117 protein-coding genes, 5 pseudogenes and 1 riboswitch (2 of these 123 only partly in view) are annotated in these 111171 nt (G+C 57.2%); of the genes and pseudogenes, 30 read left to right on the top strand and 92 right to left on the bottom strand.

Annotation, left to right across the window (positions count from 1 at the left end; genetic code table 11):
* The 6 genes from H7C19_RS07175 to H7C19_RS07155 form a co-directional block, all read right to left on the bottom strand.
* Nucleotides 1–291, bottom strand: the 5' end (the start) of a protein-coding gene (locus H7C19_RS07175) for a carbohydrate ABC transporter permease (RefSeq protein ID WP_185141890.1). Its footprint begins 540 nt before the window's first position; only the first 291 of its 831 coding nucleotides appear in the window; it begins with the start codon at nt 289–291; its stop codon lies beyond the left edge, outside the window.
* Nucleotides 291–1190, bottom strand: a complete 900-nt coding sequence (locus tag H7C19_RS07170; protein ID WP_185141889.1) for a carbohydrate ABC transporter permease — start codon at nt 1188–1190, stop codon at nt 291–293. Before H7C19_RS07170 ends, H7C19_RS07175 begins: the two co-directional genes overlap by 1 nt.
* Before the next feature lie 30 nt (nt 1191–1220).
* Nucleotides 1221–2327: a Gfo/Idh/MocA family protein gene (locus H7C19_RS07165; RefSeq protein ID WP_246469336.1), complete on the bottom strand. Its 1107-nt coding sequence runs from the start codon at nt 2325–2327 to the stop codon at nt 1221–1223.
* 275 nt (nt 2328–2602) lie between these two features.
* Nucleotides 2603–4159 carry a right-handed parallel beta-helix repeat-containing protein gene (locus tag H7C19_RS07160; protein WP_376775330.1) on the bottom strand — a complete coding sequence of 519 codons (1557 nt, stop codon included), beginning with the start codon at nt 4157–4159 and terminating at the stop codon, nt 2603–2605.
* Between the two features lie 68 nt (nt 4160–4227).
* The gene (locus H7C19_RS34190; RefSeq protein ID WP_221469083.1) at nt 4228–4392 is read right to left on the bottom strand and encodes a hypothetical protein; all 165 of its coding nucleotides are present in this window, start codon (nt 4390–4392) and stop codon (nt 4228–4230) included.
* A 198-nt stretch (nt 4393–4590) separates the two neighbouring features.
* Nucleotides 4591–5409 (bottom strand): Hsp33 family molecular chaperone HslO, encoded by an 819-nt coding sequence (locus tag H7C19_RS07155; protein WP_185141887.1) that lies wholly within the window; start codon nt 5407–5409, stop codon nt 4591–4593.
* A gap of 117 nt (nt 5410–5526) precedes the next feature.
* Here H7C19_RS07155 and H7C19_RS07150 point away from each other — a divergent pair, with 117 nt between their 5' ends.
* A complete protein-coding gene (locus H7C19_RS07150) occupies nt 5527–6267 on the top strand; it encodes a MerR family transcriptional regulator (RefSeq protein WP_185141886.1) in 741 nt (246 codons plus the stop codon).
* A 92-nt stretch (nt 6268–6359) separates the two neighbouring features.
* Here the strand turns inward: H7C19_RS07150 and H7C19_RS07145 are convergent, their stop codons facing one another.
* Together H7C19_RS07145 and H7C19_RS07140 are read right to left on the bottom strand one after the other, a co-directional pair.
* Complete coding sequence (locus tag H7C19_RS07145) at nt 6360–7010, bottom strand: M15 family metallopeptidase (protein WP_281384828.1); 651 nt, start codon at nt 7008–7010, stop codon at nt 6360–6362.
* Between the two features lie 120 nt (nt 7011–7130).
* Entirely contained in the window at nt 7131–7433 is a 303-nt protein-coding gene (locus H7C19_RS07140) for a putative quinol monooxygenase (protein ID WP_185141885.1), read from the bottom strand.
* Nucleotides 7434–7698: 265 nt separating this feature from the next.
* On the opposite strand from H7C19_RS07140, the gene H7C19_RS07135 reads away from it, so the two are divergent.
* Nucleotides 7699–8250: a C40 family peptidase gene (locus H7C19_RS07135; RefSeq protein ID WP_185141884.1), complete on the top strand. Its 552-nt coding sequence runs from the start codon at nt 7699–7701 to the stop codon at nt 8248–8250.
* Nucleotides 8251–8482: 232 nt separating this feature from the next.
* Here the strand turns inward: H7C19_RS07135 and H7C19_RS07130 are convergent, their stop codons facing one another.
* From H7C19_RS07130 to H7C19_RS07065, 14 genes are all read right to left on the bottom strand, one after another.
* A complete protein-coding gene (locus tag H7C19_RS07130; RefSeq protein WP_221469082.1) occupies nt 8483–12868 on the bottom strand; it encodes a GLUG motif-containing protein in 4386 nt (1461 codons plus the stop codon).
* 352 nt (nt 12869–13220) lie between these two features.
* Nucleotides 13221–13988, bottom strand: a complete 768-nt coding sequence (locus H7C19_RS07125; protein ID WP_185141882.1) for an SDR family oxidoreductase — start codon at nt 13986–13988, stop codon at nt 13221–13223.
* 53 nt (nt 13989–14041) lie between these two features.
* Complete coding sequence (locus H7C19_RS07120) at nt 14042–15490, bottom strand: CoA-acylating methylmalonate-semialdehyde dehydrogenase (RefSeq protein ID WP_185141881.1); 1449 nt, start codon at nt 15488–15490, stop codon at nt 14042–14044.
* The gene (iolC, locus tag H7C19_RS07115; RefSeq protein ID WP_185141880.1) at nt 15487–16506 is read right to left on the bottom strand and encodes a 5-dehydro-2-deoxygluconokinase; all 1020 of its coding nucleotides are present in this window, start codon (nt 16504–16506) and stop codon (nt 15487–15489) included. Before iolC ends, H7C19_RS07120 begins: the two co-directional genes overlap by 4 nt.
* 66 nt (nt 16507–16572) lie before the next feature.
* Nucleotides 16573–17592: a LacI family DNA-binding transcriptional regulator gene (locus tag H7C19_RS07110; RefSeq protein WP_185141879.1), complete on the bottom strand. Its 1020-nt coding sequence runs from the start codon at nt 17590–17592 to the stop codon at nt 16573–16575.
* A 57-nt stretch (nt 17593–17649) separates the two neighbouring features.
* Nucleotides 17650–19287, bottom strand: coding sequence for a response regulator transcription factor (locus H7C19_RS07105; RefSeq protein WP_246469335.1), 1638 nt, complete (start codon nt 19285–19287; stop codon nt 17650–17652).
* On the bottom strand, nt 19287–21050 hold the full coding sequence (locus H7C19_RS07100; RefSeq protein WP_185141877.1) for a sensor histidine kinase: 1764 nt from the start codon (nt 21048–21050) through the stop codon (nt 19287–19289). Before H7C19_RS07100 ends, H7C19_RS07105 begins: the two co-directional genes overlap by 1 nt.
* Before the next feature lie 83 nt (nt 21051–21133).
* Entirely contained in the window at nt 21134–21949 is an 816-nt protein-coding gene (locus H7C19_RS07095; protein ID WP_185141876.1) for a carbohydrate ABC transporter permease, read from the bottom strand.
* Entirely contained in the window at nt 21949–22827 is an 879-nt protein-coding gene (locus tag H7C19_RS07090; RefSeq protein ID WP_185141875.1) for a carbohydrate ABC transporter permease, read from the bottom strand. The genes H7C19_RS07095 and H7C19_RS07090 overlap by 1 nt, the downstream gene beginning before the upstream one ends.
* Before the next feature lie 88 nt (nt 22828–22915).
* Nucleotides 22916–24259, bottom strand: coding sequence for an ABC transporter substrate-binding protein (locus tag H7C19_RS07085; RefSeq protein WP_185141874.1), 1344 nt, complete (start codon nt 24257–24259; stop codon nt 22916–22918).
* A 102-nt stretch (nt 24260–24361) separates the two neighbouring features.
* Entirely contained in the window at nt 24362–25540 is a 1179-nt protein-coding gene (locus H7C19_RS07080; RefSeq protein ID WP_185141873.1) for an ABC transporter substrate-binding protein, read from the bottom strand.
* A 24-nt stretch (nt 25541–25564) separates the two neighbouring features.
* The gene (locus H7C19_RS07075; protein WP_221469081.1) at nt 25565–26755 is read right to left on the bottom strand and encodes a CaiB/BaiF CoA transferase family protein; all 1191 of its coding nucleotides are present in this window, start codon (nt 26753–26755) and stop codon (nt 25565–25567) included.
* 44 nt (nt 26756–26799) lie between these two features.
* On the bottom strand, nt 26800–27585 hold the full coding sequence (locus tag H7C19_RS07070; RefSeq protein ID WP_185141872.1) for an enoyl-CoA hydratase/isomerase family protein: 786 nt from the start codon (nt 27583–27585) through the stop codon (nt 26800–26802).
* 289 nt (nt 27586–27874) lie between these two features.
* Entirely contained in the window at nt 27875–30472 is a 2598-nt protein-coding gene (locus H7C19_RS07065; RefSeq protein WP_185141871.1) for a winged helix-turn-helix domain-containing protein, read from the bottom strand.
* Between the two features lie 255 nt (nt 30473–30727).
* Between H7C19_RS07065 and H7C19_RS07060 the strand changes: the two genes are divergently transcribed.
* Nucleotides 30728–32092 (top strand): dicarboxylate/amino acid:cation symporter, encoded by a 1365-nt coding sequence (locus H7C19_RS07060; protein ID WP_185141870.1) that lies wholly within the window; start codon nt 30728–30730, stop codon nt 32090–32092.
* A gap of 70 nt (nt 32093–32162) precedes the next feature.
* Here H7C19_RS07060 and H7C19_RS07055 read toward each other — a convergent pair whose 3' ends face one another.
* Nucleotides 32163–32801: a TetR/AcrR family transcriptional regulator gene (locus tag H7C19_RS07055; RefSeq protein ID WP_185141869.1), complete on the bottom strand. Its 639-nt coding sequence runs from the start codon at nt 32799–32801 to the stop codon at nt 32163–32165.
* Nucleotides 32802–32969: 168 nt separating this feature from the next.
* Between H7C19_RS07055 and H7C19_RS07050 the strand changes: the two genes are divergently transcribed.
* Nucleotides 32970–33782 (top strand): SDR family oxidoreductase, encoded by an 813-nt coding sequence (locus H7C19_RS07050; RefSeq protein ID WP_185141868.1) that lies wholly within the window; start codon nt 32970–32972, stop codon nt 33780–33782.
* A gap of 242 nt (nt 33783–34024) precedes the next feature.
* On the top strand, nt 34025–34813 hold the full coding sequence (locus H7C19_RS07045; protein WP_185141867.1) for a 3'-5' exonuclease: 789 nt from the start codon (nt 34025–34027) through the stop codon (nt 34811–34813).
* 665 nt (nt 34814–35478) lie between these two features.
* Here the strand turns inward: H7C19_RS07045 and H7C19_RS07040 are convergent.
* The gene (locus tag H7C19_RS07040) at nt 35479–35895 is read right to left on the bottom strand and encodes a DUF6157 family protein (RefSeq protein WP_185141866.1); all 417 of its coding nucleotides are present in this window, start codon (nt 35893–35895) and stop codon (nt 35479–35481) included.
* 131 nt (nt 35896–36026) lie between these two features.
* Here H7C19_RS07040 and H7C19_RS07035 point away from each other — a divergent pair, with 131 nt between their 5' ends.
* A complete protein-coding gene (locus H7C19_RS07035) occupies nt 36027–36587 on the top strand; it encodes a DUF1697 domain-containing protein (protein ID WP_185141865.1) in 561 nt (186 codons plus the stop codon).
* 11 nt (nt 36588–36598) lie between these two features.
* On the opposite strand, the gene H7C19_RS07030 is transcribed toward H7C19_RS07035, so the two are convergent.
* Nucleotides 36599–37456 (bottom strand): bifunctional 5,10-methylenetetrahydrofolate dehydrogenase/5,10-methenyltetrahydrofolate cyclohydrolase, encoded by an 858-nt coding sequence (locus tag H7C19_RS07030; protein ID WP_185141864.1) that lies wholly within the window; start codon nt 37454–37456, stop codon nt 36599–36601.
* A 62-nt stretch (nt 37457–37518) separates the two neighbouring features.
* Nucleotides 37519–37600, bottom strand: a riboswitch (ZMP/ZTP riboswitch).
* A 123-nt stretch (nt 37601–37723) separates the two neighbouring features.
* Here H7C19_RS07030 and H7C19_RS07025 point away from each other — a divergent pair.
* Nucleotides 37724–38506 (top strand): exodeoxyribonuclease III, encoded by a 783-nt coding sequence (locus H7C19_RS07025; RefSeq protein ID WP_185141863.1) that lies wholly within the window; start codon nt 37724–37726, stop codon nt 38504–38506.
* Between the two features lie 70 nt (nt 38507–38576).
* On the opposite strand, the gene H7C19_RS07020 is transcribed toward H7C19_RS07025, so the two are convergent.
* From H7C19_RS07020 to H7C19_RS07005, 4 genes are all read right to left on the bottom strand, one after another.
* Nucleotides 38577–39404: an NmrA family NAD(P)-binding protein gene (locus H7C19_RS07020; protein WP_185141862.1), complete on the bottom strand. Its 828-nt coding sequence runs from the start codon at nt 39402–39404 to the stop codon at nt 38577–38579.
* A gap of 64 nt (nt 39405–39468) precedes the next feature.
* Nucleotides 39469–39921 carry a MarR family winged helix-turn-helix transcriptional regulator gene (locus H7C19_RS07015; protein ID WP_185141861.1) on the bottom strand — a complete coding sequence of 151 codons (453 nt, stop codon included), beginning with the start codon at nt 39919–39921 and terminating at the stop codon, nt 39469–39471.
* 118 nt (nt 39922–40039) lie between these two features.
* On the bottom strand, nt 40040–40519 hold the full coding sequence (locus H7C19_RS07010; protein WP_185141860.1) for an SRPBCC family protein: 480 nt from the start codon (nt 40517–40519) through the stop codon (nt 40040–40042).
* Between the two features lie 2 nt (nt 40520–40521).
* On the bottom strand, nt 40522–40833 hold the full coding sequence (locus H7C19_RS07005; RefSeq protein ID WP_185141859.1) for an ArsR/SmtB family transcription factor: 312 nt from the start codon (nt 40831–40833) through the stop codon (nt 40522–40524).
* A 133-nt stretch (nt 40834–40966) separates the two neighbouring features.
* Between H7C19_RS07005 and H7C19_RS07000 the strand changes: the two genes are divergently transcribed.
* On the top strand, nt 40967–41557 hold the full coding sequence (locus H7C19_RS07000; RefSeq protein ID WP_185141858.1) for a TetR/AcrR family transcriptional regulator: 591 nt from the start codon (nt 40967–40969) through the stop codon (nt 41555–41557).
* A 195-nt stretch (nt 41558–41752) separates the two neighbouring features.
* Nucleotides 41753–42946: an MFS transporter gene (locus H7C19_RS06995; RefSeq protein WP_185141857.1), complete on the top strand. Its 1194-nt coding sequence runs from the start codon at nt 41753–41755 to the stop codon at nt 42944–42946.
* A gap of 121 nt (nt 42947–43067) precedes the next feature.
* Here H7C19_RS06995 and H7C19_RS06990 read toward each other — a convergent pair whose 3' ends face one another.
* Both H7C19_RS06990 and H7C19_RS06985 read right to left on the bottom strand, forming a co-directional pair.
* Nucleotides 43068–43445 carry a DoxX family protein gene (locus tag H7C19_RS06990; RefSeq protein ID WP_185141856.1) on the bottom strand — a complete coding sequence of 126 codons (378 nt, stop codon included), beginning with the start codon at nt 43443–43445 and terminating at the stop codon, nt 43068–43070.
* Nucleotides 43446–43625: 180 nt separating this feature from the next.
* Nucleotides 43626–44081: a MarR family winged helix-turn-helix transcriptional regulator gene (locus H7C19_RS06985; protein WP_185141855.1), complete on the bottom strand. Its 456-nt coding sequence runs from the start codon at nt 44079–44081 to the stop codon at nt 43626–43628.
* 329 nt (nt 44082–44410) lie between these two features.
* Here H7C19_RS06985 and H7C19_RS06980 point away from each other — a divergent pair, with 329 nt between their 5' ends.
* The gene (locus H7C19_RS06980) at nt 44411–45388 is read left to right on the top strand and encodes a phosphotransferase enzyme family protein (RefSeq protein WP_185141854.1); all 978 of its coding nucleotides are present in this window, start codon (nt 44411–44413) and stop codon (nt 45386–45388) included.
* A 78-nt stretch (nt 45389–45466) separates the two neighbouring features.
* Here H7C19_RS06980 and H7C19_RS06975 read toward each other — a convergent pair whose 3' ends face one another.
* The 8 genes from H7C19_RS06975 to H7C19_RS06940 all read right to left on the bottom strand — a co-directional run bounded on the left by H7C19_RS06975 (nt 45467) and on the right by H7C19_RS06940 (nt 52916).
* Complete coding sequence (locus H7C19_RS06975; protein WP_185141853.1) at nt 45467–46057, bottom strand: GNAT family N-acetyltransferase; 591 nt, start codon at nt 46055–46057, stop codon at nt 45467–45469.
* A gap of 423 nt (nt 46058–46480) precedes the next feature.
* Nucleotides 46481–47089: a manganese efflux pump gene (locus H7C19_RS06970; protein WP_185141852.1), complete on the bottom strand. Its 609-nt coding sequence runs from the start codon at nt 47087–47089 to the stop codon at nt 46481–46483.
* A gap of 236 nt (nt 47090–47325) precedes the next feature.
* Complete coding sequence (locus H7C19_RS06965) at nt 47326–48297, bottom strand: MraY family glycosyltransferase (protein WP_185141851.1); 972 nt, start codon at nt 48295–48297, stop codon at nt 47326–47328.
* A gap of 112 nt (nt 48298–48409) precedes the next feature.
* Entirely contained in the window at nt 48410–49264 is an 855-nt protein-coding gene (ant(6), locus tag H7C19_RS06960; RefSeq protein ID WP_185141850.1) for an aminoglycoside 6-adenylyltransferase, read from the bottom strand.
* Nucleotides 49265–49405: 141 nt separating this feature from the next.
* Nucleotides 49406–49678, bottom strand: coding sequence for a hypothetical protein (locus H7C19_RS06955; protein WP_185141849.1), 273 nt, complete (start codon nt 49676–49678; stop codon nt 49406–49408).
* A 142-nt stretch (nt 49679–49820) separates the two neighbouring features.
* The gene (locus H7C19_RS06950; protein WP_185141848.1) at nt 49821–50738 is read right to left on the bottom strand and encodes a helix-turn-helix domain-containing protein; all 918 of its coding nucleotides are present in this window, start codon (nt 50736–50738) and stop codon (nt 49821–49823) included.
* 304 nt (nt 50739–51042) lie between these two features.
* The gene (locus tag H7C19_RS06945; protein WP_313731444.1) at nt 51043–52146 is read right to left on the bottom strand and encodes an AbrB family protein; all 1104 of its coding nucleotides are present in this window, start codon (nt 52144–52146) and stop codon (nt 51043–51045) included.
* Nucleotides 52143–52916, bottom strand: a complete 774-nt coding sequence (locus H7C19_RS06940) for an MBL fold metallo-hydrolase (protein WP_246469334.1) — start codon at nt 52914–52916, stop codon at nt 52143–52145. Before H7C19_RS06940 ends, H7C19_RS06945 begins: the two co-directional genes overlap by 4 nt.
* A gap of 130 nt (nt 52917–53046) precedes the next feature.
* On the opposite strand from H7C19_RS06940, the gene H7C19_RS06935 reads away from it, so the two are divergent.
* Both H7C19_RS06935 and H7C19_RS06930 read left to right on the top strand, forming a co-directional pair.
* A complete protein-coding gene (locus H7C19_RS06935) occupies nt 53047–53931 on the top strand; it encodes a TetR/AcrR family transcriptional regulator (RefSeq protein WP_185141847.1) in 885 nt (294 codons plus the stop codon).
* A 200-nt stretch (nt 53932–54131) separates the two neighbouring features.
* Nucleotides 54132–54689 carry an NADPH-dependent FMN reductase gene (locus H7C19_RS06930; protein ID WP_246469333.1) on the top strand — a complete coding sequence of 186 codons (558 nt, stop codon included), beginning with the start codon at nt 54132–54134 and terminating at the stop codon, nt 54687–54689.
* 211 nt (nt 54690–54900) lie between these two features.
* Here the strand turns inward: H7C19_RS06930 and H7C19_RS06925 are convergent, their stop codons facing one another.
* Both H7C19_RS06925 and H7C19_RS06920 read right to left on the bottom strand, forming a co-directional pair.
* Nucleotides 54901–56949 carry a M56 family metallopeptidase gene (locus tag H7C19_RS06925; RefSeq protein ID WP_185141845.1) on the bottom strand — a complete coding sequence of 683 codons (2049 nt, stop codon included), beginning with the start codon at nt 56947–56949 and terminating at the stop codon, nt 54901–54903.
* Nucleotides 56946–57305 carry a BlaI/MecI/CopY family transcriptional regulator gene (locus H7C19_RS06920; protein WP_185141844.1) on the bottom strand — a complete coding sequence of 120 codons (360 nt, stop codon included), beginning with the start codon at nt 57303–57305 and terminating at the stop codon, nt 56946–56948. The genes H7C19_RS06925 and H7C19_RS06920 overlap by 4 nt, the downstream gene beginning before the upstream one ends.
* Before the next feature lie 209 nt (nt 57306–57514).
* Between H7C19_RS06920 and H7C19_RS06915 the strand changes: the two genes are divergently transcribed.
* Nucleotides 57515–58081, top strand: a complete 567-nt coding sequence (locus tag H7C19_RS06915; RefSeq protein WP_185141843.1) for a dihydrofolate reductase family protein — start codon at nt 57515–57517, stop codon at nt 58079–58081.
* 82 nt (nt 58082–58163) lie between these two features.
* On the opposite strand, the pseudogene H7C19_RS06910 reads toward H7C19_RS06915, so the two are convergent.
* The 10 genes and pseudogenes from H7C19_RS06910 to H7C19_RS06865 form a co-directional block, all read right to left on the bottom strand.
* Nucleotides 58164–60237: pseudogene (locus H7C19_RS06910) on the bottom strand (serine hydrolase domain-containing protein).
* A 330-nt stretch (nt 60238–60567) separates the two neighbouring features.
* Entirely contained in the window at nt 60568–60762 is a 195-nt protein-coding gene (locus H7C19_RS35675) for an S-layer homology domain-containing protein (protein WP_185141916.1), read from the bottom strand.
* Between the two features lie 12 nt (nt 60763–60774).
* Nucleotides 60775–61209 carry a hypothetical protein gene (locus H7C19_RS06900; RefSeq protein WP_185141842.1) on the bottom strand — a complete coding sequence of 145 codons (435 nt, stop codon included), beginning with the start codon at nt 61207–61209 and terminating at the stop codon, nt 60775–60777.
* A gap of 200 nt (nt 61210–61409) precedes the next feature.
* Complete coding sequence (erm, locus tag H7C19_RS06895; RefSeq protein WP_185141841.1) at nt 61410–62246, bottom strand: 23S ribosomal RNA methyltransferase Erm; 837 nt, start codon at nt 62244–62246, stop codon at nt 61410–61412.
* Between the two features lie 505 nt (nt 62247–62751).
* Nucleotides 62752–63348 carry a DUF3995 domain-containing protein gene (locus tag H7C19_RS06890; protein WP_246469332.1) on the bottom strand — a complete coding sequence of 199 codons (597 nt, stop codon included), beginning with the start codon at nt 63346–63348 and terminating at the stop codon, nt 62752–62754.
* A 30-nt stretch (nt 63349–63378) separates the two neighbouring features.
* A complete protein-coding gene (locus H7C19_RS35670; protein WP_185141839.1) occupies nt 63379–63687 on the bottom strand; it encodes a dihydrofolate reductase family protein in 309 nt (102 codons plus the stop codon).
* Nucleotides 63688–63792: 105 nt separating this feature from the next.
* Nucleotides 63793–64338 carry a DUF3995 domain-containing protein gene (locus tag H7C19_RS06880; RefSeq protein WP_246469331.1) on the bottom strand — a complete coding sequence of 182 codons (546 nt, stop codon included), beginning with the start codon at nt 64336–64338 and terminating at the stop codon, nt 63793–63795.
* Between the two features lie 134 nt (nt 64339–64472).
* Nucleotides 64473–65624 (bottom strand): serine hydrolase domain-containing protein, encoded by a 1152-nt coding sequence (locus H7C19_RS06875; protein WP_185141838.1) that lies wholly within the window; start codon nt 65622–65624, stop codon nt 64473–64475.
* A gap of 306 nt (nt 65625–65930) precedes the next feature.
* On the bottom strand, nt 65931–67760 hold the full coding sequence (locus tag H7C19_RS06870; RefSeq protein ID WP_185141837.1) for a LamG domain-containing protein: 1830 nt from the start codon (nt 67758–67760) through the stop codon (nt 65931–65933).
* Between the two features lie 682 nt (nt 67761–68442).
* On the bottom strand, nt 68443–69015 hold the full coding sequence (locus H7C19_RS06865) for a TetR/AcrR family transcriptional regulator (protein ID WP_185141836.1): 573 nt from the start codon (nt 69013–69015) through the stop codon (nt 68443–68445).
* A 129-nt stretch (nt 69016–69144) separates the two neighbouring features.
* On the opposite strand from H7C19_RS06865, the gene H7C19_RS06860 reads away from it, so the two are divergent.
* Nucleotides 69145–69969 (top strand): SDR family oxidoreductase, encoded by an 825-nt coding sequence (locus tag H7C19_RS06860; protein ID WP_185141835.1) that lies wholly within the window; start codon nt 69145–69147, stop codon nt 69967–69969.
* Nucleotides 69970–70024: 55 nt separating this feature from the next.
* A complete protein-coding gene (locus H7C19_RS06855; RefSeq protein WP_185141834.1) occupies nt 70025–70783 on the top strand; it encodes an SDR family oxidoreductase in 759 nt (252 codons plus the stop codon).
* Between the two features lie 219 nt (nt 70784–71002).
* On the opposite strand, the gene H7C19_RS06850 is transcribed toward H7C19_RS06855, so the two are convergent.
* The gene (locus H7C19_RS06850) at nt 71003–71926 is read right to left on the bottom strand and encodes a ketopantoate reductase family protein (protein WP_185141833.1); all 924 of its coding nucleotides are present in this window, start codon (nt 71924–71926) and stop codon (nt 71003–71005) included.
* 147 nt (nt 71927–72073) lie between these two features.
* On the opposite strand from H7C19_RS06850, the gene H7C19_RS06845 reads away from it, so the two are divergent.
* Nucleotides 72074–72625 (top strand): TetR/AcrR family transcriptional regulator, encoded by a 552-nt coding sequence (locus H7C19_RS06845; protein ID WP_185141832.1) that lies wholly within the window; start codon nt 72074–72076, stop codon nt 72623–72625.
* A gap of 121 nt (nt 72626–72746) precedes the next feature.
* Nucleotides 72747–73511 carry an SDR family oxidoreductase gene (locus H7C19_RS06840; RefSeq protein WP_185141831.1) on the top strand — a complete coding sequence of 255 codons (765 nt, stop codon included), beginning with the start codon at nt 72747–72749 and terminating at the stop codon, nt 73509–73511.
* A gap of 512 nt (nt 73512–74023) precedes the next feature.
* On the opposite strand, the gene H7C19_RS06835 is transcribed toward H7C19_RS06840, so the two are convergent.
* From H7C19_RS06835 to H7C19_RS06805, 7 genes are all read right to left on the bottom strand, one after another.
* Nucleotides 74024–74860 (bottom strand): sulfurtransferase, encoded by an 837-nt coding sequence (locus H7C19_RS06835; protein WP_185141830.1) that lies wholly within the window; start codon nt 74858–74860, stop codon nt 74024–74026.
* A complete protein-coding gene (locus tag H7C19_RS06830) occupies nt 74853–75701 on the bottom strand; it encodes a MerR family transcriptional regulator (RefSeq protein WP_185141829.1) in 849 nt (282 codons plus the stop codon). Before H7C19_RS06830 ends, H7C19_RS06835 begins: the two co-directional genes overlap by 8 nt.
* A gap of 24 nt (nt 75702–75725) precedes the next feature.
* Nucleotides 75726–76550 carry an ABC transporter ATP-binding protein gene (locus tag H7C19_RS06825; RefSeq protein ID WP_221469080.1) on the bottom strand — a complete coding sequence of 275 codons (825 nt, stop codon included), beginning with the start codon at nt 76548–76550 and terminating at the stop codon, nt 75726–75728.
* A gap of 15 nt (nt 76551–76565) precedes the next feature.
* A complete protein-coding gene (locus H7C19_RS06820) occupies nt 76566–77318 on the bottom strand; it encodes an ABC transporter permease (protein ID WP_185141828.1) in 753 nt (250 codons plus the stop codon).
* A gap of 70 nt (nt 77319–77388) precedes the next feature.
* Nucleotides 77389–78576: a phosphotransferase enzyme family protein gene (locus H7C19_RS06815; protein WP_185141827.1), complete on the bottom strand. Its 1188-nt coding sequence runs from the start codon at nt 78574–78576 to the stop codon at nt 77389–77391.
* A complete protein-coding gene (locus H7C19_RS06810) occupies nt 78573–79496 on the bottom strand; it encodes an ABC transporter substrate-binding protein (RefSeq protein ID WP_185141826.1) in 924 nt (307 codons plus the stop codon). Before H7C19_RS06810 ends, H7C19_RS06815 begins: the two co-directional genes overlap by 4 nt.
* A gap of 46 nt (nt 79497–79542) precedes the next feature.
* Nucleotides 79543–80547 carry an ABC transporter substrate-binding protein gene (locus tag H7C19_RS06805; protein ID WP_185141825.1) on the bottom strand — a complete coding sequence of 335 codons (1005 nt, stop codon included), beginning with the start codon at nt 80545–80547 and terminating at the stop codon, nt 79543–79545.
* 180 nt (nt 80548–80727) lie between these two features.
* On the opposite strand from H7C19_RS06805, the gene H7C19_RS06800 reads away from it, so the two are divergent.
* Nucleotides 80728–81423: an HAD family hydrolase gene (locus H7C19_RS06800; RefSeq protein ID WP_185141824.1), complete on the top strand. Its 696-nt coding sequence runs from the start codon at nt 80728–80730 to the stop codon at nt 81421–81423.
* On the opposite strand, the pseudogene H7C19_RS34655 reads toward H7C19_RS06800, so the two are convergent.
* The 6 genes and pseudogenes from H7C19_RS34655 to H7C19_RS06770 all read right to left on the bottom strand — a co-directional run.
* A pseudogene (locus H7C19_RS34655) lies at nt 81420–81555 on the bottom strand (short-chain dehydrogenase); the annotation flags it as partial. The gene H7C19_RS06800 and the pseudogene H7C19_RS34655 overlap by 4 nt on opposite strands.
* Nucleotides 81556–81804: 249 nt before the next feature.
* On the bottom strand, nt 81805–83202 hold the full coding sequence (locus H7C19_RS06790) for a glycoside hydrolase family 32 protein (RefSeq protein ID WP_185141822.1): 1398 nt from the start codon (nt 83200–83202) through the stop codon (nt 81805–81807).
* A 53-nt stretch (nt 83203–83255) separates the two neighbouring features.
* Nucleotides 83256–83630: pseudogene (locus tag H7C19_RS06785) on the bottom strand (glycoside hydrolase family 2); the annotation flags it as partial.
* Between the two features lie 153 nt (nt 83631–83783).
* On the bottom strand, nt 83784–84230 hold the full coding sequence (locus tag H7C19_RS06780; RefSeq protein WP_185141820.1) for an acetyltransferase: 447 nt from the start codon (nt 84228–84230) through the stop codon (nt 83784–83786).
* Between the two features lie 190 nt (nt 84231–84420).
* Nucleotides 84421–85008 carry a VOC family protein gene (locus tag H7C19_RS06775; protein ID WP_185141819.1) on the bottom strand — a complete coding sequence of 196 codons (588 nt, stop codon included), beginning with the start codon at nt 85006–85008 and terminating at the stop codon, nt 84421–84423.
* Between the two features lie 52 nt (nt 85009–85060).
* On the bottom strand, nt 85061–85909 hold the full coding sequence (locus tag H7C19_RS06770; RefSeq protein WP_185141818.1) for a VOC family protein: 849 nt from the start codon (nt 85907–85909) through the stop codon (nt 85061–85063).
* Between the two features lie 202 nt (nt 85910–86111).
* Between H7C19_RS06770 and H7C19_RS06765 the strand changes: the two genes are divergently transcribed.
* From H7C19_RS06765 to H7C19_RS06750, 4 genes are all read left to right on the top strand, one after another.
* Nucleotides 86112–86408: an alpha/beta fold hydrolase gene (locus H7C19_RS06765; protein WP_185141817.1), complete on the top strand. Its 297-nt coding sequence runs from the start codon at nt 86112–86114 to the stop codon at nt 86406–86408.
* Complete coding sequence (locus H7C19_RS06760) at nt 86351–86977, top strand: alpha/beta hydrolase family protein (RefSeq protein ID WP_221469079.1); 627 nt, start codon at nt 86351–86353, stop codon at nt 86975–86977. The genes H7C19_RS06765 and H7C19_RS06760 overlap by 58 nt, the downstream gene beginning before the upstream one ends.
* A gap of 290 nt (nt 86978–87267) precedes the next feature.
* Nucleotides 87268–87678, top strand: coding sequence for a winged helix-turn-helix transcriptional regulator (locus H7C19_RS06755; protein WP_185141815.1), 411 nt, complete (start codon nt 87268–87270; stop codon nt 87676–87678).
* 139 nt (nt 87679–87817) lie between these two features.
* Nucleotides 87818–88240 carry a cupin domain-containing protein gene (locus H7C19_RS06750; protein ID WP_185141814.1) on the top strand — a complete coding sequence of 141 codons (423 nt, stop codon included), beginning with the start codon at nt 87818–87820 and terminating at the stop codon, nt 88238–88240.
* 267 nt (nt 88241–88507) lie between these two features.
* On the opposite strand, the gene H7C19_RS06745 is transcribed toward H7C19_RS06750, so the two are convergent.
* Entirely contained in the window at nt 88508–88996 is a 489-nt protein-coding gene (locus H7C19_RS06745; protein WP_185141813.1) for a GyrI-like domain-containing protein, read from the bottom strand.
* A gap of 145 nt (nt 88997–89141) precedes the next feature.
* On the opposite strand from H7C19_RS06745, the gene H7C19_RS35665 reads away from it, so the two are divergent.
* Nucleotides 89142–89291: a GrpB family protein gene (locus H7C19_RS35665; protein ID WP_376775328.1), complete on the top strand. Its 150-nt coding sequence runs from the start codon at nt 89142–89144 to the stop codon at nt 89289–89291.
* A gap of 117 nt (nt 89292–89408) precedes the next feature.
* On the opposite strand, the gene H7C19_RS06735 is transcribed toward H7C19_RS35665, so the two are convergent.
* The 8 genes from H7C19_RS06735 to H7C19_RS06700 form a co-directional block, all read right to left on the bottom strand.
* A complete protein-coding gene (locus tag H7C19_RS06735) occupies nt 89409–89786 on the bottom strand; it encodes a VOC family protein (protein WP_185141811.1) in 378 nt (125 codons plus the stop codon).
* Between the two features lie 4 nt (nt 89787–89790).
* Nucleotides 89791–90546 (bottom strand): RNA polymerase sigma factor, encoded by a 756-nt coding sequence (locus H7C19_RS06730; protein ID WP_185141810.1) that lies wholly within the window; start codon nt 90544–90546, stop codon nt 89791–89793.
* A 5-nt stretch (nt 90547–90551) separates the two neighbouring features.
* The gene (locus H7C19_RS06725; protein WP_185141809.1) at nt 90552–90974 is read right to left on the bottom strand and encodes a VOC family protein; all 423 of its coding nucleotides are present in this window, start codon (nt 90972–90974) and stop codon (nt 90552–90554) included.
* 260 nt (nt 90975–91234) lie between these two features.
* Nucleotides 91235–91654, bottom strand: coding sequence for a VOC family protein (locus tag H7C19_RS06720; protein ID WP_185141808.1), 420 nt, complete (start codon nt 91652–91654; stop codon nt 91235–91237).
* A gap of 312 nt (nt 91655–91966) precedes the next feature.
* A complete protein-coding gene (locus tag H7C19_RS06715; protein WP_376775327.1) occupies nt 91967–92443 on the bottom strand; it encodes a VOC family protein in 477 nt (158 codons plus the stop codon).
* Between the two features lie 51 nt (nt 92444–92494).
* A complete protein-coding gene (locus H7C19_RS06710) occupies nt 92495–93001 on the bottom strand; it encodes an SRPBCC family protein (protein WP_185141806.1) in 507 nt (168 codons plus the stop codon).
* Complete coding sequence (locus tag H7C19_RS06705; protein WP_185141805.1) at nt 93001–93351, bottom strand: ArsR/SmtB family transcription factor; 351 nt, start codon at nt 93349–93351, stop codon at nt 93001–93003. Before H7C19_RS06705 ends, H7C19_RS06710 begins: the two co-directional genes overlap by 1 nt.
* A 328-nt stretch (nt 93352–93679) precedes the next feature.
* Complete coding sequence (locus H7C19_RS06700; RefSeq protein WP_185141804.1) at nt 93680–94117, bottom strand: VOC family protein; 438 nt, start codon at nt 94115–94117, stop codon at nt 93680–93682.
* A 320-nt stretch (nt 94118–94437) separates the two neighbouring features.
* Between H7C19_RS06700 and H7C19_RS06695 the strand changes: the two genes are divergently transcribed.
* Entirely contained in the window at nt 94438–94920 is a 483-nt protein-coding gene (locus H7C19_RS06695; RefSeq protein ID WP_221469078.1) for a TVP38/TMEM64 family protein, read from the top strand.
* Nucleotides 94921–95538: 618 nt separating this feature from the next.
* Here H7C19_RS06695 and H7C19_RS06690 read toward each other — a convergent pair.
* The 4 genes and pseudogenes from H7C19_RS06690 to H7C19_RS06675 all read right to left on the bottom strand — a co-directional run.
* Nucleotides 95539–95988 (bottom strand): DUF1569 domain-containing protein, encoded by a 450-nt coding sequence (locus tag H7C19_RS06690; RefSeq protein WP_185141913.1) that lies wholly within the window; start codon nt 95986–95988, stop codon nt 95539–95541.
* A gap of 113 nt (nt 95989–96101) precedes the next feature.
* Nucleotides 96102–96467: a VOC family protein gene (locus H7C19_RS06685; RefSeq protein WP_185141802.1), complete on the bottom strand. Its 366-nt coding sequence runs from the start codon at nt 96465–96467 to the stop codon at nt 96102–96104.
* Nucleotides 96468–96521: 54 nt separating this feature from the next.
* Nucleotides 96522–97061 carry a MarR family winged helix-turn-helix transcriptional regulator gene (locus tag H7C19_RS06680; protein WP_246469329.1) on the bottom strand — a complete coding sequence of 180 codons (540 nt, stop codon included), beginning with the start codon at nt 97059–97061 and terminating at the stop codon, nt 96522–96524.
* 136 nt (nt 97062–97197) lie between these two features.
* Nucleotides 97198–97383 (bottom strand): annotated as a pseudogene (locus H7C19_RS06675) (rhodanese-like domain-containing protein); the annotation flags it as partial.
* 523 nt (nt 97384–97906) lie between these two features.
* Between H7C19_RS06675 and H7C19_RS35420 the strand changes: the two are divergent.
* The gene (locus tag H7C19_RS35420; RefSeq protein ID WP_313731454.1) at nt 97907–98152 is read left to right on the top strand and encodes a GNAT family N-acetyltransferase; all 246 of its coding nucleotides are present in this window, start codon (nt 97907–97909) and stop codon (nt 98150–98152) included.
* On the opposite strand, the pseudogene H7C19_RS34645 reads toward H7C19_RS35420, so the two are convergent.
* The 3 genes and pseudogenes from H7C19_RS34645 to H7C19_RS06660 form a co-directional block, all read right to left on the bottom strand.
* A pseudogene (locus tag H7C19_RS34645) lies at nt 98149–98313 on the bottom strand (DinB family protein); the annotation flags it as partial. The gene H7C19_RS35420 and the pseudogene H7C19_RS34645 sit on opposite strands and share 4 nt — an antisense overlap.
* Nucleotides 98314–98372: 59 nt before the next feature.
* A complete protein-coding gene (locus H7C19_RS06665) occupies nt 98373–98846 on the bottom strand; it encodes an SRPBCC family protein (RefSeq protein ID WP_185141801.1) in 474 nt (157 codons plus the stop codon).
* A gap of 167 nt (nt 98847–99013) precedes the next feature.
* Complete coding sequence (locus tag H7C19_RS06660) at nt 99014–99916, bottom strand: aldo/keto reductase (RefSeq protein ID WP_185141800.1); 903 nt, start codon at nt 99914–99916, stop codon at nt 99014–99016.
* Between the two features lie 172 nt (nt 99917–100088).
* Between H7C19_RS06660 and H7C19_RS06655 the strand changes: the two genes are divergently transcribed.
* Entirely contained in the window at nt 100089–101072 is a 984-nt protein-coding gene (locus H7C19_RS06655) for a diaminopimelate dehydrogenase (RefSeq protein WP_185141911.1), read from the top strand.
* Between the two features lie 191 nt (nt 101073–101263).
* Nucleotides 101264–102640, top strand: coding sequence for an NADP-specific glutamate dehydrogenase (gene gdhA, locus H7C19_RS06650; RefSeq protein WP_313731435.1), 1377 nt, complete (start codon nt 101264–101266; stop codon nt 102638–102640).
* A 133-nt stretch (nt 102641–102773) separates the two neighbouring features.
* Here gdhA and H7C19_RS06645 read toward each other — a convergent pair whose 3' ends face one another.
* From H7C19_RS06645 to H7C19_RS06610, 8 genes are all read right to left on the bottom strand, one after another.
* On the bottom strand, nt 102774–103271 hold the full coding sequence (locus H7C19_RS06645; RefSeq protein WP_185141798.1) for an SRPBCC family protein: 498 nt from the start codon (nt 103269–103271) through the stop codon (nt 102774–102776).
* Complete coding sequence (locus H7C19_RS06640; RefSeq protein WP_185141797.1) at nt 103268–103621, bottom strand: ArsR/SmtB family transcription factor; 354 nt, start codon at nt 103619–103621, stop codon at nt 103268–103270. Before H7C19_RS06640 ends, H7C19_RS06645 begins: the two co-directional genes overlap by 4 nt.
* 154 nt (nt 103622–103775) lie before the next feature.
* Complete coding sequence (locus H7C19_RS06635; RefSeq protein WP_185141796.1) at nt 103776–104093, bottom strand: ArsR/SmtB family transcription factor; 318 nt, start codon at nt 104091–104093, stop codon at nt 103776–103778.
* Between the two features lie 83 nt (nt 104094–104176).
* Nucleotides 104177–104719: a dihydrofolate reductase family protein gene (locus H7C19_RS06630; RefSeq protein ID WP_185141795.1), complete on the bottom strand. Its 543-nt coding sequence runs from the start codon at nt 104717–104719 to the stop codon at nt 104177–104179.
* Nucleotides 104720–105099: 380 nt separating this feature from the next.
* A complete protein-coding gene (locus tag H7C19_RS06625) occupies nt 105100–105639 on the bottom strand; it encodes an NADPH-dependent FMN reductase (protein WP_185141794.1) in 540 nt (179 codons plus the stop codon).
* Nucleotides 105640–105822: 183 nt separating this feature from the next.
* Nucleotides 105823–106194 carry a VOC family protein gene (locus tag H7C19_RS06620; RefSeq protein WP_185141793.1) on the bottom strand — a complete coding sequence of 124 codons (372 nt, stop codon included), beginning with the start codon at nt 106192–106194 and terminating at the stop codon, nt 105823–105825.
* Nucleotides 106195–106903: 709 nt separating this feature from the next.
* On the bottom strand, nt 106904–107428 hold the full coding sequence (locus tag H7C19_RS06615) for a DUF2812 domain-containing protein (RefSeq protein WP_185141792.1): 525 nt from the start codon (nt 107426–107428) through the stop codon (nt 106904–106906).
* On the bottom strand, nt 107421–107753 hold the full coding sequence (locus tag H7C19_RS06610; RefSeq protein WP_376775326.1) for a PadR family transcriptional regulator: 333 nt from the start codon (nt 107751–107753) through the stop codon (nt 107421–107423). The genes H7C19_RS06615 and H7C19_RS06610 overlap by 8 nt, the downstream gene beginning before the upstream one ends.
* A gap of 210 nt (nt 107754–107963) precedes the next feature.
* On the opposite strand from H7C19_RS06610, the gene H7C19_RS06605 reads away from it, so the two are divergent.
* Nucleotides 107964–108857 (top strand): GNAT family N-acetyltransferase, encoded by an 894-nt coding sequence (locus H7C19_RS06605; protein WP_185141791.1) that lies wholly within the window; start codon nt 107964–107966, stop codon nt 108855–108857.
* Here the strand turns inward: H7C19_RS06605 and H7C19_RS06600 are convergent.
* A complete protein-coding gene (locus H7C19_RS06600) occupies nt 108854–109549 on the bottom strand; it encodes an HD domain-containing protein (protein WP_246469328.1) in 696 nt (231 codons plus the stop codon). The two genes, H7C19_RS06605 and H7C19_RS06600, sit on opposite strands and share 4 nt — an antisense overlap.
* Between H7C19_RS06600 and H7C19_RS06595 the strand changes: the two genes are divergently transcribed.
* On the top strand, nt 109548–110435 hold the full coding sequence (locus H7C19_RS06595; RefSeq protein WP_246469327.1) for an HAD-IIB family hydrolase: 888 nt from the start codon (nt 109548–109550) through the stop codon (nt 110433–110435). The two genes, H7C19_RS06600 and H7C19_RS06595, sit on opposite strands and share 2 nt — an antisense overlap.
* 261 nt (nt 110436–110696) lie before the next feature.
* On the opposite strand, the gene H7C19_RS35185 is transcribed toward H7C19_RS06595, so the two are convergent.
* Both H7C19_RS35185 and H7C19_RS06590 read right to left on the bottom strand, forming a co-directional pair.
* Nucleotides 110697–110825 carry a hypothetical protein gene (locus H7C19_RS35185; protein ID WP_281384825.1) on the bottom strand — a complete coding sequence of 43 codons (129 nt, stop codon included), beginning with the start codon at nt 110823–110825 and terminating at the stop codon, nt 110697–110699.
* Between the two features lie 27 nt (nt 110826–110852).
* Nucleotides 110853–111008, bottom strand: a complete 156-nt coding sequence (locus H7C19_RS06590) for a hypothetical protein (RefSeq protein WP_185141789.1) — start codon at nt 111006–111008, stop codon at nt 110853–110855.
* Between the two features lie 134 nt (nt 111009–111142).
* Here H7C19_RS06590 and H7C19_RS06585 point away from each other — a divergent pair, with 134 nt between their 5' ends.
* A protein-coding gene (locus H7C19_RS06585) for an ABC transporter substrate-binding protein (protein WP_185141788.1) crosses the window boundary here: on the top strand, nt 111143–111171 show its start. Its footprint extends 1783 nt past the window's final position; 29 of the gene's 1812 nt are visible here — the first part of the coding sequence; the start codon lies at nt 111143–111145; its stop codon lies beyond the right edge, outside the window.

The following is a 111171-nucleotide window of genomic DNA, read 5'->3' as shown; positions in this document are numbered from 1 at the left end:
GAAGCCGAACGCGATCAGGGAGCTCGTCACGATGGTGCCGAGTCCGTTGATGCTGGATACGACGAACGAGTTCAGGATCCACCTGGGCATCAGCGTCATCGTCTCGAACAGCCGGCTGAAGGCGGTCAAGGTGAACGGCTGCGGGAGCAGCTTCGGCGGGAAGACGTATGTCTGGTCCTGCGTCTTCAGCATCGTGGAGACGAGCCAGAGCAGCGGGCCGATGAAGATCAGCAGACCGAGCAGCAGCAGCAAGTATTGATAAGCGCGATTCGTGATTTTGGCCGTACGCATCAGCTGTTGCCCCCCCCTTTCTCATCGCCTTCGTAGTAGACCCAGCGATTGGAGGACTTCATCAGCGCCACCGTAATGACGAGGATGATGAAGAACAGCACCCACGACTGCGCCATGGCATATCCGAAGTTCAGATCCCGGAACGCCACCTGGTACGTATTCATCATATAGGTCTGCGAAGCGTAGTCGGGTCCGCCCTTGCTGAGCAGCATCGCCTCGGTGAACATCTGGAAGTAATAGATGACCTGCATGACGACGGTGAACAGAATGGACGGCGTCAGCATCGGCAGCGTGATGTTGAAGAACGTCCGGAACGGGCCGGAGCCGTCGATGCGCGCGGCCTCGTACAGCGCCTTCGGAATCCCCTTCAATCCGGCCAGGAACACCAGGACCGAACCGCCGGACATCCACATGCCGATCGTGATGATGACCGGCTTGATGAGCCCCTCGCTGCCCATCCAATCGATCTGGGCGCCGCCGAACCAGAGGAGGATGAGGTTGACGACGCCGTCCCCGGAGCCGAACAGAATCATCCAGATGACGATTGTCGCGACCGGCGGGACCAGGTAAGGCAAGTAATACAGCGTGCGGAAATAGCGGATGCCGGGCACCTCGATATTCAGCAGCAGCGACAGCACGATCTGAAAGCCGACGGTCACGGGAACGCCGATGAACACGAAGTAAAGCGTGTTGCGCAAGCTTTGGAGATACACCTCGTCGGACCACAGCTTCGCGTAATTGTCGAAGCCGACCCAGATCGGCGCGGTGATGGCGTTGTAATCCGCGAAGCTGTAAATCAGGCTCGCGATCGCCGGGCCGACGAAGAAGGCCAAGAAGCCGACGATCCACGGGGAGATGAACAGCAGGAACGCCCCGTCTTCCTTCCACTTTTTTACCACTCGAGATCCTCCCCCTCATGCCCCCCGGCGCTACTTAAGCTCATCCAGGTAGACATAGCGCTCTTCCTTGATCGAGCGTTCGCCCGCCAGGGCGATGAGCAGCGCGTTGCGGCCGACCGTAAGGTCGGCGAACGGGCGCTCTCCGGTCCGGACGGTGTTCAGGAAGGCGTATCGCTGCTTCTGGCTGCCGGTATGGCCCCCGTCCACGGAATCGCTTACGATATCCAGATCGATATGCTCCTTTGTGAAGTCGGCGCCTCCGAAGATATCGAGCGTCTTGTCCTTCTTGGCGACCATCTGCCCGCCGTTGCGGCCGATCAGGCCGATCTCGAGGCCTTCGTCCATCAGGTTGTAAGGCTTGAGGTACATGCAGAGGCCGAGCATCGCCTTGCTGCCGTTGTCGTAATCGACGGTCACCCAAGCGTGATCGACGATCGTGCTCGTACCGATGGCCTTCGGCGCGTAGTGGGTGTAATGGTTGGTGATGAGGACGTCCTCACCGTTGCGGATGACGTGCTGGCCGCCGGAAGCGAACACGCGGACCGGCTTCGCGCCGATCATCCAGTTGAAGATGTCGAAGTGGTGGCAGTCCTTCTCGACGAGCGCGCCGCCGGACTTGGTCTCGTCGTAGAACCAGTCGACGGGCGGGAACGGGTCGCGGAATTCCTTGCACCACATCATCGTGACGTCGTCCAGCCGGCCCTGCCGCAGCTCCTTGGCCATGCGGGTATACACGTTGGAGTAGCGGTATACGAGTCCGATCTGCACGGGCACGCCGCGCTCTTCCGCCGCCCGGATGATCTCGTCGCATTGCGCGAGCGTCGGCGCGACCGGCTTCTCCAGGAACAGCGGCTTGCCCAGGTAGATGAAGGGAAGCGCGACGTCGCGGTGCAGGTAATTCGGGACGGCGATGACGACGGCGTCGAAATCGTCGACGTGAGCCAGAAGTTCCTCGTGCGTGCCGCACACTTGCGGCTTGTTGTGCTTCAGGTATCCCAGCGCCCGCGCCAGATTCTGCTCGTGCGGATCGGCGACCCAAGTAATCTCGCATTCCTCCGGGATGCGGTCGAAGCCGTACAGATGACCTGTCCCCATGTCTCCCAATCCGACCATTGCCAACCGAATGCGCTTGTTCAAGTGGTTCCCCCCGTTGATGTGAGTGATGGTTTTTTGCGGCAAAATATAAGTATAATTTACGAAAACTTGCGCAATTAGTCAATGCTTTTTGCGCAAGTTTTCCTGACGGCAGATGTAAGTTTGCGTAAATTTTGCGTAAAGCGTATGACCGACGAGGTTGGCCCGGTTGGATAGGAGGCTCGCGCGTCTGATCGGAGGCCCGGACATCGATAGGAAAGCCCGGCCGAAGGCCGGGCTTAAGGGGTTATGCGGAGCTAGGGAATTGAAGCTTCGGATCAGGCGCTCTCGTCCGCCCCGATATCGACGGAGCTTCCGCTCACGCGGGCGTCTCCGTCGATATCGGCCGTGCCGATGATCGCCGTATCCGCATAGCCGGCATTGATGGCCGGGGAAGCGGCGCCCAGATGGAAGTTCGCGGCCGGGGCGTTCACGAACAGCGGGTCCGCGAACAACGAGTGCGCTTCGTTGCCGGAGCCGGTCTTATAAGCCGCAAAGCTGCCGTAAGAGACGGTTTTCCAGATCCAGGTCGATCCCGACGTCCCTCCTGGCCCGAAGTACAGGTTGTAGTCCACCGTATTGCCGGTGTTCTGGGTATAGCCGTTCTGGATGAGAATGCCCGAGGCGCTCGCGACCAGGATGTTGTTCTCGATCACGTTGTTGCGGGTGTCGAACTGGACGAGCAGCTGCCCGCCCTCATAGCCGACCGTGTCGTTCTTGTACAGCGTATTGTTAACGATTTTGCAGCCGGTCGTCGAGCCTCTCTGCGTGTCATATCCGCCGATGGCGATGCCCGTATAGCTGTTGTTGTAGACCACGTTGCTGCGGACGGTGATGTTGCTCGTGGACTTGCCCGCATGCTCGCTGGCCATCTCGATGCCGATGTCGTTGCCGTAGCTGTAATTCCGCTCGATGACGATGTCCTTGCCGCCGTCCACGTAGATGCCGTCCGCCGCATAGCTGCCGTTAGGCAGCGATTTGCCGTAGGCGGGGTTGTTGACGGAAGTAATGTTGTACACGGTGTTGCCGCTGATCGTGCCGTTTCTGGCCTGATCGTTGCTCGGCGCCGTGCCTTCGAAGCCGATCGCGTCGATGCCGATGTTGTCGTTGTCGTGGATCAGGTTGTTCGTAATGGCGAAGCCGTTCACGTTGCCGTTGACGACCAGCGACTCGCTGGAGCCCAGGACGAGATTGGTCAGCGTGTTGCCGTCGATCACAAGATCGCTGATGGCGGTCGCGTTGGTCCCGTATACGGCGATCCCGTGAGCGTCGCGGCCCGACAGGTCGGAGCGGACCGTCGCCGTGCTCTTGATGTCGTGAACGAAGTTGTTCCGAAGCTCGATATGATTGCCCGATCCGTAGACGTAGATGCCCATCGGCACTTTGTCCCGCGTCGAACTGGCGTAGTTGCGGATCTCGAAGCCTTGGATCTTCACGTAGCTGGCGTTGCCGATCTCGACCAGGCCTTCGCTGTCGCCAACCGACAAGCCTGCGCCGTCGATGATCGCCGTCTGGTTCGCGTAGTTCCGGAAAGTGATATATCCTCCGGAGGCGCTGCCCGAAGCCGAGATCTTCAGCTTCTGGTTGTAGGTGCCGCCCATCACGTAGACGGTATCGCCCGGTCCTGCGGTGTTGGCTGCCTTTTGCAGCGTCTTCCAGGCGCTCCCGGTGCCGGTGCCGGCGTTGCTGTCGCTTCCCGTCGCGGATACGTAATAGGCGGTTCCCGCGTGCGCCACCGACTGCGCGCCCAGCGGCAGCAGCAGCGCCGTCGCCGCCAACAGCGCCGCGGCGGCCAATGCCCCCGCCTTCTTGCGATAATGCCCGACAGTTCCGATCGTCAAGCTCATCCTCTCCTCTTCGCATGGGTATGGATCGGGCCTAACCGTGATCTTGCGACTGATCGCTATGGCTGCGCTGCGTCCGACTCCGTTTCTCCTCCTTCCTTTTCCCAGACTTTCCATGAGACGCGAATGTTTGGCGCAAATGACGCATGCACGTCAAAGTACGAATAGAAGGAAAAACGTTGCGTATCGCTATTTACGACGCCACCGGCCACGAATTGCAGCATTTTTCCGACTTTTCATACTATTTTCCGCAAATTTGCGCCAAATTCATTCTGATCATTTTATATCACACCGCATTTTCCCTGTCAATCGTATCCAAGTATAGTGAAGAAGAGACGAGCCCGACAGACCCGTCCGCAGCCGTCCTTAGCTGGGACCGAATGTCGGGTTGGCGTATAATGGGGTTGCACGCCCCGCTATTATTACAATGTTCCGGATATCCTTGCAATTTCGTCCGGTTGAAACAGATAGGCCTTCCCGCATACATGGCAGACGACTTCGATGGAACGGCCTGCTGCGCATGCGTCCGTCAGCTCTTCCTTGTCCAAAGCGCGCAGCATCGGAATCAGCATGTCCTTGGAGCAGCCGCAGAACCATCGAACGAGCGCCTTGCCCACGACTTGCATGCCCTCAAAATTCGAGAGGAGCAAATCGTTCTTGATACGCTCGATCAGTTCATTCGGCGCACCCGGAAGCAGTTGTGCCATAACGCCGCGGCTGCGAACGATGTCTCCCGATTCATCCAATTCGATGGTTAAAGAAAAGGAGGTGGGCGTTTGCTCGCTTTGCTGAAAATAATACGAGAGGTCGTCGACGATATTTCCGTAAGGCATATCGGTGATGCCGGTAAACGTGCCATGCAGGCCGATATCCTTCGTCATTTGCATGCATCCTCTAGCGCCTATCAATTGCTCCAGCGAGATATGGCGCAGATCCTCCGGAGGCGCGTTCAATAATTCATCGCTGATATAGCCGCGCACATGGCCCCGAGCATCGGCATCCGCGAAAACTTTGTAATCCCGGCGGCCGGCTTTGATTTTCAAACTGATTCGTTGATTGTCCTTCAAAATTCCGGTAAGCAAGCTCGCGGCGGAGACGGTCCTGCCCAGTGCGATTCTCAGCATGGGAAGCATCGGACGCTGATGGCATGCCGCCCGGACGAGCTCCGTATTTTCAACGAATAGAATGCGGGCCTGACTATGATAGGCCAGTGCTTTCACCAAATAATTTTCTTCGTACATGATGTTCCGTTCCAGCTTTCTTCGTAAAATTGTGTTTTTCCCGGGATTGAATTCAGTATAATTCCTGACGCTACGTCAGGTTCAAGTCGTAACAACGCCATTGGAGGAGGATCCATCTTGAGCGGCAACTGGAAGGTAGGAGAGCTCGCCAAACGTACGGGCACAACCGTTCGAACGCTCCACCACTATGACCGGATAGGGTTGCTATCCCCTTCCCGGACGACCGAATCCGGACATCGTTTGTATACGGATGCCGATGTCGTGAAGCTGCACCACATTTTGTCGCTGAAGCAATTGGGCTTTGCGCTAGAGGAAGTCAAAGCGATGATTCAAGATCCTTCTTTCCGTCCGGAGGAGATGCTGGAATTGCAGCTTTCCCGCTTGAACGAGCAAATCGGCATCCTGGCGGAGCTGAAAGTTCGCGTGCAGCACATCCTTGATCGATTGCATTCGAATCAGCCGATACCCGGCGAACGGTTCATGCTCGTGATGCAAATGATGAGGATGATGCAAAGTCCGCATTTTTCGAAGGGACTTGCCGATGAGCTGGAAAGGCGGAGCAAGCGGATCGGGCCGGAGAAGCTGGAGGAGATCCATGCGGAATGGCAGACGCTGATAAGCGAATTTCGCAGCTGTCTAATCGAGGGAAAGCCGCCGGACGATCCGGAAGTTGCCGAGTTGGCCAGGCGCTGGAAGGCGAATATGGATGCTTACGCCCCTGCGGATGCATCCTTTGTCCAAGCGGCCGAACGTTATTACGGCGAGAATCCGGAAGACGCGGCTGCTCATGGTATGGACAGCGGCCTTTACACTTATATTAAGGCAGCCGTCTCTTTGATTGAAGCACGTTATTTCTGAAAATGGGATCGCGGGAACGCGTTCTCCGCCTCCCCCGAACGCAACAAGGGCCGCCCCGCCATCGCCATGGCTCGGACTGCCCTTGCAGCTTGCTATGTCTTGCGGCCGCCGGCCGGCTCCCGCGCCTCCGCCTGCTTCAGATCTTCGGGCGGACGGTGCCCCCACTGGAGCTCCCGGATCGACAGGCCGAAGTCCATCTGCAGATGCGGGTAATCGGGAAAGTCCTTCCAATCCCCGCCCCAGGCGAAGCCCAGCCGCTTCGCGATCGCGACGACCTCCATCCAATCCGATTGCCCGTTGCGGTTGCCGTCGTACTCCATATCCCAGATGACGCCGCCATCCTTCGTACGGAGCGCGAAGTCGATCGCCAAGCCGTAATTGTGGTAAGACTCTCCGCCTTTGGCGTTCGTCACGATCGCGCCGCCGGCGCTCCGGCCCTTCCGGTAGAGCGCGTCCTGCTCCTGCGAACTACGGAAGCCGTCGGTAATCAGAATCGGGATTCCCTTCGCCTTGGCCTCGGCTACCAGCGTCTTCATCTTCGCCGCGACGATCGGATTCAGAGACGAGACAGGCGGCACGTCGCGCCAGAGACCGACCGGCAGCCAGCGCTGAACGGCCGGCAGATTCGCGGCGGCGATCACGGCGATCGCCAAGGCGAGCGCGATCAGCAGCCGCTTGTGCAAGCGGGCAGGCGCGCTCCGTCTCTCCGAGAGCGCCGCCGTCGAGATATCCCGGTTCATCATTCCATTCCTCTCTATCCTTCGATCCGTATCGGATCGTTTTCTCTCTATCTCGCTATGGCTCTATCCTATCCATTTCCGTCTATCATTATAAGCGAAAATGCGAGATTCCCCCAATTCCCGCTAGACGCCTTTGCCGCCCAGCGTGGACAGCTTGATCTGTTCGACCCCCGAGATAAGCGGCCGCGCGCGTCCGATCATCTCGCTCGCGCCTTCCGCCCGCAAAGAAGCTTGATGCGCCTCCGCATCCCGCCATACCTCGGTCACCCACACCGTCTCGGGTTCCGTCTCCGATACGTTAACGAGGTAGATCTCGCATCCGTCGACGCCGTCCATCCCGGCGGCCGCTTCCATCAAGATCGCCGCCAACGCGTCGCGCCCGCCGGCAATGGCAGTGAATTTGACGTACATGCCATACTTGCTCATCCTTTATCCTCCTCCAATAGAAAGTCGTAGATCACTCAAGTCTAGTGTACCCCAGAAACCCTGACAACAATGGTCAACGGTTTCTCAAAAAAGAAGACTCCCCCGCCTATGCCTCGCTCCGGTCCAGTCGGCCGCACCGACTTTGGTCGGGCAACGATCTCAACTTGCGTTCGTTACGGCCATGGCCTCGTCCCTTGTATGCTGGATTCAACAGAACGACACCGACGCGGACCACTGTAAACCCAACGACGGAGGAACGATCCGAATGAATGCGACAAAACATATTTATGTGCTGCTTACCGACACCGGCACGCTGTTCACCCGAATGATTCGTCTGTATACCAAAGCCCCGATGAATCACGCCTCCATCGCGCTCGACGGAGATCTGGAGCAAGTGTACAGCTTCGGCCGGCGCAGCCCGGGCAATCCGTTCAGCGCCGGCTTTGTGAAGGAGAACCTGCGCGGCGAGCTGTTCCGTCAAGCCACCTGTTCCGTCTACCGGCTCGCCGTCAGCGCAAACCAGTATGAGCGGCTGAAGCGGATCATCCGGCGGTTCGAGGAGAACAAGAGCCAATACAGCTACAATCTGCTCGGCCTCGCCACGCTCATGCTGAACGTGCCGCTGGAACGGGAGAACGCCTTCTTCTGCTCGGAATTCGTAGCCAGCGCCTTGTCCCGGGCAGGCCTGCGGGTGACCGATAAGCCCGCCTCGCTCGTGACGCCTTTCGACCTCGCCGCTTCCCCGTCGCTCACGCTCTGCTACCGCGGGGAGCTGCAGGCTTATCTGAACGGTCAAGGCGCGGGCACGGCGGCTTAAACCGCCGGTTCCCGTTCTCCTCCGCAATGAAGCTGTCCCGGGCGGCCGAACTTGAACCGATCTTTGCCGCAGCCGAGCCCATGTGACGTACTCAGTACGTCTCTTTGAGCATCGTTGCCGCAGAAGAGTCGATAGTGGCAAAAGTACGAGACAAGCCCAATACGCAACAAGGGACTGTCCCTCCGGCCTGAATCGGCCTATTGGGACAGTCCCTTGCGCGCAACCTGCCTATTTATTGCTTCTCTTGCTTTTCCAAGGCACGCCAGATCACCGTTACCGCTTCCGCGCGGGTGGCATGCGCTTGGGGTCTCATCGTATTGTCGGGATAGCCTTCGATCATGCCGTTCTCAATGGCGTCCGCGACCGCTTGCCGGGCCCATGCCGAGATCCGGTCTTGATCGGCGAAGGCCGGATCGGTTTGCGCATGCGCCGCGTTCAGCGCGTTCATCGTCATGACCGCCATCTGCTCGCGCGTGATGCGCTTGTCGGGCTCGAACGTATCCTCGCCAAGCCCCTGAACGATCCCGTTCGCATAAGCCGTCGAGACGGCTTGCCGGGCCCAATGGCCGGCCGTGTCGGCGAATACTTTGTCTCCTTGGTCTGCGAGGCCCAGCGCGCGAACCAGCATCGCGGCGAATTCGGCCCGGGCGATCGAGCGGTCGGGTTTGAACGTGCCGTCCGCATATCCGTTCACCGCCCCTATGGCCGCGAATTTTTCGATGGCCGCTTCCGCCCAGTGGCCCTGCAGATCCGTAAAGCGAACGCCGGGTTCCTCCTTCTTCATCGGTCTGGCGATGACCGCAAAGTCGGTAAAGCGGTCGGTCGTGCCGCTCACGATCCCCTTCTCCCAATCTACGGCGAGATGATCCAACGCTACCCATTCCTTTGTCGCTTCGTTGAACCAGCAGAGCAGGACCTCCGCTTCGTCCTTCCGAATCGTATCGGTGGAGAACTTCAGACTTACGATGACGGCCTTGTCGAATGTCCCCGCCGCATCCTTCGTGAATCGGAACGCTCGGCTAACCAGCCGTTCTCCACCGGATGGAGTCAGATCTTCCGGATGGGCGATCGGCTGAACGGTCACATAGAACGGCTGCTTCATCGCGCCGGCCGGAAAGACGAGCTGCCCCCCGTCGAACGGGATCGTAAGGCCGTCCGCACCTACCAGGTAGGTATTGTCGGGCAGGACGGGACTGCCGCTTCCACTGCCGCCGGAAGAGCCGGAACCGTTCTCGGTCTGCGTGGTCAGACGATAACGCTGCGAAGTCGCGATCCTCTCGTTGCCGGCCTGATCCCGCGCCCGGATTTGCAGGTACCAGTCGCCGTCGGCGCCGCTCTTCGCGAGCGAGGAGCCGTTCGCGAACGTCGCCCAACCGGCGGACGGTGGCGACGGCTCGTTCGTCCAGGCGAACTGCAACGAGGCGGTATCGATGCCGCTGAGCGAATCCGCGGCGGTTGCCGTCGGCGAGGCCGATGCGGCCTCCGCTTCGCTGCCGTTCGGACTAAAGGCGACGGACGGCGGCGTCTTGTCGATCTTGACCGTCCGCTCCAGGGAGATCGTATTGCCCGCCTTGTCCGCGGCCAGGAAGGCGATCGTATGCGCGCCTTCCTCCGCGATCCCGATCGGCGTCTCACTCTCGTAGGCTGTCGCAGCCCCGCCATCGAGCGTATAGGAGAGAGAAGCGATGTCGCTCGTCCCCGCTGCGGCATAGACGCTCACGGTTACGCTGGCATTCGTCCACTCACCGCTCGCATAAGCGCTGCCGTCCGCCTTCGTCAACTTTGGCGTCAGCGTCAGCCCGCTCGTGCCGATCTTCACGGTGCGGCGTTCGATCGCTTCGTTGTTCGCCGTATCGATGGCCTTGATCGCGATCGCATAGACGCCGTCCTCCCGCAAGACGATGTCGGCCGTATAAGGGCTCCAAGTCGCTTCGCCACCCAGCGAATAGGTGACGGAGCCGACGCCGCTCTTATCCGAGGCTGACACGTTCACGGTCACCTGCTGATTCGTCCAAGCGCCGTCTTCGTAGACGCTCCCGTCCGCCGTCGTCATCGTGATCAAGATCCGAGGCGGGGTCCGGTCGGCGAACGCCACCGGCAAATCCTCGAAGCTGCGCAGCGCATTGTTCGCGAGGTCCGTGATCGTACCCCTGCTTCCGTCGTAGGACAAGGCCACCGCTTGACTCTGCTCGAAAGGGACGCCGACGACGAAGGTCAGCGTCTTCGTCCCCGAACCGCCGATACTCGCGATCGCCATGGGGGTTCCGTCCGCGCCGATCGCGACCCCGCTGGCGTCCGGAGCGGTTACCTCTTCGTCGAAGGTCACGACGAGCCGGTCCGGCTGCGCGACGTCCACCTGAGCGCTCTCGACGGTAGGCGGAGCCGCATCCAGTGCGAGATTGGCGGCTATATCCCGCAGGACGGGATAGGCCTTCCCGGCCTGCAAGGTCCAGATCTGCGCGAAATCCCAGGATCCGAACGTGTCGCGCCGCTTCATCTCCGCCGTGGTCCGGGCTTCGCCTTTGCCGTTGCCGGATTGGCCCGTCGTCTCCCGGTCATAGTAGCTAGCGGACTCCGTACCGAAGTTCAGCCTCCCTACCAGCCCGCCGACATCTCCGCTCCCCTTGACGCTGCCGGCGGCATAGGAATGGTCGATGCTGCCGACGTTGCGTCCGACCAGTCCGCCAACATCGTAGCGGCCTTCGACGGGGCCGACGGCGTATGCGTTGCTGATCTTCGCCTGCTGTTCGATCCGTCCTGCGAGCCCGCCGACAAAGTCCGTACCGGTAACGCGGCCGGAGGCATAAGACCGGCTGATCTGGCCGTACTGCATCCCTGCCAACCCGCCGACTTTTTCGCTGCCGGCGACGTTGCCCGTCGCGTAGGATTGGTCGACCACGCTGTAGAATCCCTGCGTACCGACCAGTCCGCCGACATGGATCTGCCCGGCGACGCTGCCGGTCGCATAGGACTTCTCGATGGTGCCGGCGTCGTTGAGCCCGACCAGCCCGCCGACGCCCTCGCTGTCGCTGTTGCCGATCGGAATGCCGGTCACGCTGCCCTCCGCATAAGACTCGCTCACCAAACCACCGCCGGCCAGACGCGTATTGTATCCGACCAGTCCGCCGACATAATTGTGGCCGGTGACGTCGCCGGAGGCATGAGACTTCCTGATGGCGCTATTGTTGCCGTTGGTCCCCACTAACCCGCCGACATATTGGTTGCCGCGGACTGCGGTCGTAGCGTAAGACGTTTCCACCGTACCGGTATTGTTGTAGCCTACCAAGGCGCCGGCATGGTTGTTCCCGGTCACGGAACCCCCTTCCAGTCCGACGCTGCGCACGACTCCGCCTGAACCGACCATGCCGAACAGGCCGACCGGTTCGGCTCCCTGGCGATTGATCGTCAGATTGCGGATAATGCGGTCCTGTCCATCGAATAGGCCGGTGTACGACCAAGTGTAATCTCTGCCCAACGGCGCGAAGCCCGCGCCGGCGATGGACCCGTCCGCGGCCGCGCGCGTCGCCCACATATCGGATGCGCTGTCGTCCGTGAAGGCGGCGCCGAAGTCGATGTCCCGCGCCAATGTGTAATTCGCCGACATATTCATCGCGATCAATTGCAGTTGGTGCGGGTTCCGGATCTCCGCGGACCACTCCGACCGGAGGAACGGCCGGGTCGCGCCGTCGACCATAAACCACGTGCCGCCGAAGTCAAACCCGGCATAGCTGCTCATCCGGAGGGCACCGGCCGTGCCCAAGCCGATGGCGGAGAAGATGCCGCCGGCCCGCAGCGCGCCGGCCCCGATCGGGACCCCGGTCGCTTCCATGTCCCAATAGCCGCCGATGACGGCCCCCGCGTTCTCGTTCAGCCCCACGAGTCCGCCCGTCGACTGATTGCCGCTGACGCGGCCGCTGGCATAGACATTCATGATGGCGGCGCCAAGCAGGTTCCACCCCGCCACCCCGCCGACCTGGGAGCCGCCCGAGACGCGGCCGACGGCGTAGGCGTTGACGATGATGGCGTTGGCGTTCTCGTTGAACCCTGTTAGTCCGCCTACATACGCCTGCCCGCTCACGTCGGCGGCAGAGTAGACGTTGCTGATCATGCCGTCGTCATTCGTCCCCGCGATCCCGCCGACGAAGTTGGTGCCGCCGTTCAGGCGGCCGGTCGTATACGCGTTCGCGATCTCGCCGTTCGCGCTGTATCCCGCGATCCCGCCGACGTGCTGCTTGCCCTTGATGTCGACGTTCTCCAAGCCGACATGATGCACCTTGCCGCCGTCCAGGTAACCGAATAGACCGATAAAGTCCGACTCGGGACTGTTGATCGCGAGCCCCGTGATGAGGTGACCGTTGCCGTCGAAGTCGCCTTTGAACCGTTGATCGAAATTCCCGATCGGCTCAAAGCCTTCCCCGGCGTTCCAGCCGGCGGTATCCGAAGCGTCGATATCCGCCTCCAGCCGATAGGACGCATCCAAGTCATCGCGCACGGCGTTCAGCTGCGCGAGCGTCGTGATCCGATAGGGGTTCCCGGCAGAACCGTCGCCCGGCATGGCGGCGCCCGAATCGGCGAACGCATGAATCGGGATGACGCCGATCGCTAGAAAAAGAGCCATAAAAAGAGAGAAAGAACGTCTCATCCGTGCAAATACCTTCCTTTCCGCATCGATCTCCATCGATAGATACTCGAATTATAGTTGAATTCGCGGCCGATCGAATCTAACCGCGGTTATAGGCTCGGTTATCAAGCATAAACGGCTTCCGCCGTCCTTCGGGATGGCGGAGAAACGTTTATGTCGGAGGTGATTCGGAAATGCGTGTCGTGCAGCTTATAAATTCTGTATGACCAAAAAAGAGAGCAACCGACCCTCGCGGGTTCCGGTCGCTCTCTTTCGTTATTTATCTGCTCCTCGGGTTTCCGTAGCCCGTAGTTCGAGACTCCGAAGATAGCGGGCGATCTTCCGGGTTCTATCTCGCCAAGTAACCGCCGTCGACGGGCACGATCACGCCCGATACGTAATCGGATGCGGCGGACGACAAGAATACGCTGACGCCCGCCAAGTCGTCCGGATTGCCCCAGCGTCCGGCCGGGATGCGCGCGTTGACCTGCGGAAGACGGACGTCGTCATGAAGCAAATCCGTATTCATCTCGGTCGCCATGTAACCCGGAGCGATGGCATTGACTTGCACGCCGCGTCCTGCCCACTCGTTGGACAGCGACTTCGTCAATTGGGCGATGCCCGCCTTGCTGACCGCGTACGCGGAAGCGTTAAAGCCGCCCAGGAAACTGAGCATGGACGCCATGTTGATGATTTTGCCGCTCCCTTGGCCGACCATGATCGCCCCCGCCAAGCGGCAAAGCTGGTACACCGCCGTAATGTTCAACTCCAGCACCTTATCCCAGCTTTCGACCGGAAGGTCGAGGCAAGCTCTGCGATCGTGCATGCCCGCGTTATTAACCAGAATGTCGACCCTTCCGCCCAGCAATCGGACGGATTCCCGAAACCCGCGTTCCAGGTCGTCCCTGTCCATTAGATTTCCTTTGACCGCATGAACGGCCAGACCGCCCTCGGTCAATTCAGCCGCGGTATTCGCCGCCGCGTCGGCGATATCGAGGATCACGACTTCCGCGCCCGCCGTAGCCAGCGCCGTCGCGATGCCCCGACCCAAACCGCGGCCCGCTCCGGTTACGATCGCCTTTTTCCCCGTCAGATCGAATAAATTCAAGTTTGCCATAGTCATTCCGCCGCCCTTTGCTCTCGAATGGTTTACCGACTTGCCGCCCGAGCTTACCGTTGCACGATCATCTTTTTGCGGGTGTAGAACTCCACCCCGTCGCGCCCGTTCGCATGGAGATCGCCGTAGAACGATTTCTTGTAGCCCGAGAACGGAAAGAACGCCATCGGGGCGGGTACGCCGACGTTCACGCCCAGCATGCCCGCGGCGATGGTGTCGCGGAACTCGCGGATCGCGGCGGCGCTGTCGGTGTAGATGCACGCGCCATTGGCGAACTCGGACCGGTTGGCGATCGCGATCGCGTCTTGCAGCGTGTCCGCGCGGACGATCGACAGAACCGGCGCGAAGATCTCGTCGGTCCATATCTTCATACCCGGCTTCACCCGGTCGAAGATCGTCGGCCCGACGAAGTAACCTTCGCCTCGCGCAGCCTCGGCTTCGCGGCCGTCCAGTACCAACTCGGCGCCTTCCGCTTCGCCCCTCTCGATGTAAGACAGCGTGCGCGCTTTATGCGACTCGCGGATGACCGGCCCGAGGAACACGTTCGGCTCCGATCCGTTGCCGATCGAGAGGCCCGAAGCCGACCGATGCAGCGCCTCGACTAGCTTATCCGCTACGTCCCCGACGGCGACGACGACGGAACAGGCCATGCAGCGTTCTCCGGCCGAACCGAACGCGGCGTTCGTGATTTCTTTCACCGCGAGCTCCAGATTGGCGTCCGGCAGGACGATGGAATGGTTCTTGGCTCCGGCCAGCGCCTGCACGCGTTTGCCGTTCGCCGCGCCCGTCTTGTAGACGTATTCCGCGACGGGCTGAGATCCGACGAACGATATGGCGCCCACGCCTTCGTTCGCGAGCAGCTCGTTCACGACGTCGCGCGCGCCGTGAACGATATTGAACACGCCGGCGGGCAAGCCCGCTTCCGCGAGCAGCTCGGCGAGCCGGTTCGCGAGCAGCGGCGTCCGTTCGGACGGCTTCAGCACGAACGTATTGCCGCAAGCGATCGCCAGAGGAAACATCCAGCACGGAACCATCATCGGGAAGTTAAAAGGCGTGATGCCTCCGACGACGCCGATCGGATACCGGTACATGGCGGATTCGATGCCCGTCGCGATATCCGGAAGTACGCTGCCCATCATAAGCGTTGGCGCGCCCGCCGCGAATTCGACGCATTCGATGCCGCGCAGCACTTCCCCGTAGGCTTCTCCGTAGCTCTTGCCGTTCTCGAGCGTGATCAGCCGGGCCAACTCGTCCCAGTGCTCGACCAGAATCTGCTGGTACTTGAACAAAATTCGCGCCCGCTTCGGCACCGGTTCCTTGCGCCATCCGCGCGAGGCTTCCGCAGCCGCCCGCACGGCGACTCTCACGTCTTCGGCCGTCGAATAAGGCACGTACGCCAACGTCTCGCCCGTCGCCGGATTCGGTACGGCTTCCGTCCGGTTAGAAGCCGACGGCACCCACTCGCCGCCGATATAATTGCGTAATGCGTCGATCTGATTCATGGATGGGTTCCCTCCCGAGATAATTGTGATGGCTTATGCTTCCGAATGATTTCGTCGATCTGACTCTTCGCGGGCATCGCGTCGGAACAGCTATGGCTGGAAACGACGATGGAGGCGGACGCGCTGCCGTATTCGAGGCAGCGTTCGACCGCCCATCCCTGCATCAGCCCGTAGATGAACGCCCCCGCGAACGAATCTCCGGCGCCGAACGTCTTGACGACCTGCGCCGGAAACACGCCGGCGCGATAGACGCCTCCACCGCTCTCGAACGCGATCGAACCGTCGCCGCCGTGCTTCACGACGACCAGCTTCGCCCGGTGCGCGAACCATTGCTTGGCCGTGGCGAAGTCTTCCGCCCCCGCGCCTCCGGTTTCTTCCAGCATGTCGAACTCTTCCCGGCCTCCGAGAATGACGTCGCATTGCCCCGCCGCCAGTCGGCAATACGTGTAAATCTCATCTCGGGAAGCCCAGGAATAAGGGCGATAGTCGATATCGAACAACAACACGGCGCCATGCTTGCGCGCCAGCTCGATGACGCGAAACACCGCCTCGCGAGACGGGCTCTTCGCCAGCGCCGTGCCGCTGATCATGACGGCCTTCGCTCGCCGGATGTACGCCTCGTCCATGTCGCCCGGCTCAAGGTTCAGATCGGCGACATGATCTCTGTACATGAGAATGCTGCAATCGGTCGGCGACTTGATCTCGGTAAAAGACAAGCCAGTCACGCTGCCCGGCCGATCGGTCACGACGCGGGAAGCATCGATGCCTTCCGCGCGCAGATATCCCGTTATAAACCGGCCGAAGGCATCGTCCGCCACGCGGCCGATAAATCCGCCGCGCAAGCCCAGACGGGAAGCCGCGATCGTAATGTTCGCGGGAGATCCGCCGACGTATTTCGTAAAGGTTCGCGTCTCCTCCATCGGCCGATTGATTTCGTTCGCGTTCAGATCGATGCAAAGTCGGCCTACGCCGATCAGATCCAAATCCCGATCCGGCCGAAAAACGATTCCGTTCATTGTTGCTTCCTCCTCAAGTCCATATTTGCGCGTTCATCTAAAAAATTTTTTGACGCCCTCTTTTGTCTATCCGTCCGCTTGCTCCGACCCGCAAGTTTTCCGTACGACCAGATCTACCGGCAATACGACATGCCGCCGCTCCGTTTTCGCCTTGCCTATTCGCTTCAACAGCAGCTCCGTCGCTTGCCGTCCCAGCTCGTAGCGCGGAATGCGCACGGTCGTCAGCCGAACGGAACGGAACGCGGCGAGGAACAGATCGTCGAAGCCCATGACGGCAACGTCTTCGGGAACGCGCAGGCCGCGGTCGGCCGCCGCGTCCAGCACGCCCATCGCGCCGATGTCGCTTACGTTGATGATCGCGGTCGGCCTCGTATCCGGGGCCATATCCGCGTATTGAACCATGCGCTCGTAGCTATTCGCGTATTTGGCTTCGCCCGGCAGCACCCATTCCGCGAGCACGTCGATTCCCGCCTCCCGCATCGCCTGCAGGTACCCGGCCACGCGCCGTTCGCTGATCGGCGAACCCGCCACGCCCGAGAGGAACGCGATCCGGCGATGGCCCAGCGCAAGCATGTGACGAGCGGCGAGCATTCCGCCCTCGTAGTTATCCGATTCGATCAGATCCGCGTCCAGTCCCTCCAAACGGCGATGCGCCAGCACGACGGGAAATTCGCGGTCCAGGAGAGATTGCAACAGCTCGCGGTCGGCTTCCAGGGCCGTCGTGACGATCAGCCCATCGATCTTGCCTTCGCGGGCCTGCGACACGGCTTGCCGCATTCGTTCCGGTTGGTCGTTCGTATTGATCATATGCACGGCGTAACCGTATTGCTGGGCGACGTCCTCGCAGGCTTTGGCCAGATCCGGATAGAACGGGTTGGAAATATCCGAGACGATAAGCCCGATCGTCCGGCTCTCCCTTACGCGCAGCCCGCGGGCCGCGGCATTCGGAACGTAGTTCAACTCTTGCACGGCCGCGATCACCCGTTCTCTCTTGTCCGGGCTGACGTACCGGGTATTGTTCAGCACATAGGACACGGTCGCGACGGAAACGCCCGCGTGCCTAGCGATATCTTTGATCGTACTCATCCGAATTGGAATCCTCCGGTCTAATCGATTAGATGCCATACCAGCGAAAGGTCAGCTTCATTGGCCTATCGCCCCTTTCTTCTGTTGATCCCTGTACACTTGCGGGGTTACTCCGTGATGCTTCTTAAAGGCGTAATTAAAAGAGTGCGGACGCTGATAACCGAGCATGGCGGCGATCTCGTACGTCTTCTCGCGGCTGTTCGAGAGCAAGTAAACCGCCTTTTCCATGCGCAATTGCTGAATATAGTCGCTGATGTTCCCGCCGGTCTCGAGCTTGTAGATTTTCGAAATATATACCGGATGCATGTGGACGTGGTCGGCAATGCTCTGCAGCGTCACGTCTTGCGACAAATTCTCGTCGATGAATTTATGGATGGCGCGGATGAGCGCGGAACGGCTGTCCTTCATCTCGCGGTCCCTGTCTTCCGTCAAGCGTTGCAGCACCCGCAACGACCATTCCTGCAAGTGCGGAACGGAACGGAACGGAATGCCGTCCGTCAATTTCCCGTAATCTTCCCCGATCAAGTCTGATAAAGGTTGACCGTTCTTATGCGAAATATACGAGTACGCGGAAGAAACGGCGAAGTACACTTCCAGCAGATGCTCTTGCGAATGAGGGCTGGAAGACTTGTTCCGCAGCTCTTCGAAGATGCGTTCCAGCTTCTCCGCCATGCCGTCCCAGCGGCCGGCTTCCAGCAAATGAATTAGCGTCGGCGGCTCGTACAGGCAGCGGAGCGATTCGACGTCGCCGTCCGCGGCTTCCCCCGCGACCCGCATGAACAAGCCCTGCTCGCTGCCGACCCTCTTGCGCGCCGCCGATACGCAGCCGTCGTAGAGATCGGGCACGTCGCGCGGGAATCGGCCGGACTCGCTCGCTACCACGGAGATGCTTCCCTTCAGGTAGCTTTTCACGGCCGCTTGCAATTGCGATGCCGTCCGCTCGAAGAGCATCGCCCGTTGTCCCGCCTCTACGCGTTCGTCGGCGGCCGCAACGAAAATCAAATAGTCGTGCGCATCCTTCGTATGCCAGAGACGGAACGTTCCGTTGAACAATTCCTCCGCCATGTTGCCGATGGCGTATTCGATCAGCGACTGGCCGCGATAATCGTAATCGGCGAACGTCTCCTCCAACCGGACGAGCAGGAGAAAACAGGGTTGGCCGTACAAGTCCGGCAACGCCAACGCCGACATCTTCTCTCTAAGCGTCTCTTCTTTCCATGCCGCGCCCTGAAGCAACTCGAGCAGCAAATTGCCTTTCAGCAACGGCATATTCTCGTTCAGCGTCCGCGTCAGGTTCCGGACGGATAGAATCTGCTCCCATTCGTCGAACAATTTCCCCCGCAGCTTCGCGACGGCGTCCAATAGCTCTTGCTCCGTCACCGGCTTCAGCAGGTAATCCTCCACCTGATTCTGGATCGCTTCCTTGGCGTACTGAAAATCGGAATAACCGGACAGCAGGACGCATTTCGTCTTGCTCCAATCGCGCCGGATCCGGGCGATGAGATCGAGTCCCGACATCCCCGGCATTTGAATGTCCGTGATGACGATGTCGATAGAGAATTGCTCCATTACGGCCAGCGCTTCGTGACCGGAATAAGCGCGATACACTTGCGCGATTCCGATGCTCTCCCAATCGATCGTCGTCGCCAACCGATCGACCACGTGCGATTCGTCGTCCACGATCAACAGTTGCATCATTCGGCCTCCTCGTCCGGATATTTCGGCGCTTCCTTTTCCTCGTCGCGCGTCCACTTGATCGTCGCGCTGAAGCCGCCCATCGGCAGCTGCTCGAACGTCAAGCCCGATTGCCCGCCGAACCGGTATTGCAGGCGACGGTGCACGTTCCAGGTCCCGCAGCCGATTTCTTCCGACATCGGCTGCGTCAGTTCGGCCTGCAGATCGCGCAGCCGCTCCGGCTCCATGCCGGCCCCGTCGTCCTCCACGAAAATCATATTGTACCGGTCGTCCTGCTTGCCCGTAATCGTAATCATCCCGCCGTCCGGCGACTTCTCGATGCCGTGGACGATCGCGTTCTCCACGATCGGCTGCAAGATCAGCCTCGGCAACTCCAGCGCGAGCATCTTCTCCGGCACGTCGATCTCGAACTGGACGCGGCCCATGCGCAGGCTTTGAATGCTCAGGTAATTGCGAACGAGCCCCAGTTCCTCTTCCAGCGTCGCGGATTGGTTTTCCACCCGCGTCGTATACCGGTAATATTGCGCCAGGTTCTGCGACATTTTCACGACCGACTCCCGATCGTCCATCGCCGCGGAATTGATAATGAAGAACAGCGAATTATACAAAAAGTGCGGGTTGATCTGCGATTGCAGCTGTTTGAGCGTCGCTTCGCGGGATCTTAGCTTCTCCGCGTAAACGTCTTCGATCAGAAGCTGAATCTGGCCCGCCATCTCGTTGAATTGGAAGATGAGATAGTCGAACTCGTTCTTGGCCTGATAACGAATGCGCGCCGAGTAATCTCCCCGCTTGATCCGCTGCACGTTGCCGATCAGTTTCCCGAGCGGCCGCTGCACGTTCCGGTACAGCAGGAACGACGCTCCGACCGCTAGGACGAGCAACAGGCCGATAATGACATAGAAGAAGTTCCGTTGCTCCGTAATCGGCGTGATGACGCTCTGGTAAGGCGTATAATCGATCAGGTACCAGCTCAATTGCTTGGACTTTGCGTAGCTGACCAGATACTGCTCCTCGCCGAGCTTCACGAGCCGCTGTCCGGTATCGGATTCGGTGATCGCATCCCGGTTCAACCGATCGATCAATTGCCGCGTCTTCTCCTCGGACGAAGTACCGTTAAGGATCGGCAGTTCTCCGGGCAAATACAGAAATGGATCGTTGTTCTTGCCGTTCTTGTAAGCGTCCAGCATCGAGGTCAGGTTGCTCGTACCGAATCGCACCCGGAACACGGCGCTGGCCGATTCCTTAACCCTTTCCTTGGCGGGTTCTCCGATCTCGTGAACGAAGTACCGGTCGCCTTTGTCGCCGCCCGCTCTTTCCGCCTGGTAAGTCCAACGCGTATAGACGGGCCCCTTCATCTCCCGATCGGAATCCGTCAAGAAGATATTGGACGATAGGCTCCGCCGCTCTTGGGGCAGGATCACGGATAAGTCGTTCTTCCAGCCGTTCGATACGCTCTGCAGGCTCAGCTTCTCCATAATCCGGTATTCCGCGTTGCGCGCGTCGAACTCCAGAGCCGGACGGCGATCGAGATATTCCCGGATGTACGGATCGTAGCTCAGCAATACCGGAAACATGGAGAGCTGTTCGATATTCGTATCCAACTGATTCATGAGGAACGTCAGCTGGTTCAGGTTCGTCGTCTCGATTTGCTTGCGCACGACTTCCGTGCTCGTGCTCGTGGAAACGCTGTACAAAATCAGGATTGGAAGCAGCAGAAGGAAGAGCAGGAGAACCATTTTGCGAAAAGTATGATGTCTGAACATCCGCTCTCCCCCTTTGGACATAGGACGAGCGCTGCCGTTCCCGAGCCTGCGATCGCGCCCGTCCGCCTATCCGACGGCTTCCCTTATCCTTTGACGGCACCCGCGGAAAGTCCGCTGACCACGTACCGTTGGGCGATCAAGGCTATGACGAGCACGGGAAGGGTAATGATGCAGGCCGCGGCCATTAATCCTCCCCAGTTGATCTCAGCGTAGGACATAAAATTGAATACCGCAATTGGTAACGTTTTCGTCTTATCGCCGGCTAGAATGATAGAGAACATGAAATTGTTCCACGAGAAAATAAAGGATAGCAGCGACGACGTAATGATGCCCGCGCCGGACATCGGCAGCACGATGCGCCGGAACACCTGATGCGGCGAACAACCGTCGATCGCCCCGGCTTCCTCCACCTCGTGCGGAAGCTTCTCGAAGAACGAGATCATGATCCAGACGATAAAAGGCAAACCGACCAGCATATGGCTCAATACGAGCGACACGTAGGAATCTACCAATTTTAACTTCGAGAAAATAATGTACCACGGAATCAGGAACGAAATGCCGGGCACGATTCGGGCGACAAGGATGATGAGCCCGAGACCCTGCAATCTGTATTTGGCGATCGAATAGGCCGCCGGCAATCCGAGCAAGAGCGACAGCAAGGTCGACACGATCGCGACGATCATACTATTCACGATATATTTCAGGAAATCGTATTGCCGAAAGACGTTGACGTAATTATCGGTCGTCGGCGTAAACACGAACGTCTGGTCGTTGGACATAATCTGCGATTGCGTCTTGAAGGACGCGAGCAGCATCCAGACGAACGGGAAGACGAACACAAGCAAGACTAGCACGGTCAATGCCGCCAGAACGAACTTCGTCATTTTCTTCTTATTCATCACGCCGCCTCCAATCGTTTCTTCATCCAGATCAGCAGCAGCGTAAACGCCATGACGATCAGGAAGAAAATAACCAGCAGCGCGGAGGTCGAGCCCATTTTGAAGTATTGGAAGCCGAGCACGTAACCGTAAATATTAAGCGTTTCCGATTTGAAGTTAGGACCGCCTTGCGTCGTGGCATAGATGATATCGAATGTCTTGAGCACGTCTATTAGACGGAGCATCAGAGCAATGATGATCGTCGGCTTGAGCAGCGGCAACGTAATGTGCACGAACTTCTGCCAAGCGGTAGCCCCGTCCACGTCGGCCGATTCGTAAGGATCCACGGGCAGCGTGGACAACCCCGCCATCAGAATAAGCGCGACCATCGGCGTCCATTGCCACACGTCGACCACGATCAAGGACGGAATGACTTGCGTCATGGAAGCGAGAAAGAGCTGCGGCTCGATGCCGATCGTCTTCAGAATCGTATTCGCGGCGCCGATCGTCGGTTCGTAGATCAGCATCCACACGAGGCCCATCGCTACCGGCGTAGCGACCATCGGCAGCAGGAACAACGTTTTGGCGATATTTTTTCCTCTGAAGGAACGGTTGAACAGCACCGCGATCGCGAGACCGAGAACCATCTCGGCGATCAACGCGACAATCGTAAAATAAAACGTATTGAATACGGAGTCCAAAAACCGCTCGTCCTTGAACAGGTCCATATAATTCGCAAGCCCGACGAAAGCCGGAGGCGTAATCGCGGACATGCTCCACTCGTAGAAACTGATCCATACCGTATAAGCGATCGGGAATAGCATCATGACAAGCACGAAAACAAGCGCGGGCAGGATGTACATCCACTTCAAGTTGCGATCGGTCCAATTATAACGCATGCGTATCATCCTTTCCAAAACCGTTTCAAGGGCCATGTTCCGAAATCTATGGCCCTTGAACGGGGGCTCGAGCCCCAAGAAGAGAAAATTACCTTTTGCTGTCCTTGTCGATGATGGCTTGCAGATTGGCGTTCGCTTTATCCGCCGCGCCTTGAACGTCCTTGTCGCCGGTGATCACTCTCATGACCACTTCTCCGACCGCGTCGCGCGCTTCGCCTACGGCCACGACGAGCGGACGATCATGGCCTACGCCGTTCGCGATGGACTCTTTGATGATCGGCACCAGCTCTTCGGGGAACGTCTTCGTCGCTTCCGGGTTGTCCCATACGGAATTCCGGGCGCCGGGATTTCCTTTCTGCTGCGTCTTCAAGACGTTTTCCTTGTTGGTCGCCCATTGGATCAATTCCCACGCGGCGTCTTTGTTTTTCGATCTCTCGTTGATCGACAGCGCCCATGCCGTTACGTTCACCGGCTTGGAACCCGCCGCTCCCGCCGGGAACAACGCGAAGCCGACTTTGTCGCCGATCTTCGATTTCTCCGGGTCGATGGCGTTCGTGTACAAGGAATCCGCATCCGTCAGGAACGCGACTTTACCTTGCGCGAAGATGCCGAACGCTTGCGGCCAAGACATATTGAGCACCCCCGGAGGCCCGGAATCCTTAAGCAGCGTGCCGTACGTCGTCATCGCTTTAACCGCTTCGGGCGTGTTGATGGACGCTTTGCCATCGGTGATGAAGTCTCCGCCCTCGGAGAAGAGGTACGAAGCGAGCTGGGTCACGAGCGGAGAACGTTGACCCCGCGCGACGAAGCCGTACATTTCGGAACCCGGATCGTGCAGCTTCTTCGCCGCGGCGACCAGCTCGTCGAGCGTCTTCGGCACCGGAATGCCCGCTTGCTCCAGCAGATCCTTCCGGTAGTACAGGACGCCGCGCTCCGTAATGATCGGAATGCCGGCAAGCTTGCCGTCGATCGTCGTCGTGTTGACCGCCGACGCGGAGATGTCGGCGAAGTCGTAGTCGGCGTCTTTCTTCGCGTAGTCGTCCAGCGGCGCGATCCAGCCGTTCTTGAAGAAGAGACGACCGTCTTGAAGCGGACGGTACATGAAGACGTCCGGCGTCTCCGAACTCGCGGTGAACTGAACGGTCAGCTTCTGGGTCAGTTGGTCTTCGAAGTAATTTTCGACTTTGACTTTAATGCCCGTTGCGGCCTCGAATTCCGGCAGAAGCGGCGTGATCGCTTCCGACCATGGATGGTTGGCCGTAACCAGCGTGACCGTCTGGCCCGCGAACGGCTTGTCCGATGCCGCCGGCGCGGAGCCGGAGGCCGTGCTTGCCGGAGACGACGCCGCGGGAGCGTCATTGCCGCCGCACCCGGCGAGAATGCTAGCGGTTACAAGAATCGCAGTGCCGGTACCGATTAATTTCTTTTTCATAGAAGCTGAACCCCCTAAGAGAGTGTACGTGTTTTACAATCTCATCATATAGGCACGGACGAAGACGGGATATAACCGAGATTTAACTTCGATAACGAATCCTTAATGACTTTTCCCGGAGGACAGACATTGCCGATAGAGCGAATTCATCGCTTCCGCGACGGCCGCAGGGGAGATGGAATCTCCCGCGGCGCGACGCTTGATCGCCCCGTGCAAGACGATTCCGGCCTTCTCCTGGAATTCCGGGAAAGCCTTGTTGCGCGGCCGCATATAGCTGAGCTCCATCGTACGCAGCGTACTCTCGAAAAAGCCGCCGCACCTCTCGTTCGCTTCCGCGTCCCGCCACGCGGCGGCATGGCCCGGCTGACCGCCGTTCTCGACGTAAAGCGTGCGCTGCACGTCGCCGCTTGCCGCGAACATGGCGAATTCGACCGCGAGCGGTACATGCGACGATAAAGCCGACACCGCGATGCCGACGCCGCCGAGCAAGCTGCCGCGGGGCTCGCGGGAAATCGCCGGAATATCGGCGAACCGGAGAAGACTTGCCGCGAAGCCCGGTCTGGCGTAGTTCGTATACCCGAACGCGCATGGAACGTAAGCGATCTCGTCTCCGGACGCCATCCGATCGTACAGTTGAATCGGATTGCTGTCCAGCGAAGACGGATGCAGATACGGCAGCAGTTCGAAGATCAGATCGATCGCCGCTTCGCCGACGGAGCTCTCTATTCCGCCTGATTCATCGAAGAAGCGCGGTCCGTCGATGCCGGCGCATAAGCTCAAGAAACTGCACATGGCGTCGGTAGGGCAGAGAGGCCACCCTACTCGGCTTCCGGAAGCGCCGGCCGACCTCTTGGCCAGGTCTAGCGCGTGCCGCCACGTGCGCGGCACGTCCCGCTCGTTCATCAAGTCGGGCCGATAGGACGCGACCTGGGCGGCGGCGTCGACCGCGAGCGCCCATTGCCGCTCATCCCACCGGTAGCTGACGTGGCTCGGTCCTACCGAGTTCTCCTCTTGATCCCGCAGATAAGAGGCGGGAATATTCTCGTCGAGCGGCACGAGTACGTTCTGGCTCGCGCTGATGCCGACATGCGGGTGATCGATCAGCAAGATGTCGTATTCTCTCGCGAGCCGGTCCACGGGATAGTCCCCGAAGTCTTTTAAGGAACGGCGATCCCACGAGATCTCTACCCCCGGATGCGATTCGCGGAACTTCTCCGTCGCCGCCGTTAGCGGCGCATAACCTCTGACATGGTTCCACGTCATGCCTCTTAGCTTCACCATCGATCGATTCCTCCGTTCGGCCGATTACAGAACGCCGTCGCGTTGCATGCCGGCAATCTCTTCGTCCGAATAGCCGAGTTCCCGCAAAATTTCCTCGTTGTGTTCCCCGATCCGCGGCGGATGGCGCCCGATCTCCCCGGGCGTCTCGCTGAATTTCACGGGAATGTTGACCGTCCGTACCGTCCCTGCGGTCGGATGCTCGTAGGAGGCGAATGCTCCAAGATGGATCGCTTGCGGATCTTGTTCGGCTTCCAGGTGGTTTTTGACTTCGGATACCCACATGTCCCGCTCCAGCATTTTCTCTACCCAATACGCCGTCGTATTCATCACCACGCTCGCTTGAATGCGGAAAAACACTTCGTCGCGCTTATCGTAGAGCGTCCGAGGGTCGTCGTAAGCGTTCAAGCCCTCGTCTTCGAGCACTTCGGCAAGTACCGGAATCGGGTTAACGGAGATGCACATGTATCCGTCGGACGTGCGGTAAATGCCGAACGGCGCCGATTGCCCCGGGTGGGCGATGCCGGAATGGGGGCGATCGAACAGCTTGCCCGAATTGAGCGTAACGGCGAACTCCTGCAACTGATGGGTCAGCAAACATTGATACAGGTTGATCTCCAGCTTCTGCCCTTTGCCGGTTTTCTCCCTGTAGTACAAAGCCGACAGCAGCCCGTATACGATGTTGTACGCGCCGAGCTGATCGGCGATTCCCGTGCCCAGCGGGATCGGCGGATCTTCCTGGCGTCCCGTCAACGTCGTCAAGCCGCTCAGCGACTGGATCATCAAATCCTGGCCGGGACGATCGGCGTAAGGGCCGTCCTGCCCGTAACCCGTGCTGGAGCAGTAGATGATCCGCGGATTGATTTTCTTAAGATCCTCGTACCCGAACCCGAGCTTCTGCATGACCCCGGGACGGAAGTTCTCCACCACGATGTCGCATTCCGCCGCCAGCTTGTAGATAATTTCTTTCGTCGCGGCCGCTTTAAGGTCCAAAGCCAGAGACCGCTTATTCCGGTTAAAAGCCAAATAACAAGGCGATTCGGTTCCGCCGACCCAATATTTCAGAAACGTCCAGGCCCGGTAGCTGTCCCCGGTGCCTTTGCGTTCGACCTTGATCACGTCCGCGCCGAGGTCCCCGAACATTTGCGTAGCGAACGGTCCTTGCAGCAAATGCGTAAAATCCAAAATCTTAACGCCCGCAAGCGCTTTGTCCATCATCGTTCATCCTCCTCCTCTTTCCTCCGCCGCGCGCAAGGAAGCGGCTATTTGCCGGTAAACTTGGGCGTCCTTTTCTCCGAGAAAGCCGCGATGCCTTCTTTGCCGTCCGCGCTATGGAACAGGTTGGCGAGATAAGACCGGTCGTACGCTTGCGCGGTTTCGAGACTGGCGTCCCGGCCTTCGTGGATCAGCCTCTTTAACGCCTGAACGGCCAACGGCGCCTGATCCGCGATCGTTCGCGCGAACGCCGTCGCGGTTTCGAGCAGCTTGTCCGGCTCCGTTACTTGATTGACGAACCCCAGCGCCTTACCTTCCTCCGCGGTCACGAACCGTCCGGTCATCGTCAATTCCCTGGCCACGAACGGACCGACGATCCGCGCGATTTTCTGCACGCCTCCTCCTCCGGGGACGAGCCCCAGCTTCACTTCCGGCAGCCCGAACTTCGCCTTCTCCGAAGCGATGACCAGATCGCAGGAAAGCGCGAGCTCGAATCCCCCGCCTAGCGCGTACCCGTTAACGGCAGCGATGACGGGTTGCGGGCAGCTTTCGACGGCGCGGTACAGGCTGCGCCCCTTCTGCTGAAAAGCGAAAAACCGACCGACGTCGAAGCCGTTGTATCCCTCGATATCCGCCCCGGCCATAAACCCTTTGCCCGTGCCGGTCAGGACGACCGCCCGGATATCGTTCCGCTCTTGAAGGCGCTGGAAGCAGTCCGTCAATTCGGCCATCAAGTCGTCGTTCATCGCGTTCAGTTTCTCTTCCCGCCGAATGATCGCGAGAAGCACGCCTTCCCGCTCTTCCTGCTGCAAGTACTTAGAAGAAGTCCCCATTCCGACAACCCCTCTCGTTGAACGGTAATCGTCTTACCCCCTCATCATAAGGTCGGGGGTAGAGAGAATATATAACCGATATTTAACTTCGATAACGAAACGTTAGACGAATTCGGTTAGCCGACGGCTTCGGCGCGGTCCATGCCAAAATACCTTGAAGCACCGACGGACGGCGCATCAAGGTCACAATTGCGGATTCGGATATACTCGCTGACACCCCGACTTGGCGGGCGAAAAAAAGAGACCCGCCGCTTCGGCGAGTCTCCCTCGAATTCCTTGATATTACCGTCTAACCCTGCAGTTCCTTGCCGCGCTTGATCGCTTCCACCCGGTTGTTCGCTTGCAGCTTGCTGTAGATCCGGTTAATATGCGCCTTCAGGGTACCCATGCCGATGCCGAGCGTCTCGGCGATCGCCGCGTTGTCCAGCCCTTCCTCCATATGGCGGAATATCGCGTGCTCCCGCGGCGTCAGCAGCGTCTCCAGCGCGGCGACTGCATTCATCGGCGAGACGGTCGCTCCGCCGTAGCCGGACAGAATCTTGCGTACATAGGCGAGCTGCGGCGCGTGCTTGTCCCGAATGTTGCCCTTCTGCCGCTGCTGGACATAGTCCGCGAGCAGCGCCGCGATCGGCTGGCCTTTGTCGATGAAGACCCGGGTGTAGTCGTCCGGTTGCGCGTACTTGAGCGCCTCTTCGAGCTTCAACATCGCTTGCTCCTGCCTGCCCGCCGCCCGCAGCATCATCGCCTGGAGCACTAGCAGCTCCAGGGCGTCCATCGGGCGATGGCCCTTGACCGCGATGAGGAGCAGCCTCTCCGCGAGCGACCATGCCTCCCGGCCGCGGTCGGTCTCCATCAGCACGCGGACAAGGAAATTGTACGCGAACAACTGATAGACGGACACCGGATCATCCGGCGTGAGCCTGTAGCGCTCCTCCCATTCGACGGCCGCGGACGCGTCTCCCGCATCCAGCTGCAGCGCGGCCGCCTCCGCATCGAGCAGTATGGACGCGTTCTCGGCCCCGTCTTCCGACGCTCTCTTGCCGGCCTCTTCCAGCCACTTTTCCGCTTGTGCGACGTCCTGCCCGGCTCTGCTGATGCGCGACAGGAACAGGCTCGCGGGGACATAGACCTTCTCCGGTTGATAGTGCGCCTGGCTCCGACCTTGCAGCCCCAGCTTCAGGTAATGCTCTGCTTCCTCCAGCTCCCCCCGCTCGTACAGCAATTCTCCGTAGCACACAAGGACCGAATCGTGCAGTCCCATCTGCCGCATGAAGTCGATCATGCTATGGAAGAAGTCGTCCGAGAGGCCTCGGGGCAGGTGCTTGCCTCTCTTGCCGTTGTACGATCGATAGATGGAGGGACAGAGCGGCATCTGCGGGGACGCGAAGATCAGATCCGTCCCTGCCGGGCTATGCTGCAGCGAGAGACGGATGTATGCCAGGCCCTTGACCATGTCCATCTCGTATTGGGTCGCTTTGAAGTTCCTCACAAAATACAGGTAGCCCAAATAGCGGTTCTGCTCTTCCGGCGTCCAGCTTGCCGATGAAGTCTCGTAATGCCGCTCGGCCAGCCGCAGATGCCGTTCCGCCGGATCGAGATCATGCGCCCACAGCAAGGACAAAATATACGAGAAGTAGAGATAGGGGTGCTCCATGAGCAGTTGCTGGGGGATGGCCGACAACCAGACCCTCAGCGTCGAGAACTCCCTGCGGATCATCATGCTCCGCATCTCTTCGAGCAAACGCACGGCCTCGGCATAGCACGCTCCGGCCATGTAGTAGTCCACCGCTTCTTCGAGCAGCTCCTGCGATTCGCACCAAGCGGCGGCCGCTTGGAACAGCGCGTTCGTCCGGCCGGGATCACGGCGTCTCTGCTGTTTCTGCAGAAATTCGCCGAACAGATGGTGGAACCTGTACCAAATCTTGTCCTCGTCCAACGGAATAAGGAACAAGTTGATCCGGGCCAGCTCCGCCAGCCTCTCCGCCCCCTTCTCGCCGGACACCGCTTCGCATAGCGGTCCGTTCATCCGCCGAAGGATAGACACGTCCATTAGAAATCGCCGCGTAGGCTCGTCCAGCGATTCAAACACTTCCTCCAGCAAAAAGGACTCGACCCGTTCGCCGCCGGAATGTCCGCGCGCAAGCGCCGCCGTCCGCCCGCTGTCCCGCAAAGACAAAGAGATCAGCTTCAGCCCCGTCACCCAGCCCTCGGTCTCGGACAGGAACCGTTCAATCTGATCTCTACGCAGCTCCCGCTCCGCAAAGATCCGGAAGAACGCCACGGTCTCCTGCAGATCGAAGCGCAATTGCTCCTCGCGCATCTCCTGAATCCAACCCCGGCTGATCCATCTCGCCTTCGCGAACCCTGCGGCGGCGGTGCGGCTGGCGAAGCAAAGATGCGCCGGCGCCGGCAAATACTCCAGGAAATAGGAGACGGAAGCGATGATATCCGGATCGCGAACGACATGCCAATCGTCGAGCACGAGGACCAGCGGTTCTCGCAAACCGTTCAGCTCGTTCAGCAGCGCGACGAGGAACGGTTCGTACAGGCCGGGAACCAGCGTCGCGGCTGCCGCATAGAGAGCGTCGGACAAGCTGCCGATCGCCCGCGCGAGGGCTTTCGTTACGTAGTTCCAGAACCGGATCAGATCGTTATCCTTGTCGTCCAGCGACAACCACCCGACAGGCGCATCCAACTGTCTCGCCCAATCGCCGACCAGCGTCGTCTTGCCGTAACCGGCCGGTGCCGCGATGAATGTCGCTTTACGGGGCAATCCCTCGTTCAACCGGGCGATCAGGCGCGGACGGGGCACGGAAGGGGCATGCGACGGAGGAATCGTCAGTTTCGATAAGAGCAGGGATTGATTGTCGCGTCTCTCGTTTAACATGGGCGCCATCCTTTCCGAGTGCCCCTGGGCCGCATTCTTTGTCGGAACTTTAACATACAACGCGAATCCCGACAAGACCCTAGTCCATTCCGCCACGCGCTCCCCGTCGAACGGGAACCTTGCGCGTATCGCGGGGTGACATTCGGCGCATACGGATCGACGAACCTTCATATAGATGGCAATATCAGCGCTGTGGATTGTCTACATGCCATCTTTATCCCCATTAAGCAACTTCGTCTAGGAGGGATTCGGGCAATGGATAAGGTTCACAACAACCTGCTGCAAGCGATCGAGACCAACTGGCTCAGCTTCGTCATCTCCATCGTCGTCTTCGGGATTCTGTACTACCTGGCCCGCAAACGTCTCGGCTTCGGCACGCGCGTGCTGATCGGGCTCGGTCTCGGGGTGGTCGTGGGCATCGTCATTCAGAACTGGGACGTGGAGACCAAGGGCATCACCACGTTCGGCAGCATCTACGTGAGCTTGATCCGCATGCTGGTCGTCCCGCTCGTGTTCGTACTCGTACTGAACAGCATCGCCTCGCTCACGAATCTGGAGGCGCTGCGCAAGATCGGACTCAAGACGTTCGCCTGGTTCCTCGGCACGACCGGCGTCGCCTCGATCATCGGTCTGCTGATCGCGCTGTTGTTCAACCCCGGCTCGGGCATCAAGCAGGCCGTGCCGGAAGGCTTCCAGGCGCGCGAGATCCCGACGTTCTCCGACGTGATCTTGAGCCTGGTGCCTTCCAACCCGGTCAACGAAGCGGCGCAAGGCCAAGTGGTGCCGCTCCTGATCTTCGCGATCTTCCTGGCGGTCGCGATCATCAAGGTCGGCTCCAAGAAGCCTGAGGCCGTGCGGCCCGTGCGCAACCTCATCGACTCGCTGACCCAAGTGCTGCATCAGGTCGTCAAGTTCGTCATTCGCCTGACTCCGTACGGCGTGTTCGCGCTGATCGCCGGCATCACGGCCAAATACGGGTGGGATACGCTGCAGGAGCTCGGCAGCGTCATCGTAACTTCGTACGTCGCGCTGATCCTCCACTTCGTGATCGTCTTCGGCGGCCTCGTCTGGCTGGTCGCGAAGGTGAATCCGCTCCGGTTCTTCCGCAAGATCTATCCGACGATCGCGGTCGCGTTCACGACGCGGAGCAGCTACGCGACGCTGCCCGTCAACCTGGAAGTGATCACGAAGCGCCTGCACGTGTCTCCGCGGATCGCCAGCTTCGTGGCGCCGCTCGGCGCCTCCGTGAACTTCAACGGCTGCGGCGGCGTCTGGCCGGCGATCGTCGCGATCTTCACGGCGGAGGTGTACGGAATCAACCTCACCTTCACCGACTATCTGCTCCTCGTGGCGATCAGCATCATCTCTTCGATCGGCGTCGCGGGCGTGCCTGGACCGGCCACCATCTCGACGACGGTCGTCCTCACCGCGCTCGGCCTGCCGCTCGAAGGCATGGCGATCGTCGCGGGCGTCGAAGCGCTCATCGATATGGGCCGCACGGCCGTCAACGCGACCGGCACGACGGTCACGTCCCTCCTCGTCGCCAAGTCCGAAGGCGAATTCGACCGCGCGGCATTCGAGCGGGAGGAAGAGGACGAAGCGATCTTGAATCCGGCTTAAGCCGGGGAAGCCTAAACAGCCTCAGAACCCGCCATTCGGCGGCGTCTGAGGCTCTTTTTCGCGCATCGCACTATTTTAACGTTTGCAGGATTTGAACGATTTCCTTCTCCGCCGCGGAATCGTCCGCCGCAATCAGATGCTCCGGCTTGAACAGCTGATACTTCTTCAACTGGTAGTAATCCATCAGGGCCTGCTTCAACGTAAGGTCGTATTGTATGGCAAAGGACGGATCCATGATCTGTCTTAACGTCGCATCGTCCTGAACCATAAAGATCGCGGCGTTCATCTTGTTGAATACGCCCCGCGCCATCCCTTCCTCAAAGAACGACTGCAAGGCCTGATTGCGTTTCTGCTGAGCCGTGAGCAGGTTCTCCCACAAGGAAGGATAGCTTTCTTTGAGATCCTGCAGGAACAGATCGCTGACGTAGACCACGCACTTCAGAGAAGTCTCGTAGATCTTCAGGAATCGTTCCGCGAACGGGATCGTGTCGTCCTGAACGGCGGCATCCGCTTCAAGCAGATAATCGCTATAATGCCCGACGACCATTTGAATAATATCGTCGCGCGACGAGAAATGCTTGTATAACGTCACCTTGCTGATATCCATATGCTTGGCGATGTCGTCCATCTTGAGTTGGCTGAATTTATTTTTTCGCAGGACGGGCTTTATCTTCTCGATATACTTCAAGCTGCCCATCGTATTTGCCATCTTAGAAACCCTCCCAAAACCTCTCTAGCCATTATATCCCCCGCAGCCCTCGAAAGTAAACGAAACTAATGAAAGTAATGATATTTACTAATTTAATTAAATTTGTTTACTTTGTAACTTTTTCATTGTATACTTCATCCATATCCTAGATCAGAGGAGGAAAATGGCATGAACACGATCTTAATCACAGGTGCTTCTTCGGGTATTGGACGCGCAACCGCACGGTATTTTGCGGATCAAGGATGGCATGTAGTCGCCACTATGCGTTCGCCGGAGCAAGAGACGGAACTGAATCAACTGCCGCGCGTGCTGGTCACCCGTTTGGACGTCGAACAACCTCCTACCATCCAAGAGGCCATCGCGTCCGGCATTCGGCAGTTCGGCAAGATCGACGTGCTCCTCAACAATGCCGGGTACGCGGCTTTTGGCGTATTTGAAGCGGCCGATCCCGAGCAGATGAAGCGGCAGTTCGATGTAAATGTGTTTGGCCCGATGTACGCCACCCAAGCGATTCTGCCCCACTTCCGTTCCAACGGGACAGGCACGATCATTAACGTCTCTTCCATCGGAGGCCGCATCACCTTCCCGCTGCTTACGCTGTACCACGCGAGCAAGTGGGCGGTCGAAGGCTTCTCCGAGTCGCTCTACTACGAATTGGGGACGCAGAACATCAAAGTAAAAGTCGTCGAACCCGGCAACGTCTCCACCGACTTTACGGGGCGGTCCCTGGACATCCTGTCGGACGAAACCTTGGAGTCGTACCGGGCCTATGCGGAGACGGTGCTTCAAAAGCAAATGGACAGCTTCCAGACGAACGTCTCCTCGCCGGAAGCCATCGCCAAGGCGATCTACGATGCGGCGACCGATCCGTCGGACCGTTTAAGATACCTGGCCGGAGAAGACGCGCATTTCCTCATGAATTTACGGGCCGGGAAGCCGGACGAAGAGTTCATGGAGATCATCGCGGCTAACTTCCGGTAATTCGGCAAGGCGTTGATCGCGCCAAAAGGCGATGGGCGTCAGGATGCAGGATGCGGCAGGATGCGGATCATCGATCGACAATCCTGCTTGTCCGAGGTACGGAAGAAGGGTCAGCCCGTTCAGACGGGTTGACCCTTTTCGATGTCGTCGAAGCGGACGGGAAACGATGCCGCGGAGGCTTGTGCTAGAACCGCTTAATTTTGATAGAATGGATACACGCAAGATCGATCGGAGGAATCGGGTTGGATTATATCGTACTGGACATTGAATTCAACGGCCGCAAGTTCGCGAGCGAGCTGCCGATGGAGGTGATCGAGATCGGGGCGGTCCGGCTGGACGCCTCGCTGGAGCCGAAGGACGTCTTCTCGGCCATGGTGAAGCCGGTGTACTTCTCCAAGCTCAACAGCTTCATTAAGAAAAAGACCGGCATCGCCCAAGAGGAAATCGATACGGCTTCCGGCTTCGTCAAAGTCATCGGAGATTTCAAGGCGTGGCTTGGGAGCAACGATTCGTTCCTGCTCCTCACTTGGGGCGGGGAGGATCTGAAGCGCATCGTGTTCGACACGCGGATGCACAAGCTGGATGACGCCTACTGGCTCGGCGTCGACTACTTCGATCTGCTGAAGGGATACCTGCGCTTCAAGAACGTCACGAACGACGTGAGCGTCGAGGCCGCGCTGCAGGATCTGGAGATCCCGGCCGAGGGCTCCGCTCACCGCGCGCTCGACGACGCGCGCATGACGAGCGAGATCTTCCGGAAGATCTTCGCCGAGCTCGACTTCGAACGCAAGCAGCGCTTCAAGGATACCTACACCAACGCCAAGGAGCGCAGATTGGTGAAGAACGCCATCCGCGCGATGGCGGCGCAGAAGATCGCCCCCGAATGGGAACTGCTCGCGGAAAATCACCTGAAAGGCAAGATCGAGCTGACGGACCCGCGGAAAGCCGCGGAGCTGCGGGAATACTTCGACGCCGAACGCGTGAAGAAAAAGGACAAGCCCCCGGCCCCCAAGAAGCCCGAGGCGGAATAACGGAAAGCGGGACTCGCGCTATACGGCGCGAGGGCCGCTACGCTGCGGCTCGCCCGTCGCCCGTTTCCGGCGCCGACAGGTCCGTGCGTCAGGGCGCAGCACGACGGCTATCGCACGCCACCTGCTTATACGGCGGGCGGCGGGAGGGCCGCTTGGGTCCGGACGCCGATAAGTTGCAAAAGTACATCTTATTGGAGCGAAAACCGGCCCCTGGACGTTACTTGTTGTAAATGTACAACTTATTTCGAGGATCCTTCTCGAAAAGGCCGATATCCGCCAAATAAGTTGTACAGATGCAACTAAATCGGCTTTAAGCCGCCTTTCCGCTGAAATAAGTTGTACAAATGCAACTAATCGCTCGGGAGGGCGCGCGACTGATTCGACTTCCGAGTGCGCAGCGATTCGGATCGCCCCGCTCCCTCGCTCGCTTCATCGGCCAAACAGCTGCCCAAAAAGGGCCGTCGCCCGCTCATGTCGGTTTGAAACCCCGCTCATGAATCGGAGACGGCCCTTCTTCCGGTTGTCGCTGCCGTTACGTCGCATGAGGCTTCTCGTGACGGATTCCCACGCCTCGACGTTGCTGCTCCCGACATGAGACTTCTTGTGACGGATTCCCACGCCTCGACGTTGCTGCTCCCGACGGCTCTCCATCCCCTGCGGCGCCCCTACTTCTTGCTGTTCGCCATCGCCGGGACCAGTTGGACGTCCTTGTACTCTCCGTCCGCGAAGGCGCGGTACTCCGGCGACTCGACCGGGTAGAGCGCCAGCTTGCCCTCGGCATTGAAGTGAATGCCCCAGCCGTACTTCTTCGGGAGCATCGAGGCGCGCAGACAGGGCTTCGGCTTTTCGTGGAACGCTTCGAACAATGCGCTGCCCCGCTCGGCTTCGGGAATCCCCTGGTGACGAACATAAACCTCGTAGAGCAGTTGTTCCTGGGTATAGGTGTAGGGGTGATCCGCAGCGAGCTCAAACTCGATGCTCGGCTTCGTCTGCCCGTTTTTCTTGTCCGGAGGCACCATCCCTCGCTCCGCTGGACAGTCCCGCGACACCGTAATGAACGTATTGTAGTAGTTGTGGTTCATCTCTATCCCTCCTCCGGAAGGTTCGTTCTCCCCATTATACCCCACTAACCCTGACAAATCCGGTCAGTCGAATCAGGCTCCCGATTTCTGCTATGATGGATGCATCATCCATATCGGAGGGAGAACGAGAGATGGCCGTTTATGTCGGATTGCTCCGCGGCATCAATGTCGGAGGCAACAACAAGGTGAAGATGGACGAGCTGAAGCGCATGTTCGCGGAGATGGGCTTCGCGCGCGTGCAGACCTATATCCAGAGCGGGAATGTCCTCTTCGCGTCGGACGAGGACGAGGAGACGCTGCGCGCGCGCATCGAGCCGGCGTTCGAAGCGCGGTTCGGCTTCTCCTCGCGATTTGTCTTCCGCACGGCGGAGGAGCTTGAGAACATCTTGGCGCGATGCCCGTTCACCGCGGAGGAGATCGCGGCGGCGGACGCCAAGTCGGAGAAGGAGAGCCTCTACGTCTCCATGCTGACCGAAGCGCCGCCGGCCGAATCCCTCGCCAAGCTGAATTCGTCGAACTATGAAAACGAATCGTTCCGGATCGTCGGACGCGACGTCTACTTGTTGTTCGACCTCAGCATCCGCAATTCCAAGCTGGGGGTCGATGTCCACAAGATGAAGATCCCGTCGACGAACCGCAACTGGAAGACGATCACCAAGCTCGCCGCCATGGCGCGGGAGATGGCCGAATAGATCCCCACGCTTTAGGATTCGAACGAGGAAGTCCGCTTCTCCGCCGCGTCCACCGTATGCTTCAGCAGCATGGCGATCGTGACGGGTCCTACGCCTGCGGGTACCGGCGTGATCGCGCCGGCTCGCTCCAGGCAAGCTTCGTAGTCGACATCGCCGATATTGCCCGGATTGTAGCCGGCGTCGAGTACCACCGCCCCCTCCTTGATCCAGCTGCCTGGGATGAACTTCGGCTTGCCGACCGCCGCTACCACGAGGTCGCCCGCTCCCACGATACGGTCGAGCTGCTGCGTCTTCGAATGGCAGATCGTCACGGTGGCATTCCGGTTCAGCAGCATGAGCGAGACCGGCTTGCCCAGAATCGGGCTGCGGCCCACCACGACGGCATGCTTGCCTTCGATCGGGATCCGGTAGTAGTCGAGGATCGCCACGATCGCCGCCGGCGTGCAGGAAGGATACGCCGCCATCCCGAACGCGTTCTGGGCGAAGCCCAGCGTCGTGACGCCGTCCACGTCCTTCGCGAGGTCGATCGCCTCGAAGGCGGCACGCTCGTCGATGTGATGCGGGACCGGATGCTGGAGCAGGATGCCGTGCACGGACGGATCCGCGTTCAGCTCCCGGATGGCCGCGAGCAGCTGCTCGGTCGTCGTCTCCCGATCCAGCTCGACCCGTCTCGATTCGATGCCGAGCCGTTTGCAGGCATTGCCCTTCATTCGCACATACGTGGCGGAAGCCGGATCGTCGCCGACCAGAATCGTGACCAAGCAAGGTGTGATCCCGCGCTTCGTCAACCCCTGTACCTTCCCCGCCAATTCATCCTTGATTGCTTGCGCGACGCGCGCTCCGTCCAAGATTAGCTTCGATTCTGTCATGCTCCGCATCTCCTTTTATAGGGGGTCCAGAAAACATAAAAAGGCAAGGGGACGCATCCCCTTACCTCTGCCCAGGCGTACGGCTACCGCATATCCGCGCGCTCCCTCATGGTTCCCCATGCTCCGCCAGTCACGCGCAGTCGTTATCTGATTAGAGCATACCGGATTACGCGCGATCGTTCAACCGGCAAACGGCATTCCGCCTGTATGGACGATCTATGTTACACTGATTTATACGAGAGTATGAGATTGCGGGGGAGTAACGAGATGAAGCTGGTATCGTGGAACGTCAACGGATTAAGGGCCTGCGTCAACAAAGGCTTTAATGACTACTTCGCCGAGACGGGGGCCGACGTCTTTTGCGTGCAGGAGACGAAGCTGCAGGAGGGGCAGATCAGCCTCGACCACGGCGAAGCATATGGCGCTTATTGGAATTATGCCGTCAAAAAAGGCTACTCCGGCACAGCCGTGTTCACGCGGATCAAGCCGCTGTCGGTCCGCTACGGCATAGAGGAGGATCACGAGCCCGAAGGGCGCATCCTGACGCTGGAGTTCGACGCCTTCTATCTGGTGACCGTCTATACGCCGAACGCCAAACGGGACCTGTCTCGGCTGGACTACCGGCTCGAGTGGGAAGACCGGTTCCGCGGCTACCTGCAGGAGCTGGACGCGGTCAAGCCCGTTATCGTCTGCGGCGATCTCAACGTGGCGCACCAAGAGATCGACATCAAGAACGCCAAGTCCAACCGGGGCAACTCCGGCTTCACCGACGAGGAACGGGACAAGATGACCCGCCTGCTGGGCGCGGGCTTCATCGACACCTTCCGACACCTCTACCCGGACCGGACGGACGTCTTTTCCTGGTGGTCGAACATGCCGGGCGTTCGCGACCGGAACGTCGGCTGGCGCATCGATTATTTCCTCGCTTCCGCCCGGCTCGCGCCGTGGCTCGTCGACGCCAGGATCGACTGCCACGTGATGGGCAGCGATCACTGTCCCGTATCGGTCGAGTTCGCGGACCTGACCGCGCCGCCGCCTGCGCAAGTCTAACGGCACGTCCGGGAACACGCCGTCTGCCAAACGAGTAGACCGACTGGCTGCGCCGCTCCTCGAAGCGCGATCACGACGAACGGGCGGTCTCCCCGAACATCCGCCTCACCTCGTCCTGCATCGTCCATAGCGGACCGCCGGCAAGACGCGCGAGATCGGGCGAGACGAGCCGCGACTCGGACAAGGGCAGCAGGCGATAGATGTCGCCGTGCATATCGGGGTCCGCGCGGTGCGCGACGCGTCTGCCCGTGACCTTCGCGATCGCGCGCGCCAGGTCGTCCAGCCGCCACGCGCGCGCAGCCGTCAGCTCATACGTTCGGCCCTCGTGGCCTTCCTCGGTCAGGACGGCGGCGGCCGCGAGCGCCAGGTCTTCCCGCGCCGCGTTGTTGAACGTCCAGTCGCCCGGCGGGCTGAGCAGGATGCCGCTCAAGGCCGCCTCCCGCACGCCGAGGAACCGGACGATGTCCAGGTAGCCCGCGTTGCGGAGGATCGTATACGAGAGGCCGGATTCGCGAATCGCCTGCTCCGTAGCCAGATGGAGACGGTGCAGCGGAAGCTTGCCCTTCTCCGGATAGGCGACGCTCGTGTAGACGATGTGGCGGACGCCGGCATGGGCGGCGGCCCGAATCGCGGCCCGATGCTGCCGGAGACGAACGTCATCGTCCCTCTCCGGGGAGGAGACGAGCAAGAGCTTCGACGCGTCCCGGAAGGAAGCCGCTAGCGTGTCCGGCGCATCGTAGTCGCCGTGTCGGACTTGGATGCCCGCCATCGACAGGCTATCGGCCTTCTCCGGACGTCGGACGCTGGCGATCGTACGTGGCGCATGGCCGGCGCGGATCAAAGCCTTGGCGATCAGTTGCCCGAGATTCCCGGTGGCGCCCGTCATTGCAATGGTCATATCCAACACCCTTTCCCGCTCATATAGTTAAACATTTAACTAATTAGAGAAAAGAAAAGACCGATCAATCGGCCTCTTCCCGCAGCTTCGCGAACAGCGCGAGCAGCTGGCGCATCTCCGGCTCGCTTAAGCGCCCCATCCGCTCGGAGACGACCGCCCGGTTGCCCGGGAGCGCCTCGAACAGGAGGCGCTCTCCTTCGGCCGTCAGCGCGATCCGCCGCTTGCGCCCGTCCTCCGGATGGCTGGAGCTTTGAATGTAGCCCGCTTCCTCCAGAGGCGCGAGCAGCACGCTCACGTTCGGCTTGGTCACGCCGATCCGCGCCGCCAGGTCGGACGGCAGGATGACGCCGCCGGCCTTGGCGATCTCGACCAGCATCCGGATGCGAGCGCCGTTCAGCCCTTGGGCGTGCCAATACTTCTCCGATACGCCGATGAGCGCCGCGGTCGCGTCGACCATCGCGAAGAAGGTCTCGACCTCAAGCGGCTGCAGCGTCACATATCGCTGAATCTCCTTCATCTCTGCCGCCCCAAAACTAGTTAAATGTTTAATTAATCTCAATATAGCGGGATCGCCGGCGCCTGTCAATGCGTACCGGAAAGCCGGCAAACCGCCTCTTGCGCTTACGGTCTCCGCATCATGCCTTGAACGGCTTGAGCGCCTGCTCGTATTCCGCGTATCGAAGCTTCCACTCGTCCATTCGCTCGATCGTCCGGCCGTCCAGCAGCGCTTCGATGACGTCCAGACAGACATGCCAGCCGGCCAGATCCTTCGGCGTATGATCCGTAAGCTGCTTGACCTGTTCAATCAATACCAGCTTGCAGCCCGCCGGCTCCGGATACAGCTCGAAGCGGACCGTGTCCTCACCGCCCCATCGGTAAGCCAGCACCTCATGCGTCCGCAGCTCCAGGATCTCCAGCTCCTTATCGTTGCCGTCTCCCAAATCGAACTTGATGGCGCCCCCTACGCGGAGGTCGTCGACGCTCAGCTCGGAGAACCACTTCGAGAGCTTCTCATTCTCCGTGAGCATCGCCCACACCTTCTCGACCGGGTGCTTGAGATGACGTACGTATCGGACGGTATACCCTTGTTCGTCTTGCGCGATGACTGCCAACATCTTCAGGACTCCTCCTCGTCCAGATACCGTTCGAGGGCATCCAGTTTGTCCGGCCACAGCGGCCGGTAAGGCTGCAACCAGCGGTCTACGTCGGTTAGCGGCTGCGCATGCAGCCGATACAGATGCTTCTGCCCATGCTTGGCGGCCGAGACGAGACCGGCCTCCCTTAGGATGCGCAAATGCTTGGAGACGCCGGGTTGGCTCAGGGACGTGAGCGCGACTAGCTCGCCGACCGTACGTTCCTTGACCCGCAGGGCATCGAGGATCGTTCGGCGCTTCGGCTCCGCCAATACTTCAAAAAGGTTATCGGACATGTCTATATATTACCCATTGGTTATATTTCCGTCAAGTTATGAATAAAGCGACATCCGACATTCTTAAATTTGACAGTTCAGTACAAAATAATTATTCTAATTACAAGACAACTTGCGGAGGGGAGCGAGACGAATGAACAAAAGCGGCAGACCGCGCGAATTCAAAGATACGGCGGTCATCGATGCGGCCATGGAAGCGTTCTGGGCGAATGGTTACGAAGCCTGCTCGACGGAAGACCTGTGCAAGCGGACGGGTCTCGGCAGAGGAAGTCTGTACAATGCGTTCGGCAGCAAGCACGAGCTGTATGAGCACGCCCTGCTGCGCTATCATGAAGCGGGCATCGAGGCGCAAGTCGAGATCCTGAGACAGCCGGGGTCGCTGCAGGGCCGCCTGCGCGGCTTGCTGGAGTGGGCGATTCGCGAGGACTTCTCCCAAGAAGGCCGCAGAGGCTGCTTGCTGATCAACGCGGCCATGGAGCGCGCGTCACGGGACCCGGCGGTCGAACGCATCTTCGATCAGCATGTGACGCTGCTCCGGCAAGCCCTGGAACGGGCGATCGAAGCAGGCCGCCAAGCGGGAGAGCTGCCTCAACCGCGGACGACTTCCGAGCTGGCGAGCTTGTTCCTCAGCAGCTACTACGGGCTTCGCGTACTGAACGCCGCCGTACAGAATCGTGCGATGGCCGAGCAGATCGTCGAAGGAACGCTGGCCTCCTATGCATGATCGGTCGAAAGGCGTTTTATTTTTTTGATTAATTCTGTACTGATCCATACAATATAGGCATGCGCTGTCCGCCTGCATGTCGGATCCCCGACGCCATCGATCCCTTGACCGGCCAAAAGGAATCCTTCGCAGCGCGTCCGATTTTGTACTGATCCATACAATTATTGATTTGAACCCAAGATAGGAGCTGTTCAAATGCCATTTGCGATCTACGTATTGGGCCTTATGATCTTCTCCCAGACGACGTCCGAGTTCATGGTCGCCGGCATGTTGCCCTCGCTGTCCGCGGAATTCGGCGTCTCCATCGCGGCGATCGGCTACCTCATCTCCGCCTATGCGGCAGGGATGATCGTAGGAGGACCCCTGCTCACGGTCGGATTGCTGAAGCTGCCGCGCAAGCAAGCCTTCCTGTCGCTCGCTCTCCTCTTCCTCCTCGGACAGTCGCTGGGCGCACTGGCCGAGAGCTATGGGGTGATGATGGCGGCGCGGATCATCACGGGCATCTCCTCCTCCGCCTGCTTCGGCGTCTCGCTCGCCATCTGCTTCAGCCTGGTCCGCCCCGAATCGCGGGGACGGGCGGCATCGGTCGTCCTCGGCGGCCTCATGGTCGCGACCGCGATCGGTCTGCCGGCGGCCATGCTGTTCGACCAGCGCTTCGGCTGGCGCGCCAGCTTCTGGGCGGTCGTCGTGCTCGTGCTGCTGTCCGGGCTGCTGGCGTTGCGGGCCATTCCGGCTACGCCGCGTCCGGCGGCGATCCGCATCCGGGACGAGCTAGCCGCCTTCAGGAACCGTCACCTCTGGGCAGCTTATGCGACGAGCATGCTCATCATCGGGGCGACCTTCGCCGCCTTCAGCTACTTCACGCCGATCCTGACCGAGCTTGCAGGCTTCGCCCCCTCGACGATCCCGCTGCTCCTCGGCATCTACGGCGCGGCGACCGTACTCGGCAATATCGCGACCGGCCGACTGGCGGACCGGCACATGATGCCGATCCTGAGCGTCGGCTTGCTAGCGTTGACCGCCGCGCTCACGCTCTTCGGGCTTTTCGGGCATCAGCCGGTTCTCGCCATGCTCGCCGTCGTCGTCATCGGTATCGTCGGCGTGCCGATGAACCCCGCCATGTCGACGCGGATCACGCGGGTATCCGGCACCGGCACGCTGGTCACGACGGTGCACGGCTCCGTGATCAGCCTGGGCGTAGTCGTCGGCTCCTCCGTCGGGGGACTTGCGATCGATGCCGGATACGGCCTCGCATCGCCGCTCTGGGTCGGCGCGATCCTGGCGGTACTGGGCCTGGTCTCCCTGTTTCCCTATCTGCGACTCGGCGGAGCGGCGCACCCTAGGCCATGTTCGGCAGAAGAGGAGGAACGGAGGACGGCGGCGACCTGAGCGCGGATCACGCCTTCCCGCCATGCAGCGCAGAAAGGATGCCCACCCAATCTGACGCTGCCTAGGCCGGGAATGATGCTGGCCTCAAAGCCGCTCCCTGTTCCCGGGGATCAAGCCGGGCTCAAGACCGCTCCTTGGCCCTCGCTCTTGCCCGGATCCGCAGCCGCACCCCGGCGATCCCGCCCAATACGACCAGCCATTGCGCCGGCAAAAGCGACTCGAAGCCGTGCCCCGCACTCGCTTCGGAGACGACCGCTCCGATCATCAACAAGCTGAGCGCGGCGGCGGCGTACAGCGTCGTACGCGGAACGGCCAGCAAGATGCCGCCGGCGAGCTCTGCCAATCCGACGACGATCCTGGCCCAATCCGGAAACCCCAACGCATCGAACATCTCCACCATTTGCCCCGCCCCTGCGAGCTTCTGAATGCCGTTCTGAACGAAAAATAAAGCGGCAGCGCCAACCACAATCCAACCTGCAATACGCATCCCTTTGTTCATCGACGTTCCTCCTTGCGGATGGTTAATTAGAATTCTAACTATATGAGCGATAAAAACGGCTTCTCCATCCTAGGCAGAAAACGAATCATCCTAGGCAGAAGACGAATCGTTTTTATCGGGAAAACCCGCTCCGGACAAGCGGCACTCTCCCTCCTGACGCGTGACGAAGGCGCCCGCCGCTCACGTTTTGTCAAAGACGCTGACCATCTTGACCAGCAGCTGCCGCAAAGTCTCGAACTCTGCCGCCGTCATGCCTTCTCTGACCCGGCCCTCTACCTCGGCGGCAAAGTGCTCCGTAGCATGCGCCTGTTCCATTCCGGCCTCGGTTAAGTAGATTTGCTTGAACCGGCCGTCCTGCGGATGGTCCTTGCGGATGATAAGTCCTCTGTTCGCGAGTCCGTTCATCAGACTGGTGACGCTTGGCCGTTCGATCATCAGAATATGCTCGAGCTGGGAAGAGGTGATCCCCGGATAATGGCGGATCACGCCCAACGCGCTCCACTGCGTGTGGGTAAGCCCCGTCGGCCGGAGCATGTCCTCGACCTCGCGGCGCAGCGTGATATAGCCCGTCTTCACCAATCGGCCGATCGGCCCCTGATCCCACTGCCAGCTTTCGGTTTTCGTTTCCTTTTCCATCTCGATCGCCTCTATAGTTAGAATTCTAACTATATAATAAACCATTCCCTGCCTTTGTCAAGATGGCTCGCTTGCCTCGTTGCTGGCCGATGCCGCGCGCGCTTGCCGGGAAAGAACGATTTAAACCGTTCCCTGACTTGCTCATAGGCGTTTGACGTTCCACAATCATCTTATGAGCCGGAAAACCTATCCCGCGCACCGTTGCACTTCCCTACTACGACGAACAAGGAGTGATGATGTTGAACATAAACGATCACACAATGAGGTCTCCCGGAGGTCGCCTTCGTTAACGCGCCGACCTCTCCTGAGGCCATAGGAGGCGAACTGCCATGATGTCTTTGCAAAACATGGTGCGAGGATTAGAGAACGACGCTCCCGCCAAGCAATTGCTTCAGCGATGGGCGCATGATGCCGATACGCTGCGATTTTGGAGAGCCAGCAGCAACTTCGTCTATACGTACGCCAACAACGACAAGCCTTATTTCCTCCGATTCATTCACGAGACGGACAATCGCATCGAGCAGATCCAGGCGGAGCTGGATTTCGTGCTGTACGCGATCGAGCAAGGCTATCCGGCAGCCGCTCCCGTCCGCTCCAGAGACGGATGCTGGATCGAGACCGTATCGACGGAGAACGGACTCTACTATGGGGTGGCGTTCGAAAGGGCCCGCGGACAACATATCCCGCTCAACCGGATGTCCGAGGAGCACTTCGCCGCCTGGGGCAGGTCTCTCGCCTCGCTCCACCGCCTGTCCGAGTCTTATGCCCCGAGGGCGACCCCGTGCAGGAACTGGGAAGACACGTTGATCTGGATCGCTTCGATCCTGCAGCGGGATCCCGGGAAGGCCGGCCTCCTGCATACGCTTCATGCCTTGCGGGCCCGACTGGCCGAACTGCCGGCCGCGCCCGGATCCATGGGCATGATCCATTATGACTTCGAGTTCGACAATCTCTTCTACGTCCCGGAAGAAGCGCGCTACTGCGCGATCGACTTCGACGACGCGATGGTGCATTGGTTCATGATGGACGTCGCGTCCGCCCTCTCCGATCTGCTGGAGCAAGAGAGCGGGCAAGCCCGGCTGCAGATCAATACGTTCTTGGACGGGTACCGGTCCGTCAAAGCGTTGGACGAATACGATCTTAGCCTGATTCCGGTCTTCCGGCAGTTTGCCGATCTCTACACGTACGCACGTCTACAGCGAAGCATCGAAGAGCTGGACGAATCCAGCTCTCCGGAGTGGGCCGTTCAGCTTCGGGACAAATTGCTGAGCGTCTGCGATCGCATCCGCGAGCGTTGCCGGAGTTAGTGCCGTCGCCCGCGACACCTTCGTATTCATAGAGAGAGCGATGCCAGCCGCCGGGTCTTCCGGCGTTTCCTTGTTCGTTCAATATTCCGTTCCCCGCACCTTGGCGAACACGAAGGTATCGGATAGTTCGCCGTTCACGTCGCACTTCTCGCGGCGCAGGACCGCTTCCTTCGTGAATCCGAGACGCTCGGCCACTCGGGCGCTCGGCCCATTTCGGGCATCGCAGCGGATCTCGATCCGGTTCGCCTGCAGCGTCTGTATGGCAAATTCCGTAATTCCCGCTACCGCTTCCGTGATATAGCCTTGCCCGTTCAGGGATGTACGGATCCAGTAGCCGATCTCAAACTTCCGAGCTTCCCAATCGATCCGATGAAGACCGCTGCCTCCCACGAATTGACCTGTCGTCTTGTGAAATAGATACAGCCTTAAGTCCGAACGTTCCAGAAAATGAATGCGTCCTTGGCGCGAGCTGATCATCGACTCTTCGATCGTAGGAACCTGTTGCACCCAAGGCATCCAGGGACGCAGTTCGTCGACGCTCTCCCGAATCGCCGCGTTGACGAGTTCCCCGTCCTCCCATTGCGGTGCGCGTATCACCAATCGCTCCGTCTCAAACTGCTCCGGTATCGACAATAGAAGCGGATTGACGGCTTTTGACTCCATGATCATCCTCCATTCCTAGCGTGGCCATTCCCCTGTCAGAATAGATCATAACACGCCTCCTCCGACATCAGTTTACCTGTAATACAAGTACACTGATGGTCCAGATTATAAGTGCAAATAATAATCCGCTCCAAAAGACCTCTCCAGTATATGGTTTTCCTTTTACAATCTTTTTAATTGCTCTTAACAATGCGACTATGAACTCGTTTGATTTGCTAGAAATATCCAATCTTGCTCTTGATTGTAGTGAAGATCATTTTTAACGTCAATCGCTTTTATGGCCTCCCTCTCTCGGAGCAAAACAAAATAGGGGCCGAAGTCGCCCCTCCCCGCCCTCTATTTTTTCCCCTAGACCGCGCTGTGTGTTCGAGCTTCCGAGCCACCTACGTGAACGGTTCTACGAATCTCCGCGTCGCCACGCTTCAGCGGTTAGAAGATCATCTCATAGCAGCCGATGGCCATGAGGAGGATGCATCCCAACAGTTCGGAATATCGCCCCAGCCAGGACTTCGCGATCTTGCTGCCCAGACGGACCCCGATATCGACCGACGCGAACGAGAAGACGCCGACCGAGAGGGCCGTGATCCAGGGAGAGACGCCGCTGGCGCCCGCGCCGAAGCTGCTCCCGATGCAGTTGACCGACAAGGCGAAGCCTAACGAGATCGACTCGACCCAGGAGATGACGTGATCTCCGTCTTTGTCAGTGCGGTCGGCGATTCGCTCCGACGCTTGGGCGCTGCCGGCGCCTTCGCCGGACGCCGCGGCCTTCCTCCGTTCCCGGACGACCTTGCGAATGCCCCAGACGCCCAGCAGGACGAGCACGCCGCCCCCGATCAGATTGCCCCAGTAGAGCGGGAACAGCTCGGAGAAGTACATGCCGGCCGTCATCGCCACATAAGTCGCGGCCATGGATAAGAATGCGATTAATAAATTCGACAAGAGCGGTACGCGGGTCTTCCTCGCGCCGAACGTTACGCCGATTCCCAGATTATCGATGTTAGCGGCCACGCCGATGAGGACGATCGATAGCCAATGCATGCCTTTTGCCTCCCCTGGTGCCTGAATCCTTTACGGTATGCGCGGGGCCGCCCAGATGAGCCCATGATGCCGTTTGTCGAAAATTCTACCCGGTGTAAGGCGCAAAATCAAAAAAGAAGGGCTTGCCGGCCCTTCCATCCATCCTTATCGCGGCATTCGACAAGAACGACGCGCACCAAAAAAAAGGACCGCAACCGCTTGCCTCCCGGCAAGCCGTCGCGGTCCTTGAAGCCGCGCTATTGTATCTGAACCAGCAGCAAGATAATCGAGAATAAGCTGAAACACGTGCTGGCCAAGAACAGGAACCCCAGCGCCTGCTTCGTGTTCAGGCCTGCCCGCAGCAAGCGATAGTGAACCTGGCTCGCATCCGCCTGATAGATCGACTTGCCTTGCATGAACCGCTTGAAGACCACGAACAAGTTGTCGAAGATCGGGACGCCCAGCGCCAGGATCGGGATGAAGAGCGATAGGACGGTGGCTTGCTTGAACGCGCCGTCCAAGGCGATCACCGCCAAGACGAACCCGAGGAAGGTGGCTCCCGCATCGCCCATGAATATCTTGGCGGGCGGCTTGTTGAAGCGCAGATAGGCAACGGTGACGCCTACCAGAATGATCGCCATGATCGCGGAATTCGACTGGCCCATGACGAGCGCGACGATGAACAGCGTGCCCGCGGAGATGGCCGAGAGCCCTCCCGCCAGCCCGTCCAGACCGTCCGAGAAGTTAATGACCGTCGTGACCCCGAAGATCCACAGGATCGTCAGCAAGAACGAGACGATCGTCGGCAGCGTGACATAATCCCCGGATAAGGGGTTGTAGAAGCCGGTGAACGCATTGCCCGAGAAATAGACCAAAACGGCTGCGGATACCTGTACGACTAGCTTGGGCAAGGCGGGGAAATCTTTGCCCTTGGTCTTGTACCAGTCATCGACCGTGCCGATGGTGAGCAGCAAGATGCCGCCTAGCAGCAGCGCGCCCGTCTCCCAATTGAACGCTCTGGCAACCAACAAATAAGTAATGAAAAATCCGAGGAAAATCGCATAGCTGGCCGTGAGCGGAATGGCCTCCCGGTGCAGCTTGCGTTCGACATTTTTTCTAGGCTTGTCCACGAAATCCCATTTAAACGCCAATCTGCCGAAAGGAGGAATCAAGAGATATACGATCAGAAACGACACCACAAAAGCGACTGCGTATAAAATATCTTTCACCACCGTGAATTCGATAGATTCCAGACATAATTATACATTCGAACGCACGGGCTGTCGACTCATAGGGGATCGCTGTTCCCGAGGGAAGTCCGATTCGCTGAATTTGACACGTTCACGTCAAGGAACTGTAAACGTTCAAAGTATGCTTGGTGATGGCTTCATCGTAATCCGGGTACGGATATCCGAGCGTTTCTGCCACCGCTTTAGAGAATGTTCTAAATAACGCATGACAAGCAAATAAAGACTGCCACATGCTGGAATAGCCATTCTCGGCATAAGTGGATAGCAACGCTTCCCAATCTTCATTCGCGAGGTACCGGTCAATGAATTTATAGTTTTTCCCCACGCTGAACGTATAGCCTCGCTCTGACCCGATATGCCAAGCCATCATTCTCAACAAATTAGGTCGGGCTATTTCATTCAAATGGTCGATCGCAAACAGGATTTCTTTTCTCGCCAATCCTTTTACGACGTAAGTGGATACCATCCAGAATTCATTGCAGCAATCGTCGAATTCTCTTGCCGTCGGCTTCTTAATCCAGTATTGGCGGTCGTTTGCGAGCACTTCTTTTTGGACGCGCGTATCCTTATCAAGCAAGACCTCGACTAATCCGTCGCTACGGGTAAAATAATCCTCCGCCTCATCGATCGGAATTAGGGTCAGGTCTAATTTATTGCCGTCTTCAAAAAGGATGAGATAGGAGAACCAATTCCCTAATTCGGACGGAAAAAGCGCCATATCCTCCGGTTTCTGCATCATGATTCGATTGCCGAAAATATCGAGCCATTGATCGTTCTCCTTGAAGGAATCCATCTCTGTCACAAAATAAGAAATATCGAAATCTTGGAACGTATCGGACGGAATATTGCGGTTTGTACGCGAACCTTCCAAGGTGACCAAGCGGATTCTATGATCATTCCTAGCAAAATCTACAAGCATATTTATCATTTCCTGTTCGCTTCGCAATGCAGTCGGCCTCCGTTCTAGCCTTAATCTTCGTAACTTTAAAATAGAGCGGATGAGAATCTTTTACAATAGCTGAAATATCCGCCAAGCGAAAAAGCCCTGCTCGTTCGCAGGGCTTTCCTTGTTTGAACACATGCCGTTCTATTGCGTCAGCAACCGGCGTCCCATGAGCCAGATCGCAAGCGGGTTCCCTTGAACCGGCAGCCTTCTCGATGCGCGAATCAGGGAGATGCCTCCGGCGATCAACGCACCGCCAATCAACACAGCTAGGATAAGCAAGAGCGGAGACACCAGATCCTGCATGCCCATAATTCCCGTGTAAGCCCAAAGCGTGCCGAACGCGGCCATGAAGAATACGCCCGATGCGGTTCCGCGGACAGCGGCCCCTGGTACGTTGGTTGTAGATGGCGACATGATGAATCCTCCTTGTGTTCCTCTTGTTGCTCTCATTGTAAGAAAAAAGGATGCCCTTATGTCAGTGCATAAGTTCATCCTTATCCATGAAGTTTCTCATGTCTTGACGTGTGAGATTTTCAAAAGCGCCCTTTCCTAGCCGCTACTCGGCCGCAGTTGTATGGATCTTATTCAGCATCCGCCGGATCAGCCGTTCCAGCGCTTCGCCGGGCACGAAGGGAGCCAGGCCGGAGAGGACGTCCGCGTTCATGCTACCCGGATCCGCGCGGTCCAGCAGCTGCACGAGCCGCTCCCTGCTCAAGAAGGGGGCGAGCCCCTGGATCGCGCCGACACTAGCGCCCTCATCATTCCAAGCACGTTCCACCAGGAAGTGCAAGGTGTCTTGGCTGAGGAAAGGCGCCAAGGCTTGGACAACGTCGCCATCGATCGGATCGTCCTCCGCCCGCCTCACCAGGCGGTCGAGCTGTTCCGAGGCCAGGAAGGGCGCCAGTTCTACGAGCTGCCCAACTTCGGACGGTGAGCTGAATGCCCGATCCGCCAACCGCGCCAACGTGCTTCTGCTCACGAAGGGAGCCAACCCCTGAACCGCCTTCAAGTTCAGCTGGTCTTCCGCCGCTTCCTCGAGGATGAGATCGAGCGCCTCGCTGCTCAGGAAGGGCGCCAGTCTCAGGATCTCCCGTATGCTCGTTGGCGAAGCCTCCGACGGATCCGGCTCTACCGCTTCCTCTTCCTGCGCCCGTCCGGCGTGAACGACCGGACGCTCGCCGACTGCGGGCGAGGCCTGAACCGGGAGAGATTCCGCCTCCGCCGCAAGGGACAGCTCCGCCGCCGCTCCCGCCGGTTCCACCGTACGGCGCTCGCCGGTCAGCAGGTCGTCGATAGTCGTTCCGAGCAGCCGGCCGATGGCCGGCAGCGTGCCGACGTCGGGCAGCGACTCTCCCCGCTCCCACTTCGAGACGGCTTGGTGGCTCAGGTTAAGCTGCTCCGCAAACTCGGCCTGCGTCATTCCTTTTTCCTTGCGTAGCGTGGAGATCAAAGCACCGATCTTGCGCATATCCATCATGGAACGCCTCCGATTGAATGAATGTACAGTGCGCACTGTCTGTCTTCAGCATAGCATGGCGAACGCTCGCACTCTATCAAGCTTCGGTTGAAGCGCCAAATTCAACCGGCAGTTGAATAGGGCACGGTCAGTTGCAGCTCAGAGACGGTCTCACCATCCTGCTCGCCACCGACCACAAGACGCACAAGGTCGAGGAGCTCTCGGCCAGGGACGGTAAGCAGCAGACGTGGAAACCTGCCTAACGAACGTATAAAGGGAGCGGCGCGATGCGCCGCTCCCTCTTCCTTTTGTTCGTCGGTCTTCAGATGCGATTCCCGGCGGCCATCTCCTCGGCGCCGCGAGCCGCATTCATGCGTTGTAGCAACAACCGGATCAGCGGCGGCACCGCGAAGAAGATGAACCATGTCCGGAACAACTGATAACAGCTGACGATGGCGATGTCCGCATGGATCTCCTTCGCCATGATCCCCATCTGGTCCATGCCGCCGGGCGCCATGGCGAGGAACGCCGTCGCGGGCGAGACGCCGTGCATCCGGGTCAATAGCCAGCTCAAGCCGAGCGCGCCCGCGATCAGCAGAACGCCGCTCATCAGGGCCAGCACGATGACACGGAACTTGTTCTGCAGGCTCTCCGGCCGAAGCATCAAGCCCACGTACGTCCCGATGAACAATTGGGCCGCGTCCAGGAATCCTGCCGGAAGCGCGGGCCCATCAACCCCGGAGAGGTGAAGGACGGCCGTGGCGATCATGGGCGCCAACAGGAAGGCCGACGGGAAGCGAATCCGCTTGCCCAGCATGGCGGCCGCGACGCCTACGGCCGCGAACAGGAGCACGTTGGGGAACAGGTCCCCCCAAGGGGCGGACGCAGTCCCCACATTCGCAGCCGCGCCGCCGTGCGTGCCCCCGAACAAGGGGCTGAACACCATCAGCGGCACGCAGAAAATAATCATCATCAGCCGCGACACTTGGAGAAAGGTGATGATCGTCAGATCGACCCCTTTGCTCTCTTCCGCCAGGATGATCATCTGCGAGAGGCCTCCGGGGATGCTGCCCATCAGTACGGTCGGCAGGGACAGCCCGGACAGCCGCGACACGAGATAAGCGATCAATGCGCTCAGGAGCAGCAGCAGTACGGTCATTAGAACCATGCTCGGCAGCTGCCGCCCCATCTCGCTCAGCGTGGTCGCCGTGAACGACAAACCCAGCGAATAGCCGATGGTGATCATCGCGGTATGGCGGAAGACGCCCGGCCATAGCGGCTTGAACGGCTTCGGGAGCCTGGCGCCCGCGAAGGCGCCGACCATCGGTCCGAGCAGCCAGGGCAGCGGCGCGCGGATCGCCGCGAACAGGGCGGCGCCCGCCAGCGAGAGGGCAAGGGTGATCAGGAATCGGCTGAACCGGCTCACGATCGGTCGGCCAGCTTCTCGATGCTCGCGTTGACGTTTTCTCTGGCCAATCCGCCGTGGTAGCAGATGACGGTCTCGATATCCAAGGCCTTAAGCTTGCCCAGGGAGGCGTATGCTTGCTCCAGCTCTGGCGTCATCTGAGGACGCGGTCCTTGCAGCTCCCCGCCTACCGCTACCATCGCATCGCCCGCGATCAGCGTCTTGCTCGCATGATGGTAGAGACAAACGTGACCTGGCGTATGCCCCGGCGTATGAATGACAGTCAGGCCGCCGCCGAACGGCAGCGTCTCGCCGTCCGCCATCGCGCGGGTCACGTTCGGCTTCGTCGGATGAAGGAAGGCGTTCTCGAAGGAGATGCGCACCGCATCCGGCAAGGATGGCAGCAGCATGCTCGCCCGCTCCGGCCCGAACTTGATCATCGGCGTCTTGCCGTCGATGGCTTCCCGATCGTCTGCATGGGCATACACTTCGAACGGGCTCGGCTCCGACGCCTGGAATCCGGGCAGACCGCCGATATGGTCGATATCCTGGTGCGTCAGCACGATGGCTTGAAGGGGAAGCTCGGGAATCCCCGCTTGTTTGACCAGGGCGCGAATCAAGCCCTCAGAGCCCGGCATTCCCGTATCGATCAAGACCCAGGCGTTCTCGTCGTAGAGGACGACCGGATGGATCGTCATCGCCCGTTCGCCTTGACCCAGCGTCAATTCCAGCATTTCCAATCCTTCTGCGATCCTCATGTTCATCCCGATGCCGGCCGCTCGGCCGATCATCGGTACACCTCCTTAGCATCCATGGATTAAAACCAATGAGTTCAATATAGAACTATTAAGTTTTATTGTCAACCGTCAGGCGTTGACCTTGCCCCCAGACTCGTGTCAAGATAGGGGAGAGGTGGTCGGGTTGGAGGATTGGAGAAAAGACAAAATACTGGACGTCGCCATGGATCTGTTCCGCCAAAAGGGCTATAGCGCCACGTCCATGCAGGATATCGCCGAAGCGTGCGGGATGGCCAAAGCCAGCATCTATAAATTATTCGCCTCCAAGGAAGAGCTATTCACGGAGGTGTTCGTGCTCTGCCATCAGGTGCTGCTGGCGAAGGCCGCCGAGCTCGATCGTTCGGGCGCGCTGCTGGGCCTCTCTCCGAAGGAGATGCTGGTCCGCAAGATCGAGTTCCAGCTGTACTACACGTTAGAGAATCACATCTTCATGATGGACCTCAAGGAGCTCCCTCTTACGGGCAACGAGCTGTTCGTCGCGGCATGGAAGCGCAAGAAGTCCGCGCTGCTGAACTGGATGAAGGATCTGATGCTGGATAAATACGGGGAGCCGATCGAGCCGTACATCTGGGACGTCGTCACGGTTTTCCGAGGCATTCTGATCGAATACATGCGCTTCGCCTTGCAGAAGGTCATCTCCTTGCCGATGGCCGACCTGGCGGCCTTCATCGTCGACCGGATGGACGCCGTCGTCGGCGATCTGATCCGCATGCGGCCCCGGCCCGTGATCGACGACGCCATCGCCCGCTTCAACTACCTGAACCCCAGCGACGAGCAGAGACGGCATGGCACGGCCCGTGAATTTCTCCGGGAGATGGAGAGCCGGATTCTTGGCATGACGCTCCCCGAGGCCGTCCGTCGGGAGATGGCGGAGGTCGTCGGACTGATTCGGAAGGAGCTGGAGCTGGAGCAGCCCAATGCTACACTCCTGCGCGTGCTTATCGTTTACTTTGAAGCCATACCGGAACTGAAGTCCGACATCCGCCAGTTGAAGCTGCTGTTGTCTTAACGTTCCGGCCGGTAGATACGTCTATGACAAGCCTCAGTTATCGCCACGCCTGCCGTCTCGCCGCCAATTCATCTTGAATTATCGGAACCGCTGATCTACGATAACGGTGAGGGTCCGAGCGTTTCTTGCCATCGCGCAGGCAAGCCTACAACTTAGAGAGCAGCGAACGAGCACCCCTAACCGCTTAGGGAGGAATGAACTTGACTAGAATTGGCATCATTATCGGAAGTACGCGTCCGGGCCGCAAGGCCGAAGACGTTGCGCGTTGGGTATACGAGATCGCTTCGGCGCGGAGCGACGCGGAGTTCGAGCTCGTGGATATCGCAGATTACCGATTGCCGCTGTACGACGAGCCCATTCCCCCGATCATGGGCAACTACAAACATGAACATACGCGGATTTGGTCCGAGAAGATCAAGAGCTTCGACGGCTTTGTGTTCGTGACGCCGGAGTACAACCACTCTACGTCGGGCGTGCTGAAGAACGCCATCGACTACTTGTACCAAGAATGGAACGACAAAGCCGCCGGGTTCGTCAGCTATGGCAGTGCCGGCGGTACGCGGGCGGTCGAGCATCTGCGCCAGATCGCAGGCGAACTGAGGCTCGCCGACGTCCAGGCCCAAGTCTCTCTGTCGCTGTTTCACGACTTCGAGAACTTCAGCGTACTTAAGCCGGGCCCCAAGCAGGACGTATCGGTCAACAACATGCTCAGTCAAGTCATTGCGTGGAGCGGAGCTTTGAAGTCGTTAAGAAGCTGACGGGGCGAGTACCGTCCCGATTCGCCTAAGACAAGAGGTCGGCAGCCCCCAGTACGGGTGGCTGCCGACCTCTCGTGTATTGCCGCGATCACCCAGATCGGCAACAGCAGGAGAGGCGTCGCCGCCCCCCGATTCTGAAGCTCGCTGCTGGTAAAAGGGAATTCGAGAACGACTTGAATGCCGGTAACGGATAACATGATGGAGACAAGCGCTAGGCATTTACTTGGGCGAACTTATCCTTGTCCCATTGGTAGATCCATTGCTTGTACTCGCCGCTCTCCTGATCGTAGTATTTGGCGGCGAACCGGTTCCCGCCGAGCTGTTCGAGGAGTACCGAAGGAAGGTGATCCGCGATATACATCTCTCCGCCCGTATCCAGCTTGACGATCTCTCCCCGTTCGGTCAACGTATACAGGCGATAGATGCCGCCATTGCTGCCGGCCCACTGGCCCAATGTGAAGTCGGGCTGGCCGTCGCCGTTGTAGTCCGCCCATGCCAAGTCGAACTTGCCGCCGAAGTTCAGCGTCTTCTCCCCGAAGTCCTCCATCAACCCGTCGTAAATAAAGGCCGTGCTGCCTTGCGTGGACAAAGCCGGATTCACGACCCGAAGCCGGTACGTTCCCGTATAGTTGTCGGCGTAGATGCCGCCTCCCGGTCCGCCTGCCTCCGCTTCCGTCTCATGCCTCCCCTCGACCATCTCCACGTTCACGTAGAGGATGCCGCCGTTCGCGAGATCCACACGGCTCGACGACAGCAGTACGATCTCGTTGCCTGCCGGCGGGGCGGGATTCGGTTCGCCGGCAGCGCCTGCAGACCGCGCCACTTCCTCCACATAGGCCGACAGCTTCGTCTCATCCGCTGCATGCGGTCTTACGTCGCCCCCGAACGCGGCTTCGATCTCCGCCCGCTCCACGGTATAGGGATGCCCGCGATCCTCGCCTACGACCGCGCTAATGCGGTCTACGTTCCCGATCAAGCTGAACAGAACCGCCGCATTCCGCCTGAACAGCGTGTCCTGGCTCCCGCTATCCAGGCTTTGATCGACAGCGGCTCCTTCTCCTGTCTTGGCATCCGCCTCGTACCGAATCGTGAGACCGTATGGCGCCTCTGCGGTATGCAGCTCCACCACCCCGCGCCTATAGCCCGACGGCAGCGGCAGCAGATCGATCAGCGCGACGACGCGGCTGTTGTCGCCGACGTACGCCGTCTGATGGCGGAGCAGCTCCTGAACCGGATAGACTTCTCCCGCTCCGTCGGAAGGCGGCGACGCCTGTCCGCGATCCGCCGGGGAGCGCGGATCGGCGACGAACCCCGCGATGAGCGCCGCGACGGCGAGGAAGACGAGCGCGACGGCGCGCGGTCCGGGCCGCCGGTACCGGACGATGCGCTTGATCCTCGCCGTCACGTGGTCCTCCCCGAACGTGAGCGGCCCCGCCTGCAGCCAGTCGCGCTTACCCGTCGACAGCGACAGCAGCGACTGGGAGTAGCCGTGCCTGCCGTCCGGGCCGAGGGACCGCAGCACGCGCTCATCGCAAGCCATCTCCATATCCTTACTCATCGACCGGAAGGACAGCCAGAGGAGCGGATTGAACCAGTGGACGATCAGCGCGAGATACGCCAGCGGCTTGATCCAGTGGTCCCGCCGGCGGATATGCGTCTCTTCGTGGGCCGCGATATAGCGCAATTCGATCTCTTCTAGCCCTACGGGCACGTAGATCTTCGGCCGGAGGAGGCCGAAGACGAACGGCGACGCGATGCGATCCGTCTCGTAGACGCGATCCCGCACGCGGGTAGCCGTCCGCACCCGACTCGCGGTCCGCAAATAGGTGTAGAGGCTGTACGCCAGTAGCAGGATCGTCCCCGAGATCCAGACGATGCCCGCCGCCGTCATGACCAGCTGCATCGGATTAACGCTGTTCGCCGCGACGGCCTCCGGCAGGCTCGCGTTCACCGTCCGGTCCACGGCGGGGATCCCCGTCGACACCTCGGGGCGCGGCATGAGCCCGATCGAAGGCGGGACATAAGCAAGCCGCCCCGCATCGTCCCGGCTCCCCGCAGGGAGGAAGCCGAGCAGGCTGAAGGCGGAGGTCAGCGTGATCGGCACCGCCATGCGGACGAGGACGGCGGACCACAGCGCATAGGAATAGATCTTCGGGGCCCTGCGGAGCAGGAATCGAACCGCGAAGACGCCTACAGCCACGTAAGAAGCCGTGATGCTCATATTCAGAACGGTCGCGAACAGCGCAGAAAGTCCGTTCATTCGGCCGCCTCCTCGATGATGCGCTTCAGCTTCTCGATCTCCTGCGCCGACAGTTTCTTCTGATTCAGGAAGGCGGTCAGGAACTTCGGCAGCGAGCCGCCGAAGCTCTTGTCGATCAACGCCTCGCTCTCGTACCGCTGTACGTCCTCCAGCTTGACGAGCGATCGCACCTGGGCGTTCTCGTTGCGCAGAACCCCTCGTTCGCACAGCTTGCGCAGCACCGTATAGGTCGTCGATTTCTTCCAGCCCAGCCTCTCCTGACACAGCCGCACGAGCTCGGTCGAGTTGATCGGTTCGGATTCCCAGATCAGGCTGACGAACTTATATTCCGCATCGTAGAGTTTGATGGAATCCATGCTTGCTTCCTCCCGGGTGGGTTTATTCAGATAAACCTCTCCCGTCGAGTTTATCGCAATAAACCTCGCGGCGCAACCTTGATTTGCTTTGTCGACGGCAAACAAAGCAATCAACATAGCAATTCAGGAGAACGCAAACCTCTGCCATTCGGCTAAAATAAGGTAGAAGCCCGTCCACGCGTCGTCCCAATCCCAGAGGAGGCTCGATCATGAAAAAAATCACGTTGTATATGCAGATTTCCCTTAACGGCATCGTGTCCCATGTGGACGAATGGATGACATTCAGCGACGAGATCGTAGAGGAAGCCTATGAATATTACAAGACGCTGGATACCCTCGTGATCGGAGGCCGCACTTATCCTTCCATGGCCGAATATTGGATGACCGCCGAGCAGTCGTCCGCGTCCGCGCTCGAGCGATCCTTCGCCCAACGGATCAACGCCATCCGGAAGATCGTCGTCGCCCGTTCCGAGCGGGAATTGGTATGGCCGAATTCGGAGCTATGGGTATTGAAGGACGAGGAATCGTTGGTTCGGAAGGTCGAAAGCCTCAAAGAGACCGAAGGAAAAAATATCTCCGTGGAGAGCGGCGTGAACACTTGGCAGCTGTTCCTCCGGAACGCGCTCTTCGACGAGATCTGGCTGTACGTCCATCCGGTCGTCGCCGCACGCGGCGAGAGACTGTTCGCGGATGTGAACGCTCCGTTCTCCTTTCGCCTGCTCGATCACACCGTTCACCGGAACGGCGTCGTAGGGTTGCGTTACGAGAGGATCTGAGCGCTGCCAAGCGCACAAAAGGCTGGAAACAGCCGGTTGCCCGAGCTATTTCCAGCCTCGCGTTCATCGCAATTCTTCAATGTTATTGCAAGGTGATCTCGAACTTCGACCCGGCCTCTCCCGCGAAAACGATGGATCCTTTCGCCGGCAACGCGACCTTCCGATCCCCCTCGACGACGCTGAAGCTCACGCACGTTCCCTTCTCGTCGTAGACCGCGAACGAGCCTTTCTTCGGGATCTTCACCTTGATCGTCTTGCCCGCGTCCTTCTCATTCAACGTATACCACTTGGCGTAACCGCTCGACGGGATCGTGGCCGACGACTTCTTGGCGACATAGATCGGCTTCACGGCGTCTTCGTTGACATAGACGCTTCCCGCGACTTGCAGATACTCGGCGTCATCCTGCGTATAGAAATGATATGCCATGAGGTCTCGACCGTACATCGCCGATATTTGCAAGTCGGGGGCAGCCGTATTCGGGCCCGTAATTTGTTTGTCCGCCACATAACCGGGCAATTGCTGCGACAGATTCAACTGGAGCGTCGTCGGCAGCAGATACATCACCGAGGTATACTTCTCGTTGACGAGGTAGTATTTCTTGCCGTCCCGCTGCTTCCAAGCCGCAGCCGTCTCTTCCGGAAGATCCCGGGGTGCGAGCTTCTCGCCGGTATACAGCGATATGGCCGTCTGACCCAGCCCCGGCAACGAGACGTATTGCCGCGTCCACAGGTAGGTGCGTCCGTTCTCTTCCTTCACGAAGCTCATCTTCGTATTTCCGTCCGCGCTATGGAATGATCCGTCCGCCGAATACTCGTATTTCTCGGCCGGGCTGTCCGGCATTTGTTCCGAAGACAACGTCATTTCGCCGGCTTTGCTAATATCGACCTTCGTCGTTTGTTGCGTCGCTCCGTAGATGCCCGCATACTGCAGCATCGATTCCGGCATCTCCGCCTTAACCGGCTTGCCGTACGACTTCTCGGGCTTGAATTCGGCTATCGTTCCTTTCTCCTTCAGCGCATGAAGCAGCATCTCGTTCGCCAGCAGCTGATCGGTCGCGCTGGAACCCCCGGAAGAGAGGACGGCAGCCGCCATGTCGTGCTCGGGGAGCACCACGAGCGATGCATGATACAGCACCGTGTCTCCTCCCTTCGTCAGCGCCTGAATCCCGTATTCGCCGAACGGGTACAGATTGACGCTGTCCCAGCCGAGTCCGTAGCCGATTGACGTATCCGCCTCCTCCGGCCATAGGCCATAGAGGCGTCTTGTACTCTTCTTGTTCCATCGCCGTTACCGATTCGTCGGACAGAATCCCGTTGGCCCGCCCTGTGAAAATCTGCGAGAATCGGACCATGTCTTCCGCCGTGGAATAGACGCCGCCCGTTCCCAAGACGTTGACCGTCTCGTTCGGCAATTGTCCCTTGTATGTCGGCAAATAGAGTCCCGCCGACTTGGACCCGTTCAACGGATCCAACGGCGTCTTCGTATTAGACATACCCAACGGCTTCGTAAAATGCTGATGAATATACGAGGTATAGTCCATGCCGCTGACTCTCTCTACCAGAATCTCGGCTAGCGTAAATCCGTCATTGCAATAAACGGAGAAAGCGCCCGGGTCGGCCTTCAGCTTCTGGTTAGCCAACTCCTTCAGCAGCGTGTCGTGGGCGTAAGTATCGTTATCTTCGAACAAAAAGGCGTTGACCAACGTCGCTCCGTTCAGACCGGAGGAGTGATTCAGCAGCATGCGCGGCGTGATCTGCTTGTATCGCTCGTCCTCCATCGTGAACTCGGGAATATACTGGACGACCGGCGTATCCAGATCGACTTTCCCCGCATCTACTAACTGCATAACGGCCGCCGTCACGAACATCTTGCTTGTCGACCCGATGCCGTACACCGTTTTGGCCGTCAACGGCTGTTGCCCTTTCTCGTCGTTACGGCCGGATTGACCGGATACGACGATGTTGCCGTGATCGATAAGGGCATATTGCACGCTTGTCGTACCGTATGATTTCGTGAGCTGATCGGCTTTCTCCGCCGAAGCTTTCTGCGTCTCTTCATAGGCCGAACCGCCGCTTTGGGAGGAAGCCATCGCCCCCGTCGGCGCGAGCATGGTTACCGCAAGCACCGCAGTCGAGATCCACAATCTTTTTTTCATTAGAACCTCCTTAGGGATTTTATTTCTTTGCAGGATGCAGAACTACAACAAGCCGCGGAGGACTTGCGAAGTCCATCCGGATCTACTTATCCTTATGACCTCCTTTCGGTACCATGCTATACAAGGTACCTTGTGATATAATATAGCGAATGAGAAAAAATGAAAAGGACTGCAGCGGCTACGACAGCCCGTTGCAGTCCTGGAAAATCTCGAGCCGGTCGGTGCTGCATTGCCGCGCCGATTCCGCATTGCCGGCCGCTGCCTGCGATTAACCCGCCAATTGGGCCGTCTCGCCGCACATTTTGTTCCAGCCGTATTTCGCGCCTTACCTTACTTGTTCTTTTGTGCCAACAACTTCAGCAATACCGTTACCGCCTCAGCTCTCGTTGCATGATCTTGAGGAGCGAACCGATTGCCGCCTTTCCCTTGAACGATCTCAGCTTGCTGCACGATCGCAACGCTAGCCTTCGCCCATACCGGGATGTCCTTGTCATCCGCGAAGCCGGTGGCCGCATTCGCTTCGATAAGCCGAGTCCTTTACCGGATCGTTTGACCTCTTCCGAAAGCACGGTTGCGCCAGCAATAAACCGCCTCGAAAATCCCGAATACGCCGACGACCGCGGCGACCAGAATGACCGCCAACACGCCAAAAACGGTCATCGTCGTTCCTTGATCCCCCAGCAGAAGCGCGCTGCCGATGACCCAAAGGAAGTCGAGCACAGTGATGATCAGCACGGCCGTCGGAGAAACCACGCGCCTGGACGCGGTCCAGACGAGAAATGCGACGAATACGAGCAGGAAAACCCCGGTCTCAACCAAAGCGCTCTTGTTGCCCAGCCCCGTCCAATCGGAGACATACCCGGCAAAGAACAGCAGCAGCAGCCCGCATGCCCCGGACGAAACGGCATTCGTCAGCAGAACTTTGCGAATGAGCGATTCTCCTGCCGGCGTTATTGCTCCATTCGGTTTCATAATCGATTCCCTCCTAGTGGTTCGGTTGCGTCCTTACACACCGGAGATTAGTCCACAAACGACTGCCAAAACCATGCTTTTTACTGCCGTTTGGTGCCAACCTTGCGTATTTTACGAGGACACTCACTACTTTGGCAAACTATTCAAGGAAGCGAGGGGGCACCCCTGCTGCAATTTCGGTACCGCCAAACGTAGGGGCCTTAGCCCTTGGGCCAGCGATAGGGGGCGACATGCCGTCGCATCGCGAGAAAGAGCGATGCCCACTGCTCCGGCGACAGCGAGACGGCCGTCTGCGCCCGGTCGACCCGGGCGAGCTGCAGCGTCGGCCGAAGCTGCGCCGGCGTAAAGATGCCCCGCAGCGCCTCGGCCGCGGGCAGCCGCGGCTGGCGCAGGAGATAGGCGGCGAAGGCCGCGAACCGCCGGCTCTCGGCGGCGGGCACGAGCGGCTGCTCCCGGCGGACGATGCGGACGATCGCCGCGTCGACGCGCGGAGGCGGGGCGAAGTGCGCGCGGGGAACCGCCGTCCGCATCTCGAAGCGGAACTGCATTCGCCACGCCAGCAGTCTCGGGTCCGCCGTCGCTTCTTCCGTGAAGCGCCGGGCCGCCCCCTTTTCCAGGATCAGCGCGCCTCTCTGGAAGGCTTTGCCCTCTGGCCCCAGCAGCTTTCCCAGAATCGCCGTCGTGATCGCGAACGGGATGTTCGCCACCACGCAGAACGGCTTCGCCGGCAGCCGAATGTCGCGGATGTCGCCCAGGAGGACGGTGATGCGGGGATGGCGCTCCGCCTTTTCGCGGAGCGTCTCCGCGAAGGCCGCGTCGACCTCCACCGCCAGCACCCTGGCTGCCCGCTCCGCGAGCGGGAACGTCAGGCTGCCTTTGCCGGCGCCGATCTCCAGCACGGTATCGGTCGGCTGCAGCCTCGCCGTCTCCATCAACTGCCGGATCGTGCCCGGGTGGTGGAGCAGATGCTGCCCCGTAAAGTTAGGTCCGGATATGCATTTTCGGATCGTGCGATGCTTTTTGTTTTGCCTGCGCATAGATCGATTCCTCCCGTATCGAAATGTCCCGCGGCTCCGAAACGGAAAAAGCCGCAGGCGCGGGCCTGCGGCGGAACGACGGATTTCGAGAAGGGTAGGGATGCGCATCAAACCAGCCATGTCCCCTGCTTGCGCGGGGGCATGGCTCGCCGGATCTCTGGCGCATAGACGGACAGGGCGATCGTATCGCCTTAGAAAAACGCAAAAAAGAGACAGACGCGGCGCGCTGTCCCTCTCCATCCATCGACGCGAAGGATATCCTAAAATGGGCAGTCCGATTCCGTTTTGCTCCGCACGCAGGCAGAGCCTTTGTTCACTATTCAGTTAGTGGCAAAGGATACAAAACGCAATCTGACGAAATTAATAACACCCATTGTTAGGACAACCCTCCATTCCTAAAGTTGGGGATATTGTAGCATACGGCGAGCGCTTGCGCCAGTAGAAAAGCGTTCTCCATTCGTTCGGCTCGCGCTTGGCGAGCTGCGATCGCGGGCATCGATTGGCGTTACGCGAATCTTACGCCAATCAAACCCGTGATCAAGCCGACAAGGACGCCCACCGTACAGAGCGTTGACCAGATTCGCCTGCCGCGCGGTTTGTTCATGAAACACCAGCCTAGAACGCCTAAAAGAATGCCCTCGATCGCAAACCAAGGTTCGAACAACAAAAGATCCCACAAGACATAAGCATGTTGCTTCATGTCGAACGGGCCGGAATCCGTCTCGATCGCGCCCATGATTTGAAGGGCGCGATAGCCGATACCATAGATGCCGTGCGAGGTCGCTACGGCGCATCCAGCACAGATGATCGCCAGCAACGACCAGCTGAGCCACTTTCGCTTTTCGAGATAGATCATTGCAATTCCCAGAAATCCTGCCGCCGTGAGTATGCCCGAAGCAACCCAGTTGATCATCTCCCACTCGGAAGAAGCGGAGATTTCCGGCTTTAAGAGAGACAAGCCGACCTTGCCGTCCAGCGCCCAATAAAGATGAGGAAGCATATAGGCGATCGACCAAACGAATACGGCGTATCCGGCCCATGTTAAAGAACGGCTTCTGCCCGTTTGAGCCCGCATGCGAAGATCGGGTGCGCTCGCTTTCATGTCCATCGTGCTCCTTTCCCTACCCGTGCGCTATTTTAGCAATTGAATTGGGAGGAATCTCGCGATACACCGGCAATCTGTTGCAGCCTTTGCATTCGCACCGAACTTGCGACTACTCGCCGGTTGATAATGAAGTTGAATGCAGCCGGAACGGAGCGCCTTGGATTGAATAAGCTTCATGTTCGCTCTGTCCCTCATGTTCTGGAATAGCGGCTTGCCGTCCCCTAACACAACCGGTACAACGGTAAGCTGATATTCGTCAATGAGACCCGCTCGGCGCAAAGCCGAAGCAAGGTCCGCGCTTTGCGTATTCCTGACTCCCCGTCCGGGCGATGCCAATCGATTTCCCCGTGCGGACCCGCGAAATAGCCGTCAATCGAAACCAACTCTTGGACGATCAGCTTCCTCATGGCACCATCTCCCGACGAACGGATTTTAATATGACTATATATCCGGATCGCTCGTCTCGTTTCTTTTCGATTGCGGCGTTTGCGCGCTTCTTGTCACCGCGAAAAAGTAAAATATCCCGCCGGCCATCCAAAAAGGTTCCCAAAACACGAGTCTCCAAGCCGTCGCGTAGGCATCCAATTCAAACTCTAAAATATTCATGGCGCTTAAGGTTATGGTGATGAAATTAAGAAGACCGTACAGAAACAAAAAGGCTCCCGCTATTTTCGCAGCATAAAAAAGCGACTTGGCGATGATCGGCTTTTTCCACCGAATCAGCAGCGCCAACAGCAAGACGAAGCCGAGCAACTTCAAGAAGCCGGTCAACCACACCATCCGGACGAAAGAGGGCGGCGGATCCAAGGACAACTCGTAAATGGACCCTCCCAGCGACCGAAGTCCGAGCAAGCCGCCCAGGGCCCAATAGAAACTCATCCCCGCAAAAAGAACCGACCATACCAGGCCCATTGCGATAAACCCGAAATTTCTCTTCAATTCAGAAACACTCCTTCCGCAGCGTTCCCCTTCATTCACCACGATCATATCATATCGGCCGCTTCGAACGGCAACGCCAAAAAAGGGAGCCGGGAAAGCCTGCCTACGGCAAGCTGTCTCAGCCCCCTGAACCCGCGTTTGGCGCGGCAACGACTGCCCCGACTCGTCAAAGGATCGGCGCTTTACCCATTCCAAATGCTCGCATAGGCATAGTTGCGCACCGTGCCGTGCCAGCGATACCAGGGCGAGCCATTTTCCTGCTGCGCATAGAACAGCGTCACCTCCGATTCGGGATCGATGACCACGTAGCACCCTCTAGCGCCGTCCCAGCCAAATTCGCCGTTTTGGCTAAGCGAATTGTTATCCTCGCGATTCACCAAGGTTCTGACGCCTAAGCCATAGCTATAGCCGAGTTTGCTTCCCCCGCCGAATCTGGCAAAGTCCTGCCGGGCTGCAGGAGATAAGCGATCGCTTCGCATCGCGTTCACCGTTTCCGGTCGAAGAATTCGCGCGCCACTCGGCGCTAGGCCATCATTGCACAATGCCTCCGCGAAGACCATATAGTCCGGCACGGTCGAGTATAAACCGCCGCCGCCGCTTTCGTATCCGCGGCCCGGTTGAAGCGCAAAGGTTTCTCCGATGCTTTCCGCCCGATGCGTCTGACCGTTGAAGCGATTGTAAAGCTTGCAAAAACGGCTCTCGTCCCGGAGCCGGAAAGACGTATCCTTCATGCCGAGGGGATCGAAGAGATGTTCCTGCAAATATTGTCCAAACGTTTGGCCGGCGATGACCTCAAGCAATGCGCCCAGCACGTCGTGGCAAACGGTGTATTTAAAATGCGAGCCGGGCTCGAAAGCAAGCGGCTCCTGCGCCAACGCCTTGACGACCGCGAGCGTCGGTCCCTCGCCGCCGTTTTCTGCCACCGTCCGCCGGACAGCGTCCGTATGGATCGTTTCGATGCCCGCGGTCATCGTAAACAAATGCTCGATCGTAATCGGATGCCGAGCCGGGATCAGCTCTTCCTTTCCGTCCGACAACGGATGGCGAACGAGCATCTGCTCGAACTCGGGAATGTACGCGTACAACGGGTCGGTGAGTTTATACTTTCCTTGCTCCAGCAGCTGCAGCAGGGCCGTGCACGTCACGACCTTGGTCGCGGAATACAATCGGAAGATGCTGTCCCTGCCAAAGGGAACCTGATTCTCTACATCCGAAAAACCCGCATAATGCTCGTAGACGGGCTGGTGCCTGTGATACATGGCAACCCCTAAACCGGGAATGTTTTTTTCGCTATAAAACGTATCCAGATATGCCGTGAGCCTCGAAAAATTCACCCTTCTTCACCTGCCCTTTCCGTTCATCGCAATTCTTAAGCACATGAATTCGATCGAAACCGTCGATCCGTTAGGGGAAGATTCCTCCACAGCATTATATTATCTAAATACGCAATCACATGAATATAGGGTGATCATAAAGATTAAGGTACATGTTTAACGGCATGATCAAGAACCGCACCCTATAAAAGGGCCGCAACAGCCCGCTCGACGACAGCCTGTCGCAGCCCTTTCACCCGCGCCCGGGAGGCAATGCCAGTTCCTGCAACTATTTTCTCGACCCCTTGCCGGATATCCTTAAATAACTCATCCAATCGTTCTTTCGGTAATCGGCGGAGAAGTCTCCGTATGTCTGCCAGATAGGTGGCCCACGATGTCGCGTAATACCGTTAGCCCGGTAGCTTCCGCTTGCCGTGCTTTCTTGAGCAGCTGAATCGCTTCGAATTTCAATCGTGGATCTGTCGTATCTGCCCCTTGCGGGAAAGGGAACATCTCACGCAAATATACCCAAGTTCGATAGCTCGACAGATAAACATCGGCCGCCTCCAGCATCAGATGCTGCAGAGTATGGTCCTGAATTCCCGTACAATGCGTGATGGCCGATTGCGTGAAGAATGATATCAAGTACTGTCGCGTAGACGTAAGCCACAGGAGATTGTAACTCGTAAAAAAACGATGCGCTGCCTCTGTCTCGAAAGCCGCAATCCATGCATCGATAGCGGCGATTCCGTTCTTTCGGCCGTCATCTCCCGTTAGTCCATCCCCCTCAATATGCCTAGCGGCAAGCGAGAGCGCATTCTTTAGCGTATTCCGATAATTTGCGTCTTCTTGCTCTGTGTACCGAGTAACGCTCAAATGCGCATGCGGAGTCTCGCTCCTCTCCCGCAGCACCAGTACGAACATTTCTGGATCTATGGGATTACCATGGAGCGGACGCCGGCCAAAATCATCATAAGACAGCTCCGCTCCGTTCTGCGCATTAATATCTTGAACGTTCAAAACTCTGCGCTTGTCATCGTAGCCATAAATAAGTCCGTGCTCATAGTTATCAAGGTTCCATCCCACGACTGGAAATCCCCGCTGGATACTCTCTCGCACCATGTATAACGCTCTTTCGACGGTGTCTTCCTCCCAGTCTCCGCCATACATATTCGCCGCAAGCACCTCCATATCGAAGCCCAAATTACGCAGCGCTTCTTGGAGCAAGCTTCCGTCTCCGAGTACATCCATTGGCGCCACGGTCGTATCTGTGTTAATGGCGAAGCCTTGTCCCGTATAAATCAACGCCTGCGCCAAGCTAATCTGCTTATTCGAATATCGCATGACGCCATATAGGGCGAGAGCAAATGAATTGTAGCAGTCGTTCCATTCGATTTTGCGGAATTCCAACGTCTTTCTTACGCGAATCGGTTTGTTCATCCACTTCTTGGCGGCTGCCGCTTTGCGAACGGTACGCGGTGGCGCGGGCGTCCGCTCGGGATCGCCGGTATATCCTTGTTCGGCATAGAGCTCCAGAACCTCATCGTCCGTTAACGACCTATCGTAAATCCGAATATCGTCCAATACCCCATGGAACCAGAACCGCTTCTCATCGGAATTCTTTTTACCGATATAGATGGGCTCTTCGAAGTTGGGCTCGAATGAACCGGTTTGTACATCCTGGAGCACGCCATTCACGTAGAGCCTATGCTGCGTTCCGTCATAAATCGCGACAAAATGATACCACACGCCCCACTGAATAGGGTGTTTCCCTACCGCATCCGTCGACTGTCTCATTCGATGCCAGGTCGCATACGCTCCTTTGGTGCTTAATTGAAATACGCGGCGCGATTGATCGAGCACACGCCCATGATCGTCTTGCGAAACGATAGCGTTGTTCCATCCTTTTAGCGCTGCTTCCTGATCGTACTTCGCCCAAGCGGATAAGGAGAAGGCCTCCGTGCCGAGATTCGGAAAAGGATTCAACACAATGCAATCCCCCTGGCCAGAGAACGCATAAGCGCTATTTGCTGCGCCAAAACGATCTTCCGTTAATGTCGCGCCTTCTACCCTCCCATGACGACCAAAGCCGCTCGTATCCTCCGCATTGCCGATAAACAAATATTCGCCTACCAGACCTTGTCGCAAGTTGCTCATGCCATTTCCTCCCGTCGATATACGATCATAATTGGATTCCGATCCGGGTCCATGAAATAAAAATAATCGCGATCGGACATTCGTACCCGGTTCTTTGGCTCAACGAAATAAATTCGATCATTAAAATATAAATCCTTTTTATACCAGCCGTGGCATTTCTGTCGATTCCGTATTGACTTCGAGAAATAAAAAACACAGAGCAACGGCATACCACTCGCCGCGCTCTGTATTAAAATTCGTATACTGCTATGAGCATTTCAGTCCTTATTCTTCAACTGTTGCCACCGGATTTTCGTCGTACGAAATCCAATCGCTCCAGCTTCTTATCCCCCACGAACCCCCATGTTCGAAGGGTTCCGAAACAAAAAAGCAGGGGTTCCGATCAGCGCGGCGGGAATGCCTCGGAGGATATGCCAGCGCCTATGTGCAACGACCTCCCTTGACTACGCTTGGGAGGACTTGTGGAACAAGAAGCCCGTGGAGGACGGGGCTGACGACACGGTATGGTTTGAGCCAAGGCGAGGTATACCCCTGTGGCTGGGTCGAGCCGAACGAAACGCCAACAAAAGGCCAAGTGAAGCAAGGTAGCACCTAGAGGGTGATGGATTGCTCGCAATATGATCCAATTGGAAACTTAACAAGTAATGGTACCAAGACCTTCATCTACAATGTCGACGACTCGCTAGGTTCTGATTCCGGCGATGACGAGATCCAGCATTCGGTTGGTCCCATCAGGGTCGGACGCATATTCGTTCACCATGACAATTCCGTAGATGAGTCGTAGTACGTCGACAATTTGGACATCCGTTCGGATTTGTTCTGCGGCCTGGGCGCGAAACAACAGTACTTTTCCCGCCTCGTGCATGGCTTTGTTCGAGGTATGGATTCTCGTTCCCTGAACGTGCTTGGCAGCCATGATGGCTGCTCCCATGCTCCGTCCTCGAGCCGCGAAGTCCATCAGCAGACGAAACCAGCTGATCAGGGCGTCTAAAGGAACCGGAGCGCTTGCGAGTTCTTCAGCGCGTACCCTCAATTCATTGGTCTCATCTAGGAACACTGCATCTAGGAGATCCTGACGCGTAGGGAAGTGGCGGTACAGCGTTCCGATTGCAACCCCAGCCGATCTGGCAACGTCTTCGAGGACGATGTCAGCGCCACGCTCCGAGACCGCGACTCGCGCCGCGTTCAGCAGGCTGGCGTAGTTGCGCTGTGCATCAACTCGCATTTGGCGGCTGGCTTGTGATGGCTCGTTCATTTAATGTTACTCCTTTCGCATAAGTATAAACAGCGCTTGACAAAGTGAGGGACCCTCCGTTAATATACGGAGGCACCCTCACTTTATCGCACTCACTTTTCATTCTACCACTAAAAGGAGGACTTTATTATGCGTGTTTTCGTAACAGGAGCAACGGGCTTCATCGGTTCCGCCGTCGTTCGCGAACTTATTGATGCCGGTCATAAAGTCGTTGGCCTTACCCGCTCAGACAATGGCGCCGCGGTACTGAAGGAAACTGGGGCCGAGGTGCACCGCGGTGCCCTTGACGACCTCGATAGCCTTCACAGCGGCGCCGCCGCTTCGGACGGCGTCATTCACCTGGCGTTTAAGCACGACTTCTCGGATTTCGCCGGATCGCTCACAACTGATCTGCGCGCCGTCGAAACAATGGGGGCGGCGCTCGAGGGCTCCGGCAAGCCGTTCGTGATCACCGCTCACATGAATGGGGCGGCATCGGAGAACGCGGCGTTCGCGCTGGCTGGCGTGCGATCATCAGTCGTCAATCTCGCACCTTCCGTGCACGGCGAGACAAAAGCTGGCTTCGTCTCCATGTTGATCGACATTGCTCGTGACAAAGGCGTCTCGGCCTACATCGGTGACGGGTCCAACCGCTGGCCGGCCGTACATCGCCTTGATGCGGCGCGTTTGTTCCGCTTGGCGCTGGAAGCCGCCCCGGCGGGGTCACGGCTTGACGGGGTCGGCGACGAGGGCGTGCCATTCCGCGACATCGCCGGCGTCATCGGTAAACACCTGAAACTGCCGGTGGTCAGCCTTTCCCGCGAAGAGGCAGAAGCCCACTTCGGCTTTCTCGGCCGCTTGGCGGCGCTCGACATCCCGAGGTCGAGCGTACAGACTCAGGAACTCTTGGGATGGCGGCCTGTGCATCCCGGGCTAATCGCGGATCTTGAACAGGGTCACTATTTCAACGGCTGAACGGTCCTGTAACTAATATCCAAATTACGGATTATACAGAGGAGGCAAGATTAAAATGGAACATTCCAGTAAGGGCAAGTACGCTGGTAAGAAAGTCGTGATCACGGGAGGCAGCAGCGGGTTCGGCTTCACAACGGCGAAGTTGCTGACGGATGAAGGTGCGCACGTTCTGATCACCGGGCGTACCCAAGCTACGCTCGACTCGGCTCGTGAACAACTTGGCAATAACGCGGTCGCAGTGCTAAGCGATGCCGCGTCTCTCAAGGATATCGACGCGTTGGCCGACCGGGTGAAGGCGGAGTTCGGCACGATCGATGCCCTGTTCGTTAACGCTGGCGTCACGCGCTTCGCCCCTTTTGAGGCGGTGACGGAGGATGTGTACGATGAGTTACTTACAATCAACGCCAAGGGTCCGTACTTCACCGTGCAGAAACTCGCCCCGTTGCTGAGCGAAGGAAGCGGCGTGGTGCTCACCACCTCTGTCGTGAACGTGTTGGGGATCCCGATGATCAGTGCATACGCGGCCAGTAAAGCAGCGCTGCGCTCCATGACTCGCAGTATGGCCCGCGAGCTGTTGCCGCGGAAGATTCGCGTCAACGCGGTCAGCCCTGGACCCATCGACACAGGCATCTTGGAGAGGTCGATGCCGAAGGCTGCAGCCGAACAAACTAAGGCGCAGATGAGCCAGGAGAATCCGATGCTGCGTGTAGGCGACCCCCTCGAGGTTGCCAAAGCAGTCGCATTTCTTGCGTTCGACGCCACTTACACCACCGGGGCTGAGTTCCCTGTGGACGGAGGCGGCTCTCAGATCTAAGTTACGGTGATAACCGTTCATCACCTGTTCCTACGTTGCTACATCCTCCACTTGCGTGGCGATCAGATTAACCCCTTCGAATAATACTGATAAGTATAATAAAACAAATTGAGGCCCATCACCTCTCTTGTTCAGGGTGTGGGCCTCTTTTGTATTCCCGGTTCACTACCGAAGGTTTAACGTATATTTTCGTTATAATGTTAGGTTTTAACAAAAAAATTACTGAACATGTATTTCCGATTTGATATCATTTTGACTTAAAAATTTCATTAAATCATTACTCAGCTGCACAATCTCATTGTTAGCATTATTCGCATATTCCGGCAACATCATATCCCTAACCATTTTAGTTCGTAGCCATGTCATAAAGAAAAGATCCAAAAATAAGTTTGGAAATTTAAGCACCATTTTAAGCATTGGTGGATCAATTGAAACGCCAGCTTTTTGTATTGCCCTTAGATACGCTTTTAAAGTGACTGTTATTTTGCGTGCCGTCTTTCTGGTTCTGGCTGTTTTTTTGTCAATTATCTTATTCTCAGAATGCAAAACGCTCAACATGGCAATGTCTGATACGGAATGTGTGATTAGATACGCTTGCATATCCTTTTTAATAACGTAGGGAAGCTTTGCTGTTTTAAATAATTTTGCGAGGTTTTCTATGCGTTCTGTCACTACACCATTAATTTCTCCAAATGCAGTTGCCATTATAATCTTTGGTAGAAATCGAGCATGCAATACTCCATCTTTGATCTGTCCGCCGAAGCCGGGAAAAGCTGGTAAAAGTCTATCCCCTACGATATCCAGCCACGAAGAAAATCCAATTGAATTACTAGTCATCGTAACTATATTTTTGCTTTGATTATCTTTTAGCGCTAACAACGCTGATTCGGACCGATCATAACGAACGGTAACGAAAATAAAATCGTATACATCGTCATTTTCGAGCGTATCAATGACATTCACTTGTATCGATCTAACCGTACCTTTTTCTTTATATTGCAGGCCATTTTCTCTTAATGATTTAAATCTATTAGAATGTGCAAACAGTGTAACGTCAAACCCTGCTTCAATAAGCTTAATTGCGAACATGCTCCCGATGACACCTGCACCAAAAATTAAAATTCTATCTTGTTTTGCTGACATTAAAACCACCCCTACTTATTAGCATTTCCTTTTAATTATCAGACAACATGTTGTATGATGTTATTGTAGATCTGTATTATTCCTTGATCAACCATCAGTTTTTTATTATTTGTCGGATGATATTCTTATTCGCTAGTAGGAGGAAACATGAAAAAGCAACCCCAAATAACGGAGAAAACAAGACAAAAGTTTGTAGAAGTTTTTTGTGAGTTATATAGCCAAAAGCCGATTGAGAAAATTTCGGTTCAGGAAATTGCGAATAAGTCAGGATATAACCGCAGCACCTTTTATCAATACTTTACTGACATTTACGAATTGTTAGACTCTGTTGAAAATGACTTATTGAATGACCTAAAAAAAGAATTGGCGAATAAAGAGCTATCGATGCATACGGTTCAAGATACGCTCTATTGTCTGGACAAAAGAGAACATCTCCTGGTTCTTAATGCCCTTTTGGGTGATTATGGAAGCACCCGTTTTTTAAAACGCTTAAAAAAAGAAATCACTTTGGATCAATTAGAATTAAACGTTCCGCAAAATCATTCCTTAACGCCATACTTAATTGAGTTTTACCTGACAACTTCCCTTTCTTTATTTCGTCTTTGGATCCAGCGTCAAAAGGATTTATCGTCAGAAGAATTTTTCACGTTAGTGGAGAACCTATATTCAAGAGGGATTACGCCCTATTTTAAAGAATGAGTCTGTCATTGCTTCCCGTAGGCTATTTGACGATAGACATGAATTCCGAATGAGAGAGCAACATTTCAAACGTCACCTTGCAATATAATTGACCATGAATTCCAAACAAGGAGATGAAGGCATGAGTAAGTTGAAGGGTAAAATCGCTTTAGTAACCGGTGCCAGCCGGGGGATTGGTCGTGGTATTGCGTTGCGTCTGGCGCAGGAGGGCGCAGTAGTTGCAGTACACTATGGAAAAAGACAAAATGAAGCAGAGGAAGTTGTTCATCGGATAGAGCAAAATGGAGGTGCCGCATTCACGATCGGAGCTGACTTAAGTACCCTTGACGGCATTCATGATTTATATGCGACTTTGGATGAAGCCCTTCGGGAACGTACAGGCGATAACCGTTTTGACATTCTTGTGAATAACGCTGGAATCGGACAAATTGTAACCTTTGAAGAGACGACGGAAGAATCTTTCAACGAGGTCATGAACATTAATGTCAAAGCACCGCTTTTTGTTACCCAACAAGCTTTACCGCGTCTGAGAGATGGAGGCCATATTATCAATATCTCTTCGTTTGTAACACGTGTGGCCTCGCCCAGTGTTTTCGCCTACAGCATGTCGAAGGGTGCAGTCGACACGCTTACGCACGTCTTGGCTCAACAGCTTGGGAGCCGTAATATTACGGTGAACGCCATCCAGCCTGGCATCATTAATACAGAGATGAATGCCGGGACGTTGCAAAATCCCAATGGACAGAAATCTGCCGCTGGTCTTTCAACCTTCAAAAGGTGGGGGGAGCCTGAAGATGTTGCAGATATTGCTGCCTTTCTGGCCTCGTCGGACAGCCGTTGGGTCACTGGTCAATTAATTGATGCAAGTGGCGGATCTCATCTGTAAATTAACGGGTTCGAAAACCTGTCCGAAGAGCTAGGCTTATATGCCTGACGGACACCTTAAACCGAAAAATCGCATCATCGTGGCAGTCAATTGGGTGCATCTTTGCTCCGGTTGATTGCCGCTTGTCATAGCGATGGCAGCGAACGGAAGTCGTGACGAAAGTTTGGCGGAGCAAGTTTTGCTGTGTTGTTACCAGAAAAAACAATGCGAATCGAAATACCGGGAACGTCACCAAATACAATCGAATCGTTCCGTATGACGATCTTGCACTTGCTCCACGCGAAAGGATTCACCGTTCCTGCTCTGGACGGACTGAGACAAGGGGGACAAGCATTCAAGAACAACCTGTCCCGACCGCCCTGCTGTGGCTGGCTCCGGGCTTCCTGCAACCACTTCCCTCGACTTCTTGTTTGCAAGCTGTTGAACGGAAAACCCAAAGAGGGCCGCAGCAGCCTGCCCGCCGGCAACCTGTCGCAGCCCTCTAACCCGCGTTCGACGCGGCCTTTCGGCTCTTACTCTTCTCCCTTCGCGATCGGATTGTCCTCGTACGAAATCCAATCGCTCCAACTACCTACATAAAGCCTCACGTTCGGATAACCCGCCTCCGTCAGCGCGAGGACGTTCGGGCAAGCGGTGACGCCGGCCCCGCAGTAGACGATGATGTCCCGGTCCGCCGGAATCCCCTCGAACCGCTCCCACTGCGCCTCGGCGCCGAGGAAGACGCCGCCGGGCGAGCCGTCCTCCCAGTAGCGGTTGATCGCGCCGGGAATGTGCCCGGCCTTGGCGTACTTGGTCGCGTCTTCGCCGGTATAGCGCCGGGGGATGCGCGAGTCGACGAGCACGACGCGGTCCCGGCGTTCCAGCCCGGCCCGGACGTCCGCCACCGTCGCCCGCAGACGGTCGTCGACCCGGGGGACGAAGGTCCTCGCGATCGGCCGCGGCGGCTCGGCCGTCACCGGGAAGCCCGCGTCCCGCCAGGCCGAGAAGCCTTCCGCCAGCAGCCGCACCCGCTCGTGGCCGGCGTGCTTCAACATCCACCAGAGCCGGGCGGCGATGCTCCCGCCCTGGTCGTCGTAGACGATGACCTCCGTCCCCGCGTCGATGCCGGCTTCGCCGAGCTTACGCGCGAATTCGTCCATCGCGGGCAGCGGATGCCCGCCTCCGTGCGTCTCCTTCGGGCCGGACAGATCCTTGTTCAGGTCGAAAAAGACCGCTCCCGGGATATGCCCCCGTACGTAAGCGGCCTGCCCGGCCTCCGGCTCGCCCAGCACGAAGCGGACGTCCGCGAACACGGCGTCCGGCCGCCCGAGCCGCTCGGCCGCTTCCGCGGCCGCAATCAAGTTAGACATGCGCTTGCCCTCCGATCGGCAGGATTAATTCGGTCACGTAATTGTCGCTGTGCGCCGTTACCCAGGGATCGATGATATACCGTTCGTAGGAAGCCCCCTGCAGCGGAATCCGCTCCCGCTCCGCCCAATCCTGGACGGCGCGGTACGTGTCGCCGATCGTCCGGTAATCGCCGCGGTGCACGACGCTCAGCGCTTCGAAGCCGCCCACCTCCGTCGTCAGCGCGGCGTTCGCCCCGTCTTCGATCACGGCGGTGTAGCAGTCGACCCCCGTGAACGTCCGATCGACGCGCCGGCCGAAGTCGTCGAAGTACAGCATGAACGGCCCGTACGCGAAAACGTTGTGCCGATGGCACAGCTCGACGAAAAGGTTGCTGTAAATCACCTCCATGTCGGCGGTCTGCCGCTCCTTCACTTCGTAGCGGAATTTCATCGTGCGATAAAGCGGGAAGCGCTCCATCCGGATCTCGCGCCCCTCTCCGGCCTCCGCGAGCAGCGACTCGCCCTGCTGCAGCAGCCGCTGCCATTCCCGGATGGCGAAGTGCTTCTTCTGCAGCTCGGCCATCTGCCGTTCGACGAGGAGCAGCTCCTTGGCCATGTATTCCTCGAGCACCTCGATCTCCCGGCGCTCCAGCATCGGCCCGATATCCTCGAGCTTGAACCCGAGCTGCTTGTAATACTTGATCAGCGGAATCTTGCGCAGACCTTCTTTGGAGTAGTAGCGGTAGTTGGTATCCGGCGAGATGCGGTCCGGTTTCAGCAGACCGATGTCGTCGTAATAGCGCAGGGTGCGGATCGGAATGTTGCACAGCTTCGACACTTCCCCGATCGTATACCAGTCCATGTCCGCTCCCCCCTCGTCTCGGCGCTACAAAAGGCGCCGGATGTCTTCCTTCATCAGCAGCAGCCGCGGGTCGACGAGCCGCTCCCGCTTGTCGCCTCCGCCGAAGCCGACGGTCAGCTCCTCCTTCACGACGCCGGGCCGGGAAGAAAGGACGTAGATCCGATCCGAGAGGAGGATCGACTCCTCGATGTCGTGCGTGATGAAGAGGATGGTCGCCCCCAGCGCCTCCTGCATCTCGAGCAGCCACGTCTGCATGCCGCTCTTCGTCATCGAATCCAGCGCGCCGAACGGTTCGTCCAGCAGCATCAGCTCCCCGGAAGCGAGGAACGTGCGGAGGAAGCTCGCCCGCTGCTTCATGCCGCCGGACAGCTGGCTCGGGTAGCGGGTCTCGTACCCGCGCAGCCCCACCCGTTCGATCCAGGCGTCCGCGCGTTCCCGCGCCTGCTTCTTGTCATGGCCCTTCAGCACGAGCGGCAGCGCGATATTGTCGATGACCGTCTTCCAGGGAAGCAGCAGGTCCTTCTGCTGCATGTATCCGATCTCCCCGTTCACCTGCAGCTCGCCCCGGTCGGCCGTCGTCAGTCCCGCGATGATGTTGAACAGCGTGCTTTTGCCGGAGCCGCTCGGCCCGAGGATCGAGACGAATTCCCCCTTGCGGACGCGGAGATCCACGCCGGTCAGCACTTCCATGGAGCCAAAGCGCTTGCCGACGCCGTTCAGCCGGATCAGCGTCTCGCCGCCGCGGCGTTCTTGCGCCGGGTCGCGAACCGGGTCCCGCGACGGGTCATGCTCTTGGCCTAGCGTCTGATCATGTGCCTGGTCACGTGCCTGATCTTGCGCAGCTTGCATAGTCGATCCCTCCCGCTATTTCCAATGGGTGGCCCGCCGGCCGATCCGATCGAGGATCGAGATGAGCACGACGCTGATGAGGACGATGACGAAGATGGAGGCGAACACTTTGTCGAGCGCGTAGGCGTTCTTGGTGCGGACCATGTATACGCCGATCCCCTCGGTCCCGCCTTGCCATTCGCCGATGATCGCCGCCATGATCATGTAGGTCGCCGCGATCTTCAGGCCGGAGAAGAAGTTCACCAGCGCGGACGGCAGCTTGAGGTGCAGAAACGTCTGCAGGCGGCTCGCCTTGTACGTGCGGAACAGATTGAGGTAGTCCCGGTCCACCTTGTCGAAGCCGTCGACCAGGCTGACGCAGATCGGGAAGAAGCACACCAGCACGATGACGAGCACCTTCGGCAAAATGCCGAAGCCGAACCAGATGATCAACAGCGGCGTAATGGCGATCGTCGGAATCGTCTGCGAGACGATCAGGATGGGGTAGAGCGACTTTTTGACGACGGCAAAGCCGTCCATGAGAATGGCTAGCGCAAAGGCCAGCGCGACGGACAAAGCGAAGCCGAGGGCCGACTCGTACAGCGTGATGCCGACGTGCCGGACGATGATGCCGAAGTCGTCGATCAGCGCTTGCGCCGTATCCAGCGGGGATGGGAGGATATACATCGGCACGCGGGCCAGCGTCACGATCGCCTGCCACAGCGCCACGGCGATGAGCAGCGCGGCGACGGGATACAGCCGCTGGTCGAATCTGGCATGTCTGTTCATAGGTTGTCACGCCTTAAATTTAATAATTCCGATAAGCTTAGTTATAAATTAGCAAGCTCCAGAAACCTTGTCAACTATAGCGCGCGCGATCGTCCCGTCTTTCGAATCTGTCTTCCAGATGCGCCAATAGTTCCCGCCCGCTCGCGCCGTCGAACCAGCGGGCGTGGCCCAGCCAGAAGAGGTCGTAGGCGAGGTCGGCATTGTGCGCGGACCGGACGATGCCGAAGAAATAATCGATCTCGGACAGCGCGAATTCCGCGTGGACGATCGGCAGCAGCGCCGCGAGCGCAGCCGACTCGCGCTTGCCCAGCGGCCGCGCCGACTCGTAGCCGTCCAGCAGCGCGTCCACCTGGTCGTACCGGACCAGATCCTCCTGCCCGTCCTCGTGCAGCGCGAGCCAATCGATCGCGTTGCGCTCGATCGCCGTCGCCAGGTCGTAGACGGCGTTCGTCCGGTCGGCGAGTCCGAAGTCGAGGATCGTCTCGACGGTCGCGGCTCCGTCCGCCCCGACCCGCCAAAGCAGGTTCGACGCGTGCCAATCGTTGTGCGTCCAGAGGGGACGCAGCTCCCCGAGCAGCGGCGCGAGCCGGGCGTAATGCGGCAGCAGCGCCGTCTCGAAATCCCGCGCCCACGGGCGGCCCTTCATATATTCGGCCAGCGCGCCGCGCCGGGAGACATACCGGGCCAGCTCCGCGCAAGGATCCGCGGCGGCGAAGATCGAGAAGCTCGAGACGAGCGGACGGACCGGCCTCGGCGGCGCGTCGAAGCGCTCCGCCGCGACGTGCATCCGCCCGAGCGCCTGCCCGGCCGCGTACGCATGGGAGACGTGGCCGAAGGGACTCCACGACACGGCGTCGCGGTACAGGTCCGTGCCGGCTGCCAGCCGGTGGACCTCGTACGTCCACTCGTCCATGGCGTAGGCCGTCGAGCCGTCCGTTCCGACCAAGATGTCGCTTACCGGAACGCCGTCCTCCCGCAAGTGCCGAATAAAACGATGCTCCTCCAGCAGTCCCGCCACATCCCGCACGGAACGATGATGCCGCTTCACGAACAGCCGTCCGCCCGCCGTCTCCGCGATCGTCGCGCTCGAGAACGGACGCGGGCTGTGCCAGACGAGCGCCTCCGCTTCGCCCAGACCGGCATAGCGGCCGAGCAGCCGGCTCGTCTCCGCCGGCGTGATGGGCGCCCAGTCCGGCCGCACCAGCTCCGTTCCCATGCCGTGGGCCCGGACGTCCTGCAGCCCCGCCTGCCCGCTCATCGTGCCGCCTCCCCCGACAAATAGGCGTTCGTATAGGACGTCCGCCAGACGTCCCGGTCCGCCAGGATACCGTGGTCGGCGAGCCAGGCCGCATAAGGCTCCATCAGCTCGGCCCGCTGGCGGCCCCAGACGCCTTCATGCAGCCAGGTACTCGCGATGAGCGGCAGCGAGCGTTCGAACAGATCCTTCGGAAAATAAGGAATGACCCGTTCGTAGATCGACACCGCGGCCAGCGGGTCCGCCGCGACCGCCCGGTACCCCCGCTCCGTCGCCGCCAGAAAATCCCGCACCATCTCGGGCTGCCGGCTTGCCAGCTCCTCCTGCGTCCCGATCAGGTAGCTGTGATAAGGCGGCGCGCCGATTTGATCCACGGGCCAGACGATTCGCTCCTCCTCCGGCACCTTCGTTTCCATCAGGATCTCCCAGGCCCAGTAGCTGCCGAAGGTCGCGTCCGCCGCTCCGGCGGCAATGTCGTCGGGCATCAGCTCCCGCGTTCCCGCGTCGACGACGACGATCGCGTCCGGATCGCCTCCGTCCGCGCGAACCAGCTGCCGAATCATGGCCAGCCCGCGCGGCGTCGGGTTCATCGCGATCCGCCGGCCGCTCAGGTCCGCCGGACGCCGGATCCCCGTGCTCCGCACCGTCTGCACCGTTTCCATGCCCCGGTGATTGATCGCGGCCACGCCGATGACGACTGGCTGCTTCTCCCGCTGCACGAGCAGCCGGTTGCTCGGGAAGAGGCCGAAATCGGCTTCCCCCCTCGCCAGATAGGCCAGCGTGTCGCCCCGGCCGGGATCGTAGACCGTAAACTCGACGTCCAGCCCGGCTTCCCGGTACCAGCCCTGCTCCCTCGCGTAGTAGAGCCCCGCCGAGTTGGTCCATGGGTAGAAATATTCCAGCATGACCTTCAGGTGTCTCATGTAGACTTCCTTCTCTCCGTATAAGTTGACTGCCGCCGCAACGGCCTTACTTCGGCAAAAATTCGTTGGTGTACGCCTCCGGAACGTTCAGCGCCTTCGGGATGAGGCCTTTGTCCAGCAGGAACTGCGCGTACGCGGCCCACACCTGATCCTTCATCTGCCCCCAGCCCGACGCGTCCGCGATGTACTGCGAAGCCAGGAACTTCTGGCTTTCCACGGCTAGCGTCTTGTCGATCTCCGGCGCATGCTTGAGCAGCAGCCCGGCGCTCTCCTCCGGATGATCGATGGCGTAGCGGTACCCTTCCTCGGTCGCCTTTAGAAATTTGCGCACCTTGTCGGGCTGGTTCTTGATCGTCTTGGTGCCGGCGATGAGGATCGGCGTATAGTAGTCGAGCGCGGGATCCAGCTCCCTGGCGGGAAGATAGTTCAGCTCTATGCCCCGTTCCTTGGCCTCGATGCCGGTCCAGCCCTCGAAAATCCAGGCGAAATCGACGTTTTTGCTCGTGGCGGCGAAGAAATCGTCGCTGCCGATATCGACCCGCTTCAGCTTGGCGTAGTCCGCCCCGTTCTTCTCCATGACGGCCTGAAGCACCGCTTCCTCCGACGGGGACCCCCATCCGCCGTACACTTTGCCCTCGAAGTCCTTGACGCTCTGGATATGCTTGCTCTTCGGCGCGGCAAAGCCCGACGTATTGTGTTGGAGGAGCGTCGCGACCGCCTTGATGGGCAGCGGATCCTTGCCCGTCAGCGCGTACGTCACGTCCTCTTGATAGCTGACGCCGAAGTCCCCCTTGCCCGCGGCGATGAGCGTCGCGGTCGTGCCTTCCGACGGCTGGACGATCTTCACGTCGAGACCTTCCGCGCCGTAGTAGCCCTTCTCCAAGGCGACGTAAAGGCCGGTATGGTTCGTATTCGGCGTCCAGTCCAGGATGACGGTGACCGCCTCGTTTCTCGCTCCGCCGGCCTGATCCGCTTTGTCGCCGCCGCATCCGGCCAGGAGGCCCGCCGTTAGGCCTGCGGTTGCCAATATCGCGATCGCTTTTCTGATCATGTCGCTCTCCCCTTTTGTTCATCTATTCCGATGGATTTACACTGGTTTAGAAAAATGATAACCCTCCAGTCGGCTGGAGGGTCAAGTATTTCTCTCGCGAATGTGCGAGGATAGGGGAAAGAACGATCATTTGGCCGTGAGTTCGCATCCGGCGAGCTCGATCTGGAGGGGGAACATTCCATGCGATACGCGCTCATCGACTGGGACAACACGATTCGGCGGGGCTATACCATCTATGGACTAACCGATTATTTAATAGCGCATGGAGCGGTCCCTCCGCGGCTGCTCGAGAAGTTCGAGGTATTGAAGATCGCCTATCGCGCGGGGGCCATTTCCTACGCCGTCTATACGGAGCGGACCTGCGAAGCCTTTGCGGCGGCGATGGCCGGCTATCCGGCAGACGATTACCGCAGACGCGTCGCCGCCTATCTCCCGCAGAACGAGTCGGCGATCTCCCCGGACGCGGATGCCTTGTTCGGCTTGCTGCGCCGGTACGAGGTCGACGTCTATCTCGTGAGCGGAGCGCCGGCCGACGTGCTCAGGGCGTACGCGGGCCGGTTCGGCCTGCGCGGCGTCTTCGGCTTCGAGCTGGAGGAGGACGGCGAAGGGCTGCTGACCGGCCGCGTCGCCTGCAATTACGGCCTGGACAAAGCCCGGGCGCTGCACGACCCGCTTTTGAACGTCCCTGGCGCCGTCCATCTGCTCGGCATGGGCGACGCGGACGCGGATCTTCCGCTGCTCGACGGCGCGCGGATCCCGATCGTGGCGGGCGACGGCGCCCTCGCTCTCCGCTTCTCCCACGACCGCCCCTGGGATCTCGGGCGGCTGGAGGAGCAGCTCGCCCGCCTATGCGCGAAGGCGGAACGGGCGACTTAGCGGTAGCCCGAAGCGTCGGCCGGCTTGCCCGCGTCCTGGACCTCGGCGATGTACCGCCAGGCGTCCGGCTGCGAGCCGTCCAGGTCGCCGAAAGCCGTAGACGCGGACCAGCTCGCCGCTGGACAGCGATCGGACTGCTTGCGATCCTCCTCATCGCGCTCAAGAAATTCGGCATTTCCATCGTCGCGGCGGTCGCGGGCGTCTGGCGTTGGCTGCGCGGCAAGCCCAAAGCCCAACCGCCGGCGGAGCAGCTTGTCCCGCCCATCCAGGGCGAGGTTCGGGATTAGGCCGCCCCTAAGGCGGAGAATGACTAGCAAACAAAGGCCGAATCGGTTCCCCTGGGGGAACGATTCGGCCTTTCGTCATGAAGCCATTTCCGATTTACTGAATCTCGGCCGCCCGCATCTCCCAGATGTCCATGCCGGAGATCCGAACCTCGCCGCCGGCCCGCAGCCGGATGCCGAGACTGTCGTCCAAGGACGGATACACCCTTGCCGTCAAGCAGGCCGCATCGTCGGCGAAGCATTCGATGGCCGACCGGTCCACGAATACGCGCAGCTTCAGCGTCGCGCCCGCCTCTCCCTCCGGCAGCTTGCCAATCACGGACGTTTTGTGAACGCTCGGGAACAGACTCGAAAGCGACCGGTCGATGGCGATGGTGCCCGCCGCGAAGTCGAGCCGCACCTCCGTTCGTTCCGTTCCGCACGGCGAAGCCAGCACGGAAACGGCCAATTCGCCGCCGCTTGCGGCCGGCCTCTCGATCTCGAGCGCGCACTCGAAGGAGGACGACCGCACGCCCGTATCAAACGGGGACGGTCCGACGATGACGTTCGCAAAGCTCGCGCGCTCGCCCCGCAACGTCTCGATCTCGTGGATCGGCGCGACGGACAGCGTGCCGTCCGCCTTCAGATCCACGAGGCGCGGCAGCGCCAGCGCTCCCGTCCACTCCAGCGGCACCGGGAAGCCGTCCCCTCGCCCTTCCGGCATCCAGCCGAGCAGAATGCGGCGGCCGCCTTTTTCCAAGAACCCAGTCGACGCATAGAAGCCTTCCCAGCCTCCGTAATCGACCGTGCCCCGGGCGAGCTCTTCCGTTAATCCGCCGGCACCCCACAGGCCGGACACGTATTGAACCGGCCCGTTCGGCGAATACAGCAGCACCGCCCTGTCGCCGAACCGGAACAGGTGGGGGCATTCGCAGAGCGCCGCTTCGCTCCGATGGTAAATCCCGCCGAAGCGCCAATGGCCGAGATCCGCGGAATGGTAGATCAGCGCGCAGCCCCGGCCTTCGAGCGTGCCGCCGAGCAGCATGTGCCACTCGTCGCCGTCGGGGTCTTTCCACACGTAGGGATCCCGCCATTCCGTGATGCGAAGCCCCCCGTGAATCTCCTCCGTCAGCAGCGGATTGGCGGACGGCTTGCGCCACGCCTGACCGTCTCGGGACGCGGCGGTCCACTGCTGCGCGCCGGTCGACGCGTTGCGCTCGCCTTCGCCGACGCTCGTATAGAACAGCGTGATCTCGCCGCCGCTCGGGACCGCGCAGCCCGAGTAGCAATGGAGCTCTCCGAGCTCGCGTGAAGGAGCCAGCGCGACGGGCAGCCGGCTCCAGTTGACCAAGTCCCCGCTTTTCGCGTGACCCCAATGAATGTCGCCCCATTCCGTGCCGGAAGGGTTATGCTGGTAGAACAGGTGATACTCGCCGTTCCATACGAAGGGGCCGTTCGGGTCGTTCATCCAGTTGCGAAAGGGCGTGAAATGATACCTCGGTCTATACCGATCCATGGCGATCGCTCCTCGGTGGCGTGTTTCCCGCGCTGCCGAAAAAGCGCGTCCGGCTAGCCCAGGTTGATCTCGCGAATTCGCTCGAGCGGAATTTTAGGCACTCGGTCCGCGGTGAGCAGGCCGTTCATCTCCTGCTGAACGTCCGTAATCTGAGTATAGCAGTATCCGCAGATGTACGGCGTTCTTTTAATCGCCTGCGTAATGCGATCGAACCGCTCGATAAACGCTTCTTCTCCCGCAACCTGCTTGCCGTAGCCCCAGCCCGGCTCGGTCTGGAACGCGATGCCGCCGAATTCGCTGACGATGATCGGCTGCCCGCGATAGGCGTACCCTTGCGCCATGGCGAATTTGACCCGGTTGAAGGCGATCTTGTTGTCCGTAATCGCCCGCTCTTCCGCGTACCGCTCCAGCAATGCCGCCCCGTCCTCCTAGTGGAAATGAAAAAAGGCGAGGCGAGGAACGTGCGGGAGGCGAACTTCGGCTGCCGCCCGTTTCCGAGCAGGGGCGCGGAAAGCCCAAAGAGGCCGCGGCAGACCGCCTTCCGGCAACCTGTCACGGCCCTCCGTCTTGGTTCTGGCGGCCTACGACTTGTATTCGAGGTGAAGCAAGGGAAAAGGCTTGCCCGAGCCGTCCAATTCCGACCGCCCGATCTGGACGAAGCCAAACCGTTTGTAGAACGCGCAAGCCCCGTCGTTTTGCTCGTTGACATCCACTTGAAGCATACTGCCTTTTAACTGCTGAGCGTGCTTGATCAGACGGCTGCCGATTCCTCTGCCGTGGGATTCCGGATCTACGAACAGCATTTCGATCTTGGTGCCGACCAGCCCGATGAACCCCGTCGGTTCCTGCTTTTCATTCCTGGCCACCCAGATCTCCACTTCTCTCAATGCCCCGTTCTGCACGATCTCCCGGTAAAATTGGATGTCCGATTCCGCCAAAAAGGTATGGGTGAGGCGCACGGCCCGATACCAGATATCGACCAATCGATCGTGATCCTTTTCCTCATAGGGAGAGATTTCGTTCAACATGCTCGTTTCCTCCGTTCTCGCACCTTGCAGCGCTTCAAGCATTATACACGAACAGCCGCCTATGGCGCCACGGCGCGGGATCTTCTATTCCGGCTTCGCCAAAATCGATAATTCCGAGCCGACCGGCTGCCCGCCGGCAACCTGTCACAGCCCCCAAACCCGCGTCCGACGCGGTCTGCAACTTGATGAATCAAGAACCTCGAATTTCCGAGATAATGGAACTGAGAAACTTTTGCTGTTCAACACTAGCTTTTTCACATAGGCCCCTGAGCAATTGATTCTCATGCTCGGTCAGATCCCGTTTGAGTGTTGAACTCATTCTTTGTTTCAAGTCGAAATACGCGCCTCTTTCTTCGACCGCCCGAATATAGTGCCCGTCCGGATCATAAAAGGTGAAATAACCGAAATCATTCGTAAATACAGGTTCTTTATCAATAGGGGCTCCGGCTTGTTTAATTCGTTCATGCAAAGCAAGCAAATCATTCGTTAATAACTCGACCATCGTCACGTGCCCCGTGCTGTTTGTGATAAAGAATGAACGAGGAAATACAAACTTCAATGGCGTGACATCTTCCGGTTTGGTTTCCATTAAAAAAATACCCGGACCGTTTCCATTTTTCAATGTAATATGAGCTTCTCCAAACTGGAAATCCGCCGAAACCAATTCAAATCCCAACACATTGCAATAAAAATCTACCGACCTTTTCAAATCCGTAACCGGAAATCTCATGCAGCAGTAACCGATCACATCCGCATCGTTCGTTTTTTTGCTCAACATATTCTACATTCTCCTTTTAAATCGCTATTAGCTATCATGTCCCGTTGACACATTAAAGCGGTTTGCAATGCGTCACGTTAAATCGGTTTCCGTCCATGTCATAGAAATGGAATAAGACTCTCCCTTGATCCAAGTGTCCCCCTACGTCTCCGCACTCCACACCGTTGTCCCGTAAATACTGGTGATAATCAAAGAAATCCTGTCGTTTTTTAATCAGTGTAAGTGGACGAACCGGTCCGTTGATTATGCCTGAATAAGCCTCGCTCGGCAGCTGTTCCAACATCCAAGCGGCTCGATTTGTATCAGAGAAGTTATCACTTAGAGACATGTAAAGGAAACCGTCTTCGATCGAATCCTCATTTACCTTCATTCCGACATATTCTTGATACCACTTGCTTGCCTCCCGCAAATCCCGCACACCGATTCTCGTAATGGATGGTTTAAACCCTTTACTCTTTAGCGTGTTGTCTTCTCTTGCCGTGAGACGCGTACCTTCGGCTGTAGCCCAAAAATCGAAGTATTGTCTGCCATCGGGGCCAAGGTAAAGATCAGTGACCCGAATCCCGTTTTCGGTAAAATGATCATGTACTTTTTGCAAATTTTTAGTTCGCCAGCACCAACGCAAGTGCGGGTCAACGCTTCCTCTCTCGGCATAATGAAACGGAAGTTTTTGCGACGTCATAACGGAATTCAGCCAAGTGCCGTGCCCAAGATGGGTCATTCTCCCATTTTGAACGCGTTGATCTGGCCACCACCATTCTTTGCGCCTGACTTCCCACCCCATAAAAGTCACATACCATTGAATAGCCAAATCATGATTATCCCATAGAACGTCAATTTCTCCTCCGTCATAAAACAATGCCGGAACCGGGTTGGCTTTTACGGTTTGAATCGTTGTCATTGAGAATCCTCCTTGTATCAATGAGTTTCTAAATACATGGATGCCGCTGAATACGAATATCTATCAAATTCGCATTCCCCCGAACCTGCGTCAGCCCGGGCCGACATCCCCCTTACCGTTCATATCCAGTTCACAATGTCGCGCTATCTTCCCCTTAGTCAGTAATTGTGAAAAGATTCTATGAACAGAGAGGTGTTGTAGCATGGACAGCCAACGAGTATATACCACCGGATTCGCAACTTCCAAAGATGGAACCACGATCGGATATCGACAGCTTGGACAAGGTCCGGGCCTCGTTATAGTGCATGGCAGCATGCAAGCTGCTCAAAACTTTATGGGGCTTGCTGCGGCGCTATCGAACGAATTTACCGTATACATTCCCGATCGCCGCGGCCGCGGTTTAAGCGGTCCGATGGGCGAACACTACAGCATTCAAAAAGAATGCGAGGATATTGGTCTCTCCTCGGCAAGACCGGATCTCGTTACGTGTTTGGGCTGAGTTCAGGAGCAGCTATCTCCCTGTATTCGGCACTGCACCTGCCAGCAATCCGCAAAGTAGCTCTCTACGAACCTCCCCTCTCTATAAATTCGATATTAGACGGGTTTGTGCCTCGCTATGAGCGGGAGATTAACGAAGGTAAATTGGTTTCGGCATTCATCACGATTATAAAGGGACTCCGGTTGTCGCCAATCATGAACGCCATGCCACGGTTCATCTTGCTGCCGCTATTTAATTTCGCCATGCGAAGTGAAGGAAATGCGGTCAAGGATGAAGTACCTTTGAAAGAGCTTATCCCTACATTTCATTATGACAATCTGCTGGTGAGAGAAGCGGAAGGAATGATGGAGAACCTTGCAAATGTGAGCGCCAAATCGCTGGTTATGGGCGGCAGCAAGAGCCCGGGCTATTTTAAGAAAATTATCAAGAAACTATCCGCCGTCTTGCCCCGCGTTCAAACGGTCGAATTCCCCGGTTTGGATCATTCTGGACCCGACAATGGCGGCAAGCCTGCAGTTGTAGCGGAGGCTTTGCGAGGCTTTTTCAAAGAAGTTAATCAGATCGGATAAAATCTCCTCAAGTCCCGAACCAAAGTGCTCGTCTACTTCGTATACCCTGACTATGTTTACAATCGGATTCCCCTCGCACGAAATCCAATCGCTCCAGCTTCTTATCCCCCACGAATCCCTCCGTTCGGAATGTTCCGAAACAAAAAATGGGGGTCCGGAGCATCGCGGCGGGAATGCCTCAGAGGATATGCCAATGCCCATGTGCAACGCCCACCTTGGCTACGCTGGGCTATCATCATGATAGCTCCCTTATACTTGCGTTTTGCAAGCACGAGTCGTATAATCACATTATGAAAAAGCGGGATTCTTCTGTATGTCCAATTGTATATTCGCTCGATATCTGGGGAGATTCATGGAGCCTTGTCATCCTTCGTGACATCCTCATTCACAACAAACGATATTTCCGCGAGTTTTTAGCTTCGCGCGAAGGGATTGCCACCAATATTCTTAGCAACCGCCTTCAGACGCTGACGGACGCCGGATTATTGAACAAGATCGAAGGGACGAATCGTGCCCAGACGATGTATCGGCCTACCCAGATGGCTTTAGACTTGTTTCCTGTGGTTTTCTCGATTATGAATTGGGGGCTGAAGTACAACCCCAACACGGACATGAGCATTCCAATTATGCAGGAACTGCAAGCTGACGAAGGTAAATTGCATAGACGTTTGCTGGAGCAATTTACCGATGTCACCCATTAAGCGGGCAATTCAAGGATTATGTGGCGACCGTTCATTGCAAACGAAGTCTGCTAGCGGGAATGTGTTGGACTAGCTCATCTCGAATCGTATGACGTTATGTTCAACTCATGAATATGATCCAAATTGGAGGAACGATGGAATGAATGGAACGAATTTTAGTATTGTGGAAGCCGGTTCTTTTAGCAGTATTCTGAGCGTGACGGAGGGCCCTTCTGCAGGTAAGTACTTTCTGAAAGACAAGCTTGGATTAACTGGCATGGAAGTCTCTCTTAACCAGCTGCCGGAAGGAGCGTCAGTCCCGTTCTACCACACACACCGCGAGAATGAGGAGCTTTACCTTTTCATTGGCGGCCGAGGTCAGTTGCAGGTGGATGGACAGATTATTGAAGTCAAGGAAGGGACATCAGTCCGCGTAGGGCCTGAAGGAGAACGCGCGATCCGAAATAACGGCACTGGAGATTTGTATTTTATCGTTATTCAAGTCCAGGCAGGCAGTCTCCGCCAATGGGTGATGACTGATGGTGTCATTCTGGATAAACCGGTGACCTGGCCAGAATCGTGATTGTGTTGGGAAAGGATTGTTTGCTAGGATCGCTCGATTTTATACTCACCCTATAGATGCTTACCTTTGCCGCCGTAGTTTTGGCGGCTTTTTTGCACCTGCTTAGAGAGGATCGATTCTAGCAGAACAGTATGGTTTGAGCCACGGCGAGGTATACCCTTGTGGCTGGGTCAAGCCGAACGGATCGCCAATAAAAGACCAAGTGAAGTAAGGGAGAACCCATTAGGGTGGATGGGCCGGGTTAAGACCATCGAACTAGAAACTGCCTCATTTCTTTCGAACGGGAAAACAAATATCCGTAACTGACTCCTCAGACTCGGGACCATGGTTTCTTTCATCGTAGATCTCGATATTATATGACCCCGCAAGCTCATATCCGCTTTGTTTTAACCACGTCGAATATAAGTAAGCATGCACAGCTCCCGCATTTTCAAACGGACCCTTGAATGTAAATAAAACATATGTTTGGGCTGGAATCTCTCTAACCACCATTCCTTTCGGAATTTCCTCACTTGAAGAAACTTCTACCCCAATAAAGAATTCAAAGGGGTCTGTTTCAGGATTGTACTCCTCAGGATCCGTACAAAGACCAAAAACCTCCCTTTCGTTTATGCCATTCATAACTTCTGCTTTTCTTTCCATATATTCCGCCGATAGCTTGAGCGTAGTCCGATTCTGTTGTACATCATAGAGTGTTACCTTAGTGGCTAAACCGACTAATCTCATTGCTGGTTTCTGAATAATAGTCGCTTCCATTTCAACCTCCAAGTTGATGTTATATTTAATTTTCCTGGTAATATTCGGTATCGGGAACAAGATTCCTTTTTGTTGAGTCCCCTTTTCATTAAACTTTCCGCGTGTAACACGGCCTCTCGTACCTTCGAGCTCATCCTGAATTAGATTGGAATACGGCGAACTTAAACGTATGTTGGCTGAACAATATGATTCAGACCCTGACGGTTACACACGAGCAAAAACTGCCTTTATCCAACGTGTTGATGATTTAGCGCGAACAGAACGGGGACTCCCTCTTCAAAAAGTATGGGACTAGTATTTTGCAACTGCTTCCTCTGACCTCTTGTTTGCAGGCTGCTGAATGGAAACGCCAAAGAGGGCCGCTACAGCCCTCCTCCGGCAACCTGTCGCAGCCCCTGGAATTAGGTCCTCATCAATGCACGACGCCATACTTGTTCCCGTCAGGATCGTACAGCGGAAAGCCGCGAATGCCACCGTCGAAAGTCTCGATCGGCCCGATTTCGGCCCCTTTGTCCTTCAAAGAACGATACGCGCCATCCACGTCTTCGGTATGGAAGTTGAAATATTGCTCAACCAGGTAATCGTTTCTCGGAAAAGGCCGTTGCTCGATATCAAACGAAAGCACGAGGCAGAAAATGATTTTATAATCGTTCATCATCATCACCATGGCGTTCGGTTCGTCGCGATGGGTAACCTCAAAACCCAGCATTTCCTCATACCACCTCGTGGAACGTTCCAAGTCACTCACCGGTACGAATATCCCAACGCCGTAAAAAGGCGATTTACCCATAAGCTCATTCCTCCGATTGTTTGACTAATGGCGAAGTCACAGTCAGAATGTTGCCGTCCGGGTCCTTAAAATAGAACCAGGCACGCCCATGCATGAAACGTACGCGATCGATCTTCATGCCGATATCTGACAGATCGCGGTAAGAACACAACATCGATTTGATGTCCGCTCTTCTGAAAGCTTGAACGAACGCTTCCAGCAGCTCTGCATCCGCTTTGGATTTTGGCGTCGCCTCCGTGTCCTCATCTACCTCGGCCAGCAAGTGAAATTGTCTGTCCGACGCCTTCTTGAGCCGTTTCCGTGCACGGTGTAACGCGGCTTTAACCGCCGTTGCAGACTGCCCCAACGCGCCCGCCGTTTCAGTCGGCGTGAATCCGAAGACGTCCGTCAGCACGATGAGCGCAACCTGCCTTGGCTCGAGCGCGTCCATAAGTAATTCCAACGATTCTCGGACGTCATACTGACTCCAATCTGCATAGGACAGGTTACCATGATCGGCCAGAAACTCCGGTACAATGGCGATTTTACGCCTGCGGCAGGTATCAAACCATGTGTTCGCCGCGATGCGGTACATGTAGGCTTTGCTCAGTTCGCGGTCCGGCCATCTTCGGAACCTGCGGAACGCCTTGATCATCGTCTCTTGGAATAAATCGTCACCGTTCCATTCCGTGCCAGCCAATTTCCTGCAATACCTGCGCAGCTCCGGCTCATAGGACAGAGTCAATTCCTCAAACAAAGCATTGAGCGGCGAACCTGTCATAGTAGTCAATCCTGCCGGTACTTCTGCTTATGTTCGTAGAAAGCGGTCGAGCTTGGCAATTCTTCCACGATCCCGATCCGGTTACCGTCCGGATCGAGGCAATCAAAAAATCGAATTCCATCGCTATTCACAATCGGCATACATTCAACACCTTTCTCTATCAAAGCGGTATGCGAGTATTCAATATCGAACGATTCGAAATTGTAGTATGGAATTTTATACGCTCCTGTATCGAATTGCGTCGGTTGAGGCCTTTCGACTTTCCACAAGTTGATATAAGTCGCTTCTCCCGGAAAGGCAAGCCCCGTGCATACGTCGGAAATCTGAATGACATCTAAGTCAAACATCTTTATGTACCATTCCGTCGAACGTTTCATGTCGGTAACCGGGATAAAGATCCCGCTGATCTTGCTTACAATTTTGCCCATCGATTCATTCCTCCATATAAGTAATTTCCTTCCTTTACTATAACGAAAAAATCTGGCCTCGAGATACGGGGTTTCTCTAAATGTTTTCAGCGAATTCTTGTTTGTAACCTATTGAACGAGAACACCAAAGAGGGCCGCAACAGCCCGCCTCACGGCAGCCTGTCACAGCCCCCAAACACGCTTTAGGAAATCCTATCGCTCCAGCTTCTTATCCCCCCATTAGGGAGCAAGAGACCCGTGAACGACGCGAAACGAAACACTCAAAAACCATCCATATGTAAATCGGGATAGTTCGCGATATTAATGATATTGCCCGAAGGGTCTGTAACATTGAATTCAGGAAAACGATCCATATTCCAAGTATGCGTTATTTCGGTTACTTCTTCGCCAGCGTCGACGAATCTTCGGTAGCATTCAAAAACATTAGATGTTTTTATGCAAAGAACCGCATGGCGTTTTCCATCAGATACAATTTGGATCGGTATAGGCTGCTCTACTCGTTTTAAAAACAAATAAGGTCCTGGTTCAAGTTTCAAATCCGATTCTTCTTCGGTTTTCCAGCAATGCTTAAAGCCGAAATATTTCTCATACCATTCTACGGATTCATCGATATTTCTGACGGGGAGTCTAATCTGAACTACTGTATGAACAAGTGTATTTGTCTCCGATGTATTATTCATTTGAAGCCCCCTCCCTCTAAGGAATAATCTATTACTTAAATTACCTGATTTTGTAATTATCATATATGAATCGGTTCGTTGCCGCTATACCTATGGCAGCTTTTTTTGCACTCATTTTGAGAGGAGAGGGGAAAGCCCAAAGAGGGCTGCAACAGGCTGCCTTCCGGCAACCTGTCAGCCCCAAACCCGTGTCCCGCATAGGCCTTACGCCTGTCCCTCTTCCCCTACCGCCACCGGATTACCCTCGTACGATATTACGTAATTGTTAATCATACCGTAGCTTGCATGCGATGCTATCAAGGGTCGTACCGCTTAATTCTCGTAAGCATGCTTCAAAGCCTGGATATCGATTTTATCCATTCGCATCAGGGCTTCCGAAACCTTGCTTGCTTTCCGGGCATCCTTGTCTGCCATCAGCTCGCCAAGGATTGTAGGGACGATCTGCCACGACAAGCCGAATTTGTCTTTCAGCCAACCGCAACGGCCGGGTTTACCCCCCTCGGCGGTAAGCTTCTCCCACAGTTCGTCGACTTCTTCCTGAGTTGCGCAGTTCACGAAGAACGAGACGGCCTCGTTGAACTTGAATTGCGGACCAGCGTTTAGCGCCATGAACCGCTGTCCCTCCAATTCGAAAGTCGCGGAAATCAGTGTCCCTTTCGGAAATGGCGCTCCATCACCATAACGGGTAACATTCAACGTCTTTCCATTTTTGAACACCGAGCTGTAGAAATCGATGGCTTCCTCTGCGTTGTCATTGAACCACAAGAAAGGGGTAATTTTGTTTTGCAAGATCATTCATCTCCTCAATTATCATAGTTTTCATTTTCGTTTCTTCTGTCCTTACACGATGAGCTGTCCGATACTTTCGGCGAACTTATCGAGCGACTGTTGCATGCCGAGAACGGCGAATTTCGCCATTTGGCCCGGCTCCCATTCGTGTTCGGTGATCGTCAGTTCCGTCTGGGCGTCTTCCAGGGCTTTGAATTCGATAACGAATTTAACCTCTTTCGGAAAATCCGGGGGCATGCCCACGTCAGCGGGATCGATCGGGTTGCCGTGCGCATCGGAAAGGCTCTGTGTAAATTCAAGACGTTCATGAGGCACGATCTTCGTGTAGACGCCTGTGTTGTAGTAGATATGGCTCCCTTGCTCTTGTGGCGCCTGCATGCAGAATAAATACTTGCCGCCAACACGAAGATCAATTTCACTTCGCGGCGAGGTATAGTGTGCAGGCCCCCACCAGAGCGGTACAAGCTTAGGATCCGTCCAGCCTTTCCATACCCATTCGACAGGGATATCGAATACTCGGGTGATCACGAGGTCTTGCTTATTCGAATTTTGACTCATCAGGACTCCTCCGGATCATTTGTCGTTTTGGCGCCTTGCGCCATTTCTGCTTTCATGACGGCCTCGAATGTATCCAAGCGCCGGCTCCATCGACGTCTCATGTTCCTGGACCAGTCCTCGAATTCGACCATCGCATCCGTGTCGATCCGATAAATGCGTTGCTGCGCCCTTTTTTCCACAAGGATTAATTTCGCCTCAAGTAAATTCTTCAAATGTTGGGAGATGGCCTGCGGACTGACTTGGAATTGTTCGTGGATCTGAGATGCGGAGAGCTCTTCATTGTCGGCAAGCAGCTCCAGGATGCGGCGACGTGTTGGATCTGCCAATGCGGAAAATATATCGTTAGGCATGCAGCTTGTTCCTTTCCCCTCCTTCCTATTTACCGGCCTTCCTTGTATGTTTCGTTTGATTTCGTGGTGTTAGGCAATTTGTTCTTGAACTCATAATAAATCATTTGTTTTATAAAGTAAATGCTTTAATAAAAATATTCTCATTCATGATAAAAAATCAATCTTCTTGAAGCTAAGCGCTCTGCTTTGACCCTACCGTGGGTTAATGAAAAGCCAAAGAGGCCGCAACAGGTCCCCAACCGGCAACCTGTCACAGCCCTCCAACCCACGTCCGGCGCCGCTTCTAAACTCTTACTCTTCCCCCGTCGCCACCGAGTTATCCTCGTAGCTAATCCAATTGCGCTTGTGTTACCCTATCTATTGTTTTCTCTTCTACCGCCCAAAACCGATTCCCATACGGATCGCAAAACATCATTATAGGTTCACCTCCACCTCCATCGGTAATAATCTCACCGACGGCTACACCGCATTTTATTAAATCTGAACGTAATTCCTCGATATTATCTGTAGAAAATTGCATGCTGTAATGCGGATTCCGTTTAATATCACCTGTGTACCAAAGACTGTTTTCATCGTCTTCTTCTCCAAAAAGTAGAATTTGTTGCCCGTTTTCAAGTTTAAGGCTCGCTATCCCCATAACCCACTCGATTTTAAATCCGAGCACATTAGTATACCATTTTATTGCTTTTTCATATTCCTCGGAATTACCCGATCCCGATTTACCAACCGGAATGCCTACCACAAGTTTTTTCACACCAATAGACATTTGACTTCCTCCAATATTCTATATATTTCACTACAAACCAACAATAACATTTCAATCAATTCTTGTTTGCAAGTTGTTGACCGGAAAGCCCGAAGAGGGCCGCAACAGCCTGCCCACCAGCAACCTGTCACAGCCCCCAAACCGGCGTCCTGCGCGGCGTTCGTATTTCTTTACCTTATTTTTGGATCCCGCGATAACGTGCACATGATTTCTCCTCGGCATTTCTGTATAATCGGTTCATGAGGAATATGTATGCTCCGTCAGGTAACGCGAAGATAAAAAGATGGCTTGCTTTTCTTTTTTACGCATTAACCATATGCATGCTTATCGTTTATAAATCCGAGCTTCTGGCTTGGATGCAGCAGGGCTCCCATTCAGTCTTCCTCATGCTGTTGATAACGATTTGCTTTACTTTTTTCCCTATACTCCCTTACAGCGTTGTCATAGGGATCATGGCATTTATGTACGGCACTCTCCCAGGCGCCTTACTGTGTTGGACCGGCGCTTGGATATCTTCCCTTCTGATGTACGCCTACACTAGATTTTTTTATAGCGAACAAACGAATAAATGGCTGTCGGCCAACGAACGAATTGTTTCCTTTCATGCAAAAATGAAGAAAAATCCGTTTGTTTCCATCTTATTGGCGCGTCTTATCCCAGTGCTTCCGCAATCGATCGTTTCAATTTATGCCGGTGCCGCTTCTATTTCTTTTCCAGTCTATGCGTTAGCATCCGCAATAGGCAAAATTCCGGGGATGCTAATATATGCTTTTATCGGCAAGCATCTGCTAAGCCTTTTTTAATAACTTACAGACCGAAGCAATGCTTTCTCCGACTTCTTGTTTGCAAGCTGCTGAACGAGAAGCCCAAAGAGGGCCGCAACAGGTCACCACCCAGCAACCTGTCACAGCCCTCCAACCCGCGTCCGACGCGGTTTCTCGGCTCTTATTCTTCTCCCGTCGCGATCGGATTCTCTTCGTACGAAATCCAGTCGCTCCATCTGTTGTATGCCCTTCGAGAGCCATCCGAACGCACCGGGAAAGCCGATCCGGGGCGATGGTTGCCATTCATTCGTCAGGTTCATTGTGTTGAACGTCGGCAAGCACCGGGGTGTCACTATGTTCCGGCGCGAGCCATGATCGGGCCGGTGAAGCGTCAGCGACATTGGTTCGCGGAACGGCGAAAGCGGCGGAGGGCAGGTCGGTGAGAACGGGGCTGACGAAACAGTATGGTTCGAGCCAAGGCGAAGTACCCACCTGTGGATGGGTCAAGCCGAACGGATCGCCAACAAAAGGCCGAGTGAAGTAAAGTGATGCACCAATGGTATCGATGGACGGGCGGGGACTGTTTGCACGCTGTTGAATGATTGTTGGCAGGTTGTTTGCTCCGTTGAACAATTATTAATCATTGCGAAAAAAATACTAAACACCAAATTGCCTTAAATGATGGTCTAAATGCTTATAAATTCCTTTACCCCATTGCTCAGGAGTGAGTTTGCCGAAAAAAGGATGTGGATGGTCTGAACATTTCTCCGGACCGTTACTTTGGAAAGTTAAAATCTTTTGTTTCAGTCTCTCTTTTTCTGTCTCAAAATCTCTGTCATCTGCAATACGTATGGTCGGAATTGTTGACATATTGTGTGGTGCCGGCTTGTCATTATAAACAATAGGTTTCACAAACCTTCCGATTAACCTTCCTATCCAATCTCTAGGGGGAAAGGAATTTCCCATTGCGATGTCTTGAAACGATGAGCAGTGAGCCAACATTTGAGCAACATTCATTGTTCCCCATTGTGGTTTTGAATTTGGACTTAAATTCTCGATACGGTTCAGTATTTCCGCTGTATGCAATTGGTTGTATATGTTTTCCATGGGCACACTCCAATAAAAATTACCTTTTGCACTCGTGAATTTGACTGGGAAAATTCCTGCATCCAGTTCCCATTTAGAACGGGAAACAGGAAAAATATCGCGTTCGCGGAAGTTCACAAATGCTGTAGTCCGATGCGATTTCCTTCAGAATCTAGAAACATCCCCAAATAGCCGGCATTCTTCCCAGTATACGTTTTCTCCATGATCACCTGTCCACCTGCCTCGTTAACCCGTGACAGAATTGTCGCTAGATCGGGGCTTCCGTCCAGATATACAGTAACGCCATCTACTGCTGGCTTGTGATTCGGGCCCTGAACCAGAGCCCCCCCATTAAACTGCTCCTGAACAGGGAAAAACGCATAATTACTATCCCCCATCGCCATTTTTGGCATTTCAATCTTAAAAATCTGCTCGTAAAACGTTTTTGCTCGTTCCATGTTACCCACGGGAATTTCGACCCAAATAAATAAGCGCTGCATGATGCTACGCCTCCTAATTGATTTAGATTTACGACCTCTTTTAACCACCAACAATCAATTATTCTCATTATCATTTTTTTCTACAGCATTAATGCTTTTCCAATTCCCATTACTAAAGTAGTTTACCTCCTTCTCCAGAATTCGCCCGACATTCTCAAGAGCATCTGCTATCTTATCCAATTGCTCTGGGTCGAGTTTGGTAATTAGATGCTGGTTCCACTCAGCATATTGCTCGAAGATAGCACCCAGCACTTCTGCACCTCTCGGAGTAAGTTCAATCAGCTTTGTGCGTCGATCGGTCTGGTGGTCCTTATAGATAGCCAGACCTTCATTTACTAATACGTCTGCAACACGTTGCACGCTCTGACGTGCATGCCCCATATCACGAGCGATCTTTGCCACCGTTTGAGGTTTATATCCAATGCGACCAAGGACCTGCCACCTGGCACTGCTTTGATCAATTGAACGCGTGATAATGTCCCCGGAACGCATTAGTAACCCATTAATGTGGAAAATGCTCAATGAAAATCTGCTTAAGGGGTCCTCTGGTTTGTCTATTGTATTCATAATTGCATCATAACAATTTGACAGCATGCTGTCAATATACCCCCATTTTCCATCATCTTGTTTGCAAATTGTTTGCAGAGAGGCTCAAAAAGGACTGGAACAGGTCACTTGCTCCCAACCTGTCACAGCCCTCCAACCCGCATTCGATGCAGCCTCTCGGCTCTTACTCTTCTCCCGCCGCAATTGGGTTGTCGGCGTAGGAGATCCAATCGCTCCAGCTCCCCGCATACAGCTTCACGTTGCGGAAGCCCGCTTCGTGAAGCGCCAGCACGTTCGGTGTGGCGGAGATGCCGGAGCCGTAGTAGACGATGACCTCGTCATCCTGACCGAGCGCGCCGAAGCGCGAGCGGAGCGCGGCCGGCTGCGGCGTTTCCGCCGTCACCGGCAAGCCTGCCGCCGTCCAAACCGCGTAGCACCCGTCCAGCACCCGCACGTCGGACACGCCGATGTACTCTTCAACAGCACCCATCACAGGCGCGACGCGGCGCGCTGCAAGCACTGGGAAGTCACGCAGCATCGGCAAAGACAGACTGACCGATATATGGATATTGCCGAAAGGTATGAGCCGCTCAGACTTCCGCCGCAGCCTGACCTCCCACTGTAGGCTTTTTGCCCATATCGGACACAGCAAGCAGACATGGTTAAACCCACCTCTGGCCAAGCCGAAGGCGGGTTTGTTGTCGCTTCATCCACTGGACCTCTCCAATTGCTCGGAATTGGATCTTCATTCGAGGCCGCATCGCCCGTATGATTCTCATACCAACGCTGCAAAGGAAAGGATAACGACGAGACCTGGCGGCGCCTGGCGGCCCGCGACGGCATCTACGGGTTCGGTGCGCGCCTTCAAGGCCGCTTGATCGGAATCGCTCACTATCTGTATCGCCCTACGATCTGGACGGACGACGCCTGCTATCTCCAAGACCTTCGTCGGCGAGGACGTCCGCGGTCACGGAGCCGCTCGGGCGCTTATCGAGCGCGTCGCCCAAGCGGCGCGCGAGCATCGCGTCTCCAGGTTCTATTGGCAGACCCGCCGAGACAACGCCGTCGCCCACGCGCTCTATGACAAAGTGGCGCAACACAACGGATTTAATCCGCTACGACTATCCGTTGTAATCTAATCCCATATACGAGGGCGATCGATCCCCATCGTTCGCATGTAGTCCAACAATTGCCCGGTATGGACGGATTCGTGATACGCGACTCGCAATAATATATCTCCCAATGTTCTGATGTTCCCAACATCGGAACGATCTATCTTAATATTCTTTAGGTCATCCGATGTCAATTCCCGTCAAATGAAGCCTCTCCTTTAAAGGAATTGAGACCGGGGAGGAAGCGTCATTCGACAAAGGCCGCAAGGTTCTCCAGAGAGGATCTCAACCCTTCGTCATGATCTTCCTTCCGGATACCTTCCGGTACGTTCTGGCATACGATGGTGACTTGGGTACCTCCCGGGACGGCCGCCAAGGCCCATGTCATGGTCATCCCGCCCGCGAACGCGGGATCATCGGACTCGAATTCGACGAATTGCACGATTCGCTCGTCCGGGATCAGCTCCAGGAATTTCCCCTGGACGACGTCGGCATCTTCCGAGGTTTTTCCGGGCGTGTGATCCGTTCCGATATAGGTAAGGGACATCTGATAAGCTCCGCCTTCTCGGGCGTCAAACGCTTGAATATGACCCTTCATGCCCTTCGGCGGCAGCCATGAGACCAGCGCCTCCGGATCTATGAATGCCTGATAGATGGTTTGCGGCGATGCCTGAATGACTCTGGTAGCGGAATCCGTTCTCTTGCCGGACGAATTCGTCATGACGCACTCCTCCTTGAGATGTCGTATCCTCCGTTCATTCTATCGAATTGGCGCACGCGCCGTTTCTTCTGGATTGCTAGATTGAACGCTAGAAAGCCAAATGCCGGAATGCCAAATACCGATCGTTCATCTGGTACGGCTATCTATCTGCTAGTGCATTCTAAGGTTTAGCGATGAACCGCATAGCGATTCGCCTTACTGATGCGGCGAATGGCTTGCACTTCCTCCGCCGACAGCTCCTGTACGTCCGCGGCCGCGATGTTCTGCAGCAGCTGCTCGCGCGAGCTGGCCCCCGGGATCGCGACGGCGACCGCCGGATGGCTCAGCGAGTAACGGATCGCGAGCTGCGTGAGGCTCCGCTCCGGCGTCGCCAGCTCCTGCAGCCGCTCGCGCAGCGCGATCAGCTCCGCCAGTTCGTAGTCCGGCACGCCCTTCGCCGGCTGCCGATTGGCCGCCAGCGCTCCGCTGGCCACCGGCCCTCTCGCGATGACGCCGATCGACCGCTCCTGCAGCAGCGGCAGCACCGTCTCTTCCGCCCGGCGGTCCACGATGCTGTAGCTGTTCATGACGCTCGCGACGGCGCTTCGCGCGGCATACTCCCGAATTACGTTAGGACGGATCGACGATATCCCGTACGCCCGGATGACCCCTTCCCGCTTCAACTGCTCGAACGCCTCGATCGTCTCGTCGATCGGATCGTCGAGCGTTCCGCCATGAAGCTGGTACAGATCGATGTAGTCCGTCCCGAGCCTGCGCAAGCTTTCTTTGACGGCCGACAGGATATACGCCTTGGAGGGGTCCCAGGTCCACCCCTCTTGTCCCGGGATCCGCCGGTTTCCTACCTTCGTAGCCAGCACCACGCGCTCGCGCCGCCCTCGGATCGCTTGGCCGACGATCTCCTCGTTGCGTCCGCCGTCATACAGATCGGCGGTGTCCAGCAGATTGACGCCGCGCTCCAGCGCCTCATGGATGAGTGCCGTCGCCTTCCGTTCCTCCGTCCCCAGCGACATGCAGCCAAGTCCGACCTCGCCGACGAGCAGCCCGGATGCGCCTAGCCGATTCCTTTTCATCGCCTATCCGTCCTCCCTTATACCCGATAGTCATGCATACTCTACCAGTCTACCACTCCTGTCTCTCGCGACAAAATACGTTTCTTTTCGATTTATAGTTTACATATCATGTAACATCTATATACTAATATAGAGGCAAGTGAACCGCTTATCGACAAAGGAGGCGCTCCATCTGAGTACCATAAAGGCAGGCATTGTAGGCTACGGCAACCTCGGCAGAGGCGTAGAGAAGGCTATTGCGCAAAATCCGGATATCGATCTGGTCGCGATATTTACCCGGCGGCAGCCGGATCAACTGGCATCCGACAGCGGAAGCGCGCGGTTCGAGCACATCTCCGCAGCGGAGCAATACATCGGCAAGATCGACGTGATGATTCTGTGCGGCGGCTCCGCGACCGATCTGCCCGAGCAGACCCCGGCGCTGGCGCGCATGTTCAATACGGTAGACAGCTTCGACACCCATGCGAAGATCCCCGAATTCTTCGAGTCGGTTAACGCGGCTGCGGCGCAGGGCGGCACGGTCAGCGTCATCTCGACCGGCTGGGATCCGGGTCTCTTCTCGCTGAACCGGCTGCTCGCCGGCGCGATTCTCCCCGAGGGCAAGGAGTATACGTTCTGGGGCAAAGGCGTCAGCCAAGGGCATTCCGACGCCATCCGGCGGGTGCCGGGCGTGAAGAACGGCGTGCAATACACCGTGCCGGTGCAGGAAGTGATCGACCGGATCCGCGCAGGGGAGACGCCCGACTTCACGACCCGGGAGAAACATCTGCGGCAGTGCTACGTCGTTGCGGAGGAAGGCGCCGATCTAGAGCAGATCCGGCAGACGATCGTGAATATGCCGAACTACTTCTCGGATTACGACACCACGGTCACCTTCATCTCCGAGGACGAGCTCCGCGCCGAGCATCAAGGCATGCCGCACGGCGGCTTCGTCATCCGCAGCGGCGTTACGGGCCAAGGCACGAAGCAGATCATCGAATTCGGCCTCAAGCTCGAGAGCAATCCGGAATTCACGGCCAGCGTCCTGGTCGCCTACGCCCGCGCGGCTTACCGGCTGCGTCAAGAAGGCCAGACCGGCGCCCGGACCGTGTTCGACATTCCGCTCGGCCACCTGTCGCCGAAGCCCGCCGGCGACCTGCGCCGCGACCTGCTGTAACCCATACGCTTCGCGAATTAACCCCGTCATGTCTCATGACGGGGCTTTTCGTTTTTCGCCCATTATATTATTTGTTCAACCTTCAAAAAAAATTTTATTTGCGTCATTCGCTAAGATTGGTTAGACTTTTTGTTTATAAAGTACAAATTTTTTGACATTTAATGCAAACATGGAAGGGAGATCTGCCAAACGTGGCTATTGCAGTAACCGAACAAAGCCGGATCGAGGCCGAGCAATACGTCAAATCCGTATACGAATCCGTCATCGCGCGGAACCCGCACGAAGCCGAATTCCACCAAGCGGTCAAAGAAATTCTGGACTCGCTCGTGCCGGTCTTCGCCAAGCATCCGCGCTACAAAGACAGCGGCGTCCTGGAACGACTCGTCGAGCCGGAGCGCGTGATCTACTTCCGCGTACCTTGGGTCGACGACAGCGGCAAGGTGCGGGTGAACCGCGGCTACCGCGTGCAGTTCAACAGCGCCCTTGGCCCGTACAAAGGCGGCATTCGATTCCACCCCTCCGTTAATGCCAGCATCGTCAAGTTCCTCGGCTTTGAACAGATCTTCAAGAATGCGCTCACCGGCCAACCGATCGGCGGCGGCAAAGGCGGCTCCGACTTCGACCCCAAAGGCAAATCGGATAATGAGATCATGCGCTTCACGCAAAGCTTCATGACCGAGCTGTTCAAGTACATCGGTCCCGACAGCGACGTGCCGGCCGGCGATATCGGCGTCGGCGCGCGCGAGATCGGCTACATGTTCGGCCAGTACAAGCGTATCCGCAGCAGCCATGAAGCCGGGGTATTGACCGGCAAGGGCGTCGGCTACGGCGGCAGCCTGGCCCGCACGGAAGCGACCGGCTACGGCTGCGTCTACTTCGTAGGCGAGATGCTCAAATTCAGGGGTCTGAGCTTCAACGACGCGACGGTTGTCGTGTCGGGGTCGGGCAATGTCTCCACCTATGCCATGGCCAAAGCGCAGGAGCTCGGGGCCAAGGTCGTCGCCTGCAGCGACTCCGGCGGCTACGTCTACGATCCTGACGGCATCAATGTCCGTACCGTGAAGCGTCTGAAGGAAGTCGAGCGCAAGCGGATCAGCGAATACGTCAAAGAGCATCCGAGAGCCACCTATACGGAAGGCTGCCAAGGCATCTGGACGATCCCGTGCGACATCGCCTTGCCTTGCGCCACCCAGAACGAGATCGATGAGCACTCGGCCCAGACGCTCGTCGACAACGGCGTCCAAGCCATCGGCGAAGGGGCTAACATGCCGTCCACGCTGGAAGCGATCGAGGTGTTCCTGAACAACCACGTGCTGTTCGGGCCGGCCAAAGCCGCCAACGCGGGCGGCGTCGCCGTCTCCGCGCTCGAGATGGCTCAGAACAGCATGCGCCTGTCCTGGTCCTTCGAGGAAGTGGACACCAAGCTGCATGTCATTATGAAGAATATCTATGAGAGCAGCGTGCAGGCGGCGGAAGCGTACGGACACCCCGGCAACCTGCTCGTCGGCGCCAACATCGCGGGCTTCCTGCGCGTGGCGGACGCCATGATCGTACAGGGCATCGTCTAATTTTTCATATATAAAAAGCCGCGCAATCGGTGATCCGATTGCGCGGCTTTTTTGGTCCACCTCGCCAAAGGTTCGCATCTCAGAACAACAAAGCCGGGACCCTCTATCGAGGAATTCCCGGCTCTCTCTCCGCTTACTTGTTCTTTAGCTTCTCGAGCAGCTCGACGAGTCGTCCGAACGAATCGTTGAGACCGCCCTCCATCCCGGATTGCACCATGCCGTCCCGATCCGCGACCGAACGGAAGACCGACTCCATCCGAATCTTGGTCTTGCCTCCCGGCAGCTCTTCGAAGATCACCGTCTCAAGCGTGACGTGACCCCTCTCCGGAAGCCCTTCGAACTCGAAGGTCTGGATAATTCGCTCCGGTGCCGACACTTCATGGAACACGCCGTGGAATCCGTACGCATTGCCGGCCTCGTCGCGATGAATGTACCTCCACGACCCGCCGTCCCGCGGTTCGAACGTCTCGAGCGTCATGGCGAGATTGCGCGGCCCCATCCACTCCACGAACAGCTCCGCATCGGTGAATGCTTCGAATACGAGCTCCCGGGGGGCATCGAACTCCCGCTCGATCAAGATCAACTGCTTGCCGGGCTCCGCGGTTACCTTGGTCTCATAGCTGATGGTCATGAATCTTCCTTCCCTTCCATTGGGTTTGTATGAAGCTGCTGCTTCGCCTTGCGCGCCTCCAACAGGCGGTCGAGCGCTTGGAATCGTTGACTCCACATCTCCCGAAATTGCTTCGCCCAGTCCTCTACCTCCGACATCGACTCCGGGTTCAGGCGGTAGATGCGCTGCTGCGCCTTCTTCTCCACCGAGACGGCATTCGCCTCGCGCAGCACTTTCAGGTGCTGCGAGATCGCCTGGGGGCTGATCTCGAAGTGGCTGCAGATCTCCGTCGCGGACAAGGGGCCATGGGCGGCCAACAATTCGATGATACGGCGTCTCGTGGTGTCTGCTATCGCTGTGAATGTGTCCATGCGCTCATTATAAACCAATAACTTAATTAAGTATACGCTTAATTTTGTATTTTTGTCCTGACCAAGACGAAGACCGGCAGCTCCTCCTTAGAGGAACGAACCGGTCTTCGTCTTTTAACTTGCTCCGTAACCGTATGCAATGGGATTCAAAGCACTACTTCTTATTCTGCAACTGCTGCAAATAGTCATCCAGATTGTCGAGCTTCTCCTCCCGCATTCCGCGGTATTGCTCCAACCAAGCGTTGATCTCCACGAACGGTTCGGGCCGCAGCCTGTAGATCCGCCGATTCACATCGACGTCAAAATCCACGACCCCGGCTTCATATAAGATACGCAGATGTTTAGACGCCTGCGGCTGGCGAATTTGAAGATGATCCGCGATCTCCCCCACCGTTAACGGACCATCCTGCAGTAATTCAACAATCTGCAAGCGTCTGGGCTCGGCAAGCGCACTTAAGATTGTATGATCCATCCTTCGCTGTCCCACCTTCAAAGACCAGCCCGATACCGGATTGTATCGAGCTGGTCTTATCTCCATTTATGGCGCCATTCCCATCAAGCTTTTTGGTAGGTGAGCACGACGACACCCGTTTGGAACGTCTTCGTTTCCGTCAATTTCAACACGGTCTGATTCAAGCCATCTTGGAACAGTCGTTTTCCGCTGCCTACGACGATCGGGTACACCATGAGCCGGTATTCGTCGATCAGACCGAGATTGTGAAGCGTCTGCACAAGCGCGCAGCTTCCGAATACGAGAATGTCTTTGCCCGGCTGCTCCTTCAGTTTCGTGATCTCCTCCGCGATATCGCCCTTGATCACGCTCGAATTGGTCCATTCCGCCCGATCCAAGGTCGTGGACACGACATGCTTAGGATAGCCGTTCATCCACTCGCCATATTCCCCTGTCTGCTCGATCATGTTCGGCCAAGCGGCTGCGAATCCTTCGTAGGTTACGCGTCCCAGCAGCAGCGCGTCGCTCGCCTTAAGCTCCTCGAACTTGAACTTATCCTGTTCCTCGCCGCCGAACTGGAACGTCCAGCCCGGTTCCTCCATCACGCCATCCAACGATACGAACTCCGATACGATCACTTTTCTCATTTTTTATTCTCCTTCGCTTGGTTTATTTGTAGTCGATGTCCTTCTGAATTGAATATACCACATAGGGAATATTCCCGTAAAGGAATATTTAAATTATATTTGTGGATCGTTAATTTTGGAAAACAGGCATTGAAATAGCCCCCATCTACTCTTCAGTCCCTCGTCATCCGCTCGGCCCAGCCGCGCAGTCTCCCGCCTTATGATCATGGATGCCATCCGCGGCACCGTTTTGAACAAGGTTTTGAATGATTTCCCTTTTTTAGATTAAAATCCGTTTTGCAGAGGTTCAGAAAGAGCAAAAGACCGGCTGCTCCTGGGAAGGGAGCTTGCCGGTCTTTGCAATAATAAAGATACAGAACACGTTTCCGTAAAAGTTGTTATTAACGCAATGTTTTCAATGCGCCGCTCCAAGCGAGCACTTGATCAAGCATACCATTAACGTTGGTAAGATGCAGATCAGCCGGTTTGAAAACAGTTCCGTTCTCAAAATCAGTGAAAAGTGACAATGCCGGGTGAACGCGGACGTCCGCTACGGACAATTCTCCCAAAATTCCACGTAAATGTTCAGCTGCGCGAGCGCCGCCTACGGAACCATAGCTTACGATGCCTGCCGCCTTATTGTTCCAAGCCTCGCGCGCATAATCAAGTGCATTTTTCAATGAAGCCGAAATGCTGTGATTGTACTCTTGAACGATAAATACGAAGCCATCCAAGCTAGCAAGCTTTACATTCCATGCTGTCGCTTGTTCTGTAGCATCAACTTCTCCGAAAAGCGGAAGCTTGAAATCTGCAATATCTACGATTTCGTAATTAGCATCTCCGCGTTTATCAGCGACACTTTTTACCCAATCTCCAACTTGTGGACTTAGACGGCCTTGACGCGTGCTTCCTAAAATAATACCGATGTTTAATTTTGACATTTCGGTTTCCTCCTCAATAGTCCTTCTGCCCAATAGTTTATCTAAAAAGCCCACTTGCTACACTCGCCATGCAAATATCTTAACCTCAAGGTATTAGACATAAATAACTTAATTTATCTAATAACTTTTGTCAAGTGAATTACTATCAGTTAGTCCGCCTTGCGCTCCCGTCAATGGATTGGTTTAAATAAGCCGCTTGCCGATCTCCCAATGGTGGCCAAACGGGTCGGCGATGCGTCCGATACGCCAGCCGTGACCCTCGCCTACGGGTACGACTCCGGTTGCGCCGGCGGCCACGGCCTGTTCGAACGCCGAATCCGGATCTTGGACGGTCAGGATCATTCGAACCGATCCCCTAGCTATCGACTCCGGGCTGGAGTCAGGGTCTTCTTGAATCCAGAAATCCCCTCCCCCGATGGATAGTTGAGCGACAGCCAGCCGCCCGCCCTCCTCAAGGCGATACAACTCGACCGCGCTGAACGCGGCCTTGTAATATGCTGCAGCCTCCGCCGCGTTACTCACAGAAAGCCATGGGGCGATATGGGTCTCGGACATACGGGTAACCTCCTGAACGCCATTTGTATGCTTCTCTACAATACATTTCACTTCAAACCCTTCATATCCTTTTCTTAATTAGCGATACACGGAAGCGTTCGCCTGTTTGCCTGCATCCTGCACTTCTGCGATATACTGCCAGGCATCTGGTCGCGAGTCGTCTAGACCATTAAAACCATATACTTGCGCGGGTTGGCCGCTCGATACGGATTAGCCGTTCCAGCGGGCAATCTCCGGGTCGCCGGTCAGCGGCAAACATGCGTCTTGCTTACCATGTCTCGCACAAAGCGCTTCCTCTTCCCTACCTTATCCGCACAAAAAAACGCATGACCTTACCAAGTCACAGGCTATAATGAAAATTGCGACAGGTTATAAAAGGATCGCACATCGGGGAATCCTCCAGTCCTCCGACCCCCAGACCTTCGAATCCCCAGACCTCCGGACCCCCAACGCCGNNCCACGAGAAAGCACCACCAGCGAGCACCACCGGCAAGCACCACCATCAACCACCACCATCAACCACCACCATCAAGCACCACCGACAAGCACCACCGGACAGGTCCCAGCCGATGAATTCCGGGCGACCTTTGCCCAACCGAAGACGAATATTCCGTACGACTATTAGGTGTGTAAGCCCTGAAAGCGATAATGGCCAAGACTCATTTTCATAAAAAAAGAAGGGCTGAATCCAGCCCTTCCCGTGCCAAGCTTATGAGATGTCTTCCCGTCGCCCCCGCAGCCGCGTATTCGCGGCATTGAGCCGCACGATCCCGAAGAGGAAGAAGGCGAACAGCGCCGCATAGATCAGGTAGATGTACGGAAACCGATTCAAGGTGGAGAAGAGCGCGACGATGATCGGGATCTGCGCGAACGTCAGGGTCGCCATCATGGCGATGAGCCGCTTGTTGCGGTCCATGAGCGAGTCCACGTCGGAGTACAGCTCGGGCCGCGTATCCGTATAGGGCATCCGCCACACGTACCAGCCCATCTTGTCGTAGAGGAGCTCCCAGCCCGCGTCCTGGCAGAGCGCGATATAGTCCCGGTTCCGGGCGCTCTGATAGTCGACGCAATAGCGCATCCGCCGCGGCTCGCCCTTCTCGAATGCAAAGTGGATCGCATTCCCCGTGACCGCGGTCAGATGCCACCCTTGCGCCTCCATCTCCTCAATCCACTGCTCGATCTTGTCCGAATCCCAGCTGAACCACCACTTCTTCACGCGCTTCACGTTACTCATCCCGGTCCCTCCACACGGTCATGGCATTGCGATGCAATTCCGAGATCCGGGCGATCTCCAGCTTCAGCAGCGCTCTGCCGTCTTCAGTCGCCTGATAAGTCTTGCGCCGGTCGTCTTCCCGCACGAATACGATGACGCCGTCCTTCTCCATCCGGGACAAGCTGCCGTACAGCGTCCCGGCGCCCAGCCGAATCCGCTTGTCCGTAAGCTCCTCCACGTATTGCATGATGCCGTAGCCATGACGGGCCTCCGTCAAGGACAGCAAGATGTAGAACATCGTCTCCGACATCGGTAGGTATTGGCGTTGCAGGGCGTCCATCGTCATCGGGCATAGACCTCTCTCGGTTCATGGAGCGAGTTCGGCTATAACAACCCTCGCTATATCGTCATGCGATATATCATGGCTCGACTGTATCACACCACGATATAGTTGACAATACGTTTACTGGAAATCGGAAACATCGTGAGGAAGGGGAACGACAGGTAGATCGCGAAGTTATCCGTAGAATCATTGACCCTAGGAGGCGCCGAGCGCATGGAATTCAAGTCGTTACGCGATTATACGTTAGATCAGCTGGCTGTGATGTGGAATGAAGGGTTCACCGGATATTTCGTGGACGCGACGCAGTCGCCGGAAGGGTTCCTCCGGCGCTTCGCCGCCGAGCATCTCTCGCTCGATCTGTCCTTCGCCGCCGTCCTGGAAGGCAAGCCGGTCGGATTCGTGCTGAGCGGGGCCCGCGCGATCGGGGGGACGAAGACGGCCTGGAACGGCGGCACCGGGATCGCCCCGGCCTATCGGGGGCAGGGTATCGGCAAGCTTATGATCGCTGAGGCGCTCCGCCGTTATGCGGCCCACGGCGTCGGCCTGGCGACGCTCGAAGCGATCGCGGCCAACGCGCCCGCCATCGCGCTCTATGAGCGGATGGGTTACCGGACGATCAACCGGCTGAAGATCCTTCAGCAGACCGGCGAACTGCCGGCGGTGACCTTCGCCGCAGCCGGGACGGGGCCGTTCCGCGTACAGCTCGGCACGGCGCCTGACGTTCGGGGCTTGTCCTTCTACGACCATTCGGCGCCCTGGCAGACCCAGTGGGCGAATCTGACGAACGCCGAGTCCGCGATCCTGTACGACGATCAGGACCGGCCGCTCGGCTATGCGCTGTTCAAGCTCGCCTATGATGAGCACGGCAACCCCGCTTCCGCATCGCTCTTCCAGTGCCGAGCCGACGAGCGCCGCGAGGACGCAGGCGCCATCGTCCGACACCTGCTAGCTGCCGTCTTCCCCCCGCATCCGTCCCTCACGCGCCGGACGATGAACCTGCCCGCCTCGCACGCCGAGGCCGTTCAGGCGCTGGAGCAAGCCGGATTCTCCCTGCTCATGGAGCAGGTCCAGATGACGCAGCCCTTATCGCCGGAGGAGCAGGCTTAGGCCTCTCCCTCCCATTCCAGCCCGAATTGCGCCAGATAGGCTTCCATATAGCGGTGGCGCTCTTCGGCGATCCTGCGCGCAGACCCCGTGTTGATCCGGTCCTTGAGCTTCAGCAGCTTCTCGTGGAAATGATTGATCGCCGTACTCTTGTCCTGTCTGTATTCGGCGGCGGTCATCTTCTCGCGCGGCGGGATCCGGGGATCGTGGAGCGGATCGCCCTTCCACCCGGCATAGACGAAGGTCCGGGCGATCGCGATCGCCCCGATGGCGTCCAGGCGGTCCGCATCCTGCACCACCCGTCCCTCCGGCGTGCGCATGGGCGGATTGCCTCCGCCGTTGTAGGACATCGTCGAGATGATGTCCATGACATGCAGACGCTCATCCTCCGTCATCTGCGGCCGGCCCGCGAGCCAGTCGCCGACCTTCCGTAATCCCTCTTCTTTGGAGGGATTCAGCTTCTCGTCCGCGACATCATGCAGCAGCGCCGCGACGACGCAGACGAACGCGTCGGCGCCCTCTTCGCGCGCCAGCCGCTCCACCATGCGCGCCACGCGATGCACGTGCCACCAGTCGTGGCCGGTACGGTCGCACTCATGGACCGATCTGGCGAACCGCTCCGCCGCTTCGATCGTTTCCGCCTGCTCCGGATAACTTGTCCAGGATGGCATCATCGCCGTCACTACCTTTCTCATGGGGGTCCTCTATCCGATGTCGTACTTCCTCACCGATCTCGACGGCACCCTGCTCCGCTCGGACGCATCCCTCTCCGACTACTCGGTTCGCATCCTCACCCAGGCGCTGAATGAAGGCCTCTTCGTCAGCTACGCGACCGCCCGGAGCTATATCAGCGCCCACAAGATCGTGTCCGCCGTCCCTTGGCGATACCCGGTCGTGCTGTACAACGGCGCCGTCCTCTTCGATCCGGCCACCCAGCGGGTGCTGGACGGCGCCTGGCTGAATCCCGCGACGACCGATGAGATCATCGGCCTCGGGAGAGCGCACGGCCTGCTGCCGCTCCTCTTCGCGCTGGACGACGAAGATCGGGAGAGGGTCCTGCACGAACGGCTCGTCCGCTCCGGAGAGCTGCAGTTCTACGCCAGCCGCCCGAACGATCCGAGATTCGCGGAGGTGACGCGGCTGAGCTGTCCGGAGACGTTCCGCACGCTGATCGTGACCTATATCGGATTATGGGATGAGCTTAACCCACTTAAGGAGGAAGTTCAACGGAGGTTCGGGGATCGGATCCACGTGCACCTCATGAAAGACGCCTATATCGCGGATCATTACTTCCTCGAGTTCAGCGACCGGCTGGCGAACAAGAAGGAAGGGCTGCGGAAGTGGGCGGCGCTCGTGAACGGCGAGCCCGAGGTGGTCACGGTGTTCGGCGACAACCTGAACGACCTGGGCATGTTCGAAACGGCCGGGACCCGCATCGCCGTTGCGGGAGCGCATCCGGACATCGCAGCGCTCTCCACCGCCATGGCCGGCAGTAACGATGACGATGGCGTAACCCGGTACCTGGAACAATGGATGCGTTCGCGGTCGGGTGCAACCTTTCGGGACGGAGGCGCGCCTTAGAACCCGTTGACCGATACATACACCAAGGAGAATGACATCGACGAGTAGGTCATCCCGGAGAGCGCCGACGATCTGGAGAAAGTCTTCGAGAAAGCGCTAGGCAAGAAGTAAGAAGAAGAAAATACCGATTCGCGGGAGATCTGCAAGGGCAGCGTCTCGACATGAGGAACTCGCGGAACCAAGGGGCCGGGCCGATCGTGGAAGCAGCATTCACGGGGGATCGGTCTCTTTCGATTGCGGGGAAAAGGGGAAAACGGCGCGTCAGGGACGAGAGCGCTTGGCGAGCCGCGCGGAGGACTTCTTGGCGGACGCCGGCTGTTGGGCGAGGGAAGTCCATTCGGCTTGCAAGCTCTGGGTAATTTTCTCTAACGCGTAGATGCTCGTTAACATGTTCATCGCTCCTTGTCTTCTTTTCAATTAACGCAGCGCCTGTAGGATGGCGCCGACGATTCGGGCGGCACGGCTCTTCGCGCGGCGCGCTTGGCTCAAGGACGTCTCCTCCTCGATGCGGGATTCCCATTCGGCTTGGAGGCTTTCCGATAGTTTCTCCAATTCGTAAGTGCTCGTTAACATGTTCATTCCTCCTTGTCATCTCTGATTGATTCCATTATGCTGTAGCCAGTTGATTGGAAAAAGAGTAGGAATCGGATCGCATATTTCCCTTTTTAGCGCGAGCGACCGTTCGACTAGCCGATAGGAGGAACCTTATGCAAGCGACGGCGGAGAGATATTTGGA

Origin of the sequence: Cohnella nanjingensis, from assembly GCF_014212125.1 — a bacterium.
Classification (GTDB): Bacteria; Bacillota; Bacilli; order Paenibacillales; family Paenibacillaceae; genus Cohnella; species Cohnella nanjingensis.
The sequence above is the reverse complement of the archived record's forward strand: the minus strand, read 5'-3'. Positions and strand labels throughout refer to the sequence as shown.

What these genes read in the sequence shown, in the direction of transcription:
- H7C19_RS06860 (WP_185141835.1), top strand. Translation starts at nt 69,145, where the DNA reads ATGCGTGTTTTCGTAACAGGAGCAACGGGCTTCATCGGTTCCGCCGTC.
- H7C19_RS06845 (WP_185141832.1), top strand. Translation starts at nt 72,074, where the DNA reads ATGAAAAAGCAACCCCAAATAACGGAGAAAACAAGACAAAAGTTTGTA.
- H7C19_RS07055 (WP_185141869.1), bottom strand. Translation starts at nt 32,801, where the DNA reads ATGGCAAATACGATGGGCAGCTTGAAGTATATCGAGAAGATAAAGCCC.
- H7C19_RS07050 (WP_185141868.1), top strand. Translation starts at nt 32,970, where the DNA reads ATGAACACGATCTTAATCACAGGTGCTTCTTCGGGTATTGGACGCGCA.
- H7C19_RS06940 (WP_246469334.1), bottom strand. Translation starts at nt 52,916, where the DNA reads ATGATCGGCCGAGCGGCCGGCATCGGGATGAACATGAGGATCGCAGAA.
- H7C19_RS06985 (WP_185141855.1), bottom strand. Translation starts at nt 44,081, where the DNA reads ATGGAAAAGGAAACGAAAACCGAAAGCTGGCAGTGGGATCAGGGGCCG.
- H7C19_RS06755 (WP_185141815.1), top strand. Translation starts at nt 87,268, where the DNA reads ATGAAAAAGCGGGATTCTTCTGTATGTCCAATTGTATATTCGCTCGAT.
- H7C19_RS07075 (WP_221469081.1), bottom strand. Translation starts at nt 26,755, where the DNA reads ATGATGGACAAAGCGCTTGCGGGCGTTAAGATTTTGGATTTTACGCAT.
- erm (WP_185141841.1), bottom strand. Translation starts at nt 62,246, where the DNA reads ATGCGCAGGCAAAACAAAAAGCATCGCACGATCCGAAAATGCATATCC.
- H7C19_RS07090 (WP_185141875.1), bottom strand. Translation starts at nt 22,827, where the DNA reads ATGCGTTATAATTGGACCGATCGCAACTTGAAGTGGATGTACATCCTG.
- H7C19_RS06870 (WP_185141837.1), bottom strand. Translation starts at nt 67,760, where the DNA reads ATGAGCAACTTGCGACAAGGTCTGGTAGGCGAATATTTGTTTATCGGC.
- H7C19_RS07015 (WP_185141861.1), bottom strand. Translation starts at nt 39,921, where the DNA reads ATGAAGGAGATTCAGCGATATGTGACGCTGCAGCCGCTTGAGGTCGAG.
- H7C19_RS07130 (WP_221469082.1), bottom strand. Translation starts at nt 12,868, where the DNA reads ATGGCTCTTTTTCTAGCGATCGGCGTCATCCCGATTCATGCGTTCGCC.
- H7C19_RS07085 (WP_185141874.1), bottom strand. Translation starts at nt 24,259, where the DNA reads ATGAAAAAGAAATTAATCGGTACCGGCACTGCGATTCTTGTAACCGCT.
- H7C19_RS06790 (WP_185141822.1), bottom strand. Translation starts at nt 83,202, where the DNA reads ATGGATCGGTATAGACCGAGGTATCATTTCACGCCCTTTCGCAACTGG.
- H7C19_RS07005 (WP_185141859.1), bottom strand. Translation starts at nt 40,833, where the DNA reads ATGTCCGATAACCTTTTTGAAGTATTGGCGGAGCCGAAGCGCCGAACG.
- H7C19_RS06625 (WP_185141794.1), bottom strand. Translation starts at nt 105,639, where the DNA reads ATGTCAAAATTAAACATCGGTATTATTTTAGGAAGCACGCGTCAAGGC.
- H7C19_RS06850 (WP_185141833.1), bottom strand. Translation starts at nt 71,926, where the DNA reads ATGTCAGCAAAACAAGATAGAATTTTAATTTTTGGTGCAGGTGTCATC.
- H7C19_RS06745 (WP_185141813.1), bottom strand. Translation starts at nt 88,996, where the DNA reads ATGGAAGCGACTATTATTCAGAAACCAGCAATGAGATTAGTCGGTTTA.
- H7C19_RS07120 (WP_185141881.1), bottom strand. Translation starts at nt 15,490, where the DNA reads ATGAATCAGATCGACGCATTACGCAATTATATCGGCGGCGAGTGGGTG.
- H7C19_RS07110 (WP_185141879.1), bottom strand. Translation starts at nt 17,592, where the DNA reads ATGAGTACGATCAAAGATATCGCTAGGCACGCGGGCGTTTCCGTCGCG.
- H7C19_RS06830 (WP_185141829.1), bottom strand. Translation starts at nt 75,701, where the DNA reads ATGGACTGGTATACGATCGGGGAAGTGTCGAAGCTGTGCAACATTCCG.
- H7C19_RS06805 (WP_185141825.1), bottom strand. Translation starts at nt 80,547, where the DNA reads ATGATCAGAAAAGCGATCGCGATATTGGCAACCGCAGGCCTAACGGCG.
- H7C19_RS06980 (WP_185141854.1), top strand. Translation starts at nt 44,411, where the DNA reads ATGATGTCTTTGCAAAACATGGTGCGAGGATTAGAGAACGACGCTCCC.
- H7C19_RS07100 (WP_185141877.1), bottom strand. Translation starts at nt 21,050, where the DNA reads ATGTTCAGACATCATACTTTTCGCAAAATGGTTCTCCTGCTCTTCCTT.
- H7C19_RS06605 (WP_185141791.1), top strand. Translation starts at nt 107,964, where the DNA reads ATGGAATTCAAGTCGTTACGCGATTATACGTTAGATCAGCTGGCTGTG.
- H7C19_RS06770 (WP_185141818.1), bottom strand. Translation starts at nt 85,909, where the DNA reads ATGACAACGATTCAAACCGTAAAAGCCAACCCGGTTCCGGCATTGTTT.
- H7C19_RS06695 (WP_221469078.1), top strand. Translation starts at nt 94,438, where the DNA reads ATGCTTATCGTTTATAAATCCGAGCTTCTGGCTTGGATGCAGCAGGGC.
- H7C19_RS06800 (WP_185141824.1), top strand. Translation starts at nt 80,728, where the DNA reads ATGCGATACGCGCTCATCGACTGGGACAACACGATTCGGCGGGGCTAT.
- H7C19_RS06915 (WP_185141843.1), top strand. Translation starts at nt 57,515, where the DNA reads ATGAAAAAAATCACGTTGTATATGCAGATTTCCCTTAACGGCATCGTG.
- H7C19_RS06725 (WP_185141809.1), bottom strand. Translation starts at nt 90,974, where the DNA reads ATGGGCAAAATTGTAAGCAAGATCAGCGGGATCTTTATCCCGGTTACC.
- iolC (WP_185141880.1), bottom strand. Translation starts at nt 16,506, where the DNA reads ATGAACGGAATCGTTTTTCGGCCGGATCGGGATTTGGATCTGATCGGC.
- H7C19_RS06975 (WP_185141853.1), bottom strand. Translation starts at nt 46,057, where the DNA reads ATGATCATGGAGTCAAAAGCCGTCAATCCGCTTCTATTGTCGATACCG.
- H7C19_RS06775 (WP_185141819.1), bottom strand. Translation starts at nt 85,008, where the DNA reads ATGTTGAGCAAAAAAACGAACGATGCGGATGTGATCGGTTACTGCTGC.
- H7C19_RS06900 (WP_185141842.1), bottom strand. Translation starts at nt 61,209, where the DNA reads ATGAAACCGAATGGAGCAATAACGCCGGCAGGAGAATCGCTCATTCGC.
- H7C19_RS06855 (WP_185141834.1), top strand. Translation starts at nt 70,025, where the DNA reads ATGGAACATTCCAGTAAGGGCAAGTACGCTGGTAAGAAAGTCGTGATC.
- H7C19_RS06705 (WP_185141805.1), bottom strand. Translation starts at nt 93,351, where the DNA reads ATGCCTAACGATATATTTTCCGCATTGGCAGATCCAACACGTCGCCGC.
- H7C19_RS06690 (WP_185141913.1), bottom strand. Translation starts at nt 95,988, where the DNA reads ATGGAAAACATATACAACCAATTGCATACAGCGGAAATACTGAACCGT.
- H7C19_RS07040 (WP_185141866.1), bottom strand. Translation starts at nt 35,895, where the DNA reads ATGAACCACAACTACTACAATACGTTCATTACGGTGTCGCGGGACTGT.
- H7C19_RS06660 (WP_185141800.1), bottom strand. Translation starts at nt 99,916, where the DNA reads ATGAAAAGGAATCGGCTAGGCGCATCCGGGCTGCTCGTCGGCGAGGTC.
- H7C19_RS07025 (WP_185141863.1), top strand. Translation starts at nt 37,724, where the DNA reads ATGAAGCTGGTATCGTGGAACGTCAACGGATTAAGGGCCTGCGTCAAC.
- H7C19_RS07105 (WP_246469335.1), bottom strand. Translation starts at nt 19,287, where the DNA reads ATGCAACTGTTGATCGTGGACGACGAATCGCACGTGGTCGATCGGTTG.
- H7C19_RS06970 (WP_185141852.1), bottom strand. Translation starts at nt 47,089, where the DNA reads ATGCATTGGCTATCGATCGTCCTCATCGGCGTGGCCGCTAACATCGAT.
- H7C19_RS06760 (WP_221469079.1), top strand. Translation starts at nt 86,351, where the DNA reads ATGCGAGGATATTGGTCTCTCCTCGGCAAGACCGGATCTCGTTACGTG.
- H7C19_RS06665 (WP_185141801.1), bottom strand. Translation starts at nt 98,846, where the DNA reads ATGACGAATTCGTCCGGCAAGAGAACGGATTCCGCTACCAGAGTCATT.
- H7C19_RS06610 (WP_376775326.1), bottom strand. Translation starts at nt 107,753, where the DNA reads ATGACGATGGACGCCCTGCAACGCCAATACCTACCGATGTCGGAGACG.
- H7C19_RS06955 (WP_185141849.1), bottom strand. Translation starts at nt 49,678, where the DNA reads ATGTCGCCATCTACAACCAACGTACCAGGGGCCGCTGTCCGCGGAACC.
- H7C19_RS07145 (WP_281384828.1), bottom strand. Translation starts at nt 7,010, where the DNA reads ATGATGAACCGGGATATCTCGACGGCGGCGCTCTCGGAGAGACGGAGC.
- H7C19_RS07140 (WP_185141885.1), bottom strand. Translation starts at nt 7,433, where the DNA reads ATGAGCAAGTATGGCATGTACGTCAAATTCACTGCCATTGCCGGCGGG.
- H7C19_RS06735 (WP_185141811.1), bottom strand. Translation starts at nt 89,786, where the DNA reads ATGGGTAAATCGCCTTTTTACGGCGTTGGGATATTCGTACCGGTGAGT.
- H7C19_RS07060 (WP_185141870.1), top strand. Translation starts at nt 30,728, where the DNA reads ATGGATAAGGTTCACAACAACCTGCTGCAAGCGATCGAGACCAACTGG.
- H7C19_RS06615 (WP_185141792.1), bottom strand. Translation starts at nt 107,428, where the DNA reads ATGAGTAACGTGAAGCGCGTGAAGAAGTGGTGGTTCAGCTGGGATTCG.
- H7C19_RS06590 (WP_185141789.1), bottom strand. Translation starts at nt 111,008, where the DNA reads ATGTTAACGAGCACTTACGAATTGGAGAAACTATCGGAAAGCCTCCAA.
- H7C19_RS06780 (WP_185141820.1), bottom strand. Translation starts at nt 84,230, where the DNA reads ATGTTGAACGAAATCTCTCCCTATGAGGAAAAGGATCACGATCGATTG.
- H7C19_RS07125 (WP_185141882.1), bottom strand. Translation starts at nt 13,988, where the DNA reads ATGGCAAACTTGAATTTATTCGATCTGACGGGGAAAAAGGCGATCGTA.
- H7C19_RS06645 (WP_185141798.1), bottom strand. Translation starts at nt 103,271, where the DNA reads ATGACCATCAGCTATGAGACCAAGGTAACCGCGGAGCCCGGCAAGCAG.
- H7C19_RS07135 (WP_185141884.1), top strand. Translation starts at nt 7,699, where the DNA reads ATGAATGCGACAAAACATATTTATGTGCTGCTTACCGACACCGGCACG.
- H7C19_RS34190 (WP_221469083.1), bottom strand. Translation starts at nt 4,392, where the DNA reads ATGCTGCAATTCGTGGCCGGTGGCGTCGTAAATAGCGATACGCAACGT.
- H7C19_RS06880 (WP_246469331.1), bottom strand. Translation starts at nt 64,338, where the DNA reads ATGATCGTGGTGAATGAAGGGGAACGCTGCGGAAGGAGTGTTTCTGAA.
- H7C19_RS07035 (WP_185141865.1), top strand. Translation starts at nt 36,027, where the DNA reads ATGGCCGTTTATGTCGGATTGCTCCGCGGCATCAATGTCGGAGGCAAC.
- H7C19_RS06765 (WP_185141817.1), top strand. Translation starts at nt 86,112, where the DNA reads ATGGACAGCCAACGAGTATATACCACCGGATTCGCAACTTCCAAAGAT.
- H7C19_RS06840 (WP_185141831.1), top strand. Translation starts at nt 72,747, where the DNA reads ATGAGTAAGTTGAAGGGTAAAATCGCTTTAGTAACCGGTGCCAGCCGG.
- H7C19_RS06630 (WP_185141795.1), bottom strand. Translation starts at nt 104,719, where the DNA reads ATGAGAAAAGTGATCGTATCGGAGTTCGTATCGTTGGATGGCGTGATG.
- H7C19_RS06820 (WP_185141828.1), bottom strand. Translation starts at nt 77,318, where the DNA reads ATGAACAGACATGCCAGATTCGACCAGCGGCTGTATCCCGTCGCCGCG.
- H7C19_RS06595 (WP_246469327.1), top strand. Translation starts at nt 109,548, where the DNA reads ATGGGGGTCCTCTATCCGATGTCGTACTTCCTCACCGATCTCGACGGC.
- H7C19_RS06685 (WP_185141802.1), bottom strand. Translation starts at nt 96,467, where the DNA reads ATGCAGCGCTTATTTATTTGGGTCGAAATTCCCGTGGGTAACATGGAA.
- H7C19_RS07000 (WP_185141858.1), top strand. Translation starts at nt 40,967, where the DNA reads ATGAACAAAAGCGGCAGACCGCGCGAATTCAAAGATACGGCGGTCATC.
- H7C19_RS07020 (WP_185141862.1), bottom strand. Translation starts at nt 39,404, where the DNA reads ATGACCATTGCAATGACGGGCGCCACCGGGAATCTCGGGCAACTGATC.
- H7C19_RS06920 (WP_185141844.1), bottom strand. Translation starts at nt 57,305, where the DNA reads ATGGATTCCATCAAACTCTACGATGCGGAATATAAGTTCGTCAGCCTG.
- H7C19_RS06925 (WP_185141845.1), bottom strand. Translation starts at nt 56,949, where the DNA reads ATGAACGGACTTTCTGCGCTGTTCGCGACCGTTCTGAATATGAGCATC.
- H7C19_RS06865 (WP_185141836.1), bottom strand. Translation starts at nt 69,015, where the DNA reads ATGAACGAGCCATCACAAGCCAGCCGCCAAATGCGAGTTGATGCACAG.
- H7C19_RS06810 (WP_185141826.1), bottom strand. Translation starts at nt 79,496, where the DNA reads ATGAGACACCTGAAGGTCATGCTGGAATATTTCTACCCATGGACCAAC.
- H7C19_RS07030 (WP_185141864.1), bottom strand. Translation starts at nt 37,456, where the DNA reads ATGACAGAATCGAAGCTAATCTTGGACGGAGCGCGCGTCGCGCAAGCA.
- H7C19_RS06640 (WP_185141797.1), bottom strand. Translation starts at nt 103,621, where the DNA reads ATGGACACATTCACAGCGATAGCAGACACCACGAGACGCCGTATCATC.
- H7C19_RS06710 (WP_185141806.1), bottom strand. Translation starts at nt 93,001, where the DNA reads ATGAGTCAAAATTCGAATAAGCAAGACCTCGTGATCACCCGAGTATTC.
- H7C19_RS07095 (WP_185141876.1), bottom strand. Translation starts at nt 21,949, where the DNA reads ATGAATAAGAAGAAAATGACGAAGTTCGTTCTGGCGGCATTGACCGTG.
- H7C19_RS07155 (WP_185141887.1), bottom strand. Translation starts at nt 5,409, where the DNA reads ATGTACGAAGAAAATTATTTGGTGAAAGCACTGGCCTATCATAGTCAG.
- H7C19_RS07065 (WP_185141871.1), bottom strand. Translation starts at nt 30,472, where the DNA reads ATGTTAAACGAGAGACGCGACAATCAATCCCTGCTCTTATCGAAACTG.
- H7C19_RS06890 (WP_246469332.1), bottom strand. Translation starts at nt 63,348, where the DNA reads ATGAAAGCGAGCGCACCCGATCTTCGCATGCGGGCTCAAACGGGCAGA.
- H7C19_RS06700 (WP_185141804.1), bottom strand. Translation starts at nt 94,117, where the DNA reads ATGTCTATTGGTGTGAAAAAACTTGTGGTAGGCATTCCGGTTGGTAAA.
- H7C19_RS06825 (WP_221469080.1), bottom strand. Translation starts at nt 76,550, where the DNA reads ATGCAAGCTGCGCAAGATCAGGCACGTGACCAGGCACATGATCAGACG.
- H7C19_RS06750 (WP_185141814.1), top strand. Translation starts at nt 87,818, where the DNA reads ATGAATGGAACGAATTTTAGTATTGTGGAAGCCGGTTCTTTTAGCAGT.
- H7C19_RS06600 (WP_246469328.1), bottom strand. Translation starts at nt 109,549, where the DNA reads ATGAGAAAGGTAGTGACGGCGATGATGCCATCCTGGACAAGTTATCCG.
- H7C19_RS07010 (WP_185141860.1), bottom strand. Translation starts at nt 40,519, where the DNA reads ATGTTGGCAGTCATCGCGCAAGACGAACAAGGGTATACCGTCCGATAC.
- H7C19_RS06995 (WP_185141857.1), top strand. Translation starts at nt 41,753, where the DNA reads ATGCCATTTGCGATCTACGTATTGGGCCTTATGATCTTCTCCCAGACG.
- H7C19_RS06720 (WP_185141808.1), bottom strand. Translation starts at nt 91,654, where the DNA reads ATGAATAATACATCGGAGACAAATACACTTGTTCATACAGTAGTTCAG.
- H7C19_RS07070 (WP_185141872.1), bottom strand. Translation starts at nt 27,585, where the DNA reads ATGGGGACTTCTTCTAAGTACTTGCAGCAGGAAGAGCGGGAAGGCGTG.
- H7C19_RS06835 (WP_185141830.1), bottom strand. Translation starts at nt 74,860, where the DNA reads ATGTCTAACTTGATTGCGGCCGCGGAAGCGGCCGAGCGGCTCGGGCGG.
- H7C19_RS06990 (WP_185141856.1), bottom strand. Translation starts at nt 43,445, where the DNA reads ATGAACAAAGGGATGCGTATTGCAGGTTGGATTGTGGTTGGCGCTGCC.
- H7C19_RS06950 (WP_185141848.1), bottom strand. Translation starts at nt 50,738, where the DNA reads ATGGATATGCGCAAGATCGGTGCTTTGATCTCCACGCTACGCAAGGAA.
- H7C19_RS06680 (WP_246469329.1), bottom strand. Translation starts at nt 97,061, where the DNA reads ATGCTGTCAAATTGTTATGATGCAATTATGAATACAATAGACAAACCA.
- H7C19_RS07080 (WP_185141873.1), bottom strand. Translation starts at nt 25,540, where the DNA reads ATGGTGAAGCTAAGAGGCATGACGTGGAACCATGTCAGAGGTTATGCG.
- H7C19_RS06815 (WP_185141827.1), bottom strand. Translation starts at nt 78,576, where the DNA reads ATGAGCGGGCAGGCGGGGCTGCAGGACGTCCGGGCCCACGGCATGGGA.
- H7C19_RS06635 (WP_185141796.1), bottom strand. Translation starts at nt 104,093, where the DNA reads ATGGATCATACAATCTTAAGTGCGCTTGCCGAGCCCAGACGCTTGCAG.
- H7C19_RS06620 (WP_185141793.1), bottom strand. Translation starts at nt 106,194, where the DNA reads ATGTCCGAGACCCATATCGCCCCATGGCTTTCTGTGAGTAACGCGGCG.
- H7C19_RS06730 (WP_185141810.1), bottom strand. Translation starts at nt 90,546, where the DNA reads ATGACAGGTTCGCCGCTCAATGCTTTGTTTGAGGAATTGACTCTGTCC.
- H7C19_RS35185 (WP_281384825.1), bottom strand. Translation starts at nt 110,825, where the DNA reads ATGTTAACGAGCATCTACGCGTTAGAGAAAATTACCCAGAGCTTGCAA.